General features: G+C 63.3%; 98 protein-coding genes and 2 pseudogenes (1 of these 100 running past the window's edge). 40 read left to right on the forward strand and 60 right to left on the reverse strand.

What is annotated here, in order from left to right; all coding sequences use genetic code 11:
* The 5 genes from DM872_RS06035 to DM872_RS06055 form a co-directional block, all read right to left on the reverse strand.
* Positions 1-1367: aldehyde dehydrogenase family protein (locus DM872_RS06035; protein WP_179058603.1), on the reverse strand; the 1367-nt coding region annotated here is incomplete at its 3' end.
* Between the two features lie 93 nt (positions 1368-1460).
* Positions 1461-2330, reverse strand: a complete 870-nt coding sequence (locus DM872_RS06040) for a transporter (protein ID WP_373273684.1) — start codon at positions 2328-2330, stop codon at positions 1461-1463.
* A 109-nt stretch (positions 2331-2439) separates the two neighbouring features.
* On the reverse strand, positions 2440-3690 hold the full coding sequence (locus DM872_RS06045; protein WP_179058605.1) for an acyl-CoA dehydrogenase family protein: 1251 nt from the start codon (positions 3688-3690) through the stop codon (positions 2440-2442).
* 126 nt (positions 3691-3816) lie between these two features.
* Entirely contained in the window at positions 3817-4818 is a 1002-nt protein-coding gene (locus tag DM872_RS06050; protein ID WP_179058606.1) for a helix-turn-helix domain-containing protein, read from the reverse strand.
* A 184-nt stretch (positions 4819-5002) separates the two neighbouring features.
* Positions 5003-5395 (reverse strand): winged helix-turn-helix transcriptional regulator, encoded by a 393-nt coding sequence (locus DM872_RS06055; protein WP_179058607.1) that lies wholly within the window; start codon positions 5393-5395, stop codon positions 5003-5005.
* 199 nt (positions 5396-5594) lie between these two features.
* Between DM872_RS06055 and DM872_RS06060 the strand changes: the two genes are divergently transcribed.
* The 3 genes from DM872_RS06060 to DM872_RS06070 all read left to right on the forward strand — a co-directional run bounded on the left by DM872_RS06060 (position 5595) and on the right by DM872_RS06070 (position 12927).
* Complete coding sequence (locus DM872_RS06060; protein ID WP_179058608.1) at positions 5595-6629, forward strand: quinone oxidoreductase family protein; 1035 nt, start codon at positions 5595-5597, stop codon at positions 6627-6629.
* Positions 6626-7129: a RidA family protein gene (locus DM872_RS06065; RefSeq protein WP_218649098.1), complete on the forward strand. Its 504-nt coding sequence runs from the start codon at positions 6626-6628 to the stop codon at positions 7127-7129. The genes DM872_RS06060 and DM872_RS06065 overlap by 4 nt, the downstream gene beginning before the upstream one ends.
* Before the next feature lie 302 nt (positions 7130-7431).
* Positions 7432-12927 (forward strand): trifunctional serine/threonine-protein kinase/ATP-binding protein/sensor histidine kinase, encoded by a 5496-nt coding sequence (locus tag DM872_RS06070; protein ID WP_179058901.1) that lies wholly within the window; start codon positions 7432-7434, stop codon positions 12925-12927.
* Positions 12928-12948: 21 nt separating this feature from the next.
* Here DM872_RS06070 and dapF read toward each other — a convergent pair whose 3' ends face one another.
* Positions 12949-13746, reverse strand: a complete 798-nt coding sequence (dapF, locus tag DM872_RS06075) for a diaminopimelate epimerase (RefSeq protein WP_179058609.1) — start codon at positions 13744-13746, stop codon at positions 12949-12951.
* A gap of 182 nt (positions 13747-13928) precedes the next feature.
* Between dapF and DM872_RS06080 the strand changes: the two genes are divergently transcribed.
* Entirely contained in the window at positions 13929-14936 is a 1008-nt protein-coding gene (locus DM872_RS06080) for an acetoacetate decarboxylase (ADC) (protein WP_179058610.1), read from the forward strand.
* Positions 14937-15009: 73 nt separating this feature from the next.
* On the opposite strand, the gene DM872_RS06085 is transcribed toward DM872_RS06080, so the two are convergent.
* A complete protein-coding gene (locus DM872_RS06085) occupies positions 15010-15456 on the reverse strand; it encodes a MerR family transcriptional regulator (RefSeq protein ID WP_179058611.1) in 447 nt (148 codons plus the stop codon).
* A 178-nt stretch (positions 15457-15634) separates the two neighbouring features.
* On the opposite strand from DM872_RS06085, the gene DM872_RS06090 reads away from it, so the two are divergent.
* The 3 genes from DM872_RS06090 to DM872_RS06100 all read left to right on the forward strand — a co-directional run bounded on the left by DM872_RS06090 (position 15635) and on the right by DM872_RS06100 (position 18880).
* Positions 15635-16465, forward strand: a complete 831-nt coding sequence (locus tag DM872_RS06090; protein ID WP_179058612.1) for an alpha/beta fold hydrolase — start codon at positions 15635-15637, stop codon at positions 16463-16465.
* A gap of 264 nt (positions 16466-16729) precedes the next feature.
* Positions 16730-17152 carry a glycine zipper domain-containing protein gene (locus DM872_RS06095; RefSeq protein ID WP_077527285.1) on the forward strand — a complete coding sequence of 141 codons (423 nt, stop codon included), beginning with the start codon at positions 16730-16732 and terminating at the stop codon, positions 17150-17152.
* 504 nt (positions 17153-17656) lie between these two features.
* The gene (locus DM872_RS06100) at positions 17657-18880 is read left to right on the forward strand and encodes an OmpP1/FadL family transporter (protein WP_179058613.1); all 1224 of its coding nucleotides are present in this window, start codon (positions 17657-17659) and stop codon (positions 18878-18880) included.
* Between the two features lie 233 nt (positions 18881-19113).
* Here DM872_RS06100 and DM872_RS06105 read toward each other — a convergent pair whose 3' ends face one another.
* Complete coding sequence (locus tag DM872_RS06105; RefSeq protein ID WP_179058614.1) at positions 19114-20169, reverse strand: 3-keto-5-aminohexanoate cleavage protein; 1056 nt, start codon at positions 20167-20169, stop codon at positions 19114-19116.
* A gap of 49 nt (positions 20170-20218) precedes the next feature.
* On the reverse strand, positions 20219-21067 hold the full coding sequence (locus tag DM872_RS06110) for a TauD/TfdA dioxygenase family protein (RefSeq protein ID WP_179058615.1): 849 nt from the start codon (positions 21065-21067) through the stop codon (positions 20219-20221).
* Between the two features lie 439 nt (positions 21068-21506).
* Between DM872_RS06110 and DM872_RS06115 the strand changes: the two genes are divergently transcribed.
* Positions 21507-22388: a helix-turn-helix domain-containing protein gene (locus DM872_RS06115; protein ID WP_179058616.1), complete on the forward strand. Its 882-nt coding sequence runs from the start codon at positions 21507-21509 to the stop codon at positions 22386-22388.
* A 140-nt stretch (positions 22389-22528) separates the two neighbouring features.
* On the opposite strand, the gene DM872_RS06120 is transcribed toward DM872_RS06115, so the two are convergent.
* The 9 genes from DM872_RS06120 to DM872_RS06160 form a co-directional block, all read right to left on the reverse strand.
* Complete coding sequence (locus tag DM872_RS06120; RefSeq protein WP_179058617.1) at positions 22529-23824, reverse strand: NAD(P)/FAD-dependent oxidoreductase; 1296 nt, start codon at positions 23822-23824, stop codon at positions 22529-22531.
* A 14-nt stretch (positions 23825-23838) separates the two neighbouring features.
* Positions 23839-24924, reverse strand: coding sequence for a polyamine ABC transporter substrate-binding protein (locus tag DM872_RS06125; protein WP_179058618.1), 1086 nt, complete (start codon positions 24922-24924; stop codon positions 23839-23841).
* A gap of 43 nt (positions 24925-24967) precedes the next feature.
* Entirely contained in the window at positions 24968-26326 is a 1359-nt protein-coding gene (locus tag DM872_RS06130; RefSeq protein ID WP_179058619.1) for a glutamine synthetase family protein, read from the reverse strand.
* Positions 26327-26630: 304 nt separating this feature from the next.
* Positions 26631-27356 carry an SOS response-associated peptidase gene (locus DM872_RS06135; protein WP_179058620.1) on the reverse strand — a complete coding sequence of 242 codons (726 nt, stop codon included), beginning with the start codon at positions 27354-27356 and terminating at the stop codon, positions 26631-26633.
* Positions 27357-27783: 427 nt separating this feature from the next.
* Positions 27784-28431 (reverse strand): amino acid ABC transporter permease, encoded by a 648-nt coding sequence (locus tag DM872_RS06140; protein WP_179058621.1) that lies wholly within the window; start codon positions 28429-28431, stop codon positions 27784-27786.
* Between the two features lies 1 nt (position 28432).
* Entirely contained in the window at positions 28433-29113 is a 681-nt protein-coding gene (locus DM872_RS06145; protein ID WP_179058622.1) for an amino acid ABC transporter permease, read from the reverse strand.
* Positions 29114-29116: 3 nt separating this feature from the next.
* Positions 29117-29893, reverse strand: a complete 777-nt coding sequence (locus DM872_RS06150) for an amino acid ABC transporter ATP-binding protein (RefSeq protein WP_151133890.1) — start codon at positions 29891-29893, stop codon at positions 29117-29119.
* Positions 29894-29940: 47 nt separating this feature from the next.
* Positions 29941-30906 (reverse strand): ABC transporter substrate-binding protein, encoded by a 966-nt coding sequence (locus DM872_RS06155; RefSeq protein WP_179058623.1) that lies wholly within the window; start codon positions 30904-30906, stop codon positions 29941-29943.
* An 82-nt stretch (positions 30907-30988) separates the two neighbouring features.
* Complete coding sequence (locus DM872_RS06160) at positions 30989-32422, reverse strand: amino acid permease (protein WP_179058624.1); 1434 nt, start codon at positions 32420-32422, stop codon at positions 30989-30991.
* 336 nt (positions 32423-32758) lie between these two features.
* Between DM872_RS06160 and DM872_RS06165 the strand changes: the two genes are divergently transcribed.
* The 4 genes from DM872_RS06165 to DM872_RS06180 all read left to right on the forward strand — a co-directional run bounded on the left by DM872_RS06165 (position 32759) and on the right by DM872_RS06180 (position 36225).
* A complete protein-coding gene (locus tag DM872_RS06165) occupies positions 32759-34177 on the forward strand; it encodes an aminotransferase-like domain-containing protein (RefSeq protein ID WP_179058625.1) in 1419 nt (472 codons plus the stop codon).
* Between the two features lie 4 nt (positions 34178-34181).
* The gene (locus DM872_RS06170; protein WP_179058626.1) at positions 34182-35426 is read left to right on the forward strand and encodes an NAD(P)/FAD-dependent oxidoreductase; all 1245 of its coding nucleotides are present in this window, start codon (positions 34182-34184) and stop codon (positions 35424-35426) included.
* Between the two features lie 28 nt (positions 35427-35454).
* Entirely contained in the window at positions 35455-35802 is a 348-nt protein-coding gene (locus DM872_RS06175; protein ID WP_179058627.1) for a RidA family protein, read from the forward strand.
* A 114-nt stretch (positions 35803-35916) separates the two neighbouring features.
* Positions 35917-36225, forward strand: coding sequence for a hypothetical protein (locus tag DM872_RS06180; protein ID WP_179058628.1), 309 nt, complete (start codon positions 35917-35919; stop codon positions 36223-36225).
* A 131-nt stretch (positions 36226-36356) separates the two neighbouring features.
* Here DM872_RS06180 and DM872_RS06185 read toward each other — a convergent pair whose 3' ends face one another.
* The 13 genes from DM872_RS06185 to DM872_RS06245 form a co-directional block, all read right to left on the reverse strand.
* Complete coding sequence (locus DM872_RS06185) at positions 36357-37799, reverse strand: mannose-1-phosphate guanylyltransferase/mannose-6-phosphate isomerase (RefSeq protein ID WP_179058629.1); 1443 nt, start codon at positions 37797-37799, stop codon at positions 36357-36359.
* Between the two features lie 50 nt (positions 37800-37849).
* Positions 37850-38497: an alginate O-acetyltransferase AlgF gene (locus DM872_RS06190; protein ID WP_179058630.1), complete on the reverse strand. Its 648-nt coding sequence runs from the start codon at positions 38495-38497 to the stop codon at positions 37850-37852.
* Positions 38494-39666 (reverse strand): alginate O-acetyltransferase, encoded by a 1173-nt coding sequence (locus tag DM872_RS06195; protein ID WP_179058631.1) that lies wholly within the window; start codon positions 39664-39666, stop codon positions 38494-38496. Before DM872_RS06195 ends, DM872_RS06190 begins: the two co-directional genes overlap by 4 nt.
* Before the next feature lie 9 nt (positions 39667-39675).
* Entirely contained in the window at positions 39676-41175 is a 1500-nt protein-coding gene (locus DM872_RS06200) for an MBOAT family O-acyltransferase (RefSeq protein WP_179058632.1), read from the reverse strand.
* Positions 41176-41333: 158 nt separating this feature from the next.
* A complete protein-coding gene (locus DM872_RS06205; protein ID WP_179058633.1) occupies positions 41334-42440 on the reverse strand; it encodes a mannuronate-specific alginate lyase in 1107 nt (368 codons plus the stop codon).
* Between the two features lie 10 nt (positions 42441-42450).
* Positions 42451-43872: an alginate O-acetyltransferase gene (locus DM872_RS06210; RefSeq protein ID WP_179058634.1), complete on the reverse strand. Its 1422-nt coding sequence runs from the start codon at positions 43870-43872 to the stop codon at positions 42451-42453.
* Positions 43873-43883: 11 nt separating this feature from the next.
* Positions 43884-45458, reverse strand: a complete 1575-nt coding sequence (algG, locus tag DM872_RS06215; RefSeq protein WP_179058635.1) for a mannuronan 5-epimerase AlgG — start codon at positions 45456-45458, stop codon at positions 43884-43886.
* A gap of 14 nt (positions 45459-45472) precedes the next feature.
* Positions 45473-46921: an alginate export family protein gene (locus DM872_RS06220; protein WP_179058636.1), complete on the reverse strand. Its 1449-nt coding sequence runs from the start codon at positions 46919-46921 to the stop codon at positions 45473-45475.
* Between the two features lie 54 nt (positions 46922-46975).
* The gene (algK, locus tag DM872_RS06225; RefSeq protein WP_373273685.1) at positions 46976-48343 is read right to left on the reverse strand and encodes an alginate biosynthesis TPR repeat lipoprotein AlgK; all 1368 of its coding nucleotides are present in this window, start codon (positions 48341-48343) and stop codon (positions 46976-46978) included.
* Positions 48336-49520, reverse strand: a complete 1185-nt coding sequence (locus tag DM872_RS06230) for a PilZ domain-containing protein (RefSeq protein ID WP_179058637.1) — start codon at positions 49518-49520, stop codon at positions 48336-48338. Before DM872_RS06230 ends, algK begins: the two co-directional genes overlap by 8 nt.
* Positions 49521-49547: 27 nt before the next feature.
* On the reverse strand, positions 49548-51029 hold the full coding sequence (locus DM872_RS06235; protein WP_179058638.1) for a glycosyltransferase family 2 protein: 1482 nt from the start codon (positions 51027-51029) through the stop codon (positions 49548-49550).
* A 206-nt stretch (positions 51030-51235) separates the two neighbouring features.
* The gene (locus DM872_RS06240; RefSeq protein ID WP_179058639.1) at positions 51236-52546 is read right to left on the reverse strand and encodes a nucleotide sugar dehydrogenase; all 1311 of its coding nucleotides are present in this window, start codon (positions 52544-52546) and stop codon (positions 51236-51238) included.
* 586 nt (positions 52547-53132) lie between these two features.
* On the reverse strand, positions 53133-54149 hold the full coding sequence (locus DM872_RS06245; RefSeq protein WP_179058640.1) for an AraC family transcriptional regulator: 1017 nt from the start codon (positions 54147-54149) through the stop codon (positions 53133-53135).
* 95 nt (positions 54150-54244) lie between these two features.
* Between DM872_RS06245 and DM872_RS06250 the strand changes: the two genes are divergently transcribed.
* The 5 genes from DM872_RS06250 (at position 54245) to DM872_RS06270 (ending at position 59478) form a co-directional block, all read left to right on the forward strand.
* Positions 54245-55831, forward strand: coding sequence for a GMC family oxidoreductase (locus DM872_RS06250; RefSeq protein WP_179058641.1), 1587 nt, complete (start codon positions 54245-54247; stop codon positions 55829-55831).
* Positions 55832-55851: 20 nt separating this feature from the next.
* Entirely contained in the window at positions 55852-57831 is a 1980-nt protein-coding gene (locus DM872_RS06255; protein ID WP_179058642.1) for an alkyl/aryl-sulfatase, read from the forward strand.
* Positions 57828-58328 carry a hypothetical protein gene (locus DM872_RS06260; RefSeq protein WP_179058643.1) on the forward strand — a complete coding sequence of 167 codons (501 nt, stop codon included), beginning with the start codon at positions 57828-57830 and terminating at the stop codon, positions 58326-58328. Before DM872_RS06255 ends, DM872_RS06260 begins: the two co-directional genes overlap by 4 nt.
* A gap of 337 nt (positions 58329-58665) precedes the next feature.
* A complete protein-coding gene (locus DM872_RS06265; RefSeq protein WP_179058644.1) occupies positions 58666-58860 on the forward strand; it encodes a DUF2795 domain-containing protein in 195 nt (64 codons plus the stop codon).
* 66 nt (positions 58861-58926) lie between these two features.
* Entirely contained in the window at positions 58927-59478 is a 552-nt protein-coding gene (locus DM872_RS06270) for an ATP-dependent Clp protease proteolytic subunit (protein WP_179058645.1), read from the forward strand.
* Between the two features lie 96 nt (positions 59479-59574).
* Here the strand turns inward: DM872_RS06270 and ligD are convergent, their stop codons facing one another.
* The 4 genes from ligD to DM872_RS06290 form a co-directional block, all read right to left on the reverse strand.
* On the reverse strand, positions 59575-62124 hold the full coding sequence (ligD, locus tag DM872_RS06275) for a DNA ligase D (protein ID WP_179058646.1): 2550 nt from the start codon (positions 62122-62124) through the stop codon (positions 59575-59577).
* Between the two features lie 73 nt (positions 62125-62197).
* Positions 62198-63529: a cation:proton antiporter gene (locus DM872_RS06280; protein ID WP_179058647.1), complete on the reverse strand. Its 1332-nt coding sequence runs from the start codon at positions 63527-63529 to the stop codon at positions 62198-62200.
* A gap of 30 nt (positions 63530-63559) precedes the next feature.
* Complete coding sequence (locus DM872_RS06285) at positions 63560-64048, reverse strand: DUF4142 domain-containing protein (RefSeq protein WP_179058648.1); 489 nt, start codon at positions 64046-64048, stop codon at positions 63560-63562.
* Positions 64049-64112: 64 nt separating this feature from the next.
* Positions 64113-65267 carry a carboxylate-amine ligase gene (locus DM872_RS06290; protein ID WP_179058649.1) on the reverse strand — a complete coding sequence of 385 codons (1155 nt, stop codon included), beginning with the start codon at positions 65265-65267 and terminating at the stop codon, positions 64113-64115.
* Between the two features lie 137 nt (positions 65268-65404).
* On the opposite strand from DM872_RS06290, the gene DM872_RS06295 reads away from it, so the two are divergent.
* Both DM872_RS06295 and DM872_RS06300 read left to right on the forward strand, forming a co-directional pair.
* The gene (locus DM872_RS06295) at positions 65405-66793 is read left to right on the forward strand and encodes an iron-containing redox enzyme family protein (protein ID WP_179058650.1); all 1389 of its coding nucleotides are present in this window, start codon (positions 65405-65407) and stop codon (positions 66791-66793) included.
* Positions 66794-66809: 16 nt separating this feature from the next.
* Entirely contained in the window at positions 66810-67778 is a 969-nt protein-coding gene (locus DM872_RS06300; RefSeq protein WP_179058651.1) for a methyltransferase, read from the forward strand.
* On the opposite strand, the gene DM872_RS06305 is transcribed toward DM872_RS06300, so the two are convergent.
* On the reverse strand, positions 67775-68656 hold the full coding sequence (locus tag DM872_RS06305) for a formate/nitrite transporter family protein (protein WP_179058903.1): 882 nt from the start codon (positions 68654-68656) through the stop codon (positions 67775-67777). The two genes, DM872_RS06300 and DM872_RS06305, sit on opposite strands and share 4 nt — an antisense overlap.
* Positions 68657-68858: 202 nt before the next feature.
* On the opposite strand from DM872_RS06305, the gene DM872_RS06310 reads away from it, so the two are divergent.
* The 4 genes from DM872_RS06310 to DM872_RS06320 all read left to right on the forward strand — a co-directional run bounded on the left by DM872_RS06310 (position 68859) and on the right by DM872_RS06320 (position 70458).
* Complete coding sequence (locus tag DM872_RS06310) at positions 68859-69323, forward strand: PA2169 family four-helix-bundle protein (RefSeq protein WP_179058652.1); 465 nt, start codon at positions 68859-68861, stop codon at positions 69321-69323.
* Positions 69324-69493: 170 nt separating this feature from the next.
* Complete coding sequence (locus tag DM872_RS06315; RefSeq protein ID WP_179058653.1) at positions 69494-69937, forward strand: phosphotransferase system, HPr-related protein; 444 nt, start codon at positions 69494-69496, stop codon at positions 69935-69937.
* Between the two features lie 27 nt (positions 69938-69964).
* Positions 69965-70093 carry a hypothetical protein gene (locus DM872_RS30430; RefSeq protein ID WP_256873301.1) on the forward strand — a complete coding sequence of 43 codons (129 nt, stop codon included), beginning with the start codon at positions 69965-69967 and terminating at the stop codon, positions 70091-70093.
* A gap of 122 nt (positions 70094-70215) precedes the next feature.
* Complete coding sequence (locus tag DM872_RS06320; protein ID WP_179058654.1) at positions 70216-70458, forward strand: metallothionein; 243 nt, start codon at positions 70216-70218, stop codon at positions 70456-70458.
* Between the two features lie 726 nt (positions 70459-71184).
* On the opposite strand, the gene DM872_RS06325 is transcribed toward DM872_RS06320, so the two are convergent.
* Positions 71185-71562, reverse strand: coding sequence for a Rho termination factor N-terminal domain-containing protein (locus DM872_RS06325; protein WP_179058655.1), 378 nt, complete (start codon positions 71560-71562; stop codon positions 71185-71187).
* A gap of 170 nt (positions 71563-71732) precedes the next feature.
* Here DM872_RS06325 and DM872_RS06330 point away from each other — a divergent pair, with 170 nt between their 5' ends.
* The 4 genes from DM872_RS06330 (at position 71733) to glgB (ending at position 79878) form a co-directional block, all read left to right on the forward strand.
* Positions 71733-72278, forward strand: coding sequence for an MgtC/SapB family protein (locus tag DM872_RS06330; RefSeq protein ID WP_179058656.1), 546 nt, complete (start codon positions 71733-71735; stop codon positions 72276-72278).
* Positions 72279-72408: 130 nt separating this feature from the next.
* The gene (locus DM872_RS06335; RefSeq protein ID WP_179058657.1) at positions 72409-74394 is read left to right on the forward strand and encodes an alpha-1,4-glucan--maltose-1-phosphate maltosyltransferase; all 1986 of its coding nucleotides are present in this window, start codon (positions 72409-72411) and stop codon (positions 74392-74394) included.
* A gap of 16 nt (positions 74395-74410) precedes the next feature.
* Positions 74411-77719: a maltose alpha-D-glucosyltransferase gene (gene treS / locus DM872_RS06340; protein WP_179058658.1), complete on the forward strand. Its 3309-nt coding sequence runs from the start codon at positions 74411-74413 to the stop codon at positions 77717-77719.
* Positions 77716-79878 (forward strand): 1,4-alpha-glucan branching protein GlgB, encoded by a 2163-nt coding sequence (glgB, locus tag DM872_RS06345; protein WP_179058659.1) that lies wholly within the window; start codon positions 77716-77718, stop codon positions 79876-79878. Before treS ends, glgB begins: the two co-directional genes overlap by 4 nt.
* Before the next feature lie 31 nt (positions 79879-79909).
* Here glgB and DM872_RS06350 read toward each other — a convergent pair whose 3' ends face one another.
* Positions 79910-80323 (reverse strand): CBS domain-containing protein, encoded by a 414-nt coding sequence (locus tag DM872_RS06350; protein WP_179058660.1) that lies wholly within the window; start codon positions 80321-80323, stop codon positions 79910-79912.
* Positions 80324-80533: 210 nt separating this feature from the next.
* Between DM872_RS06350 and DM872_RS06355 the strand changes: the two genes are divergently transcribed.
* Positions 80534-80983 (forward strand): PA2169 family four-helix-bundle protein, encoded by a 450-nt coding sequence (locus DM872_RS06355; RefSeq protein ID WP_179058661.1) that lies wholly within the window; start codon positions 80534-80536, stop codon positions 80981-80983.
* Positions 80984-81236: 253 nt separating this feature from the next.
* On the opposite strand, the gene DM872_RS06360 is transcribed toward DM872_RS06355, so the two are convergent.
* Genes DM872_RS06360 through DM872_RS06370 form a run of 3 tightly spaced genes read right to left on the reverse strand, consistent with a single transcriptional unit; the run spans position 81237 to position 83519 of the window.
* On the reverse strand, positions 81237-82007 hold the full coding sequence (locus tag DM872_RS06360; RefSeq protein WP_179058662.1) for an alpha/beta hydrolase family protein: 771 nt from the start codon (positions 82005-82007) through the stop codon (positions 81237-81239).
* The gene (locus DM872_RS06365) at positions 81994-83091 is read right to left on the reverse strand and encodes a DUF3182 family protein (protein ID WP_179058663.1); all 1098 of its coding nucleotides are present in this window, start codon (positions 83089-83091) and stop codon (positions 81994-81996) included. Before DM872_RS06365 ends, DM872_RS06360 begins: the two co-directional genes overlap by 14 nt.
* Positions 83091-83519, reverse strand: coding sequence for a hypothetical protein (locus tag DM872_RS06370; RefSeq protein WP_179058664.1), 429 nt, complete (start codon positions 83517-83519; stop codon positions 83091-83093). The genes DM872_RS06365 and DM872_RS06370 overlap by 1 nt, the downstream gene beginning before the upstream one ends.
* A 165-nt stretch (positions 83520-83684) precedes the next feature.
* Between DM872_RS06370 and DM872_RS06375 the strand changes: the two genes are divergently transcribed.
* Positions 83685-84014 carry a DUF2513 domain-containing protein gene (locus DM872_RS06375; protein ID WP_179058665.1) on the forward strand — a complete coding sequence of 110 codons (330 nt, stop codon included), beginning with the start codon at positions 83685-83687 and terminating at the stop codon, positions 84012-84014.
* A 28-nt stretch (positions 84015-84042) separates the two neighbouring features.
* The gene (locus DM872_RS06380) at positions 84043-86505 is read left to right on the forward strand and encodes a glycogen/starch/alpha-glucan phosphorylase (protein ID WP_179058666.1); all 2463 of its coding nucleotides are present in this window, start codon (positions 84043-84045) and stop codon (positions 86503-86505) included.
* A gap of 4 nt (positions 86506-86509) precedes the next feature.
* Here DM872_RS06380 and DM872_RS06385 read toward each other — a convergent pair whose 3' ends face one another.
* Complete coding sequence (locus DM872_RS06385; RefSeq protein WP_179058667.1) at positions 86510-87148, reverse strand: NAD(P)H-binding protein; 639 nt, start codon at positions 87146-87148, stop codon at positions 86510-86512.
* The gene (locus DM872_RS06390) at positions 87145-87369 is read right to left on the reverse strand and encodes a hypothetical protein (protein ID WP_179058668.1); all 225 of its coding nucleotides are present in this window, start codon (positions 87367-87369) and stop codon (positions 87145-87147) included. The genes DM872_RS06385 and DM872_RS06390 overlap by 4 nt, the downstream gene beginning before the upstream one ends.
* A gap of 173 nt (positions 87370-87542) precedes the next feature.
* On the opposite strand from DM872_RS06390, the gene DM872_RS06395 reads away from it, so the two are divergent.
* The gene (locus tag DM872_RS06395) at positions 87543-87695 is read left to right on the forward strand and encodes a PSPA7_2676 family Cys-rich small protein (RefSeq protein WP_179058669.1); all 153 of its coding nucleotides are present in this window, start codon (positions 87543-87545) and stop codon (positions 87693-87695) included.
* Between the two features lie 74 nt (positions 87696-87769).
* On the forward strand, positions 87770-88663 hold the full coding sequence (gene ku, locus DM872_RS06400; RefSeq protein WP_179058670.1) for a non-homologous end joining protein Ku: 894 nt from the start codon (positions 87770-87772) through the stop codon (positions 88661-88663).
* A gap of 107 nt (positions 88664-88770) precedes the next feature.
* On the opposite strand, the gene DM872_RS06405 is transcribed toward ku, so the two are convergent.
* The 11 genes and pseudogenes from DM872_RS06405 to glgA all read right to left on the reverse strand — a co-directional run bounded on the left by DM872_RS06405 (position 88771) and on the right by glgA (position 104793).
* On the reverse strand, positions 88771-89760 hold the full coding sequence (locus DM872_RS06405; protein WP_179058671.1) for a lysylphosphatidylglycerol synthase domain-containing protein: 990 nt from the start codon (positions 89758-89760) through the stop codon (positions 88771-88773).
* On the reverse strand, positions 89757-90962 hold the full coding sequence (gene clsB, locus DM872_RS06410; RefSeq protein WP_179058672.1) for a cardiolipin synthase ClsB: 1206 nt from the start codon (positions 90960-90962) through the stop codon (positions 89757-89759). Before clsB ends, DM872_RS06405 begins: the two co-directional genes overlap by 4 nt.
* On the reverse strand, positions 90959-91747 hold the full coding sequence (locus DM872_RS06415; RefSeq protein WP_179058673.1) for an endonuclease/exonuclease/phosphatase family protein: 789 nt from the start codon (positions 91745-91747) through the stop codon (positions 90959-90961). Before DM872_RS06415 ends, clsB begins: the two co-directional genes overlap by 4 nt.
* Positions 91744-92661: a DUF72 domain-containing protein gene (locus DM872_RS06420; RefSeq protein ID WP_373273686.1), complete on the reverse strand. Its 918-nt coding sequence runs from the start codon at positions 92659-92661 to the stop codon at positions 91744-91746. The genes DM872_RS06415 and DM872_RS06420 overlap by 4 nt, the downstream gene beginning before the upstream one ends.
* Before the next feature lie 222 nt (positions 92662-92883).
* Positions 92884-94075 (reverse strand): annotated as a pseudogene (locus DM872_RS06425) (zinc-dependent alcohol dehydrogenase); the annotation flags it as partial.
* A 120-nt stretch (positions 94076-94195) separates the two neighbouring features.
* Positions 94196-96355, reverse strand: coding sequence for a glycogen debranching protein GlgX (gene glgX / locus DM872_RS06430; protein ID WP_179058676.1), 2160 nt, complete (start codon positions 96353-96355; stop codon positions 94196-94198).
* 19 nt (positions 96356-96374) lie between these two features.
* Positions 96375-96638: a DUF2934 domain-containing protein gene (locus tag DM872_RS06435; RefSeq protein ID WP_179058677.1), complete on the reverse strand. Its 264-nt coding sequence runs from the start codon at positions 96636-96638 to the stop codon at positions 96375-96377.
* Complete coding sequence (locus DM872_RS06440; RefSeq protein WP_179058678.1) at positions 96635-99433, reverse strand: malto-oligosyltrehalose synthase; 2799 nt, start codon at positions 99431-99433, stop codon at positions 96635-96637. The genes DM872_RS06435 and DM872_RS06440 overlap by 4 nt, the downstream gene beginning before the upstream one ends.
* On the reverse strand, positions 99426-101498 hold the full coding sequence (malQ, locus tag DM872_RS06445) for a 4-alpha-glucanotransferase (RefSeq protein ID WP_179058679.1): 2073 nt from the start codon (positions 101496-101498) through the stop codon (positions 99426-99428). Before malQ ends, DM872_RS06440 begins: the two co-directional genes overlap by 8 nt.
* The gene (gene treZ / locus DM872_RS06450) at positions 101495-103258 is read right to left on the reverse strand and encodes a malto-oligosyltrehalose trehalohydrolase (protein WP_179058680.1); all 1764 of its coding nucleotides are present in this window, start codon (positions 103256-103258) and stop codon (positions 101495-101497) included. Before treZ ends, malQ begins: the two co-directional genes overlap by 4 nt.
* A complete protein-coding gene (gene glgA, locus DM872_RS06455; RefSeq protein ID WP_179058681.1) occupies positions 103255-104793 on the reverse strand; it encodes a glycogen synthase GlgA in 1539 nt (512 codons plus the stop codon). Before glgA ends, treZ begins: the two co-directional genes overlap by 4 nt.
* A 291-nt stretch (positions 104794-105084) precedes the next feature.
* Here glgA and DM872_RS06460 point away from each other — a divergent pair, with 291 nt between their 5' ends.
* The 4 genes from DM872_RS06460 to galU all read left to right on the forward strand — a co-directional run bounded on the left by DM872_RS06460 (position 105085) and on the right by galU (position 107106).
* Complete coding sequence (locus DM872_RS06460; RefSeq protein ID WP_179058682.1) at positions 105085-105567, forward strand: CinA family protein; 483 nt, start codon at positions 105085-105087, stop codon at positions 105565-105567.
* Positions 105568-105571: 4 nt separating this feature from the next.
* Positions 105572-105913 carry a hypothetical protein gene (locus DM872_RS06465; protein ID WP_179058683.1) on the forward strand — a complete coding sequence of 114 codons (342 nt, stop codon included), beginning with the start codon at positions 105572-105574 and terminating at the stop codon, positions 105911-105913.
* Positions 105914-105929: 16 nt separating this feature from the next.
* Positions 105930-106100, forward strand: a complete 171-nt coding sequence (locus DM872_RS06470; protein WP_179058684.1) for a general stress protein — start codon at positions 105930-105932, stop codon at positions 106098-106100.
* A 124-nt stretch (positions 106101-106224) separates the two neighbouring features.
* Positions 106225-107106, forward strand: a complete 882-nt coding sequence (gene galU / locus DM872_RS06475; protein ID WP_179058685.1) for a UTP--glucose-1-phosphate uridylyltransferase GalU — start codon at positions 106225-106227, stop codon at positions 107104-107106.
* A gap of 38 nt (positions 107107-107144) precedes the next feature.
* On the opposite strand, the pseudogene DM872_RS06480 reads toward galU, so the two are convergent.
* Positions 107145-107237 (reverse strand): annotated as a pseudogene (locus DM872_RS06480) (CBS domain-containing protein); the annotation flags it as partial.
* A 566-nt stretch (positions 107238-107803) separates the two neighbouring features.
* Between DM872_RS06480 and DM872_RS06485 the strand changes: the two are divergent.
* Positions 107804-108265, forward strand: a complete 462-nt coding sequence (locus DM872_RS06485; RefSeq protein WP_179058686.1) for a PA2169 family four-helix-bundle protein — start codon at positions 107804-107806, stop codon at positions 108263-108265.
* 102 nt (positions 108266-108367) lie between these two features.
* Positions 108368-110518 (forward strand): catalase HPII, encoded by a 2151-nt coding sequence (katE, locus tag DM872_RS06490; RefSeq protein WP_179058687.1) that lies wholly within the window; start codon positions 108368-108370, stop codon positions 110516-110518.
* Between the two features lie 132 nt (positions 110519-110650).
* On the opposite strand, the gene DM872_RS06495 is transcribed toward katE, so the two are convergent.
* On the reverse strand, positions 110651-111724 hold the full coding sequence (locus DM872_RS06495; RefSeq protein ID WP_179058688.1) for a flavodoxin family protein: 1074 nt from the start codon (positions 111722-111724) through the stop codon (positions 110651-110653).
* A 250-nt stretch (positions 111725-111974) separates the two neighbouring features.
* On the opposite strand from DM872_RS06495, the gene DM872_RS06500 reads away from it, so the two are divergent.
* Positions 111975-112325, forward strand: a complete 351-nt coding sequence (locus tag DM872_RS06500; protein ID WP_179058689.1) for a DUF3509 domain-containing protein — start codon at positions 111975-111977, stop codon at positions 112323-112325.
* A 24-nt stretch (positions 112326-112349) separates the two neighbouring features.
* Here the strand turns inward: DM872_RS06500 and DM872_RS06505 are convergent, their stop codons facing one another.
* The 4 genes from DM872_RS06505 to DM872_RS06520 form a co-directional block, all read right to left on the reverse strand.
* Positions 112350-112529: a hypothetical protein gene (locus DM872_RS06505; protein ID WP_179058690.1), complete on the reverse strand. Its 180-nt coding sequence runs from the start codon at positions 112527-112529 to the stop codon at positions 112350-112352.
* A gap of 39 nt (positions 112530-112568) precedes the next feature.
* Positions 112569-112901: a four-helix bundle copper-binding protein gene (locus tag DM872_RS06510; protein ID WP_179058691.1), complete on the reverse strand. Its 333-nt coding sequence runs from the start codon at positions 112899-112901 to the stop codon at positions 112569-112571.
* Positions 112898-113620 (reverse strand): DUF2238 domain-containing protein, encoded by a 723-nt coding sequence (locus DM872_RS06515; RefSeq protein WP_256873303.1) that lies wholly within the window; start codon positions 113618-113620, stop codon positions 112898-112900. The genes DM872_RS06510 and DM872_RS06515 overlap by 4 nt, the downstream gene beginning before the upstream one ends.
* A gap of 155 nt (positions 113621-113775) precedes the next feature.
* Positions 113776-114291 carry a DUF4142 domain-containing protein gene (locus DM872_RS06520; RefSeq protein WP_179058692.1) on the reverse strand — a complete coding sequence of 172 codons (516 nt, stop codon included), beginning with the start codon at positions 114289-114291 and terminating at the stop codon, positions 113776-113778.
* Positions 114292-114508: 217 nt separating this feature from the next.
* Between DM872_RS06520 and DM872_RS06525 the strand changes: the two genes are divergently transcribed.
* On the forward strand, positions 114509-114950 hold the 5' portion of the coding sequence (locus DM872_RS06525) for an SDR family oxidoreductase (RefSeq protein WP_179058693.1). It continues 416 nt past the right edge of the window; 442 of the gene's 858 nt are visible here — the first part of the coding sequence; its start codon is at positions 114509-114511; the stop codon falls past the right edge of the window.

Genomic DNA, 114950 nt, shown 5'->3' on the forward strand with positions numbered 1-114950 from the left:
GCGTTGACCCACACGGTGCCGGCCTCGATGCGCGGAACCAGGTTCATCGCCTTGGACAGGTCGTTGGTCCACAGGCTGGCGGCCAGGCCGTACACGCTGTCGTTGGCCAGTTCGATCATGGCGTCCTCATCGGTGAAGGGGATCACCGACAGCACCGGGCCGAAGACTTCCTCGCGCGACACGGTCATCTCGTGGTTCACGTCGGCCAGCACAGTGGGCTGGACGAAGAAGCCGTCGCCTTCCAGACGCTCGCCACCGGCGACCACGCGGGCGCCTTCCTGGCGGGCCAGGTCGATGTGCTTGAGCACGTTCTGCTGCTGCTTGAATGACACCAGCGGGTTGATCGCCGCGTCCTGGTCCATGCCCGGACCGATGGACAGGCCCTTCACCGCAGCGGCCAGACCCTGAACGAAAGGCTCGTAGATGGACTGGTGCACGTAGAAGCGCGAGGCCGCGGCGCAGACCTGGCCGTTGTTCAGCAGGCCGCCGAGCAGCGCGCCCTGCACGGCCTTCTCCACATCGGCATCGGCCAGCAGGATCATCGGGTTCTTGCCACCCAGCTCCAGGGCGAAGCGGGTCATGTTCTCCATGCAGGCCACGCCGACGCTCTTGCCCACGGCGGTGGAACCGGTGAAGGACACCTTGCTGATCAGCGGGTGCGACGCCAGGGCGTTGCCCACGGTGCTGCCGCCGCCGGTGACGACGTTGAACACGCCGGCCGGGATGCCCGCTTCGAAGGCCAGTTCGGCCAGGCGCAGGGCGGTCAGCGGGGTTTCGCTGGCGGGCTTGATGACCACGGTGCAGCCGGTAGCCAGCGCCGGCATGGCCTTCCAGGTGGTGATCATCAGCGGGAAGTTCCACGGCACGATGCCGGCAACCACGCCCACCGGCTCACGACGAGCGAAGGCGGTGAAGCGCGAGCCCGGCGGGATCGGGATGGACACGTCCATGGTCTGACCTTCGATCTTGGTCGCCCAGCCGGCCATGTAGCGCATGAACTCGACGGTGGCGCCGACGTCCAGCATGCGCGACATGTTGATCGACTTGCCCTGGCTCAGGGTTTCCAGCTGGGCCAGTTCCTCGGCGTTCTCCTCCACCAGGGCGGCGAAACGCAGCAGGATGCGCTCGCGGTCAGCCGGACGCAGGCCGGACCAAGCGCCTGATTCAAAGGCGTGGAAGGCGGACTGCACGGCCTGGTCGACATAGTCGAGCGATACATCCGGCACGGTGGCGATGGGCTCGCCCGTGGCCGGATTCACGACCTTCGTGGTCGGGCCTTCCGGCAGCACCCACTGGCCATCGATGAAGCAACCGTGGCGGCGCTCCAGGAATGCCGCCACCTGCGGCAGGATCTCAACCTTGCTCATGTTCGGTCCTCTTGATGTTGAAGGGACGTTGCCTCGTTTTCCGGGCAAGGCAACGCCATCGGCAGAAGTGCCGGGTGTCTGGAAAGTGGGGAATCAGAAAATCTTGACCAGGCGCAAGTTGACGCGAAAGTCTTCCTTCGGGCCGTTGCGAACCTCCAGGTCCTGGCCCACCTGGCCCATGAGCTGCACAGTTGGAGCGACCATACGGGCAACCGACAGCAGATAGCGTTTGGTGTTGAGCGAGTCGTCGAGGTCGACGCCGTTCAAGCGATTCTCGCCGCCTGTCGTGTGGAAGTAGCTCGCACCGACGAAGCTGCCTGGCGAGAAGTCGTAGCGAAGGTGGGTTTGCAGCTCGAAGATGTGGGACTGCTTGCGGGTCATCCCGGCGAAGTCGTCGTTCTCGCCGAAGAAATCCCACTCTGCGGTGACCTCGCCTGAGAGGCTCCCGAACAGCGACTGGGTGTAAGACGTGTGGAGCACGCCTTTCCAGCGGTTCTCACCGATGTTGACCGGACCATCGTCAGCGTCGTAGTTGCCGAGGGGAGGGGCGATCCAGGCGCCGAACGACAGGTAGCGTCTGCGCGCAGGATCATTGACGAGCCAGAACGCGCTACCGATGAGGGGATCGCCCACGCCGCTGGCGCTTGTGTCCGCAGCACCTTTCATTCGCAGGCTGCCGAACGGGACTATGACCTGCGGTGCGGCCAGCAGCGGTCCGAGTTCGACGTAATGCACGGCGCGAAAGGCCGCGATGTCGTTGTCCAGCCCGAACCCCGGCGTGTCTTGCTTGTGGTCGTTCAGATAAACGTCGTTGCGTTCGGCATGGTTGTAGTAGAGGACGGCCAGGTTGGTGCCGGCGGGAAATGCGACGTAATCGCCGGGATCGGTGGCGATGACACCTGCGCTGGCACTGGCACCGTACAGGGCACTCAGCAGCAGGAGGGTGCGAATCAGGCGTTTCACCCGTTTTGCAGGCGGAGTTGGAGCGGGGGCGTTGCTGGATTTCATTGTTGCGACTCACTTTCTTGGATTTGTTTTGAGTGGCGACGTCAATGACTGCTGGTGGCGCGTGCTACGGGTGGAACACCGTGGAAAGGGAGTCGTAGTCGTCCTGCTTCATCAGTTCGTGAAGCTGGCGACGACGCACGCCCATGTTCCCGCCGTCGAACAGGGGAAAGGCGAGGGCATCCTGGAGTAGCGAGGCGAGGGGCGACGTGGCATGGTCATAGCTGTCGATGCCGACGACGCGCATCAGCTCGGTGATGACCCGCACGGCGGTTTCCGAGCCGAACACCTTGGCGTGCAGGGCGAGTTCCAGGGCTTCGGGGGCTTGTCGGTCGAGTGCGAAGCAGGCCCGGTAGCTGAGGCTGCGCACGGCCTCAATGGCTGCCTTGGCATCTGCCAATGCATAGCCCACGGCCTGATGTTCGATGACGGGAACAGGGCCACCCCGTCGTTGGGTCCTGGCGAAGTGCAAGGTGAAGTCGAACGCCGCGCGCAGGACACCAAGCGACATGACGCCGACCAGGGCTGCGGTCGCCGAGAAGCTGGCGTCCACCACCTGTAGCCCCTGACCGACTCCGCCGACGACGTTGCCTTCGGGAACCCGCACCTGATCCAGGGTGAAGTTGGATGTCAGGTGGCCTCGGTGCCCTGGGGATTCGTGATAGCGATTGACCCGGAAACCTGCGGCCGGTCCCGGTACGAGGAGAACGGAAACGCCGTTCTGCGGCGCTACACCGGCATCAGTGCGGCACACGACGCAAAGCAGGTCAGCCCCCTTGCCGTCCCACCCCGAAGCGCCAGAGATCCATTGCTTGGCTCCGTCGATAACCCACTGCTGGCCGTCCAGACGAGCACGGGTGCGAACACCGCCGCCCACTGCATCGGAGTGGTAGTTCGCGCTGCCGCCCGGCTCACTGGATGCAAGCGCCGCCAGCGGTGCACCACGGCATTCGAGGAAGGGCGCGACGAAGGTCTTTTGCTGCTCCGGGGTGCCGGCCAGGAAGATCGGCATCAGGCCCAGTAGGTTGGCAAACGCCGTCAGCGGGACATTGGCGTCTTCGGCGTAGAACTCTTCAGCGACTATGGCCATGTCGACCATGCCGCCACCTTCTCCGCCGAAGGGTTGCGGGATCAACCGGCGCAAGAATCCTTCGCGAACCAATTCCTCATAGAACGGGCGGGTCGCCAGGAAGCGGCTTTCCGGGGTGGGCAAGTAGTGGATGGCTTCCCTGACCTGGCTCAGGGTTTCCCGGGCGAACCGGCGCGCGGCGGCTTTCAGCTCCGCCTGAGCATCTGTCAGGGTGAAATCGATCGACATGAGACGACTCTCCGAAAGGGCACTGGAACCGGGGAAAGCCGCTGGATATGCGGCTTCCCCTCAAACCGGATGCTACGGAAGGTCGGGAGTGGGCTCTTCGCCGTGGAGGAACGGCTTTATTGACTGTCAGCGCAGTGCGAGAGCGGGCTGCTTTGCGTGCAGGGCTCGATAGTCCCGTGCAGTCAATTGGAAGCGATTGCGGAAGGTGCGGCTGAAGTGGGCGGCGTTTTCGAAGCCCCAGGAATAGGCCAGGTAACTGATGGAGTAGGTGTCGGCGGGCAGGTTTGCGAGGTCGCGCGCACAGCCGTCCAGGCGCATTTCCTGGATATGCCGGGCAACGGTTGTGCGGGTTCCCTGGAACAGTTGGTGGAGGTAACGCACCGAGATGCCCAGCGCCCTGGCAATGGCCTCGGGACAGAGCTCGGGCTGGCGGATATGTTCGGCGATGTACGCATAGGCCCGGTTGAGGTGGTAGGTCTGCAGATTGCTCGCGGCGATGGGAGCTCGGTCGCTCAGCTCGCTCAGGGCACCGCCCAGCAGGTCGAGGGTGCTGCCGGCCATGTAGCGGAAGGTCGAGGGCTGGATTGCATGGCGCTCATCGAGCAGTGATCGCAAGTGCCCCGTCAGCAGGCGACCTACCCCACGGCCACCGTCCACGCGCAGGGCCGTGATTCTTTCGGCGCCTTTCACATAGCGCTGGAACAGGTCCCGGGGCAAGCGCACGACCAGCTGTTGCAGGTCGCCACTGAACTCCCAGCGAAACGGCTGGGTGCAATCGTAAAGCGCGCCGTCTCCGGGTTTGAGTACTACGCTGCGGTCGCTCTGGGTCAGACGCCCTTCGCCCTGCAGTTGCAGGCTGTAGAGAAAGGCATCGTCCGTGCCCTGGCGGATGTGCGCGCGGTCGTGTGCGCAGTGACAGCTGACCGATGTCACGCGACTGAGATACAGCTCACCGAACATCTGCTCGATCAGCGTGGCCTTAAGCCTGTGCTCGGGCTGCAAGGTGATGCGCAACGGCGCACAACTGCGCTCGACGGCCGCCTCCCAGGCATCCACCTCGTCGAAGAAGAACTCGTCGAGGGTGGAGGAGGGCCGCTGGCTTGAACTGGCCGGGAGTACTTCGCTCATCTGCGTATTTCCTCACACCGTATCTCGACTAGGGGGCATTGCCGTTGCTCTGCGTTCGGTCGCACTCCGCGAGTTTCCACTCGGGCGAGAGGCGCTTGTCAATGCTGTGCATTGAGAGTCAAGCAAGTCGTTCACCGTCAGCAAAGTGAGCTTTCCGCCAGCGCATAAGATTGCCGTGCCGGCGCTATGAAACTGACGATTCCGCTTTCTGCAGATTCCGCTCGAGTTCATCCAGTGCGGCGGAATTTCGCGCTGCCCAGTCATAGAGCTCGCGCAGTGGCTCGACGAAGGTTTCCCCCAGCGGGGTCAGCGAATACTCGACCCGGGGAGGAACGACGTTGAACACTTCGCGATGCACCAGACCGCTGTTTTCCACGTCCCGCAAGGTCTGCGTGAGCATCTTCTTGGAAATGCCAGGGAGGGTTCGCTCCAGTTGTCCGGTCCGCAGCGCGCCGTGGCTCAACGCGTAGATGACCATGGAGGTCCACTTGCCATTGAGGATGTAGTGGATGCGTCGCTGCGGGCAGTTTTCCCTGAGTACGAATGCCGATTCGGCGTGTTCAGTGGTTGCGTTCATTGTGGTTACCAAAAGGTGCCTATAGAACTAGTTGGTATCTACGGCACAAAAAAGTGCCTACTTACTTAAATGACCATACGGTGATTAGGATGGTACCACTTGATTGGTGACCTCAACTGAAAGTCGCCAAACGGTCAGCGCAAGACCTCCAACAGGAGCTGGCTTGCGAACACATTCAACCTGATTGCGAGATACCACCATGAAAGCAGCTGTCATCCACGCCTTTGGCGGCCCCGAACAAATCCGACTCGAAGACGTCCCCACGCCGGTTCCCGGTCCGGGTGAAGTCCTGGTGAAGGTGCTGGCTGCCGGCATCAACCGCCTGGATCACTACGTGCGTCTTGGCCAGATTGCGCCCCAGTTGGCTTTCCCGCACATCCTCGGCTCCGACGCGGTGGGCGAAGTGGCTGAATTGGGCGCTGGTGTGACCGGCTTCAGCGTTGGCGAGCGGGTAATCTCGATGCCGGGGTATCCGCTGGATGCGGCGGAAGCGCAGGTTCGCCCCGTCACCAACGCGGCCAGCTATGCCATTCCCGGTATCCACGTGCCAGGGACCTATGCGCAGTACATCGTCGTGAATGAGCGCTGGCTGCTTCGGGATACAACGGGGCTCCCGGTCGAGCAGATTGCGGCGCTGCCCGTTGCCCTGCTCATCGCGATCCGCTCCGTACAGATCGTCGGCGAAGTGAAGGCGGGTGATCGGGTGCTCATCCATGCGGGGGCGTCCAGCACCGGCATCATGAGTATCCAGGTAGCCCGTGCGCTGGGAGCGCGCGTGGCGGTCACCGTTCAGAGCGAGTCCTCGGCAGCGCTTGCGGCCAGCCTGGGCGCCGAACTGGTCATCAACAGCAACGAAGAAGATTTCGTCGAAGCACTCGGCAAGTGGACGGAGGGGAAGGGTGTCGACGTTGCGATCGACAATCTGGGTGGCGATGTACTGGCCCGGACTATCGAGGCGGTCCGGCCGATGGGCATCATCGTGGCCATGGGGTTCATGGCGGGCAGCGAAGTCACCTTCGACATCAGGAGCTTTTTCTTCACCCAGAAGCAGCTGCGCGGAACACTGGTAGGCGATATCGAAGACTTCGCCGCCTGGCTCGACCCGATCAGGGAAGGCAAGGTCAAGCCGGTGATCGACAGCGTCCTGCCCCTGTCCCGCGCGGCGGAAGCTCACGAACGCATCGCCAGCAACCAGGCGCGCGGGAGCATCATCCTCCTGCCCTGGGCGGAATGATGATCCTGCCTGGGGAAGGGCGCATCGCTGATCCGGCGATGCAGCGCCTAATCGCGCTCGGCATCGGCCTGCCCAAACCACCACAACCGCTAGGTGCCTACCTGGCGGTTGTCGAGGCTGGAACGACACTGCACGTTTCGATGCAAGGGCCGGTGATTGATGGACGACCGATGCTGACCGGATTGCTCGGGCGAGAACTTTCGATTGAAGAGGGCCGCATCGCGGCCCGGCTTTCCGTGCTCAATTCGCTCGCCCAGTTGCACCAGCACCTGGGCGGCTTCGAACGCATTCGACAGGTAATTCGCCTGGAGGCATACGTGGCCTGCGACGAAGGTTTCGTGGCACACCCGCAGGTGGTGGACGGCGCGTCCGAACTCCTGGCCAGCATCTTTGAGCAGCGGGCCGGCCATGTGCGCTCGGTATGCGGGGTTCGCAACCTGCCAGCTAACCTGCCCGTGGCCATTGCCCTTAGCTTCGAACTGGCAGGTGCGGAGCACTAGCAGCGGTAAAGTGTTGCACTGAAATTTCCAGAAGCATTTCTCCGCTCGCTCAGCCGGGCCTGTTCATCAGATTTCATCTTGGATGGTTAATTTCTGACCTAGCCTTTTTGCAGCACAGAATAAGCAGCCGGCCCGCCAATCAGGGCACCCGGGGCAGTAAATCCCGCACCGGGTTGCACCGCACGCCCCGCAGTCAATCGAGCCTCCCCTCGAACCATATGGACATGAGTGACCGGCTCATGAAAGGGCGGTTGGCCCTTGCGCCGGCGGCAGACAAACAACCTCCAGGCGATGGCATTGGCATGGGCAAGAGTTCGTCGATCTTGTGGGACGATGGTGAACGCACCTACTGCCGTGAGCTTCGCGCGGGCGAGGAGGGTGGACAGAGCGTTCTGATAGCACGCCTGGTCACCGAACACCCTTCGCCTGCCGCCCTTGATCGGCTCACCCATGAATTCAGTCTGAAGGACGATCTGGACGGCGCCTGGGCGGTGCGCCCACTGGAATTGGTGCGCGAGGCGGGTCGGCCCTGCCTGGTGTACGAGGACCCGGGTGGCGAGTTGCTGTCCGAACTGCTCGCCGCGCCCATGGAGACCGGGGATTTCCTGCATCTTGCCGTGGGCATCGCCGGGGCATTGTCCAGATTCCACCAGCGCGGCCTGATCCATAAGGACCTCAAACCCGCGCATATCCTGGTGAACTGCAGCGACGGCCAGGCCCGGCTCAGCGGATTCGGCCTGGCCTCGCGGCTGCCTCGGGAGCGGCAGGCGCCTGAAGCGCCGGAAACCATCGCCGGCACACTGGCCTACATGGCGCCGGAGCAGACCGGCCGGATGAACCGCTCGATCGATTCACGCAGTGACCTGTATGCGCTTGGCGTCACGCTTTACCAGATGCTGACTGGAACCTTGCCGTTCCAGGCCGGCGATGCCATGGAATGGGTGCATTGCCACATTGCTCGCAAGGCTATTCCGCCCCACGAGCGGGTGGCAACCGTTCCGGCCATGGTTTCCCGCATCGTGATGAAGCTGCTCGCGAAGACGGCCGAAGACCGTTACCAGACTGCCGCCAGCCTGGAGCATGACTTGCACCAATGCCTGGCCGACTGGCAGCGCCAGCGTCGCATCGATGAGTTTCCCCTGGATGAACGTGGCACGCCTGACCAGTTGCTGATCCCCGAGAAGTTGTACGGGCGGGAGCACGAAGTGGACGCCCTGGTTGCGGCCTTCCATCGCATCGTCAACAGCAGCTCGCCGGAACTGGTGCTGGTCTCCGGCTATTCCGGCATCGGTAAGTCCTCGGTCGTCAACGAACTGCACAAGGTGCTGGTGGCGCAGCACGGGCTCTTCGCGTCGGGCAAGTTCGACCAGTACCAACGCGACATCCCTTATTCGACGCTGGTTCAGGCGTTCCAGAGCCTGCTGCGTCCGCTCCTGGGCAAGCGCGACAGCGAGCTGGCCCGCTGGCGCACGGCCTTGTCTGACGCGCTGGAACCCAATGCGCGGCTGATGACCGATCTGCTCCCCGAACTGAAGCTGATCATTGGCGAGCCACCACCCGTGCCGGAGCTGGACGCGCCCCAGGCAAAACGCCGGTTCCTGCTGGTATTTCAACGTTTCATCGGTGTATTTGCCCAGGCCGAGCATCCCCTGGCGCTGTTTCTCGATGACTTGCAATGGCTCGATACGGCGACGCTCGATCTGCTGGAAGAACTGCTGACGAGTTCGGACCTCCGCCATCTGATGCTCATTGGCGCCTATCGCGATAACGAAGTGGATGCGCTCCACCCCCTGACGGGCAAGCTCCAGGCCATAAGGAATGCTGGCGGCCGGATCGAGCAAATCAGCCTGTCCCCCCTGTCAGCCGAGCACATCACCCAGCTGCTCGCCGAATCGCTCCATTGCGGCCAGGAGCGCATCGAACCGCTGGCCCGGCTGATGCACGACAAGACCGCCGGCAATCCCTTCTTCGTCATCCAGTTCCTCCACGCCCTGGTCGACGGAGGACTGCTGGCCTTCGATCACGAGGTGGAGCAGTGGGTCTGGGACGCCCGGCGAATCCACGCCAAGGGGTACACGGAAAACGTCGTTGACCTGATGGTGGAAAAGCTGAGCCGCTTGCCGGCCGAGACTCAGCAGGCTTTGCAGCAGCTGGCCTGCCTGGGCAATGTCGCGAAGACCCGCACGCTGGCTTCCGTGCTCGGCATCAAGCGCTCCCAGGTACAGGCCTTACTTTGGGAGGCGATTCGCCAGGAAGTGGTCGAGAGGGTGGAGGGTGCCTATGCCTTCGTACACGACCGCATCCACGAGGCCGCGTATTCGCTGATCGCCGAAACTTCCCGTGCCGAAGCGCATTTGCGCATCGGCCGGATGCTTGTCAAACAGACGCCGAAGGAAAGCTGGGAGGAGGCGATTTTCGAGATCGCCGGCCAACTCAATCGCGGCGCTGGGCTGATCACCGACCGCGAAGAGCGGGAGCAGTTGGCAGAGATCAACCTTCTGGCTGGGCGGCGCGCCAAGGCCGCGACGACATTCGCTTCGGCGCTCACCTATCTCGCGGCGGGTGCCAATCTGCTGGATGAAGCGTCCTGGGAGCGCCGACATGAGTTGGCGTTCGCACTGGAGCTGAATCGCGCCGAATGCGAGTTCCTCACCGGCCAACTGATGATTGCCGACGAACGACTGGCGGCCCTGACCAACCGTGTCGCCGGTCCGGTCGAATGGGCCAGGGTGGCGTGTGTGCGGATGGATGTGTGCCTGCTGCTCAACCAGAGCGATCGTGCGGTCTCGGTGTGCCTCGATTTCCTGCGGCATGTGGGCATCGAATGGTCACCTACGCCTGCGGACGAGGTGGTGCGCGGCGAGTATGAGCGCATCTGGACCGGGCTCGCCGGAAGGCCGATCGAAGGCCTCATCGACCTGCCATTGATGGAGGATCCCATTGCCCTTGCGACCGTCGAGGCGCTGGTCAAGCTGACGTCACCCGCCTTGCATGCGAATTCGAACCTGGCTTCCCTGACGATCTGCAAGGCGATCACGCTCAGCATCGAGCATGGCAACTGCGATGCCTCGTGCGTGGCCTACGCCACTGTGCCCCGGATTACCGGCCGGCGCTTCGGCGACTATGAGGCCGGGTATCGATTTGGCGAGCTCGCCTGCAAACTCGTCGAGCGCCTGGGGCTCCAGCGCTACGAGGCGCGCACCTACTTCTGCTTCTCGGTCTTCGTGGCGCGCTGGGCGCAGCCCATCCGGAGCTGTTCGGACCAGTTACAGCGTGTCTTTGCCACGGCTAACCGGATCGGCGACCTGCCGTTTGGCGCCTTTTCGCGCAACTGCCTCGTCTCGAACCTGCTGTTCGCCGGTGAGCGATTGCCCGAGCTGCAAGTGGAGGCTGAGCGGGGCCTGGCCTATGCCCGCAAGATTCGTTTCGGACTCGTCATCGGCTTTATTGAAAACCAGCTTGCGCTGATCCGGACACTGAGGGGCCTCACGCCCACCTTCGGCTGCCTGGACGATGAGCATTTCAATGAGGCCCAGGCTGAGGAGCGCATAGCGAACGTCTCGCGGCTGCTCGCGTGCTGGCATTGGGTGCGGAAACTCCAGGCCCGCTACCTGGCGGGAGATATCGAGGCCGCGATGGAAGCAGCGTCGCAGGCGGAAGAGGTGCTCTGGGCGTCCCATTCCTTCATCGAGGAGGCCGAGTATTTCTTCTACGCCGCCCTGGCCAGGGCGGCGCTGTGCGACAGCATCCCGGCCGGTGATCGCGAACAGCACCTGGATGCCCTGGTCGCACACCAGCAACAGCTGCAAAGCTGGGTAGCGCTCTGTGCCGAGAATTTCGCCAGCCGCGCCCTGCTGGTAAGCGCTGAAATAGCCCGCATAGAAGGCCGCCGCGTGGATGCCGAACTGCTCTATGAACAGGCCATCCAGTCGGCGCAGGAAAGCGGTTTCGACCAGATCGAAGCGCTGGCCAATGAGCTCGCGTCGCGGTTCTACGCATCGGCTGGGTTCCACAAGATCGCCCGCCTGTACCTGCAGGATGCCCGCTACGCCTACGTGCGCTGGGGGGCGACGGGCAAGGTGCGGCAGCTCGAGCAAGCGCATCCGTTCCTGAAGGCGGACGACCCAGCCCCTGGCCCGACGAGCACCATTGCCACGCCGGTGGAGCACCTGGACCTCGCGACCGTGATCAAGGTGTCACAGGCGGCTTCCAGTGAAATCGTTCTGGAAAGATTGATCGACATGGTCATGCGCACGGCCATTGAACAGGCCGGCGCGGAACGTGGGTTACTGGTGCTGTCGGACGCCGGCGAGGCACGCATAGCGGCAGAAGCGACCATGGGAGGCGAGGCCGCCGAGCTGCAACTTCGCGATAGTCCGGTGAGTGCGGACATGCTGCCGGAGTCGATCCTTTTCCATGTCCTGCGCGCCCACGAGAGCATCGTGCTGGATGATGCCTCGGCCGAACCCGGCTTTGCTGCGGACACCTACATCCGCACGCGTCACTGCCGCTCGATTCTCTGCCTGCCGCTGATGAACCAGGCGAAACTCATCGGTGCCCTTTACCTGGAAAACAACCTCACGGCCCGCGTATTCAGCCCGACGCGCATCGCCGTGCTGAAGCTGGTTGCCTCGCAAGCCGCGATTTCCCTGGAGAACGCTCGCCTGTACCGCGAAGTGGCGGAGCGCGAAGCGAAGATCCGGCGTCTGGTGGATGCCAACATCATCGGCATCGTGGTCTGGAATGCCAGTGGCGGCCTGATCGATGCCAACGATGCCTTTCTCCGCATCATCGGCTATGCGCGCGAGGACCTGTCGGCGGGCCGCCTGCGCTGGCGGGACCTGACGCCGCCGGAGTTCATGGCGATCAGTGAACGCTCCCTGGCGAGTGCGTTGCAAACAGGGCGGGCGCAGCCCTATGAGAAGGAATACATCAGGAAAGATGGCAGCCGCGTGCCAGTGGTCGTCGGCCTGGCTTCCTTCGAAGGGAGCCGGAAGGAAGGTGTCGCCTTCGTTTTGGACCTGACCGAACGCAAGCAGGCCGAAGAAAAGGTCCGTGGGAGCGAGCGGCGCTACCGCGAAGTGCAGACGGAACTGGCACACGCCAACCGCGTCGCCACCATGGGCCAGCTGACGGCCACCATCGCCCACGAAGTCAATCAACCCATCGCAGCGACCATCCTCAACGCCCAGGTCGCCCAGCGGCTACTCGGTGCCTCATCACCCGACCTCGGCGAAGTCGGAAACACGATTGGGCGAATCATCAGGGATGGCAACCGGGCGGCAGATGTCATCGGGCGCATCCGCGAGTTGCTGCGCAAGGCACCCTCCCAGAAGCTGCCAATGGACATCAACGAGGCGATTCTAGAAATGGTGGAGTTCACCCGCGGCCAGGCCTCCAAGGGCAAGGCCCTGGTGAAGCTGCAACTGGCAGAGGGCCTGCCGCGCATCGAGGGCGACCGTGTCGAACTGCAACAGGTACTCCTCAATCTGATCATCAATGCACTGGAAGCGATGAGCGACATCGGGGATGGCGGGCGGCAGCTCGTCATCAGCACGGTCGAGGACGGTGGCGGTTACGTGCGGGTGGCGGTGAGCGATTCAGGTCCGGGTTTCGCCTCGGAGCCGGAGCAGATCTTCGCACCGTTCTACACCACGAAATCCGCTGGCCTGGGCATGGGCTTGTCGATCTGCCGCTCGATCATCGACGCCCATGGTGGCCAATTGTGGGCGAGCGGAAACGACCCCCGCGGCGCGACGGTCCAGTTCACGGTTCCCGTTCATAACGCGGCTTCCTGACGACCACGGGAAGGGCAAGGCTCAGCTGAAACACTCTTCGTCCAGGCTGTAGCGGCCCACGCGGCGCACCGGCCCTCGCATCAGGACCTCAAAGTTGTCATCCAGCACGATCTGGATCAGTCCGCCGGGCATATGGACATTAACCTGCGGCTCCACAAGTCCCAGTCGCCGGCTGACCGCTGCTGCCGCACAGCTGCTGGTACCCGAGGACAACGTATAGCCAACGCCTCGCTCCCAGATGCGGACTTCCAGGTTGTGGCGGTCGATCACTTTCACGAACTGCACATTGGTGCGGTTGGGGAAGGGTTCGAGATGCTCGATGACCGGCCCGAGGGCGCGCGCGGTTGGTTCATCGGGTTGATCCATGAAAATCACACAGTGCGGATTACCCATGGAGACCGGATACAGCCGCAGCTCGCATCCCTGCACATTCACTTCCAGGACGTTCCTGTCCGGGAGCTGCGCACGCCCCATGCGAATGGCAACGTTCCGGCCCTCATCAAGGACCTGGCACGACACCACGCCACCGGCCGTATGAACCTGGAATTCGCCTGCGGCAACTTGGCCGCGATCCCAGAGGTAGCGGCAGAAAATCCGCAGTCCATTGCCACTTTTCTCCGCTTGGGAACCGTCGGTGTTGTAGATGATCACGCTGGGCATTTCGCCCTGCGTGAGCACCGGGACAAGGATGCCGTCCGCCCCGAGTCCCCTATGTCGATCACAGGTCCGCGAGATTTCCGCCGGCGAAAGAGCGAAAGGGAGCTCGCCTGCATAAACCAGGTAATCGTTACTGGCAGCGTGGTACTTGAAGAAATCCATGGTGATCTTCTGTTCGCAAGGTGCAGCGAGAGTAGGCAAGGCCGCAGGTGCGAACAAGCTATGCACGGGAATTCGATGCCCTCAGAGAAGTGCTTGACCTTAAAGTTAAGTTAAACGTTAGCGTTCTCTTCGCGCGTTCCACAGGGAACAACGGCATAACGTACTTAGCGGAGAGTCAGCAGATGAAACGAGGCAGTTTTGCGGCAGTGGTGGGGATATTCATGAGTGCCGTTTCAGCTTTCGCATTGGCGGGAAGTTCGCCCGACGCCAAGGAATCGGGAAACGTGATGATCAACGTCGGGGGCCATGAAGTTCCTGTCGTTGCCGGTGGTCTGTATGACCGCTTCCGCTCCAATCCTCCGCTTGCCACCATCGAATCCGAAGCCCCCGGCGTCGACCTGAGCTGGTTCAGGGGGCTCAAGAAAACCAAGGTCGACATTGGGTTCGAATCCTACTCACCCAATTTCTACTACAAGAACAATCGGATCACCGCGGTCTACACGGCGGACATAAGCAAGCTGAGAGCCCTGATACCTGCTGAAGTCCTGGAGAAGGTCCAGCCGCTGCAGGTCTGGCCGGGCAGGGGGCTGGTCGCGCTTACCGCCTACGCCTATGAGTACTGCGATAACGACAGCTACAACGAAATCGCCCTGTCCATCGTCACCAACAAACCGGGATCATCGAACCTCGGCCCAGTCTCGCTGGTCGGTCAGTCGCGGTCCGGGGATTTCTGGGGGTACGTGCTGAAACTCCCGGTGAATACCGAGCTTGCCCGGGTACGGGGCGTGGTCGGCTACAACTTGCCGAAGTGGCTGACGGGTATCAACCGCCGGGAGAGTGACAAGTCCGTGACCTTCGAGATCGTCGATAACGAAACAGGCAAGGTTGATGTTGTCTTCGAGGGAGAGAAGTTGAGTGCGCCTTCAGCTGAAGTGGAACTGGTGACCAACAGCTTCACGAACATCGATAAGAAAGGTGGGTTGACCTACGGCTATGCGGTATCCCGGCAATTGAGCCACGCATCCAGCACGCGTGCAGAGTCGGTCAATCTCACGCTGAATGGTGGCAGCCTTTCCACCTTCATGAAGTCCCTGGATCTGGGAAAAATGATGAAGTACGAGTACGTGCCGCAGTTCCAAAGCGCGCTCTATGCACCCGAATCCCTGCAATCGATGCTGGACAGTGAGTAGTCGCTACGGCCTTGCGTCAATGGGTTCAAGTCAGGCCATCGCGGCCTGACTTGGCTTGTTCGGAAACACTGCCTCAGTCTTCTCGAACCGGCTGACGAGAACCCGCTGCCCCATTCGCTTCCTTACGGAGGCGATTCAGTACCCGCTGCGTATTCTCCCCGCACTGCATGCCTTCCGGCTTGCTCTCGATGACTTCGATGGTGACCAGCAACTGCGCCTTGTTCTGCTCCAGACGCGCTTGCATGGCCTCGATCTCGGCCACCTTGCGCTTGAGACTGTCCAGCAGTTCCCCGTGCTGCCAGTTGTTCTGTCCGATCGGCAGGAGATTGCGGATTTCCTCCAGCGAAAAGCCTGCGGCCTGGGCCCCGGTAATGATCTCCAGGATCAGTACCGCGTCCTGCCCATAATCGCGATAGCCGTTGGCCTTGCGATCAACCGAAGTGATCAGGCCACTGGACTCGTAGAAGCGGATGCGAGAGGCCGCCAGGCCGCTCAGTTTTGCCAGTTCACCAATTCTCACGCTGCACCTCGGCAGAATCATTGACCTTAAAGCTTACTTTAATCCTAGAGTCCAATAGCGGCCAAGCGACTCAACGGCAACGCCAGCCGCGTTTTCCAGGCATCGCCCGCCATGCGCGGTATCGATTGGCGAGCGCATCTCCAATTGCAGACCTCCACATCAGACAGGAGAAGCGAACATGGGATACGTCACAACGAAGGATGGAGTCGAGATCTTCTACAAGGACTGGGGACCGCGCGATGCGCAGGTGATCTACTTCCATCACGGCTGGCCGCTCAGCTCGGACGACTGGGATGCGCAGATGCTGTTCTTCCTGGCCCAGGGCTTTCGCGTAGTGGCCCACGATCGACGCGGCCATGGCCGCTCCAGCCAGGTCTGGGATGGCCACGACATGGATCATTACGCCGATGACACGGCAGCGGTCGTGAACCACCTCGGCGTGCAGGGAGCCGTCCATGCCGGCCACTCCACAGGCGGTGGCGAGGTCGTTCGCTACATCGCACGGCATCGTGAAGATCCCGTTGCGAAAGCCGCCCTCATCAGTGCGGTGCCGCCGCTGATGGTGAAGAGCGCGAGCAATCCCGAGGGGCTTCCCAAGGATGTCTTCGACGGCCTGCAGGCCCAGTTGGCCGCCAACCGCGCGCAGTTCTTTCGGGATGTCCCGGCCGGTCCCTTCTATGGCTACAACCGACCAGGTGCCACGCCGTCGGAGGGCATCATCCAGAACTGGTGGCGGCAGGGCATGATGGGCAGCGCCAAGGCGCATTACGATGGCATCGTCGCCTTCTCCCAGACCGACTTCACCGAAGACCTCAAGAGCATCACCATCCCCGTCCTGGTGCTGCATGGCGACGACGACCAGATCGTGCCTTATGAGAACACCGGCGTGTTGTCGGCGAAGCTGCTCAAGAACAGCACCCTGAAGATCTATCCGGGGTTCTCACACGGCATGCCCACCATCAACGCCGACACCATCAACGCCGATCTGCTCGCCTTCATCCGAAGCTGAGTTTCATGGGAGCCAGGGAGTTCACTTCCTGGCTCCCGACGGGTTCCACAGGTTGTTGTCGCGGGGAGCCACTTTCGCTTTGGGTATGAACGCCCGAGCGAAACCTTTTTTCTACCGTTCGATGTGGCCCGACTTTGCTCGATAGCCGGTAGCGTTAGTAAATGGATTTTTGACTCAGGTCCATGAAGGGCCGAACTTGCATTGTCTGCCTGTTTCCCTTCCGACAGAATTGTCTGATCCCGTTTCCAACTCGAGGTTCGAAAGATGCGTAAATCACTCTCGGCACTTGCACTCAGTATTCTGGCTTCGCAGTACGTAGCCGCCGATGAAACGACCAACACCGCGGTGGGCGGCGGCATCGGCGGGGCCGTGGGGAGTGTCGTTGGCCAGGCCGTCGGCGGAAGCACTGGCGCTGCGATCGGTGCCGGTCTGGGCGGCGCAGCAGGCGGGGCGGTGAGTGCGAAGGATGGCAAGAAGACCGAAGCAGCGATCGGCGGTGGTCTCGGTGCGGCCGGCGGCCAGGTGATCGGCAATAAGGTAGGGGGCTCCACCGGTGGCGCAATCGGCGCCGGTCTGGGCGGGGCTGCTGGCAGTGCTATCGGCAACAACCTGGCCGATGACGATGATCACCACGACAATCACAAAGCCAGCCACAAACATAAACACAAGCACAAACACAACGACTGATCCCTGGCGTCGTTGCACAAAAGCCCGCCTCTTTGGCGTAATGCTGTTCAGTTAGCCCCGCCAACGAGGTGTCGCTGTTGTTGTAGGAGCGAGCTTGCTCGCGAAGCTTTCCGGGATATCGCCCATTCGCCAGCAAGCTGGCTCCTACAGCGTTTCCCCGCTGCAGAAACCAAGAACGCCGCTCACCCGGTGAGGGATTAGCGGCGTTCTTATGTGAACTGCATTACGCCTCTTTGGCGGGCTTTTGCATTTCACGGGATTGCCTTGCCAGAAGCGGAAAACGCCCCTGATCCGCAGATTTTCCTCCCTTCAAGTTGCGCCTCCAACGCCTCTGACTAGGCTTCGGCATGAAACTCCGAACTGGCAAAGGCCATCTGCAGACGGCAGGAGAATCAACTATCGCACTGCGTCCGATTTATCGCTGTCACGAGATGTACTTACAAACATCGGCAGTGAGGCAGACGCAGCTTTGCGTACCCACTTCACACTGACCAAGGGGGCTCCATGGAAAGTGCATCGTTCCGGGTGTTGGCCGGCGTACTGGTTTCCCTGTGCACGTCGTCCGCGTTTGCCGGCTCGGCGGGATTTGCGGGCATCGCTGCCAGTGCCGACAGCGCTGAAACCGCCAGCGACAACCCGGCCGGCATGTCCAGGCTGGACAAACCCGCTGCGACGATCAGCCTGATGCAGGCCACCGGGTTTGGAACGTTCGAAGTGGACGAGGGGCAGACCACTACCAGCGGGGGAGATCCCGATAACGACCTCAACCCGGTGATGATTCCGCAGGCCTATTACGTTCGGCCATTCACAGAGTCCCTCCATGGAGGCATCTCGCTGACCATTCCGTCCGGATTTGGCTCCGAATACGGCTCCGATTGGGCTGGCCGCTACTACACCGACAGTTACTCGCTGGTCTATGTCGCCGTGACTCCGGCGTTGTCCTGGCGAATCAACGAGCAATGGTCGATCGGTGCTTCCGTGGGTATCAACTACATCTCGTCCCAGTCTGAAGTTGCCATCAACACGCTCGTACCCGGCGCTGCCGATGGAAAGCTCGAGGCCGACCTCGATGGCGTCGGGACCAACTTCAGCCTCTCGCTGTTGTGGGAAATGACCGCGAAAACCCGATTCGGCCTGGTGTACACAAGCGAATCCAAGACGGATATCGATGGCGACCTCAAGTTCCGCAACACGGGCCCGGTAATTGGCGGATTACTCGAACGGGGCATCCTGGGCGACAAGATCGAGGTGGAGCAGGTCATGCCTCAGCGCATCATCGGCGGCATCTATCACGAACTGGATTCCGGGGCGTTCATCGTTGCGGACCTCGCCTGGGTGGAATTCTCCCGGTTCGGCACCAACTCGGTTTCTCTGGATGGCGAAACGATCGACGTGGAAGACAGCGGCTTCAACAACTTCTGGGCCGGTACCCTGGGCTACGGTTTTCCCGCCAACGGCGGCCTGCGTTACACCCTCGACACCTTCTACGTGCAGGCGCCAGTCGATGACAGCAAACGAACGCTGGCCATGCCGCTGGACCGTATGTGGGGAATAGGCGCTGGGGTCCAGGTCGATCATGGCAATGGCAAGGCGGTGGAGTTCAACCTGCATCTGGTGGACTTTGGCGAGTCGCCTGTGGATACCGGGCCGTCTGCCGTGCGTGGGCGTGTCGCGGGGGAGACCGAGCATCCATACGCCGTCATCATTTCCGGGGCGTACCACTTCTAAGGGATGGCCCCGGGCCTTACAGACAGCAATCTGAAGAACGATTCGTTGGCTTCGCTTGGCTCAGTGCCAATCCGGGTGAACAGCAAGGGTTTCGCAGGCTCAACCCATCCTACGTTGCGGAGATAGGTGGGACGCGGAGCAGCGACCGAGGCATCGCATCCAGCGCGCGCTGCCATTCATGGCAGCGCGCAGCGGGAAATGGTCGACCATTCCATGGCTGACCAACCCGAGCATCAGGTGTGCTGCGTGAAGCCGACCTGACCCGGTTTGCGGTTGGGCGCGAAGCCGTTCCTCGCCAGGGTCTCGTCGGCGTCCTTGTAGAAGGTGCCGATCTTGTAGATCTTGCGAGCTTCCTCGCCATTGGCCACTTCACGACCGAACTCGCGGGAAATTCGCACCAGCTGTTCGATCTGCTCCACGGTCGTCATCTTGGCGGTCTGGCGCTGGTTCCAGATGTTGTCCTCGATGCCGCAGCGCACGTGGAGGCCGAGGGCGATGGCCATCATGTTCAGCGGCAGCACATTGCGCATGCTGGTCTCCAGCGTCAGCACCGAACCATCCGGGCAGGCGCGCACGAAGTTGGCCAGGTCGTACGGATTCGGCGAGTCGAAGCCGCCGCCGATGGCCACCCAGGTGAGGATCAGCGGCACGTTGCACGCGCCACGGCGCATCATGCGCTCGACGGTATTGAGTTGGGTGATGTTGGCCAACTGGAAGTGAGTCTGGATGCCGTTGGCCGAAAGGCGGCGAATGTGCTCCTCGACCCAGGCAGGACCGGCGGGAATGGTCATTTCCTGGTAGGCCTTGAGCATCACCGGGTCTTCCAGCGAAGTGCCGCGAATGTCGGCGGCGGTCATCTGCTCGCAGACGTTCATCTGGTTGGTGTTGATCGCGATGGTCACCTGATCCGGGGTCGGGGTCAGCTCGGCCAGCATGTGGCGGGTGTCGTCGGACAGCCACTTGGCAACGTCGCCGTCGTTCTCGGGGGCAAAGGAGATCGAGCCGCCGACCTGGAGGATGATCCCCGGGCAGGCTTCGCGGATGCCCGCCAGCAGCTCGTTGAACTTGGACAGGCGCTTGGAGCCCTTGCCGTCTTCTTCTCGCACGTGGACGTGCAGCACGGTGGCGCCGGCGTTGTAGCAGTCCACGGCTTTCTGGATCTGCGCCTCCATGCTCACCGGGATGTCTTCCGGGAAGTCGGACGGCATCCACTCGGGGCCATAGGGGGCGGCGGTGATTACCAGCTTTTCCATGTTTTCGACAAACAGGGAACCATCGATAAAGTTCATGACTTACTCCTGGGATCGGCGATCTAGTGGTTGTTGTGCGGTTCGATGATCAGAAGGGCTTGTCGCCGATGATTCCGGCGCGTTCCATCTTGCGGACACAGGGCGGGTAATCCATCGCGGCGTAGTGCTGGGTAGAGCGGTTGTCCCAGATGGCCATGCTGTTCTTCTTCCAGCGCCAGCGGACCTGGTATTCCGGGATGTAGGCCTGGCTGACGAGGTAACGCATCAGGTCGCTGCCGCCCATGCTGTAGTCCTGGCCGTAGCGCACGCGCTCGGGCGTGTGGAAGTTGGTGAAGTGGGTAGTGAACGCATTGACGAAGAGGATATTTTCGCCGGTTTCCGGGTGGGTGCGCACCACGGGGTGCTCCGGGTCCGGATACATGGCCTTGAGCGCCAGGCGCTTCTCGATAGGCATGGCCGCGCCGAAGCTCGCCTCGATGCTGTGGCGGGCGCGCAGGCCCTCGATGCGTTGCTTCACGTCTTCCGGCAGCTTCTTGTAGGCCAACGCCATGTTTGCCCACAGGGTGTCACCGCCTACCGACGGCCCTTCCACGCAGCGCAGCACGCAACCCATGGGCGGCGCGTCGCGCCAGGTGGCGTCGGTGTGCCAGGCGTTCTCGTAGCGGTCGTTGGGTTGGCCCGGTTCCTTGTAGATGCGCACCAGGCCCGGATGCTCCGGGTCGCTGCCGGCCACCGGGTGGTCTTCCAACTCGCCGAAGCGGCGGGCAAAAGCCACATGCTCGGCACGGCTGATGTCCTGGTCCCGCAGGAACAGCACTTTGTGCTTGAGCAGGAGCTGGCGGATTTCGGCGAAGAGACCGTCGTCGTATGCCGCATCCGCGAGATTCACGCCGATAAGCTCGGCCCCGATACTGCAAGTCAGTTGTTCTACGCGCATCTTGTTGTTCTCCTCTGGCGAAGTTATTTCGGCCGGGCGAGCTGCTGGGGAGCGGGGCCCTCAGCTCAGGCCGTGAGGAGGAATCTAGGGATGGAGAGGGGGGCGGCGACCATTCATTTGGCGACAGGTTCTTCGCAGTTCATGTCATGTCCCCAGCCGCCGATGCAGGATCTTGAGTGCCATTGATCTGGGTCAGTTTTTGCGGGGGGAGGCAACTGGCTGCCGTTAGTCGATACGCCGAAAACAAGCCTGCGGGGGAGGGGAACCAGTGAGCGTGCGTTGTGCTCCCTGCCTGTGCCGATTACGGTCGTTGGCGAACTGCTCCACCCCGCCGATTGCGAGCGCTCGTAGGGGACAGCAGCGGCCACGCGTTTCTCGGCTTGCACGGGGCTCATGACGATTGATAGCCTTCCGGACCTAAAAACCAGCAGGCCTGGGTATGGTAATCAGGGTTGTCGAAGCACAAGAAGTAGATCAGCAGCGGATAGCCATTCCTGGTTGGGAGCAGCAGTACACACAGATGTCTGCCGGGCGATTCTCGGGCCGAATCCTGCATGCCGAAGTCGAGGGGATCGAGCTTTATGAGGAGCAAATGAACCTTCGTGTGGAGCAGGAGTTCCACGCTCCGCCCGACGCCCTGGTCTTCAGCTTCGACATGTCGGAGAACACGCTCTACCTGCTCGATGGCGAGACTCGCAACGCCTGGGTCACGCCGGAGAACTATCGCGAGGTGGCGGTGGTGATCAAGCAGGCGGCGCAATGGGGGCAGCCGCTTGATGCGTTCGCCGACCTGGTGCTCACGCCTCTTCGATCCAATAACTGCAGGTCAGTCGCAGCATCGCTCAGCGATATGCTCACTGGCGCATTCGACGGCCAACGCCATATGGATGCCCCAGGTGTTGCGCAGACCATCGTCTCCGACTGTTTCTACTTGCTCTGCGAAGCGCCAATCGGTGACGGGCGCCGGTCGCGCTCTACCGTCCAGGCCAAGCGAGTTGTTCAACGGGTCAAGGAAGTGGTCGACGACTGTCCAGAAGAGAGCTTCGGGATGGCCGAGTTGGCCGCGAAAGCCGGTGTATCGCCACGCAGCCTTCAGCAATCCTTCCTGCGTTATGCCGGCATCCCACCTATTGTGTGGCTTAGAAATCGACGACTGAACGCTGCTCGCCGCGATTTGCTAGGGGCCGCCGAATCGGGCGTCACCGTGGCCGAGGTGGCCATGAAATGGTCATTCTGGCACCTGGGCCGCTTCTCCCAGTCCTACCACGCCCTCTTCGGCGAGTACCCCAAGACCACCGTCAAGCAGGGCGGCCGGGCCTGATCTCGGACGCAGTCCGCTGCTGCAGAGGCAGCCTTGGCGTAGAACCGTAGGATGGCGTGAAGCGAAGCGATACCCATCAATCGCGATCGCCGCAGCATGGGTATCGTGCAGGCTCCACCCATCCTACAAGGGCCGATCTATCAGCCCAGTAACTCCCGCACCCGATACCACGCCATGCCCAGCGCCAACAACGGGGAGCGCAGCAGCTTGCCTCCGGGGAATGTCAGATGCGGCACCGCACTGAACAGGTCCAGGCCCTGGCTTTGACCGGCATGGATGGCCTCTGCCAGGAGCTTGGCTGACCAATGCGTGACGTTCAGGCCGTGACCGGAATACCCCTGGGCAAAGAACACATTAGGATGCGCCTTGAGCCGCCCCACCTGCGGGAAGCGATTGGCGGTGATCCCGATCATGCCGCCCCACTGGTAGTCGATCCTGACCTGCTCGAGCTGGGGAAACACCTTGAGCACCTTCGGCCGCATGTAGGCGCCGATGTCCTTCGGGTCACGCCCCGAGTAGTGGCAGGCCCCTCCAAAGAGCAGGCGCCGATCAGCCGTCAGGCGGTAGTAGTCCAGCCCCACCTTCTGGTCGCACAGCGCCATGTTCTGCGGGATCAGCTGTGCCGCCAGTTCCTCGGACAACGGCTCGGTGGCGACCACGTAGCTGCCGGCGGGCAGCACCTTGCCGGTCAGCCTGGGTTCCAGCTCGTCCAGGTGCGCATTGCAGCCGAGCACCAGGTTGTCCGCCAGCACGCGTCCCTGCGCGCAGTGGACGATCGCGGTCTTGCCGTGCTCGATGCGCAGCACCGGGCTCTGCTCGAAGATCTGTGCGCCAAAGGCCTTGGCCGCACGGGCTTCGCCCTTTACCAGGTCCAGCGGATGCAGGTGACCTGAGCCCATGTCGACCAGGCCGCCGGCGTAGCAATCGCTTGCCACCACCTCCCGCATCTGGCCTGGGCTCACAAGCCGGGTCCGATGCGGATAGCCCAGCGCACTCAATTCCTCTTGCTCCTCGGCCATGGCGGCGAACTGGGCGGGGGTGTTGGCCAGTTCGCAGAAGCCCCAGCGCAGGTCGCAGTCGATGTTCAGGTCGCGGATGCGCTCCGCGACCAGGGTCACCGAGTCGAGGCCCGAGCGCTCCAGGTAGCGGACCCCTTCCTCGCCCACGTACTTGGCGAAGCCACTGACGTCGTGGCCGATGCCGCGTATCAGTTGGCCGCCGTTGCGTCCGCTTGCGCCCCAGCCGATGCGTCGGGCTTCCAGCAGCACGACGGAGTGGCCACGCTGGGCCAGCTCCAGTGCAGTGTTGACGCCTGTGAGCCCACCGCCGACGACGCAAACGTCTGCGCGAACGTCCCCCGCGAGCGAGGGATACAGCTGTTTGTCTCGGGCGGTTGCGGCGTAATAGGACGCAGCATGCTCCGCGATGTGAGTCATGGGTCGTTCTCGATTCATTGGTTGAACTTGATCTTGCTCCAGCTGCGGGTCATCAGGCGCATGATCCTGGGCGGCGGCGCCTTGGCGATGTACAGCTTGTCGAGCACGGCCTGGCTCGGATAGACCTCGGGGTTATTCTGCATCTCCGGGTCGAGCAGCGCCTTGGCGTCAGCGTTGGCGCTGGGGTAGCCGACGTACTCGCTGATGCCGGCGATCACCTTGGGCTCCAGGATGTAGTTGATGAACGCCAGTGCCTGATCCGGGTTCTTCGCGTCCGACGGAATGGCCATCAGGTCGAACCAGAGGTTCGCGCCTTCCTTGGGAATGCTGTAGGCGATCTCGATGCCGTTCTTGGCTTCCTTCGCCCGCGCCGCCGCCTGGAACACGTCGCCGGAATAGCCGAAGGCCACGCAGATGTCGCCGTTGGCCAGGTCCGAGATGTACTTGGACGAGTGGAAGTAGGTGACGTAGGGGCGGACCGCCGCGAGCTTGGCCTCGGCTTTCGGGTAATCGGCCGGGTTCGTGCTGTTGGGGTCCAGGCCCAGGTAGTTGAGCACCGAGGGGATCATCTCATCGGGGGAGTCCATGAAGGCGACGCCGCACGCATGCAGCTTCTTCAGGTTCTCCGGCTCGAACATCACCGACCAGGAGTCGATGTGGTCGACGCCCAGCACCTGCTTGACCTTCTCGACGTTGTAGCCGATGCCGTTGGTGCCCCAGAGGTACGGCACCGAATGACGGTTACCCGGATCGTTCTGTTCCAGCAGCTTGAGCAACTTCGGGTCCAGGTGCTTCCAGTTCGGCAACTTGCTGCGGTCGAGTTCGAGGAAAACCCCGGCCTGCACCTGGCGGGTGAGGAAGTGGTTGGACGGTACCACCACGTCGTAACCCGAACGGCCCGCGAGCAGCTTGCCCTCCAGAGTTTCGTTGGAATCGAAGACGTCGTAGATCGGCTTGATGCCGGTGGTCTTCTGGAATTCGCCCAGGGTGTCGGGGGCTATGTAGTCAGTCCAGTTGTAGACGCTGATCGTCGGCTCAGCGTGGGCGACCTGGGCCATCGTGGCCAGGGCGAAGGGCGCAAGGTAGCGCAGCAGTCTCATATCGACTCCCGTATTTTTGTTGTGATGACGGAATGGGGGCGAGCTAGACGCTCAGCAGCAGGAACTCGCGCTCCCAGGAGCTGATCACCCGTTTGTAGTTCTCGTGTTCGGTGCGCTTCACGGCAACGTAGCCCTGCACGAACTTGCGGCCCAGGTATTCCACTAGCACATCGCAGTCTTCCATCTGGGCCAACGCGTCCTCGATGGTAATCGGCAGGCGCAGGTTGCGGCGCTCGTAGCCACGTCCTTGCACCGGCGTGCTGGGGGCACTCTTCTCGACCATGCCCAGGTACCCGCAGAGCAGGCTGGCAGCCAGCGCGAGGTAGGGGTTGGCATCTGCGCCGGGCAAGCGGTTCTCGACCCGCGTCGCCTCAGGCGAGGCGGGCGGAACACGCAGCCCGACGGTACGGTTTTCTTCGCCCCACTCGACATTCACCGGAGCCGAGGTGTCCGGCAGGAAGCGGCGAAAGGAGTTCACGTTCGGCGCGAACATGGGCAGCACCTTCGGAATGTACTTCTGCAGGCCGCCGATGAAGTGGAGGAACAGCTCGCTCTTGGAACCATCCGCGTTGACGAAGATGTTCTTGCCGGTGGCGACATCCAGCACGCTCTGGTGAATGTGCATCGCGCTGCCCGGTTCATCGGTGATTGGCTTCGCCATGAAGGTTGCGCTCACATCATGCTTGAGCGCGGCTTCGCGCATGGTGCGCTTGAACACGGTGATCTGGTCGGCCAGGCTCAGCGCGTTGCCGTGACGGAAATTGATCTCCATCTGCGCCGGGCCGTCTTCATGGATCAGCGTATCCAGATCCAGGCCCTGTGCTTCGCACCAGTCGTACACGTCCTCGAAGAGCGGGTCGAACTCGTTGGTGGCATCGATGGAGAAGCTCTGGCGGCCGCTCTCCGGGCGCCCCGATCGGCCCACGGGAGCCTCGAGGGGGAAGTCCGGGTCGCTGCTGCGCTTGGTCAGATAGAACTCCATCTCCGGCGCTACGACCGGGCTCCACCCCTTATCCGCATAAAGCTTCAGAACGCGCTTGAGCACGTTGCGCGGCGACAACTCGATCGGGTTGCCGTACTTGTCGACGGTGTCGTGGATGACCATCGCGGTCGGTTCGAGCGCCCAGGGCACGAGGAAGACGGCGTCGGGATCGGGGCGGCAGACCATGTCGATGTCGGCTTCGTCCAGTAGGTCGTAATAGACGTCGTCATCAACGAAATCACCGGTGACCGTCTGCAGCAGGACGCTTTCCGGGAGTCGCATGCCTCCTTCGCCGAGGAACTTGTTGGTCGGGGAAATCTTGCCGCGAGCGATGCCGGTCAGGTCGCTGACCACGCATTCGACTTCGGTGATTTTCTGTTGTTTCAGCCGTTGCTCCAGTTGCTCGGCAGGGGTGGTCATACAAGCCTCGGAAAATTCATGGTTTCGGATTGAGGACGCGACTGCAGCATGCTGCTGCAAGACCGCGGCGCCAGTTTCGATCGCACAGGCGCCCCCGTTCTATCCACTTTCCGCATACATGACCGAGCGTGTGGCGCTCCCTTGCTGCCACGGGAAAAAGGGCAGATTCATTTTCCCGCTCTGATGTCCTGCTTCCTGTGGGGCGTCGCTGCGCTCAGCACCAACCTACGAAGACGGAGGCCACGGGATTGACCGTGACCGCCGGATTAGAAGCAGGGAGCGCAGGGCAAGGGGAGGGTGGCACTCACGACTGACTGATGGGTGATTCCAGAACCTCTGATCGCCTGAGCGGAACGATAAGCTCCGGGCAGTCATTGTTGGTGTTGTCCACCGCCGTCGACACGGGATATGAGTCAAAGACCTCGCGACTGTGTGCCATTGCACAGTTCACTTGCTCGAAGGTGGCCGTGGACGATAACCAGAGCTGCCATTGCTCAGGTTCGAGGATGACCGGCATCCGGGGATGGATATGGGAGATCGGTGCCGACGACTCCTTGGTCAGCACTGCGCATGACAGTACCGCGTAACCGCGTGGTCCGATCCAACTTGCCCAGAGTCCAGCCATGGCCAACAGTTTGCGTTCCGCGGCGTGCAGATAGTACGGCTGCTTGACCCATTGGCAGGCCCGGTAACGCGTCTGTTCGTGCTCACTCCAGGCGAACCAGCCTGTCGCCGGCATCAAGCAGCGGTAGCTACGTATGCTGTCGTGCCAAAAGGGTTTGATCCAGGCATCTTCGCTGCGCGCGCTGAAGGTCATCAGCGGAGGATTCTCCTGGCTCCACCATTCAGGCACCAGGCCCCAGCGGGCAGCGACCACTTCCAAACCGGCCTGATCATCCAGACGGAGCATGGGAACCTGGGTGGTCGGGGTTGCGTTGAAGCTGGGCATCCAGATGCCGGCATTGAGGGGGCTGACGTGCCAGAAGTCTTCGATGGCGCGTTGCGTCGGGGTGACATAGCGTTCGCACATGGCAATCCCTCCGAAAACAACCTCCTGGGTACTGCGCAGGGCCACAAAAAAACCGCGGTTGCGAGCAGCACCGCGGCAAAGTAATCAGCAAGGTGATCCATCCAGCCTTGGCGGGGCCGACGCCCAGGCTGTTGGCAATGCCCGGTGTGCAAGGGCATAAGCGCAAGCTTAGGTCCGTATGTATACCTGCATGTTTGTAGGTGACCGACGGCAGAAGGGCTGAAATGCGCGCGCTCTGAAGGTCTCGATTCGGAAGGAATGGCCGCCTCACCGCTGCGAGTCGGTGAGGCGGCCGAAGGAGCCGCAGACTGAGGCTCAGCCACAGTCCGCCTGCCCTGGCGGAGCGGGCCAGGGGCTCCGATGGAATAGAGAGCGGCAGGGCGAAAGCGTTCAGGGAATATTTCGTGAGCTTCCGGCGGATCGGGGCTCAATGCCTCGTCTTGCGCTCAAGCAGGCGCACGCCGAGCGAAAGCGGGTAACAGAGCACGAAGTACATCGCCCCCACCAGGACATAGATCTCCAGCGGCATGAAATACACCGAGCTCAGATCCTGTGCCCGGAGCATCAGGTCCGGCGCGGCGATCAACGAGGCCACCGAGGTGTCCTTGAGTAGCGAGATCGCCACGTTGCCAATAGGCGCCAGTACGATGCGAATCGCTTGCGGTAGCACTACCCAGCGCAGGATTTTCATGCGGGTCATGCCGATAGCCTTTGCCGCTTCCACTTGCCCTTTGGGAACGGCCTGCAGGCCCGCTCGGTAGATCTCCGAGAGGTAGGCCGCGGCGTTCAGACCCAGCCCGATCATGGCTGCCTGGAACGAGCTGAAGTGAATGCCCACTTCGGTCAGGGTGAAGTAGACGATGAACAGCTGCACCAGGGCAGGGGTGCCACGGAATACTTCGATGTAGATCAGCGCGGCGCGGCGCAACACGGCGCTGCCCGAGAGCCGTGCCAGTGCCACCAGCAGACCGACCAGCAGGCCGATCACCAGCGCACCGAACGCCAGTTGCAACGTGGCCCAGGCCGCCACCAGCAGTTCCGCCTGCGCCGCGCTCCAGAGTTCTGCGTAGCCCATGTCAGTTCTCCTTGGCGATGCTGAGGCGTCGTTCGGTGCGAGCCGCCCAGTGGGAGAGCGCCAGGCTCAGCACCAGATAGATGATGGCCAGCAGGAAGTAAATAGTGTTGGTCTGGTAGGTCTCGCTGACCAGCATCCGCGCCTTGAAGGTGAGCTCCGGGACGGCCGCAGCCGATGCCAGCGACGTGTCCTTGAGCAAGCCGATGGCGAAGTTGGCCATTCCCGGAATCGCCACCTTGAATGCCTGGGGCAGCACGATGATGCGCAGCGCCATACGGCGCGTCATGCCGATGGAGAAGGCGGCTTCGCTCTGGCCACGGTCGATGGTGAGAATGCTGGAGCGAAACACCTCCGAGAGGATCGCCGCACCGTTCAGGCCGAAGCCGATGATTGCGGCACCGATGGCGGGCAGCGTGATACCGATGTAGGTCAGGCCAAAGTAGAGGATGAACAGCTGCGTCAGGATGGGGATGTTGCGGAATACCTCCAGGTACAGGCTGGCAATCAGGCCGAGGGCAGGATTGCGGGACAGTCGCATCAGGGCCAGGCAGAAACCCAGGACCGCGGCGACCACGAATGCGGCCCCCGTCAGACCTATGGTCGTCAGGGCGCCGATGCCAAGTACCTTGAGGAAGTAGGGCAACAGTTCGAGCGTTCTTTCGAGACCACTGACTTCCAGCATCGATCAGTGCTCCTTCACGGCGCAGATGAACGCGCGAGTGCGCTCGACCTGGCTGTCGCGGAATATCTGCTGGGGTGGTCCCTGTTCGACGATGTTGCCGTCGGCCATGAAAATCACCTGGTCGGAGACGCTTTCGGCGAAGCGCATTTCGTGGGTCACGATGATCATGGTCATGCCTTCTTCGGCGAGCTTGCGCATCACCGCGAGCACTTCGCCCACCAGCTCCGGATCGAGCGCCGAGGTGGCCTCGTCGAAGAGCATCAGCTTGGGCCGCATCGCCAGCGCGCGGGCGATGGCGATGCGTTGCTGCTGCCCACCGGAGAGCTGGTCCGGATAGGCGTCTCGCTTGGCCAGCATGCCCACCTTCTTCAGCAGGTCCTCGGCCTGTTCGATGGCCTCGGCGCGATCCCGTTGCTGGACCTTGAGCGGACCCAGGATGATGTTTTCCAGCACGCTGAGGTGGGGGAACAGGTTGAAGCGCTGGAACACCATGCCGATCTCGGCACGCATCCGTGCCAGGTCCTTGTCACCCATGGGCACCTTGCGGGTGCCCACCTGGCGCTGGCCGATCAGTTCATTGTCGATGTAGATGCTGCCTCGGGTTGGCTCCTCCAGGTAGTTGATGCAGCGGAGCAGGGTGGTCTTACCGGACCCGCTGGGCCCGATAAGGGAGATTTTCTGGCCCTGTTGCACATTGAGGTCGATGCCTTTGAGGACGTCCAGGTGGCCATAGGACTTGTGCAGCCCTTCGATTCGTACCAGCGGAGTGGATTCAGCCATGAGCATTTCCCGTGGTTGAGGTGACGAGTGCGGTCAGCAACCGGATCTCAAGAGAAGGCCTGGCTGAAATCGCGCAAGGGGTGCTCGAAGGGCCCGATCAGATTGCCTTTCTCGTCCCGGTCCACGCCGATGCGCTGGTCCTTGGGCAGGGGCACGAGGTAATCGGGGTTCTTGATGCCGTACTTGGCGAGGACCGGGCGGACCTGGTCGGTGCTCTTCAGCCAGCGCAGCCCCTGGTTCACGGCATCGAACAAGTCCTGGTTTTCTGGATGGATGCCCCATATCGCCTCGAACTTGGCGGTCAGGCTGGGGAACTTCTCGTCGAACTGGATGGGCACCTGCTTCAGCTTGAGGCTGGGGTCCTGGAGGATCATGTAGTCGATGGTCGGCGCATCCAGGACGGCGAAGTCCAGGCGCCCGGCGCGTACGTCGCGCAGGCAGGCGTCGGTGCTGTCGTAGAGCTTCACCTCCTTCACGCCTTCCACCCTTTTCATGTCCGGAATGATGAAGTAGCCGGTGTTACTACCCAGGGTCCGGCCCTTCAGGTCGGAGATGGTGAGGGTGTCCTTGAACGGCTCGTCCTCGCGCATGATCACGTAGGCGCCGGTGTAGAACACGGCATCGGTCAGCAGCAGGATTTTCGAGCGCATGGGATTCCATGCGAAGTTGCCGCCGAACCAGTCGGCACGCCCGGACCGGACGGCTTCGATCACGGCGGGGAAGCCCATGGTCAGGACGTCGAGCTTGAGTTCGAGACGGTCGGCGATGAGTTTCAGGAGTTCGAGGTCGGTGCCGATCGGCTGCCCGTCGCGCACGGCGCCAAGGGGCATGTCACCCAGGCAGGCCGCCGTCAGGTAGCCGGGGCGAATGGTCTTGATCGGTTTGTCGGCCGCCTGGACGGCGGGAAGGCGTCCCATGGCGCTGCCGAGCAGGACAGCCATTGAGCCGTAACCCGTGACTTTCAGCAGGTTGCGCCGCGAAATACCCCGTGCGTCGAATTTGAAGTCGGACATAGATCACCTGTGTGCGAATGGTTGTGGAGACTGATACAGCCGTACAACACGAGGCCATCCCTGGCCCAACCTTCCCGGGGCGTCAGGATCGTGGGGTTACGCCAGCCAGGTTGGCGTTGGCACGGGCGAGAGGCTTGTCGCCCTCCGCGCGCCGACGTTTGAGCAACAGATAGCAGCCAGACACCACGGCAAGACTCACCAGGCTGGCCAGGAATTGCGTCCGCAGGGATTCCTGGAAGGCCATGGCGGCAAGGACACCGGCAATCACCGCTACCACAGCATAGGAAAGCCAGGGGAACAGCCACATGCGGAGGGTCAGCCGCGCTGGCTCCGTGGCCTCGATGCGGCGGCGCACGCGGATTTGCGCCAGGGCGACCGCCAGGTACACGAAGAGCATCACCGCGCCGGACGCATTCACCAGGAAGAGGAACACGCCCTGGGGCGAAATGATCGCCGCCATGATCGCGATGTAGCCGATCACGCTGCTCAGCAGCACGGCCGCCCGCGGCACTTTGCGCCCGGTCAGGGTGGACAGTCTGGCCGGAGCGTCACCGCGCTGGCTGAGGCCGAAGAGAATCCGCGATGACACATACAGCCCGGAGTTCAGTGCCGAGAGCACGGCCACCAGGACCACGGCTTCCATGATCATCGACGCGCCGGGGATGCGCATGACATCCAGCGCCGACACGAATGGCGAATGCCCGGCCACGATCTGGCCCCAGGGCACCACGCAGACGATCAGGAAGATCGAGCCGACATAGAAGGTGATCACGCGGAAGATCACCGAGCGGGTCATGTTCGCGACGTTCTTGGAGGGATCGTCCGACTCGGCAGCAGCGATGGTGGCGATCTCCGCGCCACCCACGGCGAAGATCACCGTCGGTACCCCTGCCAGGATCGCGCTCACGCCAAAGGGCATGAAACCGCGGTCGTTCACCAGGTTGTCGAGCAGCGCGCCGGTGCTGGGCGCAAATCCGAAGAGGTAGGCTGCCGTCACACCGATGAAGACGATGATCGCGAAGACCTTCAGCGACGCGAACCAGTATTCGAACTCACCGTAGGATTTCACGGACAAGCAGTTGATGGCGGTCATGATCGCCAGCAGAGCCAAGCCGATCGTCCACGCCGGCAGCGGAATCCACTGCTCGAGGATGTTGGCGCCGACCACGGCCTCCACCGCGACGACGATTACCCAGAAGTACCAGTACAACCATCCGCTGGTGAATCCGACCCAGTTGCCCAGGCCGATGCGGGCGTACTCGGTGAACGAGCCGACGCCGGGCAGGGCCACTGCCATCTCGCCGAGCATGCGCATCACCAGCATCACGACGATGCCAGCGGCGAGATAACTGAGGAACGCCGCCGGGCCGATGGCCTGGATGGTGGCGCTGCTGCCGACGAAAAGACCCGCGCCGATAATGCCGCCGAGGGAGATCATCGTGATGTGACGCTGACGCAGGGCACCGCTGAGACGTTGCTCGCCAGCCTTGCCAGGGGTTTGTCCGGTGTCGTTCATTGGATGGCCTCCGCCATGACATTCAGTAGGGAAGGGCAGGGTGAAGCCGAGAAGGATTTAACGCGGGGGAAGCTGCACACCGGGTATCCTGTTGCGCCCGCCAAGGCGCTGGGGCTGCGGTGCGACGGGGTTGCCGAGGGCATGCCTGGCTTTAGGTATACGAGAGTCATGTGCGTGTCCGTTGAGGCTGAAGCTATTTTTATTGTGATGCATGACAAGCATTACAACTCCACACTAACTACCACATTTTAGCTTGTCAATCGCCTTTGTATCGGATAAAAAGCAATACAAGTTTGCTATTTGTCTCGCTGATGGCATGACAAACAAGGAAGCACCATGAGCCAATTCGAACAATTGCTGGGCGAGCTGAAGGCCAATGCGGGATTGCACCGGGACTCGGCGGAAACCCTTTACGCCCAACTGGCAGACGCGCTGTCTGAAGCGATTCGTAGCGGAAAGCTCAAGCCGGGCGACCGACTGCCACCGCACCGTGAGTTCGCCAGCGCGCTGGAGCTCAACATCACCACCATTACCAAGGCGATGGCTGTGCTGCAGCAGAAAGGCCTGGTGGAAAGCCGGCCCGGGCGGGGTACGCAGGTCGCCCAACCGCGTCACCCAGCGGCGCAGTTCCAGTCGGCACCCAGCAATGACCCGGGAACGGTCGACCTGAGTGTCAACCGACCCGCCACCGATGGCTTCAACCGGGTGCTCGCGCAATTGCTGCCGCGTCTGTCCAGCGATTCGCGCTTCGTCGACATGAAGGACTACCACCCTTCTGAAGGCCCGCTCTGGGCGCGGGAAGCCGCGGCGCAATGGCTGCGCCACACCGGCGTGCAGGCCGAAGCAGGCCAGGTACTGATTGTCGAAGGGGCGCAGCACGGCATTGCCAGCACGTTGCGGAGCCTGACCAACAGCGGCGACGTCATCCTGGCCGACAGTGTTACCTACCAGGGCATCAATGCGCTCTGCCGTTCCTTGGGGCTGATCCTGGTCGGGGTCGACTCCGATGCGCGGGGTATGTGTCCGGATGCATTGCGCGAGGCCTGTACCGAACATCAGCCGCGACTGCTGTTCCTGGTGCCGTCGATCCACAACCCGACCGCCATCACCCTGGACACCGAGCGCCGCGAGGAGCTGGCAGCGGTGATCCGCGAGACCAACCTGCTGGTCATAGAGGATGACGTCTACCGGCCCTTGCTGGACCAGTCGCCGCCACCCATTGCTTCAATGCTGCCGGAACGGACTATCTACGTGTCCGCCCTGTCGAAATGCATTGCGCCAGGCTTGCGCATGGGCTTCCTCATGGCGCCGCAGGGGTTGGTGCAGGACATCGCCGCCATGCAGCGCATCGATTGCTGGAGCACGTCACCCTTCACCGCGCTCATTGCTACTCGCCTGATCGAAGACGGTCACGCCGAGGAGTTGGTTGCGGAACAGCGCGAAGAGCTGCGCAGCAGGCAAGCACTATTGGCCGCTCACCTCGACGGGCTGGAGTTCCAACACAGCGCCACCGGTACCCATGCCTGGCTGATCCTGCCTGAGCCCTGGACCGGGTCGCGCTTCGCACGTCTTTGCCAGGACCGCGGCGTGGTCCTGCTCGCAGGCGGCGCCTTCACCCTTCGCCCTGAACTCTCCCCGCAGGCGGTGCGCATCAATATCTCGGCTGCGCTGTCGCGGGAGCAATTGGTCAAGGCCCTCAAGGAAATCAGCCAGCTGGCGCGCCAGGGGCATCTCTACATGCACAACCGGATCTGAGGACATGACACAACCGATTCATTGTGAAATCGCAGTTATCGGCGCAGGCGTTGTCGGCGTTGCCACCGCGCTGTGGTTGCGCCGCCAGGGCTATGAGGTGCTGTTGCTCGAGCGTGAGGGCGTGGCATCCGGGGCCTCCTACGGTAATGCCGGCACCCTGGCGCCCTATGGTGTGATGCCGATCGCCCAGCCTTCATTGCTGAAGGCCATCCCGTCGCTGTTGTTTTCGCCAGGCTCTCCCTTTGTCATCAACTGGAAGCGACTGCCCCAGTTGATGCCCTGGCTGCTGCGATTTCTCAATGAATGCCGTGCGTCGCGCTGTGAGTCCAACACTCAGGCGTTGGCCCGGATTCTCCAGCGAACTTACAGCGGTTACGCGCCGCTGCTGGAGGACAGTCCCCAAGCGAACCAGCACCTGCGTCACAACGGCTGCCTCTACCTCTATGGCTCCGAGGCAAGCTTCGCCGGTGCCCAAGCGGCTATCGAGCTGCGGCGTTCCTTGGGCATCGCCCAGCAAGAGCTGAGTGCCGCCGAGGTGGACCAACTGGAGCCGCATCTCGCCGGCAGTGCAGTGGCTGGTCTCCTGTTCCCAGACTCCTCGCACATGGATGACCCGCGAGCCTTCATCGAAGCATTGGCGGCGCCCCTGGTTGCCGAGGGTGTGCTGCAGGCGGCGACCGTCATTGACATCCAACGCCAGGCAGCCGGGCTTTACCTGACCTGTGCCGAAGGCGCGGCCTATCGTGCTGACCGTGTCGTGGTCTGTGGCGGTGCCTGGTCCGCCGCGCTGGCGCAACAGGTCGGCGACCGCATCCCGCTGGATACGGAGCGCGGTTACCACATCGAGTTCGACCTGCCGGAAGCCTTGCTGAATCGCCCCTGCTGCCCGGTGGAAAGCGCGTTCTACATGACCCCTATGGCAGGTCGTCTGCGGGTAGCGGGAACGGTGGAGCTAGGTTCGATCAAGGACCCGGCCAACCCCGCACGCTTCGACTACCTGGAACACCATGTACGGCGAGTACTGGGGCTGACGGTGCCGGTCGCGCGCAGATGGCTGGGCTTTCGTCCGTCCCTTCCGGACTCCTTGCCCGTCATCGGCCCTTCGCCCAATGAGCCTCGACTGATCTACGCCTTCGGTCATCAGCACCTGGGCCTCACGCTGGCAGGGGCGACCGGCCAGTTGGTGGCGGATTGCATCGCAGGCAAGCCCCCGCGCTGGCTGGACAGTTTTTCAGTGCAACGTTTCTGAACCGCACCCTTTCACGGGAGAACCCGCTATGGAAAGAATCGAACGCGCCCGCACCAATTCGCGCATGAGCCAGATCGTCATTCACGGCAACACCGTGTACCTGGCCGGGCAGGTCGGTGAACCGCACCACGAAGTCGCCGAACAGACCCGCGATGCCCTGGCACGGCTCGACACGTTGCTTGAGGAAGCCGGCTCATCACGGGAAAAACTGCTTCAAGTCACCATCTGGCTTGCCGATATGAGCGACTTCACGGCGATGAATGCCGTCTGGGATGCGTGGGTGCCAGCCGGCCATGCTCCCGCCAGGGCATGCGGGGAGGCCAAGTTGGCCGATCCCGCGTTGCGGGTGGAGGTGATCGCCTGCGCGTCGCGTTGACGGCTACACCCGCAATTGGTCCGTCTTGTCGCGCCAGGCGATGAGGGTGGCAGTGCTGGACTACCATCACCTTTCCAGCACCCATTCTCACCGCCACCCTTGGAGGCCTCGCGCATGACTGATCGTTACTCCGGGACCCGTGAGATTGCAGAAGACCGGGCTGTTGCCGGGGCCGCATTGATTCCGGTTCCTCTGCGGGAAATGATCGATGGCCTGGATTCGGGCGCGATCAAGCCTTTTTATGCGGCCGTGGCCAACCTTGCCTTCTCGGCGGCCGACCAGTGCGAAGAGTACGACGGCTATTGCATTGGCCTGATCGACGCTGCCTACCAGCGAGGCGAACTCGGCATCGTGGAGCGCGACGAGTTGCGAAATTTCGTCATTGCCCTGTGCGCGGATCGCAAGGGCAAGCCATCGGCGTAAGCGGTGACTGGTCCCCGCGATGCTCCGGGGCGATTCTTGTGTAGGAGCGAGCTTGCTCGCGAAAGATCGCGCTCGGACTTTTCGCGAGCAAGCTCGCTCCTACAGGTTCGGCCCCGCCCCGACAGGTTTCGTCAACGGTGGGGCGTGATCCCGACCGTCTCGTGCTCTTCGCGGCCGTAGACGTCGTCCAGGCGCGTGATGTCGTCCTCGCCGAGGTAGCTGCCGGTCTGCACCTCGATCAGCACCAGGGGAATCTTGCCGGGGTTGGAGAGGCGGTGGACCGACGTGATGGGAATGTCGGTGGACTGGTTCTCGGTGAGCAGGAAGACCTTGTCGTCACAGGTCACCTCGGCAGTGCCGGAAACCACTATCCAGTGCTCGGCGCGGTGGTGGTGCATCTGCAGCGATAGCCGGCCGCCGGGTTTCACGGTGATGTGCTTCACCTGGAAGCGTCCGCCGGTGTCCACGGAGTCGTAGTAGCCCCACGGCCGATAGACCTGGCAGTGGTTTTCGACTTCGCTGCGGCCTTCGGCCTTGAGCTTCTCGACCAGTTGCTTGACCTTCTGCACGTGATTCTTGTTGGCGACCATGATGGCGTCCTTGGTTTCCACCACCACCACGTCCTCCATGCCGATGATCGAGACCAGCTTGCCGTTGCCGTGCACCAGGCAGTTGTGGCTGTCCTGCACCACCACGTCGCCCTTGATGACATTGCCGTCGGCGTCCTTGTCGTGGACGTCCCAGATGGATGCCCAGCAGCCCACATCGCTCCAGCCGGCATCCAGGGGCACCACGCAGGCGCGCGCGGTCTTTTCCATCACCGCGTAGTCGATGGAGTTGTCAGGGCAGCAGGCAAAGGTGGCTTCGTCGATGTCGATATGGTCCTCATGGCATTTGCTGCGTTCCAGGGCCAACCGGCAGGTGTCGTGGATGTCGGATTCGTGGCGCTTCAGCTCTTCCAGGTAGCGACTGGCGCGGAACAGGAACATGCCGCTGTTCCAGAAGTAGTCGCCGGATTCGACGAATTCCCGGGCGCGCTCGGCGTTGGGTTTTTCCACGAACTGGGCGACCCGGCAGATTCCTTCAGGCAGTGCCGGATCCTGTTCGGAGCGAATGTAGCCGTAGCCGGTTTCCGGCCGGGTTGCCGGTACGCCGAACAGCACCAGCTCGCCTTGCTCGGCGGCACTGGTGGCAAGCTCCAACGCCTCGCGGAAGGCTTCCAGGTCCTCCAGGACATGGTCCGAAGGCAGGACCAGCAGCAGATCGTCGCGCCCTTCGCTGATCAGTTGCATGGCGGCCATGGCCACGGCCGGCGCGGTATTGCGGCCGAAAGGTTCGAGCACGACCGCATGGGGCGTGATCGCTATCTCGTCGAGCTGTTCCTGGACAATGAAGCGGTGGTCCTTGTTGCACACCAGGATAGGCGCTTGCATGCCATCGAATGTCAGGCGCTGGAGGGTCTGCTGGAACAGCGTGTGCTCGCCGGTGAGGGCGAGAAACTGCTTGGGAAACTGTCGGCGGGACAGCGGCCAGAGCCTTGAGCCGCTACCACCGGAAAGCACAATGGGAATCATGGTTCATCTCCTGCTGGTGAGTTCAAAATGCCGCGCTGGGCTATGAATTTTCAGTTGTTGGAGAGCGGTCGCTTGACCCACACGGGAGCGAGCTTTCCGGAGCTGCCGGTGACGTACAGGCACACCACTTCACCGCGCGTGAGCGCGACCGGTTTCAGGTCGCTGACCTTCTGATTCCCGGCGAACAGCGCGAGGTTGACCTTGACCGGGTTGATTTCGCGGTCGCCGGCGCTTTGCGGCGCCACGTTCTCGACCACCGCAGTCTTGCCGTCGGCGGTTTTCACGCTGAGTGGCGTATCGGTGAGGTTCTGCACCCTGAGCAGGGCCTTCTGCTTGTTGCGGAACGGTTTTTCCTCCACCAGGCGGGGCTGGCCGCTGGGCAGGTTGACCAGGGTGTAGTAGCGATCCGCGCCGAGCTGGAGCGACATGTTCTGGCTGCCGACCTTGGCGCTGTAGTTGCCGCCCGGCATGAAGCTGAAGTCCGTGCTGGCCAGGGGGCCGACGTCTTCAAGGCTGGCCGTGCCCACCTGGGCACTGACTTCCTGGTTGCTGGCGTTGTACAGCCGCACGAAGGTCGATCCCTTGGGTGCGGCGGGACCATAGAGGGCGGCGTCGTCAGCCTGTACCTGCCAGCAGCAGAGGCTGGCGAACAACAGGGCACTGGAGGCGATAAGTCGAGGATGGTTGTGCGGCTTCATGGTTGGCTTCTCCCGGGGGATATGGAGTCGGCGGTAACGGTCTGGTGGGGGCCGGTCGAACCGGCGGAGACCAGCTGGGCGATCCATTCCCTTTCGAACTGGCTCAGGTCGGGGGACATCGGCAGGTAGCGCTCCGGGAACTCCCAGATCACCCACTGCGGTGGGGCGTCCTTGAATGCGTCGGTTTGCAGGTACTCGAGCATCGGCGGCAGCGGCCCTTGTCCGCTTTCCGCGAAATCGAGGATGTCGCTGCCCAGGGCCTGGCGCAGGGCACCGGGGAAGTTCCATTCGGGGTTGGCGCTGTAGCTGGTGCCGACCAGGGCCACCGGCACCTGGACATCGGCGAACAGCGCCGCTGATGCATCTGGATTCGCATCAAGCGCGTGGGTGGTGCGCGGCTTGAACTGGTCGGGTGCTGGCAACAGGGCAGTGAACAGCGGATCGAGCGGCAGGAACCGCGCCAGATCGCCCAGGTAGGACTTGTTCGCGGCCTGTACGGTGGTGAACCGCTGGCGATCACCCGTCAGCGGTGCCTTGCGTTGCACGGCCCGCGCCACCTCCCGGGCGACCAGATCGGCACCCTGGGGTGTCCAGTGGGTGTCGGTACGCAGGAACAGCAGCCCTTTGTCCTTTTCGCGCAGCAGGCTGGCCAGCAGGTCGGGCGCGAGGATATCGGCGTGTTGCGCGGCCGCGTGCAGCCGGCGGTACAACCCGAGCTGCTGCTGGGCCGGCTGTTCTTCGTCGAGGTATTCCGGATACAGGCGTGCTTTCGCCGGCACTATCACCAGCAGCAGCTTCACACCGCGTTCTTCGAGTCGCCGGTCGATGCCCCGGATCAGGCCCAGATTGGCCTCGATCTGCTGTTCGCCACGGGGCAGGGGGTTGAACTCTTCATCGCTGAACAGCCAGTCCTGCCGGCCCAGCACCACGCCGGGGCGGCCTTCGCCGAACAGGCTGTAGTCCAGCGCCGCCCATAGATTCGTGCCCAGGCGCTTCAGTGGGAATTCGGCTTCGTAGTGGTCCTCTACCGCTTTGGCCATCTTGCCGTCGTGCAGGGAGGCGTTGGCCGGCAGTCGCAGGTCCAGCAGCCCGCGCACCGACCAGGCGCCCAGGACCAGCAGGACGGCGAGGAACAGGGCGATGTAGGCATTGCGGGACAAACGGATCATGGCTCTGCCTCAGAACTGGAAGTAAAGGAAGGGTGAGTAGCTCTGCGCCGAGAGCTTGAGTACCGAGGCGCAGAACAGCAGGAGCAGGAGCGGGCGCTGCACCGCGCCGACCCAGGCCAGCGCCCGTTCACCCAGGGCGCGTCGTGGCACGGGAGGCATGGGCGGCGCTTCGTCCGCGGCGGTCTCAGCGGCGACCTTCGGCGCGCCGTGGGCCAGCGGCCGTGTATAGAAATCGTGCAGCCCGAACAGCGCCAGGCTGGCGTAGGCGATCAGCAGGGTGACCAGTTGCAGGTCGGTGAAGCCGACCCGGCCGAGCTCCGACAACTGCCAGCCACTGAAACCGAACATCGCCTGGTACATGCGTCCGGCGACGTGGAGATTCTCGGCGCGGAACAGGACCCAGCCGAGTATCACCAGCAGGAAGGTGAAAACCCATTTCAGCGGGTTGAAACGCCGGGGCGCGGCGTCGACGCCCAGCGCGCGCTCGATGGCCAGCCAGGTGCCATGCCAGGCGCCCCAGATCACGAAGGTGAAGTTCGCGCCGTGCCAGAGGCCGCCCAGCAGCATGGTCAGGACCAGGTTGCGGTAGGTCTGGAAGGTGGTGCCGCGATTGCCGCCCAGGCTGACGTACAGGTAATCACGTAGCCAGGTCGACAGGCTGATGTGCCAGCGCCGCCAGAATTCGGTGATCGACTGGCTGATATAGGGCTGCTTGAAGTTTTCCAGGAAGCGGAAGCCCATCATCAGGCCCAGCCCGATGGCCATGTCGCTGTAGCCGGAGAAGTCGAAGTACAGCTGCGCGGTGTAGGCCAGGGCGCCGAGCCAGGCATCCGCCGCACTGGGGTTTTCCAGGGCGAAGCAGTGGCTGACCAGCGGCGCCAGCGTGTCGGCGATGAAAACCTTCTTGATGAAACCCTGCATGAAGCGCGTACAGCCCTCGGCGAATTTGTCGAGGCTGTGGGTGCGATGGTGGAACTGGCCGGCAAGGTCGCGGAAGCGCAGCACCGGGCCGGCGATGAGGTGCGGGAAGATCGCCACGAAGGCTGCGAAGTCGATGAGCCGGTGGGTTGCCGGCGTGTCGCCACGGTACACGTCGATGATGTAGCTGATGGATTCGAAGATGTAGAACGAAATACCGATGGGCAGGAGGATGTGGGTGAGCACGAAGGGCGCCATCCCCAGGGAGGTGATGATGGCGTTGAGGCTGTCGACGCCGAAGTTGGCGTACTTGAAGTAGCCGAGGACGCAGAGGTCGACCACTACGCCGAGCGTCAGCCAGTGTCGCGCGGGTTTCGTGCGTACGCCGGCCGCGCCGATGCGCAGACCGATCCAGTAGTTGAAGATCGTGACCGCCGCGAACAGCGCCAGGAAGTCGACTCGCCACCAGGCGTAGAAGAGATAGCTGGCGATCAGCAGCAGCAGGTTGTGAAAACGCGGCCCGCTCAGGTAGTACAAGCCGAGGAAGGTCGGCAGGAACAGGAACAGGAATACGTTGGATGAAAACACCATCCGCGTTTCCTCCATTGAAGAACTGTCAGGGCCAAGCGGCCCACCCGTTTCTCCCCTGGTTCAAGGTGTTGCGCCCGTCGCTTCTTGGGTTGCGATCGGGTTACCGCCTGTCTCTGTCACGTCCTTCACCGCGCCCGCCGTGCGCAGCCCCGTGACGGTCAACCGTTGTTCGATTTCTCCGCCGCTTTCGGGTCGAACAGCCGCGTCAGGTCACCGCCGAGGCGGAAATTCATGAGCGGCTGCATGGAGTGTTTCCACTTGAGGGTTTCATCGCTGCAGCGATAGAGCGTGCAGTAGGGCTCCAGCCAGGTGAACTTGCCGTTCTCCTTGAGCTCGCCAACGGACTGGCCTGTACCGGTCTTGTCCGCAAACACATCAGGGTCTTCGACGCCCTGCATCACCCGCTCGGCAAGCCGGCGCAGCGCGGCATTGTGGTCATCGCGCAAATCGACGCCATTGGCCTGGGCGAACGCCGCGACCATCGCCAAGGGCGGCAGGCTGTAGTTGTGGTAGGCGAGGGCGCGTTTTTGCCGCCGGAGTTCGTTGGGCAGGAAACCATCGGCGTCGACCTGGCCGGCGGCAACCTGGAACTGTTTCACCGACCAGTCGAACAGGTCGCGGCGGTCGGTCGCCACGGCGCTGGCCATGACCGACCAGGCGGCCCAGTAGGAGTGATTGTTGATCTCCTTGAGCGGCAGGTTGCTCCAGTCCTTGACCGTCTGCTCGGCCAGTCGGGCGAACCAGGCCTCGATCTCCTGGCTCTGCCGGGCGTAAGGCGCCAGTGGACGTGAGCGGGAGAATTTCAGCCGCAACCAGGCCGAGGACATGCTGCCCAGCGCCCATTTGCGCATGGACTTGCCGGTGTGATTGAAGTCGGTGGAGAGCAGGGCGCCGGCGCGGGACCAGTCACCGAGCCACTGCAGGGTGCATTGCAGGCTCTCCGGCTTGGCGTCGCGCATGTAGCGCATCACCTGCTTGTTGACTCCGCGTTCGAGGTCGTTGATGGCCTTGGTCTTCTCGCGGAAGTCCTTCTCGGCGTCGCGGTTCAGCGTTGCACGGGCCTTGTTCGAGCCTTCGTACTTGCTGCGGAACACCAGGGCGCTGGTGTAGGGCGGCGGCGTGGGCTGGTCGCACTTGCGCGGCTCGACTTTCCTGTCCTTCTCGATGGCCGCGTAGTAACCGGGCGGCGGCACCAGGCCGGCGCCCAGCGTCGCTGCCGGTACCAGCAGGAGCGGAAGGAGAAGAAACAGGCCGGCTGAGCGCATCATCGGGTCCTCACGGCTCGGTCTGGGCGGTGTGTTGGGCCGGACCGGCATTGCGATTGCGCTGGCAGACCTTCACTTCGACTTCCTGCGGCGGGCTGCCTGCAGGCGGGCCCTGCAGCTCCAGGGACAGCAGGACCATGTCGGCCCAGTCCGAATCGGTGCGCAGCTCGAAGGCGAAGCGGCCATCGGTGTCGACAGTCTTCGGCTTGTCGAGCTTGAGGGTTTCGCGCCGGCCGTTGAGGTGCCAGAGGGTCGCTTGCATGGTTTTCACCGTGGGATCGGCGTAGCGCACATCCACCTGATACTGCGCGTTGCGCACGTTCTTCAGGCCACCGCCGCCATTGACCAGGACCTCGTTGGTGCCCGGCCGCAGCTTGGTCTTCGCCGAGAGCACCGCCGGCTTGCCGACGCAGCCGTTGTCGAGCATGGCGAACAGCTGCCGGTAGGTACTTTCCTGGTCGAGACGGTAGAGCGGGGAGAACTCCCAGATGATGATCTTCGGCGGGTTTTCGCGGAACTCCTTGCTACCCAGCAATTGCAGCAGGGCGCCTTCGAAGCCGCCGCCCGGTACGGCGGCGTTGTAGATGTCGGCGCTCAGGTATTCGGAGAGGAAGCCGTCGAAGTTGTAGTTCTGCGCGCTCTGGCTGGTACCAATCAGGTAGATCTGCGGATCGCCGGCCTCGCTGAACAGCGCTTCACCGTCGCTTGCGTCCTTGGGTTCGGTGGCGAACTGGTCCATGTACTCGATGGCATAACTGCCCCCGCAGAGCTGGGAGGCGACGTTGTGCAGCGTGCCTTTCTTGCCCATGCGCCCGACCACCTTGCTGGCGAATTCCCGCTTGGGAATGCCCTTGTAGGCGGGCATCTGCTTGACCGTCTCGGCCACCAGCTTGGCGGTGCGCTGTGCGCCATAGGGCGTCCAGTGCTGGTCGCCGCGGAAGAAGAAGGCGTGGTCTTCCTGCTCATTGGCCAGCACCGAAAGATCGGGAACGGTGTAACCCATGTCGCGGAAGCGACCGAGCATGGCGCGGTAGTTGGTCAGAGCGCGCTGGTAGTTGAAGCTGGCCATTTCCGCCGGGTCGAGCTTGTTGCGATTGATCAGGCCACGGGTCGGTTGATAGACCATCACCAGTTCGATGCCCTTGCGCTGGAAGGCGTCGTGCAGCTGTTGCAGGCGTCGATAGCCGGCGGAGGTGGTCTGGAACTCGGTGCGCAGGTCTTCGCGGGTGCGGAACAGCCAGTCGCCCTGGGCTTCCACCAGGGTGACGAAGTTCTGCTGGTAGCTGGTGGTGTAGCGGCTGGCGTCGTGCGCCGCCGGGCAGAGACTGCAGCAGGGTGCCGCGTGGTAGACCGGGCCCTCGGCCTGTACCGTGCCGGCTGTGGCGAGCAGCAGGAGCGCCAGTGGCAGGTGCATCGATTGGCTTGCGTTCATGGTGCTCAACCTCAGGGTTGAAGTTTGGTCCCACTGTCTACCAGGTCGATCCGGACGGCTTTCTGCTGGCGTACCAGCAGGTCGAGGATTTCTTCCTGGCGTTCGCCGAGAATGCCGCTGAAGGTGATGCCCGACGTCTTGCCCGGGATCGACATGTCCACCCGGTACAGCTCGAGGGACAGCGGCGTGTCCACCGCCAGCGGGCCGCTGCCGTTACCGGCAAGCTGGCCGCCGACCACGACCATCGACACCTTGGTTTCGTAAGGGTCGAGCTTGAGGTCGCGGTGCTGGTCGGTGAGGTCCTTGATATGCCCGTACACGCCGCTCAGGCCGTTGCCGAGGACGAGGTTCTCGTACAGGCGGATGTTCACGCTGTTGCGCAGGCGGATGCCGTGGCGCGTATTGCCGACGACCTTGTTGCCCCACAGGAGGTTGTTCGAACTCTCGTAGAGGGTGATGCCGTCGGCCTCGTTCTGGAACACCTCGTTATAGGCCAGCACGTTATTGGTGCTGTCGCGGTCGAGGACGATGCCGGAAATCTTGTTGTCGAAGATCTGGTTGTTGAAGATCCAGCTGTCGTTCACTTCGCGGGAAATGATCAGGCCGTGCTTCTTGTGGGTGCCGGAGATGGTGTTGTGGGCAATGATCAGGCGATGGGAACGGTCGTGGGGGTCGATGCCGTAGACCTGGTTGTCGCGGTAGGTGTTGCCCTTGATCACGACATCGTCGGCCTCGAAGCAATAGAAGCCGAACCACATGTCGCTGAATTCCGAGTCCAGCAACCAGGCGCTCGGCGCGGTGCGGCCCATGCGCTTGCGCATCGAGGGCGTGTACTGGGAAATGCTCAGGCCATAGGACTTGTCGCCGTTGTAGCCCAGGTTGCTGAAGCGGCTCTTGACGATATAGGTCTCGGTGCCACCCCAGGACAGCACGAACGGGCGGAACTCCTTGTCCTTGCGGAACACCGAAGCGGCGTTGGCCTTTTCATTCCAGCCGATGAGGGTGCTGTCGGTCACGAACAGCTTGCCGTCGTTGACCAGGAACGCGCCGCGGTCCTGGGACAGGCGCAGGGTCGTCTTGTCGATGTGCAGGGTGGCGCCGCGCGCAACGACTATGGGCAGGCGAGCCAGGTAGGTGTCGTCTCCGGTGGCGCGAAAATACTGTTTGGGCAGTTTCTTGGCCAGGGTCGCCAGGTCGACGTAACCGCCTTCGATGAAGATCGCCTGGGGCATGCCGCCCTGACGCCGAACCCATTCGGCGAGGCGGTTGTTGCCACCGACGAACTGCTTGAGGACAGGCTGCTGGAGCATCCGGCGGGTGCTGACGCGGCCAGGCTTGCTGCGCTTGATCTTGTCCTGGACAGCGTTGGCGGTGTAACCGGAAAGGTCAGGAAGCTTGGGCGCGCTGAGGGTCAGCTTTTCTGTGGGTGAACTGGTAACGGTGTAAGTCGGGGCCGGCGGGGCGGCCGCGGTGGTTTTCTTCGCGGAGGAAGAGCTCGGTGACGCGGCCAACACGATACTGGTCAGCAGTGAGCCGACCAGCAGGGGTAAGGCCAGGGAGCAGATATTGCGCCACCGGCTGTTCATTCATCACCCTCCCATCAGAAGCGCCAGATCACATCCACGAAGGCCCTGTGCATGCTGGAGTCGACGTTGCTGCCATCGTAGGCATCGCCCGCGAAGAACAGACCGCCACGGAAACGCACCAGCGCCGAGGGTTCGTCGATGGCCTGGCTCATGGATTCCGGCAACAGGCCTTCCTTGAAGTACTTGGTCAGCACCAGGTCGACCTCCTGGCCGATGTCCTTGTCGTCCGAGGTCAGCGCCGCGTTGATGCCGCTGTCACCCACCGGCTGGTCGCCATCGTCGCGCCAGAAGCGGTGGTAGACCAGGCTCGCGTCGTACTCATCGCGCAGCTGCCAGGAACCGAACAGGGTTGCGACCTGCAGGTTGCTCAGCTCGCCACGGAACGCCTCGCCGAAACGGTGCACCCGCGAACGCGTGCCGGTGAAGCTGTTGCGGTTGCTTTCCAGACCGGTCTGCTGGAAGTTCTCGTCGCCGTCATCACCGCCGCCACTGCCTTGTGCATAGGCAATGCCGGCCTGCCAGTTCGGATCGAGGCGGAAGCGCACGCCGAGGTCGGTACCCCAGGCACTGACATCGGCGCTCTGCTTGCCGCTGGCGATGGGTTGACCGCCGGGACCTGCGGCGGTCAGCAACTGGTCGCGGTCGCCATCCAGCCAGATCAGGCTGGCCCAGTAGTTGATCGCATTCTCGTTGCGCCAGTTGAAGGCATCGCTATTGGCTTGCAGGCCGACCCAGGTCAGGTCACCGGTGGTGTCCTTGTCCAGATCGTCGACGACTTCGCCGGGGCTCGGCAGGTCGCCGTCGTCACGGCTGTGGTGGACGTTGAGACCCACCCAGTGGCCCGGCGTCCATTGCGTGGCGATATCGCCGTAGATGTGCAGACGGTCTTCGTCTTCCGGCGCCAGCTCGTCGATATCAGTGCGGTACTCGGAGAAGCGCTCAGCCAGGCCCAGGTGCGCGCGGAGCAGGGTGGTATCGAAGGTCCAGTTCAGGGCTTCGATATTGGTGTCGCGCCAGAGGCTGTCGTCATTGCGCAGGCGCTGGCGGCCGAAGCGCATTTCCTCGCCGGGGTAGGCCGTAAGGCCGCCATAGCCGATCCAGAACTCGCGCATGGCCAGGTAGCTGTCGTCGGCCTGGCGATCGTTGTTACCGCCGCCACCGGTGTCTTCCTCGAGATCGGTGCTCTGCAGGGTGTCCGTTTCGATGGTGTCGGTAGCCGCCACCGCTTGCGCCATGGCGTAGGCGCTCCAGTCTCCCCGCTGGAAGAACAGCCACGGCCGCACATCGATACCTATACCACTGACATCCCCGCCGTTGCGGGTACCCAGGTCCCGGTCGTCTTCCGACTGGGCGGTGACCTTAATATCGACTCCAAATGGTTTTTCGGGTGCTTCCGCCCACGCTGAAGCGCCGTGAATCAGCGGAAGTGCCAGGCCAACGCGAATCCATTTTTCTAGTTTCATGGTCTTATCCAGTAGGGACGAAGGTCGGAGAAACTCCCGACGGCCGCCTGGCTGTCAGTACATCTCCCCATCTGCAGCAGCTCGTAGCATAGTGCCAGCGCCCCGAAACTGCTGTTCTTCTTGCAGTTTCTTCTGTGCGTCAGTTCTCTGGATCGGTGAAAGCTGCTGCCCCACCTGGGCGGCCAGCGCCGGCGCCTCGGCCCTGCCGGCCTGCACCGCGAGCTGGCTGAAGACATAGGCGTTGACCAGGTCGGCTTGCACGCCACGGCCCTGGCTGAACATCTGCGCCAGTGCGTAATCGGCGTTGGCATGCCCGCTACGGGCGGCGCGAAGCAGGTGATCCAGCGCCTTGTCCGGTTCGACCTCGCCGAGGAAGCCGCGCCGGTAGATCTGGCCAAGGTAATAGTCGGCGCTGGGCTCGGTGGGGGCGGCCTTGAGCAGGTGCTGCTCGGCCTTGGCCGGGTCCTGCGGCACCAGTTTGCCTTCGTAATAGAGCTTTCCGAGCAACAGTTCCGCGCGCGGCGAACCCGCTGCGCGACCGCGCTCGAGGTAATCCAGCATCTGGTCGACGTCGGCGGCTTCAGGGGCCTCGTACATTAGCCGGGCCAGGCTCACCCAGGCTTCGGGATAGGTCGGCGCGATGGGTTCCAGCAAGGCCTTGGCCGATTCCATGTCCGGCGGGCCGAGCGTTGGGTCGGTCATCACCCGCGCGACCGCGTCGAGCCGTTGGGGCGGGACCTGGCCGCTGCGGTATGCCGCTTGCAGCTTGGCGATCAGTGCCTTCTGTTTCTCCGGCTGCCCGCGCTTCTGGTAAACCGTTGCCAGTTCCACATAGCAGGCATCCTCTACCGCCAAGCGGGCCTCGCAGATACGTTCGATATCGTCCAGGTGCTGGTCGTAGGTCCCCTGTGCCCGGTAGAGCAGGATCTGTGCCATTTCCGCCTGTGGCTGGCCGTCGGCGCGCCACTGGCTGATCTGCTGCTGCATGTTGACCTCGGGGAAGGTCTGCGGATGCTGGACGTAGAGCACGGTCAGCGGCAGCACGGTATTGCGCTCGCCCGCGGCCATGGCGTCCTTCAGCAGGGTTTCGGCTTCGCGCTGTTCGGCTTCGGTAGAACCCGGTTTGCTGGCCAGCAGGCGCCCCAGTCGCGCGGCGGCACGGGGCGAATTGGCGGCGGCCTGGCGATAGGTGGCCTCGGCGGCACGCAGTTGCGCCGGGTCGCCGGATTGCAGCTGGATGTCGGCAAGCCCGACCTGGGCATCGACATAGCCGAGATCAGCGAGCTGCTGATAGTTCTGCAGGGCAGTGCCGGTATCGCCCCGGGCCATCGCCTCCTGGGCCAGGCGTTGGTCGGGAAGCCCGCTGCAGCCTGCCAGCCCCAGCGTGCCGAGTAGCAGCCAGATTGCGTGTGAACTAGTCACGGCTCAGTTCTCCAACGAGCCTGGAGGAGCGGACTTCGTCCATCAACCAGGCGAATGAGGGACCACGGCTGGCACTCACTTCCACCGGCCTGCCGACCAGGTCGTTATCCAGCGGCTCGTCAGGCTCGATGCGTACGCGGATGTCGGCGGTGAGGTCATTGCTGCGGGTAGGGTTCAGGTTGCTGCTGGTCACCCTGCCGGTGCGTGCCTGCGTTTCCCCGGCCACCGTGAAACTGATGCGGCTGCCGGGTGCAACCGAGTTCAGCTTGGAGTAGGGGAACAGCGCCTCGACGCTGGCGACGCTGCCGCGCGGTGCGAGTTCGAAGACCACATCCCCCTTGCTGGCGTACTGCCCGTCCGCCACCAGTTGGCGTACGAGTGTGCAGTTGCAGGGGCTGGTCAGTGTTCCCTTCATCTGCTGGCGCAACAGCTCTTCGATACGCGCCGGCTGGACATTGTTGTTCAGCTGGCCCTTGAGCAATTCCAGCATCGAGGTATTGAAGGTGGCGATGGGCGCACCTTTGCTCACCATCTGGTTCTCGCCGATCAGGCTCTGCACCACACCTTCGCGCGGCATGGTCACCTGGACGCTGGGCACGCTGACCTTGGCTGAGAGGGCGTGGGTGATGAAGTACAGCTCGTACAGGGACTTGCCGATGAAGCCGAAGGCCGCCAAGCCGATGGCCAGCACGGCCAGGCTGAGGATCAGGGCCTTCATCCGGCCGAGCATGCCCAGGCTCTTGCGGCCCTTGTCTCCACGGGCCGGGCTGAAATTGTTGCGCTGCAGGGTGGTCAACAACTCGCCGACGCTCACCAGCTCCCCGGAGAGGTGGGCGGTGATCAGGTGGCGCAGGGTAGTGATGTCCCGTGGATCGAGGTTGTGGAACTGGCACCCGACCCGGCCGCTGTCCGCGGCAATGGAGCGCACCTGGAACTCCACCGGCATGGTCAGGCCCAGGTTGTCGATGCTGAACACCAGCATTCCGTGCTGGTGATCACCGACCTTCAGCGTCGGTTTCACCGGCACGAAGCTGAACCCGCCGGCGGAAAGCTCCAGCAGGGGATGCTCTTCCTTCGGGCGATTCCTGAATGCGAAGCGAATCCTCGCGGGTATGCGAACCCGGGCATGCTGTCGCTGGATTTCCGATTCGTGTACGACGTTGAGGGCTGTGTTCATTAAGGTCTTCCTATCCCATGGGATGGTTCAAACCACCAGCAGCAGGGTGGCGACGAACAGACTGGCGGCCGAAAAGGTCATGGAGCGTGATGACCAGGTGTTGAACCAGTTCTGGAAACGGCCCAGGTCGCGGTTCAGCGTGGTTTGCTGGCGCGTCCAGGACTGACGGTCGAGGTGGAAGAACACGTAGATCTTCACGACCGCGCCGACCACCTGGTTGTAATAAAGGAGCAGGGGGTAGGCAGGGCCGATGTGATGGCCGGTGACGGACAGCAGCAGGGTCAGGATGAGTCGCGTCATGCCGATCCACAGCAGGTAGATCAGCAGGTAAACGATGCTGTACTTGAGGCTGGCGATGATCGCCACCGTCAGGCCGAGCAGGCAGGTCCACATCGATATGCGCTGGTCGAGCAGCACGACACTGGCGAACCAGCCGAGTTTCCGCGGGCCGAGCGCCATCGCCCGCGAGTTCTGTCGCAGGTTGTTGCCGTACCAGCGGAACATCAGTTTGCGGGTGGACTTGAAGAAGCTTTTTTCCGGCGGGTGCTCGACCGTGTTGATGGCGGCATCTGGCACATAGAAGGTCTCGTAGCCCAGCCGCATCAGACTGAACCAGCTGGACTTGTCGTCGCCGGTGAGGAAGCGGAAGCGTCCCAGGCGCCAGTGTTCGAGGTGATCATTCTCGACATCGGCAATGAACTCGGGATTGGTCACCACGGAGGCGCGGAACGCCGACATCCGCCCGGTCATGGTCAACACGCGCCGGGACAGGGCCATCGAGCACATATTGAGATGGCGCTGGGCGAAGCGCAGCTTGTGCCACTGGCTCATGAAGTAGCCGCCGCGGACCTCGCAGAATTCGTTGGTGGTGAGCCCGCCGACCTTGGGGAACAGGCGGAAGTACGGCACGGTCTTGGCGAATACGCCGGGTTCGAGGACGCTGTCACCGTCCACCACCATCACCACCGCCTCATCGTCCGGCAGGTGCCGGGAAATGGCGCGGAAGCCATTGGCGAGGCCATCACGCTTGCCGGTGCCGGCGATGCGTACGAAGTGCAGATTGACGGTGCTTGGCGGCGCGTAGTGGGTCCAGAGGCTGCGAATCAGCATCTCGTCCGACAGTTCGACGATGGAACAGATCAGGGTCGTCGGATGGCCATAGGCGATGGCTTCCTCGATGACGGAGCGGTAGACCTGGGCGGTGGTGAGGGCATCGATGCGGAAACTGGTGACCAGCACGCACACGTGTGGCGGGCTGTCGTTGGCCATGAGCCGTTTCGCCTGGTGCCGGTAGCGCGGAAAGAAAACGTAGAGGAACAAGGTTCCGCGCACGAAATGCACGAACCCCATGGAGTAACGCCAGATGCCGACAGCCCCGAGCAGCAGGACGAAGTCCCGGGAAAGGGGGTCGAACAGGGTTTGCGGAACGGCCAGGGCAAGACCCATTAGAAGGCTGAGGTAAAACAGCCAGCCTGCGGTATTGATGAAACCCTGTGTAAGCCTCTCCATTTGTCCGTGTCCATGAGCGGGTTCAGACAAGGCGAACGATCGCGTCGCCTACGGGTTCTGGCCTCCGCACTGTTCAACCGGTCGACTGCGATCTGCAGGCGCGGCACCGGGTGTTGCGGTCCACCTCGGCGCTGCCAGCAGATCCGAATACGTCGACGGGGCGGTGCACAGGCATGGCCAGCTGCGTGCACCGCCGCGTCATGTCATCACCAACAGATGCCTTCGCTGCTTTCGTTGCTGGTGTGCTCCATGAAGCCCACCAGATCGACGATGTTCTTGCCCTCGGGAACGTTCTGGGCAAGGGTGCGGAAGCGTTCATCGCCATTGCCGAGCACGATGATCTGCGCGTGCTCGATGACCCGGTCCAGGTCGCTGTCGAGCAACGAGGACACGTGCGGGATTTTCGACTCGATGTAGTCCTTGTTCGCCCCGTGGACCCGTGCGTACTCGACATTGGAGTCATAGATGCGCAAGTCGAAGCCCTTGCCGATCAACATTTCGGCGAGCTCCACCAACGGGCTTTCGCGCAGGTCATCGGTGCCCGCCTTGAAACTCAGGCCGAGCAGGGCGACCTTGCGCTTGTCGTGGGCGGCGATCAGGTCGAAGGCATGCCGCACCTGCACGCCATTGCTGTGCATCAGTGCGCCAATGAGTGGCGACTCGAGGTCCAGTTGCCCTGCGCGGTAGGAGAGGGCGCGCACGTCCTTGGGCAGGCAGGAGCCGCCGAAGGCGAAGCCCGGACGCATGTAGTACCTGGAAAGGTTGAGTCGCTGGTCCCGGCAGACCACGTCCATCACTTCACGGCCGTCGACCCCCACCGCCTTGGCGATGTTGCCGATCTCATTGGCGAAGGTGACCTTGGTCGCATGCCAGACATTGCAGGTGTACTTGATCAGTTCCGCGACATCGATGCTCTTGCGCACGATGGGGGCGTCGAGCTCTTTGTAGAGGGACTCCAGCACGTCGCCGGAATGGCGGTCCAGCTCACCGATCACCGTCATTGGCGGGAAGTTGTAATCCTGGATCGCAGTGCTTTCCCGGAGGAACTCGGGGTTGACCGCAATACCGAAATCAACCCCGGCCTGCTTGCCCGAGCAGTCTTCGATGATCGGGATGACCACATTCCTGACCGTTCCGGGCAACACGGTGCTGCGCACCACTATCGTGTGGAACTCGGCCTTGTCGCGGATGGCGAAACCGATTTCGCGGCAGACGCCTTCGATGTAATTGAGCGACAGATCGCCATTCTTCTTGCTGGGCGTGCCAACGCAGATGAGGGAGACGTCACTGGAGGAAACTGCTTCGAATACGTCGACGGTGCCGCGCAAATTACCGTTCTGGGTGCCCTGTTGCAGAAGTTCTTGCAGCCCCGGCTCGACGATGGGTGACTTTCCCTGGTTGATCAACTCCACTTTTGCGGAAGAAACATCTACACCTATTACTTGATGGCCCCGTGATGCCAAACAGCCGGCACAAACCGCCCCTACATACCCGAGTCCAAAAATGCTCAGTCGCATTTCCTCTTCTCCTTGTTCTACTTGTCATTGAAATCAAGCATCTGGCGCCGAACAAAGTTCAAATAAAAGTCTACCCGGCGCACGTATCTGTCAGTTCATGCGCGCAATATTTTCAAACTGATCAGCAAGGTAAGTAACAGGGTCGCGAAGTGAGCTTCCGCCATATTACTTATTGCTCTTGTTGTCGCTCTTTTGGTGAACGCGTAAGGCATTTTCTCCTTAGGGTGAGGGCGGGTCGAATTATAGATGTGTGAGTGACGCCAGAGCGGCAAAGTTCAGGCCGCGTGTCGTCGTTCTTAAAACAAATCGCTATCGTCTCTAGTGCCGCAAGAAAGGAACGGCAGCGCCCCAAAAACCGAAGGATTCCAGGGTTTTAGTGGGTGATTACTGGGGCGGCGGCGCCATGGAAATATTATTGGCAGCAAGTGCGATAAATTCTTTTGGCGCCATTATTCAAGCGACTTCCCGGTCGCTTCGGTATCAAGCTGCGTTTTATATGTTGGCTGCGGGTGAATAGGAGCCTTTTTTGCAAGTTGTATCTTTTTCGATACAACTTGAAGTACTCCGAAATAGTTCCAGAAATCTTTTAAACGGTTGTGCGCCGTTGGACTAGAAGCTCGCGTCGACGAGCGCTGGGTGTCACGTCGAACCAGCGGCGGCAGGCACGGTTGAACACGCTCTGTTCGCTGTAACCGAGCATGCCGGCGATCTGTGACAGGGGAATATCGCGCTCCGTCAGGTAGAAGTCGGCGCGTTCTCGACGGATTTCCTCCACCAGGTCCTCGAATCGGTGACCCAGTTCGGCCAGTTGCCGCTGCAGCGTGCGCTCATGCAGGCCGAGTTGCTCGGCCACCAGGGGAAGGCGGCACTGCTGGGTTGGCAGCAAGCGAAGCACCAGTCGGCGGACATGTTCCAGCAGATCCGATGAACCCAGCAGATGCACCTGGCTGAGGTACTGCACAAGGGCGCGGTGCAGCGCCGGATCATGCTTCTCGATGCGCTGGGCCAGCTGACGCTCGGTCACCACCAGTGCATTGCAGGGTTGGCCGAGATAGGCCTCGCAACCGAAGTAACGCCGGTAGCGTGCCAGCGGCAGTGAACTGCTGCCGGAGAGCTGCACCGCCCGGGCGCTGAAGCTCGGTCCGCAGAGCAGCTTCATGGTGCTGTGCGCAACGCCCATGGCCAGTTCCACCATTTGCCGCTGCGGGCCGCGCATGCGCAGCTCGATGACCAGGCGCGGCGCATCCGGCTCGCTGCGGTCCAGGTCGAGGTGGATGCCGGAGCTGTGGTAGCCGATGAAACGAATGATCTCCCCCAGGGCATGGCCAACCGTCACGGCGTTGCGGGCAATCAGCGCAATCGGACCGAGCACGACGAGGCTCTGGTATTCGGCCATGCGCAGGCCGAAGTCAGGGCAGTCCAGCGTCTCGGCCGAGTACTCCAGCAGATCGATGAGGGATCGGAAGGGCACCCGGGCATCCTCGTCGTCGAGCAGTTCCGGACGGATGCGGAAACGCGAGAGGAGGAGGGCAGGGTCATGTCCGAGCTGGCTGACGAGTTCACGAAAGCCGCCGAACGAGGTGGTTCTAATGAAGGGTTCCATGTCGCCCAAGATCAATTAAGTGTCATGAAAGATCAATCCTTATCTGGCCGAAGCGTCGAAAAATCCAATGGCTACTCCCCACTTCGGAGCAAACCATGGAGTTCGACTACATCATCGTCGGTGCCGGCTCGGCCGGCTGCGTGCTGGCCAATCGTCTGAGTGCCGACCCCAGCGTTTCCGTGTGCTTGCTCGAAGCCGGCCCACGTGACTGGTCGCCGCTGATCCATGCGCCGGCCGGCGTCGCCGCCATCCTGCCCACCCGCCACGTCAACTGGGCATTCGATACCGTGCCGCAACCGGGCCTGGGCAATCGCCGTGGCTACCAGCCACGGGGCAAGGTGCTCGGCGGCAGCAGTTCGATCAACGGCATGATCTACATCCGTGGCCATCACAGCGACTACGACGAATGGGCCGCCCTCGGCAATGACGGCTGGTCCTTTGCCGAGGTGCTCCCGTACTTCCGCAAGAGCCAACTGCACCACCGCGGCGCAAGCGATTTCCATGGCGGGGAGGGTGAGCTCTACGTCGGCCAGGTCGAGGCCCATGCCGCCACCCAGGCCTTCATCGAAGCCGGGCAGAAAGCCGGGCATCGCTACAACGCTGACTTCAATGGCGCCGAGCAGGAAGGCATCGGCCAGTACGACGTGACCATCCGCGATGGCCGCCGCTGGAGCACCGCTACGGCCTTCCTCAAACCCATCCGCGACCAGCGCAGCAATCTCACCGTACTGACCGGCGCCCATGCCGAGCGCATCCTGCTGAAGGGCAAGCAGGCAACTGGCGTGCAGGTCCGCGTCAAAGGCAGCTCACTGTCGCTGAAGGCCCGCCGGGAGGTGCTGCTCAGCACCGGCGCGTTCGGCAGTCCACAACTGCTGATGCTCTCGGGTATCGGCCCGGAATCCGAACTCAAGCCCCTGGGCATTGCCGTACAACACGAAATGCCCGGCGTGGGGCAGAACCTGCAGGATCACCCCGACGTGGTCCTCGGCTACCAGAGCACCGACAACTCCCTGATGGGCTATTCCCTGGGCGGCAGCCTGAAGATGGGTTCGGCCCTGGCCCAGTACCTCGCGCGCAGGCGCGGTCCGCTGGCCAGCAACTTCGCCGAAGGCGGTGGCTTCCTCAAGACGCGCGAGGACCTGATCCGGCCGGACATCCAGTTGCACTCGGTGGTGAGCCTGCTGGACGACCACAACCGCAAGATGCACTGGGGCCACGGCTTCAGCTGCCACGTCTGTGTGCTGCGGCCCAAGAGCATCGGCAGCGTCGGCCTGCAATCGGCCGACCCGGCAGCCCCGCCGCGCATCGATCCGAATTTCCTCGGCGACGACGATGACGTGCAGACCCTGCTCAAGGGCTATCGCATGGCCCGCGAGATCGTTGCCCAGGCGCCCATGGCGCGTTTCGGCCTCAGGGACAAGTTCAGCGACGGCCTGCACAGCGACGAGCAACTGATCGACCTGCTGCGCCGCCGCACCGACTCCATCTATCACCCCGTGGGCACCTGCCGCATGGGTAATGACGAGCATGCGGTGGTGGATAGCCAGTTGCGTGTGCGGGGCATCCAGGGCCTGCGGGTCGTGGACGCTTCGATCATGCCGACCCTGGTCGGCGGCAACACCAATGCACCCACCATCATGATCGCCGAGCGCGCGGCGGAATGGATCGCGCGTCCCCAATAACAACAACGAGGAAGCATTTCATGCACCGACCCCTACGACGTCTCGCGGCCGCTGGCCTCTGCTTCACACTGCTGGCCAGCGCTATCGCCCAGGCTGCACCAGTACCTGCCAAACCGGCCACCGAAACGACGCGTGCCGTCAACCAGGCTGTGCTGGACAAGTTGCCCTTCGCCGACCGCGAGGACTTTGCCAATGCCGAGCGCGGGTTCATCGCCAAGCCCGAGACGCTGACCATCAAGGACGCCAGCGGCAAGGTGGTCTGGGACCTGGAGAGTTACAAGAAATTCATCGCGCTGGACACCCCGGCACCTGACACCGTCAACCCCAGCCTCTGGCGCAATGCCCAGTTGAACGTGCAGTACGGCCTGTTCAAGGTGACCGACCGCATCTACCAGGTGCGTGGCTATGACGTCTCCAACATCACCTTCATCCAGGGTGACACCGGCTGGATCGTGTTCGACCCGCTGCTGAGCAAGGAAACTGCGAAAGCCGCCTTCGACCTGGTCACCGAGCATCTGGGCAAGAAGCCCGTGGTCGGGGTGGTCTACAGCCATTCCCACATCGACCACTTCGGCGGCGTCCGCGGGATAGTCGACGAGGCCGACGTCAAGGCCGGCAAGGTGCGGATCGTCGCCCCCGAAGAGTTCTCCGAGCACGCCGTCAGCGAAAACGTCATCGCTGGCAACGCCATGGCCCGCCGTGCGGTGTACATGTTCGGCGCGCTGCTGCCGCGCAATGCCCAGGGCGGTGTGAATGCCGGGCTCGGCCAGACCGTTTCGACCGGGACCACGTCGCTGATCCAGCCCACCGAATTCGTCTCGAAAACCGGCCAGGAAGTGACCATCGATGGCGTCCGGATGGTGTTCCAGATGACCCCGGGTACCGAAGCGCCGGTGGAAATGCACACCTGGTTCCCGCAGTTCAAGGCGCTGTGGATGGCGGAGAACACGACCAACACCATGCACAACATTGTGACCCTGCGCGGCGCGCAGGTGCGCGATGCCCTGCAATGGTCCAAATACATCGGCGAAGCCATCGATCTCTACGGCGACCAGGCCGAAGTGAAGTTCCAGAGCCACCACTGGCCGGTCTGGGGCAACGCGCAGATCGACGATTACCTGAAGAAGCAGCGGGCCATCTACAAGTACATCCACGACCAGACCGTGCGCATGATGAACGAGGGCCTGACCAGCGAAGAAATCGCCGAGGCGATCAAGCTGCCGCCGGAGCTGGAGTCCTTCTGGCCGGGGCGTGGCTACTACGGCACCCTCAAGCACAATTCCAAGGCGGTCTATCAGCGCTACATGGGCTGGTACGACGGCAACCCGGTGAACCTCGACAAGCTGCCGCCGCAGCCGGCGGCGAAGAAGTACGTCGAATACATGGGCGGCTCGGCCGAGGTGCTGAAGAAGGCCAGGGCTGACTTCGCCAAGGGCGAGTACCGCTGGGTGGCCGAAGCGGCGAAGCAGGTGGTGTTCGCCGAACCGGACAACACCGAGGCCAAGAACCTGATGGCTGATGCTTTCGAGCAGATGGGCTACCAGGCCGAGTCCGGTCCCTGGCGTTCGGTTTACTTGCAGGGCGCCTATGAGCTGCGTAACGGCGTGCCGACCCTGGGCAACACGGTCACCGCCAGCCCGGACGTGATCCAGGCCATGACTCCGGAAATGCTCTTCGACTACCTGGCCGTGCGCCTGAATGGCGAGCGCGCGGCGGGCAAGAAGCTGGTGCTCAACTTTAACTTCACCGACCTCGGCAAGCACTACGCCCTGACCGTGGAGAATGGCGTACTCACGTACGAGCCCACGGCCAGCGACAAGGCTGATGTGGGCCTGACCATGCGCAAGGGCACTCTGGAAGACATCCAGCTGGGCAAGGCGACCCTGGAGCAGAAAGTGGCCTCTGGTGAGCTGAAATTCGACGGTCGCCAGCAGGCCTTTGGTGAGTTCATGGGGTTGCTCGACACGTTCAACTTCTGGTTCAACATCGTCACGCCATGAGGCTCGCGACAGTCGGTCTGGCGGCGCTGCTATGCAGCGTCGCCCCGGCCAGCCTGGCCTGCGGCTACGACGGCATGGCAATGGACCTGAGCCTGGCGCACCCGGCGTCGCTGGGGGTGGCGCTTGCCGTCAACCAGGCCTATCAGGACAAGCTGATCGCCAAGCCCTTGCCGCTGCCCGGCGGCTTCGGCATGCGCCGCGCCCTCAAGGCCCTGGATCGTGTTGCCAACCTGCTGCCGCCGAGCGGGGAAGACTTCAGCCTGCTGTTGGTGGAGCCAGGGCTGTGGACGCGCTTCGAGCTACGCGATGGCCATTGGCGGTTTACCCCGCACACCGTCGCTCCGGCCGCAGGCGAGAACGCGGTAATAGTCGGGGAGGGGATTCTGCTGGCGTTGCTGGATGGCAAGCTGAACGGGCCGCAGGCCCTGGAGCGTGGGTTGGTGCATATGGAAGGCAACCTTCAGGCTTGGCCGTCGGGCTCAACGTCGAACATGTAGGAGCGAGGGGGGCGCCGAGTTCTTGCTCGCGAACAGCCCGGGCGCGATCTTTTTCGCGAGCAAGCTCGCTCCTACAAACAGCATGGGTTTCGCAAGCTCAACCCATCCTACGTTGCTGCGAATTGAGGGTGTTATCAGGCCCGTGCGGAACTTGAATAACACGGCCGTTCGTCCATTACTGGGAAAAACATGAAACCACCGGCTGTGCTTGTTACTCAGTGAGAGTGTCAGCCACATGGTCATCTTTCCCGCTTTGCCAGGATCGGTAGCCGCTACGGCCGGGGAGTCATATGCCAACGAGCGCGCTTTCGCTTGCTCGCCAACTGAGGAGGTGCATATGCCCAGGAAGCCCCCGACCAACTTGGCGTCCTTTCTCAAGGGCATGCACTTTCCCGCTGGCCGGGCCCAGATGATCGAGTGCGCTCGGCAACAGGGGGTTCCCCCGAAGGTGATGGAGGCATTGGAAAGCCTGCCGGACCAGGAGTACCAGAGCATGGCGGACGTGATGCAAGGATACTGCGCCGCCGAATGACCGGCGTTGCGCCATCCCCGCGGTGGCGGTGGGAAGTCGCGGGAGGCGGTCCGCCAGGAGAGCGACGTGAAAACTCATATCGTGCATTTCACGGCCCCGATCAACTCGTACACCTGTGGCCAGTTGATCGACAAATGTACCCAGGCGATCCAGCAAGGCGCTGACGAACTGGTCATCAAGATCGCGACCATGGGGGGGGAGTGCAGCTATGGCTTCTCCCTGTACAACTTCCTCATTGGGCTGCCAGTGCCGGTCAAGACGCACAACCTCGGCACGGTCGAATCCATGGGAAACATCATCTTCCTCGCCGGCGAGTACCGGACGGCCTGCCATTACAGCAAGTTTCTCCTGCACCCCTTCCACTGGACCTTGAATGGCGCGGTCGACCACGCGCGCATCTCCGAATATGCGATGAGCCTCGACTACGACCTGCTGCTGTACTCCAGCATTGTCGACGAGCGCACCCGAGGAGCCGCTACGCCGATCAATGTCCTGGAATGCCTGACGGCGTCCCCGAAGATTCTCAATGCGGAGGACGCGCTCGAAGCCGGGCTGATCCACGCGGTCGACTGCATCGGCATGCCGCCCGAGTCGGTGAGCTGGTGCGTGCATTCCTGATGGCTCTGCACGCTCGTGAAGCCGAACATGTAGGAGCGAGCTTGCTCGCGAACAGCCGAAGGCTGACCCGAAGGGCGCTCGGCCAGCCTGACCCGCTCAGACCATCCCCAGCCGCTTGCGCATGGCCTTGGTAATGGTCTGACGGTTCGCCTCGAAGTCCGCCCAGGGCGATTCGCCGGCTTCGTCCAGACGTTTGCGCAGGTTTCGGATGGTCCAGTCATGGGCGCCCTTGAGTCCACCGAGCTCTTCGAAGAACACCGGCACGGAAACCGGTAACCCTTCGCGCGCCCGCGCCGAATAGGCGGCGACAGTCGTCGCGCCCAGGCCGTTGCGCAGATAGTCGATGAAGATCTTGCCCACGCGGTTCTTCGGGCCGGACTTGGCCGAGAACCGTTGCGGCAGGTGTCGGGCCATGTGGGTGGCAATGGCGTGGCTGAAAGCCTTCACCTGGTCCCAGTCCTCCTTGGGCTTCAGCGGGACCACCAGGTGCATGCCCTTGCCGCCGCTGGTCTTGAGGAATGCCCGGAGTCCCAGTTCATCCAGCACGGTCAGCACCAGTTGGGTCGCCTCGACCATGGCTTTCCACGGCAACGCCGGGTCCGGGTCGAGATCGAGGATGAAGCGGTCGGGATGGGCGAGATCGGTACTGGTGGCGTTCCAGGTATGCAGCTCGACCGTGCCCATCTGCACTGCGCCGACCAGCGCCTCGACACTGTTGATCACCATGGCGGGCTGGCCTGCACGGGATTTCTCCAGCACCTCCAGGGCGTCTATGCCAAGGTTTTCGCCGCTCTTCTGGAAGAAGTGCTCGCCAGCGATGCCATCGGGCGCCCGTACCAGTGCGACGGGCCGGTCCCGCAGTTCGGGCAGCAACCAGTCGGCGATCTCCGCGTAATACTCGACCAGCTCCAGTTTGCTGGCGCCAATGCTGGCGTCGATGATCCGCTCGGGATGGGTGATGCGGAATTTCCCCGCCGTCTTTCGGGCGGGTTCCTTCGCTGGGCTCGCTTTGCCGCCGGGTTTCGTGGGCACTACATGGCTGGCTTTCTCGCGAGTAATGGCGCTGGCCGGTTTATCGCTGCGCAGCCCATGGAACACCGCGTGGCGCACGAGCCCCTCGCGGGTCATCTCGGCAAAGGAGACTTCGGCCAGCAGCTCGGGCTTCAGCCAATGCACGCCCCTCACTTCGCTTCCGGTAGGGGGATGGGCGAGCGGCGATTTCTTCACCTCCAGGGGCTTCATCCGGGCCTGCACCCGCGCGAGGCTCGCCTGATCGAAGCCGGTGCCTACCTTGCCGGCATAGCGCAGCTCGCCGCTGTCCTCGTCGTGAAGCGCCAGGAGAAGCGCACCGAAGTGGCTGCGGCTGCCCTTGGGTTCGGTATGGCCGACGATCACGAATTCCTGGCGCTGCTTGCACTTGAGCTTGATCCAGTCCGGGCTGCGACGGGATTGGTAGAGGCTCCCCGCGCGTTTGCCGATCAGTCCTTCCAGTTTCATCCGGCAGGCGCTTTCCAACAGGGACTCGGGGTCCTCGGAGAGATCGGCCGAGTAGCGCAAAGGCGAGTCCTCGTTGTGCTCCAGCAACTTTTCCAGGGCAGCGCGCCGTTGTTCCAGGGGCACGCCCCGCAGGTCCTTGCCATCGAGGTAGAGCAAGTCGAAGACGTAGTAGAGGATGGCCTCGCTGCGTGCCGTCTCGAAGGCGTTCTGCAAGGCCTGGAAGTCCGGTGTGCCGTCCTCGTCTGTGACAATCGCCTCGCCATCCAGCCACGCGCTGTCCAGCGCCAATCCCGCCAGGGCCTTGGCCTGGCGAGGCAGCTTGGCGGTCCAGTCCTTGCCATTGCGGGTGAGCAACTGCACCTCGCCATCCTCGATGCGGGCGAGCAGTCGGTAACCGTCGAACTTGACTTCATAGCGCCAGTCCCCGGTCGGCGGCCCGTCTACGAGGGTGGCCAGCTGGGGCTTGATGGTCTCGGGTAGTGCCGCTGCAACGCTTCCTGCCAGGGCTTTCTCCCGGGGCTGTTTGTTTGCCGCCTTGCGCGGCTGCTTGGGTGCCTTCTTTCCTTTCGCCTTGGGCAGTAGGGTACGTTCGCTGAGGACGCTCTCCGGACGCGCTTCGGTAATGTCCAGTTCACTCTCGGGTTGGGCGGCATCGTCGCGGTGCTTGATGAGGAACCATTGCTCCTGCTTGCCCGGCATGTGCGTCCGCACCAGGTTCCAGATACCGCTGAGTTTTTCGCCACGCAGTTCGAACTTCAGCTTGCCCTTGGCATAACCGGCGATGGGATCGTCCTGGGGAATCCAGATGCCCCGGTCCCAGACGATGACGTCGCCGGCACCATAATGGCCCTCCGGGATGTGTCCTTCGAAGTCGGCGTAATCCAGCGGGTGGTCTTCGACATGGATCGCAAGGCGCTTCGCCTGCGGGTCCAGGCTGGGGCCCTTGGGCACTGCCCAGCTCTTGAGCGTGCCGTCCAGTTCCAGGCGGAAGTCGTAGTGCAGGCGCGTGGCGGCGTGCTTCTGGATGCAGTACTGCAATGCCCCGGCGGGTTCTTTGCGTTTCCCCCGCGCACGGCGTGGCTGGCCGGCCGGTTCCGGGGTGGCATCGAAGTCGCGCTTGCGCTTGTAGTCGTCGAGAGCATCAGTCACGGCGGGCCTCCTGATTGAGGAGAGGCAAGGCGCTCGATAAGGTTCAGGCTGATTCGCGAATGGCGAGGCGCATCTATTCCTTGTGATAACGGAGCAGGGGCTGCACGGTGACCCCGTGAATCAGGATGCTCATGGCCACCACGCTGAGCACCATGTCGCTGAGCAGGCGCCGTTCCAGCCCGGCGGGGCCTTCATTGAGGACGAAGCAGAGGTAGAAGAGACTGCCGATGCCGCGTATGCCGAACCAGCCGATGAGCAGGCGGTGCGGCGGCGGAATCCGTGGCGCATGGATAAACAGCATGACGGCGGCGGGGCGTACCAGCAGGAACAGGCCGATGGCGACGATCACCGCCTCCCAGCGCCAATGGGCGTAGAGGAGGGCGCCGAGCAGGGTGACCAGCAGCACTTCCAGGGCGCGTTCCAGCAGATTGCCGAAGGCGAGGATATCCACCATCAGCGCGCTGGCTGCAATCTGCGGATGGCGTTCCTTGTCATCGCCGAACTCGATGATCGCCTGGCCATGGCTCGGCTCGCGATTCTCCGCGCCGAGGGTACATTCTTCCGCCGGAACCGCGCCGCTGGTCCCGACTTCGGCCTGCCGCATCCCCAGCCCCGCCGCGAAGGTGCCGAGGAATCCCCAGGCACCGATGCTTTCGGTCGCGACGTAGGAAAGGGCGATGACCGCCAGGGCAAGGAAGGTGTTGGGCGAAACCGCCATGTCCGTATGCCGCGCGCGCAGGTGGATGCCCAGTTGCCCAACCAGACGCCCGAACCAGAAACCGAGCAGAAGACCCGCCGGAATCGCCCAGAGCACGTAGCGCAGCAGCCAGATCAGCGCCTCCTCGGTCGGCACGTTGGCGGGTGTTTCAAAGGCGAGGAGCATCAACCCGGCCATCACGAAAGGGAAGGCGATGCCGTCGTTCAGGCCTGCTTCGCCGGTGAGGGCGAAGCGCATCGGATCGGTATCGCCCGCGTCGTTCACCTGGATCAGGTTGGCCAGCACCGGGTCAGTGGGCGAGAGAATGGCGGCCAGCAGCAGGGAGAGTCCGGGACTAAGATCCAGCGCGAAGTGCAGGAACACGGCAAGGCCGAGGATTGTTGCGACCAGTACTGGCCCGGCCAGCAACCCAGCCGGCCGCCATTCGGGTGCGCGAAAGGGCAGGCGTAGCCTCAGACCGGAAAGAAACAGCGAGATCAGCACCGTCGCTTCCACCAGATGTTCCAGCCAGGGGCCGACGGTAAGCACATCTTCCCCCCACAGCCCGAGGCCAGCCGGTCCTATGAACAGGCCGAACAGCAGGTAGAGGGCGGAGGTGGAGATCGGCAGGAGCCGGACATAGGCGGAAGCGAGACCCACGATGAGCAGAATGCTGCCCAGTACCAGCATCCACAGGAAGAACGTCATGGTGAATGGGCTACGCCTGGCGCGAAGCGGTCAGCTCAGCGGGTGGGCAGCTGCCAGCGCCTGGGCTTGTTGCAGGCGGTGCACGAAAACCGGTAGCGCGGTGCGGGCGAAATCCTGCAGTTCCAGGTCATCGATATCCTCGGCCGAATCCAGCAAGGCCACTACGGCCTCGTTGGCGGCGACCTGGCTGGTAGCAAAAGCGGCATCGAAGCGTTCGGGTTCGATACTTTGCAACTCGGTCAGCTCCGTGCCAGCGCCCGACTCGCAGAGGAATTGCGGGCATTTGCGCCCGGCCAGGGACTGCAGGGCGCCGCTGACGCGGCACTGCTCCACCATGGCGACCATGGCGAAGGCGCGAACATCGGCGGAGGGGCTTTTCTGCAGGGCGATCTCGGCGGCTTGCATACCGACTTCGCCAGCAGCGAGCGCCTGGGCACAGAAGGCTCCGGATTCGGGGTCGATTTCAGTAACGATTCGGGGGGACGGGTCGCCAATGTCCAGGTCAGGTAGGGAAATCATGGTGCTTCACCCTTGAAAATGTAGGTCATCCGTATAATTGGGATGCTCCTGCGAGCGCTCGGGTTCAGGTAATTTTTCGTTCTGTCGGCAAGCCCTCGACGAACTCGGCCAGCAAACCCTCGACCACGGCGAGCAATGCACGAGGCTTCGATGAGTTTTGCTCCAGGGTGGCTTGGTACTGCTCCAACTGGCGATCGGCGCTGCTTCCTGCTTGCAGGATGCGACGTGCCTGGACGAACGCTCCATCGTCACCGAGGCACCGTGCCGCCTCGCCAAAGCGTGCCTCCGCGTCGGCCAGCCAGGCTGCGCAATCCAGGGTTTCGCGACCGGTTTCGTCGAGAAAACGGCCATGGATGCCGTGCATGCGAGCCCGCCAGTAATTCTCCATGACCACCTGCCGTTGCAAGGCGCTCGGTGCCGGAGGAGGGGGGCTTTCCCGAACGTGGGTGACCATGCTGCGGAACAGCCCGGCAATGCACAGCGAATCCTCCAGCCGTGGGCAGGCGTCGGCGATACGCAGTTCCAGGGTGGGGAAGCGGGCGGAAGGGCGGATGAACCACCAGACGTCGCTGTCGGTGCGAATGGCGCCGATGCCGTGCAGCCAGCTGATATGCGCCCGGTACTCGGCTTCATCGGCGAAATCATCAGGCAGGTCCATTCGCGGCCACTGCCCGCAGATCACCCGGCGATAGCTCATGCTGCCGGTGGGTTGGCCCAGCCAGAAAGGCGAAGACGCACTGAGGGCGAGCAGCAGCGGGAGCCAATGCAGCAGATTCCGTAGCAGAAGGATGCGGTCATGTCCGTCAGGTACGCCCACGTGCACATGGAGACCGCAGAGCAGGCTGCTGCGAGCGATCATCCGGTAATCGTCGAACAGGCACTGGTAGCGTGGCGACGGATTGCGGCGGGTGGCCAGGCCATCGGCGAAAGGGTGGCTGCCGGCTGAAAGCAGCCCCATGCCAAATCCTGCGACCACCTCCGCCAGCCGCGCACGCTGGTCCGCCAGGCAGGCGCGTGCTTCGGCGAGGTCGTGGAGGATGGGGGTGACCAGTTCCAGCTGGCACTCGAACATCTCATCTGCCAGGCAGGTGCCGAGCGCATTGCGGCACGCCGCAACCAGACCGGGAGGCGCTTGTGCGGGCACGTTGCGCGTACGCAGGTCTACCAGCAGGTACTCTTCTTCGATACCGAAGCCAGGAAGCGCTTCTGCATTCAACATTGCCGTGAATCCATGGGCCGACACTCAAACTGACCCGGCCGTCCTGCGCCGGTTCAGGTCGCCTTCGCCGCCTGTCAATCACGCTGAATCTTTCCGCTGCCCACGGTTCGGAAGGTGAGGACACCCAGGAGCCGGCAATGGACAAATCCCTTCTCCGCGACGACGGCGCTGCCGTCGCTTCCCGGCCCCAGGTGGTCGACCCGGCGAAAAACCTTTACTGGAAGTTACTGGCCGAGCCAGAGTCGGCTGCGGTGATCCAGCGTGCGCGGCGCTTCCTGGAAGCCCAACTGGCCGAGGCCACCAGTCTCCCTTGCGACATGCCGAACGACCCCGCGCAGCTCCTCGGCTGGATGGAAGACCGCGTGCGCCAGACGGCAGTTGCCTACGCCGACTACCAGGCACAACGCGCCCAAGGGCAATCGCGACGCTACTTCAGTAGTCGCGCCCATGCCCTGTACTTCCTGCGCGGTGTGGCGCCGACCAAGCTGGTGGACGGGGCCTGGCTTTATGGCCTGCTCGCCCACTGGCGGGAGCACCGCTTCCAGGGACTGGTGCGCACCTACCTGGAAGAGCTGGGCGAGGGCGTGCCGGAACAGAACCACGTGCTGATCTACCGAAACCTGCTGGCTCGCCACGGCTGCGACGACATCGAAGCCCTGGATGACGAGTGCTACATCCAGGGCGCCACGCAGCTGGCCCTCGGGTACCTGGCGCGGGAACGGTTGCCGGAAGTCATCGGCTACAACCTGGGCTACGAACAATTGCCACTGCACCTGTTGATCTGCACGCGCGAACTGGCGGAGCTGGGCATCGATCCTCACTACTTCCGTCTGCACGTCACCATCGACAACGTCAGTTGCGGCCATGCCATGCAGGCCGTGAAGGCCCTGCACGAAAACCTGCCCCTGGCCGCCCGGCGTGACGAGTTCATGGCACGCGTGGCCCGGGGATATCGGCTGAGTGACCTGGGCCTGGGCACCCTCGACGTGATCGCGCGCTTTGACCTGGAGCACGAACTGCTCGGCATGCTCGAGCGCAAGCGGCACAAGGCGCAGAACATGCACTCGGACGCCTCCGTGTTGCAGGGCTGTCCGCTCAACCGCTGGCTGAGCCAGCCGGGGCAGATGCAGCGGCTACTCATGGCACTCGAGCAGCGCGGCTGGATTCGCCGTCACGAAGCACCCGCCGCCAGCCGCTTCTGGCAGGTGGTGGAGGGGCAGTCGGCCGCCATGTTCGGCGTGTTCAGCCCTTATGAGAAACAGCTGATCCATGACTGGATTGCCGGGCGCTGGCTGCAGACGCCGCAGGCAGCTTGCCGGCCCTGGCGGCGCGCACGTCATCGCAAGTTGCCGCCGCTCGGCGCGGGCGACGAGTTCGACCTCGACGAGCGAGCCCTGCAAGGCCAGCTGGACGCGATAGATCCTGACGGTGGAATGCAGCGGCTCATCAGCCTGATGTCGCCAGCCTTCCACTACCGGCCGGCGGGGCTGCTCGCGACCCGTCTGTTCACGGCACAGTCGAGATGAACGAAGGGGCAGGACCATGCAAGGCGACGAAAGCTGTTCCGAACTGTCCAGGCGCAACCAGGCACTCCTGCATCTGGGCGAAGCGCTGAAGCAACGGGGTTACCGTTTCACCACGGTCACACCCGCCACCCATGTGCGCATCAACCAGCGGCCGGAAAATGCCATGGCCATGGACCTGGACGGGGTCTTCGGCTGGAGCCGGCCCTTCACCCGGGAAGTGATCGGCGAGGACCTTTTCCAACTGATGGAAGCCGCCGACGTACTGATCGCCGGGGTCGACGGGTTTCGCTCCACGGTCCGCTGGTCCAGCCTGGGCGGGGAGCTCTACGTGCACTCCAGCTTCCCCACCGAGGCCGCCGATGCCGTGTTCTTCGGCCCGGACACTTACAGGTTCGTGCAAGCCATCGACTGTTTCCTCGACCAATCCGCGCGGGAGGTGGTCAAGGCCGTGGATGTGGGTTGCGGTACAGGCGCAGCGGCGATCCGCATCGCCGGGCGCTTCCCGCACGCGGATGTGCAGGTGCTGGATATCAACCTGCGGGCGCTGGAGTTCACCCGGATCAACGCCCGTCTGGCTGAAACCCCCGGCGTACGCGCCATCGCCAGCGATCTGTTGCGAGAGGCCGAGGGTCACTTCGACCTGATCGTGGCCAATCCGCCCTACATGCTGGACCCGGCACAACGCACTTACCGGCACGGAGGAGGGGAAATGGGCAGCGGCCTGTCCCTGGCCATCCTCGACGGGGGCGTTGCGCGCCTGGCGCCCGGCGGTGCGTTGCTGCTCTATACCGGGGTGGCGATCGCGAACGGACGGGACAGCTTCTTCGAGCGCGTGGCCGAATGCCTGGGTGCCACGGACCTGCAATGGCACTACCGGGAGCTGGACCCCGATGTATTCGGCGAGGAACTGGACGAATACGCCTACCTCAATACCGACCGCATCGCGGCGGTGTTGCTGACGGTGGTGCGCGGCCCGGGGAACTAGCTTTCCTGGGCCTCCCGTTCGCGGCGGCGATCCCGTTCTTCCTGCTGGAGTTCGACATCGCTGCGGATCTGCGCGTGGCTGATCAGGGCGAATATGAAACTACCACCGACAATATTGCCAAGCAGGGTAGGGCCGGCGAAGACGAGCCAGAATTCCATCCAGGCCAGTTCGCCCGCAAAGACGAGGTAGGCGGCCTCTACCGAACCCACCACGATGTGGGTGAAATCACCGAGTCCCATCAGTGTCGTCACCAGCACGATGATCCAGAACTTGGCGCTCTCCTGGGCCGGGATCATCCACACCATGGTGGCGATCATCCAGCCGGAAATGACCCCACGGGCAAACATCTGGGTGCTGTCGTTCTGCATCAGCTTGCGGCCGATTTCCAGGAAGGCCGCGTCGGTCTGCGCGTCGAAGATCGGCAACTGCAGCAGCAGATAGGCCACCAGCAGGGTTCCGGCGAGGTTGCCGGTCAGCACCACGCTCCAGAGCTTGCCCAGACGTGCGAAATTGCCGGGCGTGGGTTTGTTCATGACGGGCAGGACCGCCGTCAGTGTGTTCTCGGTGAAGAGTTGCTGGCGTGCCAGGATCACCGCGAGGAAACCTGCCGAGTAACCAATGCTGGAGAGGGCCGTGGCGGCTTCGACACCTTCCAGGCGCGCCCGCAGCAGGCCCATGCCCATCATCGACAGTCCCATGGACAGGCCGGCCGCTAGCGCCGACCACCAGAGCGCGGCGACCGTACGCTGCAACTCCTGGTCGCCCTGCAGACGGATGATCTCGTGAACCACCGCGGCGCGGGGCGGTTTGCTCTTGTGGGCTTCCCGCTCTTCGCTGGGGGTGAGGGACGGGGTCTTGTCACTGTTGCTCTTGTCCATGGCGAGGATGACCTGCGCAGCTTGGCTATCCATTTGTGACCCTGTGTTGGCTCATTGGACTCCGTGCCATCCATCGCGGGCCCGATGACCGCCGGGGAAAATTACCTGAACGATCGTCACGCCGGTTACGTCGGAAGACTGCGTAGGCCCGGCACGGGTCATCCATTCATGCACAGGCCGTAGCCGGCCAGGAGCGGACACCATGGAACTCACTGAAGATCGCAAAGACACGGTACGCACCCTCAACAACCTCATCGAAACCAGCAAGGACGGCGAAGCGGGCTTCAAGGTCTGCGCCGACGACGTAAAGCGCCCGGACCTCAAGCAACTGTTCATGGAGCGCTCACGGCAGTGTGGTGCGGCCGCCGCCGAACTGCAGAGGGCCGTGGTTGAACTTGGCGGCGAACCAGAAGACAGCACCAGCGTCAGCGCAGACCTGCATCGTCGCTGGGTAGACCTGAAATCCCTGGTCACCGGCAAGGACGAGAAAGCCATCCTCAACGAATGCGAGCGCGGCGAAGACGTGGCCAAGAAGCAGTATGCCGAAGCGCTGCAGACGAACCTGCCGACCGACATTCGTGCCACCGTCCAGCGGCAGTACGAAGGGGTGTTGCGCAACCACGATCAGATCAAGGCACTGCGCGACGTCGAGCACGCCAGGAGCTGATCGGCCGCGAAAAAGGCCCGGATATGTTCCGGGCCTTTCACGTCCTATGTGCCGACTTTTTTCGCGTGCAAGCTCGCTCCTACAAGTGGAACTCCGCTCGGCAAAAAACCTGAATCATTCCCCCGCGCTGCCAGTCGACTGAAGCAGGTAACCCCAGTTGGAGAGCCACCATGATTCGCGACAAACCCGCCTCCAGAGAAAGCGACGTGACCGAACGCAGCATGGGCTCGACGCGCGAGCTGGACTTCAGCGAAGAGCGCGACACCCGTGAAGGCAGCATCGAAGACCTGCGCCCCACTGGCGAGATCGAACGGGAAGTTCCGGCCGAATCCGTGGTGGAACGTGGTGGCGAGAGCCCGGACGACAACCCGCGCGAAGACAATGTGACTCCCGACGATCTCAGCCCCGACACGCTGTATGACCAGACCGGCGCCCGCTCCCCGGAAGAGCGGGAAGGTGACAGCCCGGCGGATCAGGAGTTGCGCACGGTGCCCGAGTCGGAGATCGGCGGCGGCATCGGTCTCGATGAAGCGGAACTGGGCCGCTCGGCCCCCCTCGACGGCAAACCCTGGACCGACCGGGTTTCGCCGGTGGACGGCTCTGAAGACGAGTGACGCGCCCGAGCGCGTGGAGGTTCAACCATGAAAAATCCCAAGATCAATTGGGTTCCAGCCAATCGGTTTGGCGTGAAAGTCGTGGTTTCCCTGAGCAGAAAACGCCGCTCGCGCAAGCCACGCAAAGTAGTTACTCAGGCGGCGGGGCGGGTCTGAGCCATGCAGATACCGCACACTTCCGATAAGCACCGCTACCCGGAGAACCGGCAGCGGCCATTGATCAGCCATATTCCCCTGCCCAACACGGCGCTGGGCTTCTTCCTCTGGAGGGTACGACCATGAACGGAGCGCGCTGCGCCTGTCCCGAGTGCACCTGCATCGTGGACGCCGACGCCGTGGTAGTTGATGGAAAAGCCTTCTGCTGCCCGGCGTGCGCCGAGGGCCATCCTTCCGACAACGCACAATGCCGGGACCCGAACTGCCAATGCGGCGAGGCCAATGCGCAAGACCAGCCGCGTGAAACCCAGGTCGACCACGCCCTGGAGGAAACCTTCCCGGCGAGTGATCCGATTTCGCCGTGATTGGGGGCGGAGTCGCCGCCCCATCTCATCTGCCTCGCTTCAGGATGACTTGTGCCTCGCCGGCGCGAGTCACCCCTCGCCCGCTTGCGGGAGAGGGGCCGGGGGTGAGGGTAGCGTCAGGCCGGCTCGGAGTTCGTGGGCAGAACTGCGTCCTGCTTGGCGAATGAATTCGCCCCCACAGTAGAGTGCCCCCGGATGTACGGAGTCGCCGGCGCGAGTCACCCCTCGCCCTTTGGGAGAGGGGCCGGGGGTGAGGGTAGCGTCAGGCTAGCTGGGAGTTCGTGGGCAGAACTGCGTCCTGCTTGGCGAATGAATTCGCCCCCACAGTAGAGTGCCCCCGGATGTACGGAGTCGCCGGCGCGAGTCACCCCTGGCCCTCCGGGAGAGGGGCCGGGGGTGAGGGTAGCGCCAGGCTAGCTGGGAGTTCGTGGGCAGAACTGTGTCCTGCTTGGCGAATGAATTCGCCCCCACAGTAGAGTGCCCCCGGATGTACGGAGTCGCCGGCGCGAGTCACCCCTCGCCCGCTTGCGGGAGAGGGGCCGGGGGAGAGGGTGGCGCCAGGCTAGCTGGGAGTTCGTGGGCAGAACTGCGTGCTGCTTGGCGAATGAATTCGCCCCTACAGGAATTGTTAAGCCCGAGCACGATCCTTCGCGAGCAAGCTCGCTCCTACAAAAACTCCAAAAAAAACCGTCGCCATACTGCTGCGACGGTCAGGGGAAGTCAGTGTCAAGCGCCCTTGCGCAGCGCCTCTATCAATTCGCCCTTGCGCATCTTCGAGCGCCCTGGAATGTTGCGCTTACGGGCCCGTTCCATCAGTTCGGTCTTGGTCATGCCATCGACCTTCTGGCCAGGACGGGGCACACCCTTGCGGGTGGCCGCTGCACGGCGTGCGGAGGATTTGCGTGCGGCTTTCTTTTCCCCTGCGCTGGTTTTCTGTCCTGAACCGCCGGTGCGTTCGCCGCCGCCAGATTGCTTGTTGACCGTGGCCCATGCGCGGGACTCGGCTTCGTCCTTGGAAACGCCCTTGGCCTCGTAACTCTCCTCGATGTGCTCGGCCTTGCGCTTCTGTTTGTCGGTGTATTTGTCTTTGCTTCCGCGCGGCATGGCGTGCTCCTCCTAAAGGTCGCCTGCGGCTTGAACGCCGCATGGCCTTATTTTGGAAGAGGCGCTCGGGGCCCCGTGGTTCGCTTCAGCGGATGAACGGTGCTCCGATAGCTCGAACCGCTTCGCCTCCGCTGGTTTCAGAATTTCATGGGGTCCGTCTGGAGAGCACCATGGAATTGGGCGAGCGCATCCTCAACACCCTGCTGGCGGAGTTCGCCGACCTTGGCCACGTGGAAGGACTGGTTCGGGCGCTGCTGCGCTTTCTGCTGGCGATCTTCCTTGGCGGTCTGCTCGGCTACGAACGGGAGGTCAAGGGCAAGTCGGCCGGCATGCGCACCCATATGCTGGTCTGCCTCGGTGCGGCGCTCTTCATCATGGCACTGGAGCAGGACGGCGCAGGCCACGACGCCATCAGCCGGGTCATCCAGGGCATCGCCGCCGGTATCGGTTTCCTTTGCGCCGGTACCATCCTCAAAGGACGCAGCCCGGCCGATGTCCAGGGCCTGACCACTGCCGCCGGCCTCTGGGCGGCAACCGCAATCGGGGTCGCCGTCGGGATGGGACGAGAGGCAACCGCTGTGCTTGGCACCCTGCTGGCGCTGATGGTCCTGCACGTAGTGCCGTTCCTGGTCGATCCGGCAGGGAATGGTAAGGATGACGTGGAGGACGCGCCGGCGCACAACGACGAGAGGGACGAGAAAGACGAGAAGCCGTAGGAAATCCACCTGAACTTTCCTGCCGTCGTGCCCTCGGAATCCCAGTAGCCCACCCCATCGAATGCAGGTCCTCCGGGTCGGGCCGACTCAACCGATTGCATCGTCTGAACGGCGTTCAAGGAGCCAGAGCATGCTTCCGGCGCAAGAAGGCGAATCCACGGCGATTCGCGCAGCACGAGAACCCCGGTTGTGCATCGAGGGCGTGGAGCCAGTGGTCGAAGGCGGCCGCTTTCCGGTCAAGTGCATCAGCGGGCAGGCCCTGGAAGTCCGGGCGGTCATCTTCGCCGACGGCCATGACCAACTGGCGGCGGATCTGCTGTGGAGGATGACGGGGCAGGCGGACTGGCGGCGCACGCCCATGGAGCTGCTCGGCAACGACCATTGGACCGCATGGTTGAGGCCCGAGGGAGAAGGGCACCTGGAGTTCGTCATCGAGGCTTGGCAGGACGTCTTCGCGAGCTTTCGCTATGAGCTGACCAAGAAATACGGTGCTGGCGTGCCGGTCCCCCTCGAACTGGCCGAAGGTGCGTCGCTGGTCCGGCAAATCGCGGGCGAGGCGCCGTCGCACATGAGCGGCGAACTGGAGCAGTTCCTCGCGCGGCTGGATGGCTGCCAGGGTATCCAGGACCAGGTAGCGCTGTTCATCGAGCCCGAGGTCGGCAACCTGATGCGCCGCGCCGAGCACCGCCCGCACCTGCTGCGCAGCCCTGCATACCCGGTGGAGGTGGAAAGACACCTCGCGCTGTTTGGCAGCTGGTACGAGCTGTTCCCCCGTTCCGAAAGCCCTGACCCGACTCGCCACGGCACCTTCGCCGATGTCCGTCGGCGCCTGCCGGACATCGCCAGGATGGGCTTCGACGTGCTCTATTTCCCGCCCATCCATCCCATCGGCCGCACTCACCGCAAGGGTCCCAACAACAGCTTGCGCGCCGGCCCTGATGATCCCGGCAGTCCCTATGCGATCGGCAGCGAGGAGGGCGGCCACGAGGCCGTGCATCCTGAACTGGGCAGCCTGGAAGACTTCCGCATGCTGGTGGATTCGGCCCATGCCCATGGCCTGGAAGTGGCGCTGGACTTCGCCATCCAGTGTTCCCCCGACCACCCGTGGCTGAAGCAGCATCCCGGCTGGTTCAGCTGGCGACCGGACGGCACCATCCGCCACGCGGAAAATCCGCCGAAGAAGTACGAAGACATCGTCAACGTCGATTTCTATGCCGAACAGGCCATCCCCGGTCTCTGGCTGGGCCTGCGCGACGTGGTGCTCGGCTGGGTGGACCAGGGCGTCAGCCTGTTTCGCGTCGACAACCCGCACACCAAGCCGCTGCCGTTCTGGGAATGGCTGATCGCCGAAGTACGGCAGCGTCACCCGCAAGTGATCTTCCTCTCCGAGGCCTTCACCCGGCCGGCGATGATGGCGCGGCTGGGCAAGATCGGCTTCAGCCAGAGCTACACCTACTTCACCTGGCGCAATACCAAGGCCGAGCTGCAGAAGTACCTGACCGAGCTCAACCAGCCGCCGTGGCGGGACTGCTACCGGCCCAACTTCTTCGTCAATACGCCGGACATCAATCCCTTCTTCCTGCACCACAGCGGGCGCCCCGGTTTTCTCATCCGCGCGGCGCTGGCCACCATGGGCTCCGGACTCTGGGGCATGTACGCAGGTTTCGAGCTGTGCGAATCGGCGCCTGTGCCCGGCAAGGAGGAATACCTGGACTCGGAGAAATACCAGCTGCGTGCGCGGAACTACGACTCGCCGGGCAACATCCGCGCCGAGATCACCCAGCTGAACATGATCCGTCGCGACAACCCCGCCCTGCAGACCCACCTCGGCTACAAGGCCTACAACGCCTGGAACGACCAGATCCTCTACTTCGGCAAGCGCACCGAAGACTTGTCGAACTTCATCCTCATCGCCATCAGCCTCGATCCGCAGCAGCCCCAGGAAGCGCATTTCGAACTGCCCCTGTGGGAGTTCGGTCTGGCTGACGACGCCGACCTGGAAGGCGAAGACCTCATGAGCGGCCACCGCTGGACCTGGCACGGCAAGGAGCAATGGATGCGCATCGACCCCGCGCACCTGCCGTTCGGTATCTGGCGCGTCCGCCCGGTCCGTTGAGAACAGGAGTATCCCCATGGCCAAGCGCAGCGGAAGGGCAGCCTTCCTGAACGACCCGCACTGGTACAAGGACGCGATCATCTACCAGGTCCATGTGAAGTCCTTCTACGACGCCAACAACGATGGCATCGGTGATTTCGCCGGGCTGATCGAAAAGCTGGACTACATCGCCGAACTCGGCGTGAACACCATCTGGCTGCTGCCGTTCTACCCATCGCCGAGGCGTGACGACGGTTACGACATCGCCATGTACCGCGGCGTGCATCCCGACTACGGCACCCTTGCCGATGCACGGCGCTTTATCGACGAAGCCCATCGGCGGGGCCTGCGGGTGATCACCGAGCTGGTCATCAACCACACCTCGGACCAGCACCCCTGGTTCCAGCGGGCCCGCCATGCGAAGAAGGGCTCCAGGACGCGGGAGTATTACGTCTGGTCGGATACGGACGACAAATACACCGGCACCCGGATCATCTTCACCGACACCGAGAAATCCAACTGGAGTTGGGACCCGGTGGCCGGGCAGTACTACTGGCACCGCTTCTATTCCCACCAGCCGGACCTGAATTTCGACAATCCTCGGGTGCTGAGCGCGGTGCTGAAGGTCATGCGCTACTGGCTGGACATGGGCGTGGATGGGCTGCGTCTGGACGCCATTCCGTACCTGATCGAGCGCGACGGCACCAACAACGAGAACCTGCCGGAAACCCACACGGTGCTCAAACGCATCCGCGCCGAGCTGGATGCCCGCTACCAGGACCGGATGCTGCTGGCCGAAGCCAACCAGTGGCCAGAGGACACGCGCCCGTACTTCGGCGATGACGACGAATGCCACATGGCCTTCCACTTCCCGCTGATGCCGCGCATGTACATGGCCATCGCCCAGGAAGATCGCTTCCCGATCACCGACATCCTCCGCCAGACGCCGGAGATCCCGCCGAACTGCCAATGGGCGATCTTCCTGCGCAACCACGATGAACTGACCCTGGAGATGGTCACCGATGATGAGCGTGACTACCTCTGGGACTATTACGCCGGAGACAAACGGGCGCGCCTGAACCTGGGCATCCGTCGGCGCCTGGCACCACTGGTGGCGCGCGACCGGCGCCGGGTGGAGCTGTTGAACAGCCTGCTGCTGTCCATGCCCGGGACGCCGACGCTGTATTACGGCGACGAGATCGGCATGGGCGACAACATCTACCTCGGCGATCGCGATGGCGTGCGCACCCCGATGCAGTGGTCGATCGACCGCAATGGCGGATTCTCCCGCGCTGACCCGGCCCGGCTGGTCCTGCCGCCGATCATGGACCCGCTGTATGGCTACCAGACCATCAATGTCGAGGCTCAGGCACACGATTCCCACTCGCTGCTCAACTGGATGCGCCGCATGCTCAGCGTACGCAAGCAACAGAAGGCTTTCGGCCGGGGCAGTGTGAAGATGCTTTCGCCTAGCAACCGACGCATCCTCGCCTACCTGCGCGAATACCGTGACGCGGATGAAGACCGTGAGGAGAGCATCCTGTGCGTCGCCAACCTCTCCAGCGCAGCCCAGGCGGTCGAGCTGGAACTGGCCGACTTCGACGGTCGCGTGCCGGTGGAGATGGTGGGCGGTTCGTCCTTCCCGCCCATCGGCCAGCTCACCTACCTGCTGACGCTGCCGCCCTACGGTTTCTACTGGTTCTACCTCGCCGATGCCTCGCAGATGCCCAGCTGGCACAAGAAGCCTGTCGAGCGCATGCCCGAGCTGCAAACCCTGGTCCTGCTGCGGCAGATCGACGAGATCATCCAGATCAAGGCGCGCCAGACGCTGGAATACGAGGCCCTCCCGTTGTACCTGCCGAAGCGCCGCTGGTTCGGCGGCGGGAACGTCACAGCGGGCAGTGTCCATCTGCTCTATGCCATGCCACTGGACGAAGGGCCGGACGCTCCGGTCCTGACCGAGATCGAGGTCCACGGCGCCCACGGCCCCGAGTTCTACCAGTTGCCGCTCGCCGTCGTGCCCGAACGCCCCAGTGGCAGCGACCTGCCGCAACAACTGGCCCTGGCGCGGCTGCGGCGCGGGCGCAAGGTCGAACTCTTGACCGATGCCTTCTCCCTGCCAGGCTTCAGCCTCGACATCCTCCGGCACCTGCGCGCCGGATCGGTGTTGCGCAATACGGACGGCGAACTGCAGTTCCTCCCGGAAGACACCCTGGCGGATATCGACACGGGCCCGGAACCCGAGGTGAAGCTGTTGACGGCGGAGCAATCCAACAGTTCGGCGCTGATCGGTGGCCGGTTGTTGCTCAAACTGCTGCGTCGCGGCTTCCCCGGTGTTCACCCGGAGGTCGAGATGGGCCGGTTCCTCACCCATCACGGCTACGCCCACGTGGCGCCGTTCCTCGGTGAAGTCCTGCGGGTGGACGAAGAAGGCCAGCCGCACACGCTGATGGTGCTGCAGCGGTACCTGGACAACCAGGGCGACGCCTGGACCTGGACCTTGAACAACCTTGACCGGGCCATTCGCGATTGCATGGGCGGGGCCGAGGTGGTCAGCGACGAAGGCGCCCTGGCGGAGCTGAAGGTATTCGCCGGAACCCTGGGCAAGCGGGTCGGGGAAATGCACGCGGTACTGGCGCGACCGACCGAAAACCCCGATTTCGGCTATCGACTGAGCGATGACAGCGACAGCGCGGAATGGGCGACCCGCATCAGTGCGCAGCTGCGCGAGGCCCTTGCTGCCCTGGTCCATGCCCAGGAGCGGCTGGGTTCGGACGATCTGGCCTCGGTGCGGTGGCTGCGTGCCGAAGAGGAGCATTTACTGATGGTCATCGGCCGGCTGGCAAGCCTGGCGGCGGGCGGCATCCTCATTCGGGTCCACGGCGATCTACATTTGGGACAGGTGCTGGTGGTGCAGGGTGACGCCTACGTCATCGATTTCGAGGGCGAGCCCAGCCGGCCATTGTCGGAGCGACGGCAACGCCACAGTCCCATGAAGGATGTCGCCGGCATGCTCCGCTCATTCGATTACGCAGCGGCGGTGGCGAGCCGCAAGGCCTGTGGCGCCGACAACTCCGCCGAGGCCCGGCACGCATGCTCCGCGGTCGTCGCCCGTTACCGCGCCAATGCGCGCACCGCCTTCCTCGATGCCTATCGTCTGGCGGCCAACGGTCTGCCTCACGAGTGGCATGGCCGGGAAGGCGAGGGCGCTGCACTGGCGTTGTTCAGCCTGGAAAAGGCCGCCTATGAAATTCTGTACGAAAGCGGACATCGCCCGGACTGGCTCGACGTGCCGCTGCACGGACTCCTGGAATTGTCACGACACCTGGTGGGACACCGCACATGATCGATGAACGACTGGAACGCCTGCGACGGGCGGAAGAAGCGGACCCCTTCAGTTTTCTCGGCCCCCATGCCGAGACGGACGGAATACGGGTGCGGACATGGCTGCCGGGCGCCGAGGCGGTGGAGTTGCTGGACGCCACCGACCAGAGCTCGCTTGGCGCGATGCACAGGACCGACCCTGAGGGACTCTTCGAGGGGTTGATGGCAGAACCGCGCCCCTACCTGTTACGAATCCAATGGCCCGGCGGGCAGCAATTGACGGAAGACCCCTATGCGTTCGGCGCACTGCTCGGCGATGTCGATCTCTATCTGTTCGCCGAGGGCAATCACCGGGAATTGGGCAACTGCCTGGGGGCGCAGCTTATCGATCAGGGCGGCATACCCGGTGTGCGCTTCGCCGTCTGGGCGCCTAATGCGCGGCGGGTGTCCGTGGTCGGCGATTTCAACGCCTGGGATGGACGTCGGCACCCCATGCGCAAGCGTTACCCGGCCGGTATCTGGGAACTCTTCATCCCGCGCCTGCAGGCTGGCGAACGTTACAAGTATGAAATTCTCGGTGCCGAAGGGCTGCTGCCCTTGAAGGCCGACCCGGTGGGGCTGGCCAGCGAGCTGCCGCCCGAGACCAGTTCCCGGGTGGCCGGGCCGCTGGAGTTCGACTGGAAGGACCAGGAGTGGATGGCGCGCCGCAAGGTCGGCCAGCAACATGACCAGCCGCTAACCATCTACGAGCTTCACGCCGGTTCCTGGCAATGGTTCGAAGATCGGCCACCGAACTGGGCGGAACTGGCCGAATCCCTGATCCCCTACATCCTGGAAATGGGGTTCACCCATATCGAACTGATGCCGATCATGGAGCACCCCTTCGGCGGCTCCTGGGGCTATCAACCGCTTTCGATGTTCGCGCCCACAGCACGCCTGGGCAGCCCGCAGGACTTCGCCGCTTTCGTCGATGCCTGCCATGGTTCGGGAATCGGCGTGATCCTGGACTGGGTGCCGGCGCACTTTCCCACCGACGAGCACGGGCTGGCCCGCTTCGACGGCACGGCGTTGTACGAATACGAGCACCCCTTCGAAGGTTTCCACCAGGACTGGGACACGCTGATCTACAACCTGGGCCGCACGGAAGTCCACGGCTTCATGTTGGCCTCGGCGCTGCACTGGCTGCGGGTCTATCACGTCGACGGCCTGCGGGTGGACGCGGTGGCCTCGATGCTTTACCGGGACTATTCACGCAAGGAAGGCGAATGGATTCCCAACCGTCACGGCGGACGCGAAAACCTGGAGGCCATCGAGTTTCTTCGCCATCTCAACGAGGTGGTGCGCAGCGAGGTACCGGGAGCGATGGTCATCGCCGAAGAGTCCACCGCCTGGCCGGGCGTCAGCCACCCCGCAGCGGAAGGCGGCCTGGGCTTCGCCTACAAATGGAACATGGGCTGGATGCATGACAGCCTCGCCTACATTCAGAAAGAACCGATCCACCGCAAGCACCATCACCACCAGGTGACCTTCGGTCTGCTCTATGCCTTTTCCGAACACTTCATCCTGCCGATCTCCCACGACGAGGTGGTGCATGGCAAAGGCTCGCTGCTGGGACGGATGCCGGGTGACCGCTGGCAACAGTTCGCCAACCTGCGCCTGTACCTCAGCTTCATGTGGACCCATCCGGGCAAGAAGCTGCTGTTCATGGGCTGCGAGTACGGCCAATGGCGCGAATGGGACCACGACCAGCAACTGGACTGGTACCTGCTGCGCTATCCAGAGCACGCGGCGATTCGGGAGCTGGTGAAGGAACTCAACGCCCATTACCGACGGGAGCCGGCGCTCTATCAGCGCGACGGGCGCGCCGAGGGTTTCCAGTGGCTGATAGGCGACGACTTCCACAACAGTGTCTTCGCCTGGTTACGCCATGGCGACGACGGCAAGCCGTTGCTGGTGGTGCACAACTTCACGCCCGAACCGCGCCGCGACTACCGAATCGGCGTTCCCCGGGCGGGACTCTGGCAATTGCTGCTGAATACGGATGACGCGCGCTTCAGCGGCTCCGGCGCCGGTACCCAGGGGGCACTCGACAGTGAGCTGGTGATCTCCCATGGCGAGGCCCAGTCGCTGCTGTTGGACCTTCCACCCCTGGGCACGCTGATATTCCGACCGGAGCGCTGACGCAGGGCTGCCGGCCGGAACGGCTGATGCATCAGTGAGCGCGGGCAACGCCCTGCAGCACCGTGGCACTGGCGTGTTCACTGCGGCAGGCGGCGATATTGCCCAGCGATACCACGCCCACGAGCCTCTTTTCGCGATTGAGCACCGGCAGGCGACGCAACTGGATCTGCGCCATGTTCTCGGCGACGTGCTGGACGTCCTCGTCCTCGAAGCAGTAACGGATGTCGCCGCTCATCACCTGGCGCACCGGCGTATCCGCGCCAAGGCCGGCTGCGACGCCACGGAGGGCGATATCCCGGTCGGTCACCATGCCCACCAGCCGATCACCTTCGTGTACCAGGATCGCGCCGCTGTCGATGCTTTCCATGAGCGAGGCGACTTCGCGCAGGCTCCGATCAGGGGTAGTGGTCTGGACGTTTCGCGTCATGATTTCGCTGATTCTCATCTTGGGTACTCCCTATCAATGCAAAGGCCCCGGTTGGGGCGCCTGAAAGAGTCGACTGACCTGCTCCCCGGTCGTTCAGGTTGTTTCGTCAGTACCGGCCATCCGCGGGGCCGAACACCACGCGGAAAAAGTCAGTCACCTGTTAGGAACCGACCTGGTCGTCCAGGCGAAGCCACGAACGAGCCGGAGTGCCCGGCATGGGAGGCGGTCATGACTGATCCACACGAAACGGCAAGGGTGCTCAATGGCCTGGTGCAGACCTGCAAGGATGGCGAAGAAGGGTTTCGCACCTGCGCCAAGGCGGTGCTGAGCCCGCCGCTGCAGCAGATGCTCGAAGCCCGCGCCGAGGAATGCGCGGCAGCGGCGGAGAAACTGCAGGGGATGGTGATGGAACTGGGCGACGTCCCTGAAGAGCACACCAGCGCCGGCGGCGACATGCACCGCCGCTGGATCAATTTCAAGGCGCTGATCACCGGGCAGAACGAGAAAGCCATCCTCGATGAGTGCGAGCGGGGCGAAGACGCGGCGATGCACAACTACGAGAAGGCCCTCGATGAGGCCTTGCCACCGGCAGTCCGCGAGGTCGTGCAGATGCAGTACGCCGGGGTGATCCGCAATCACGGGCAAATGCGCGCGCTAAGGGATAGTGGGCGGATTTGAGTGCTGGGCTTCCGAGTCAGCCTGACCCAGCCCTCACCCCCGGCCCCTCTCCCGGTGGTAGAGGGGTGACTCGCGCCTGTACGGGACAGACAATCCTGAAACTCCCGCGGATCGTGATCCCCCGCGGTTGCCAAATTTCAGGCTGCTGGCTGCTTCAGGACTGATAGTGCGTCACCGACGCGAGTCACCCCTCGCCCTCTGGGAGAGGGGCCGGGGGTGAGGGGGGTGTCAGGCGTGCGCGGAGCCCATGCCATCACGAATACCGCGCCGAATGATGCGGATAATCCCCCACCCGCGCCCCGATCACCATTTCGCTGAACCAGTTGGTGAGAATCTTCGTGTAGGCCTGCTGGTCGCAGTCCTGGCTCATGGCGTGGTCGGCGCCGTCAAGTATCCGGTGGGTCAGCGAATGGGCCTTCTCGAACGCCGCGCGGTAGCTCATCAGGGTGGTATGGGGCACGAAGGTGTCGTGCTCGGACTCCACCAGCAGCACATCACCGGCAAAAGCAGAGCAAGCCTTCAGGGCCAGATTGTCGATGGGATTCCACGGAATGTTCCGGTATCGCGCCAGCCGCGCCACGTCCAGCAGATGCTTGGGCGAGTCCCATTCGTCGTCCCAGTACAGCGCCGGCACTCTTAGCGCCAGCCATTTCACCGGCCGCATCGTGGTGAGGAAGGTCGCCAGGTAGCCGCCGTAGCTGCTGCCGATCACTGCGATGCATTCCGAATCGATCGCCGGATGGGTGGCCAGCCGGTCGTAGGCCGCGACTATGTCGTCGAGGTTGTGCCGGCGGGTGACGCTTTCCTTGGAGGCGATGGTCTTCTCGTGGCCGCGCAAGTCGAAGGTCAGGCACACGCAACCGAGGCCGGCGATACCGCGGGCGCGAGCCAGGTCGCGCTGCTGGCTGCCGCCCCAGCCATGCACGAAGAGAACGCCCGGGACTCGGGTCTCGGGCGCGAGGAGCGTTCCGGCAATTGCTTCATTATCCACCACGATCTCCACTTGTTCGCTATGTGCTGTCATGAGGTTCCACCTTGACGTACTTGGAAAGTTTGCCGAGTTCGGGCTCCTCTCCCTGATAGAGCTGGATCGAATCGGCAGGGGGCGGTGCGTCGCCATAGATTTCCTGGGTCGAGGCACACACGCTCTTCAGCGAGGAATCGGCGGCGAAGGCCTCGAGGGCGAAGACTTCCGCCGCGCTCGCGCCACCAATCCGCCAGGATTGCTCCAGGACTCCGGACCGCTGCCGCCCGCGAGCGTCCAGCCCCCTTGCGATGTCGTAGTTGCGACGCGAGGCGAACATTTCCGGATAGCTGTCGAAGGCGGCCTTCTCATAAATGCGCGCCTGCTCGATAGCCAGGCGGGTTGCTGGCGGCAGGTCGAGCTTCATCAGGTCCGCGTAATCGCCGTTCACCAGGGTCAGCTGCGAGCCGCCGTAGACACTTTCGCCGTCGTTATCCTGGGTCAGCTGCTGGGTGCCGAAGTAGCTGACCACCAGGCCGGCGGCGCGTATCTGGCCAACGCTGAAGGTTTCGGGCTGTTCCAGGTCCTCTTCCAGCACCAGGCCCCAGGTTCCGAGTTCTTCCGCATCCTGTTCGTCCAGGGCTTCGCCCAGGTCGTGCAGGTTCCAGATCACCTGTTGGCCGCGCCCGGCCTTGCCGCGTACTGGTTTCAGGCGCAGCGGGCCATGTTCCAGCATCGCTTCACCGGCGCGGTGGGCGTCGGTCAGGTCGAATACCGTATAGCCATGGAGGATGGCCTTGGCAGCCTGCTCGGCAAAGCGCTCGGACCAGCCCGGCGGAACGCGGTTAGGCAGTTTGAACAACGGATGAGTGATCGCCTTGGTGGCCGTGAAGGGCTGCGGGACCAGGCCGCCGAAGAAATCATCCGGTCCATGTATGCCCAGACCGTTGCCATTGCCGATCAGCGTTTCATCGGGAATCAGGTAGTACTGTCCCTGTTCGTGCTGCAGCGGGTCGTAACGGCCTAGAAATGGGCATCCCAGCAGTTCGCCGAGCTTTTCTCCCAGTATCCGGTGCACAGCCAGTTCGTGCTCCAGGAAGCGTTCGCCGACCTGCAGCAGCAGTACTCCATCGCGGCGCTTCATCACTGTTCCCGCCAGGTACCGCCGCTGTTTTCACAGTCGGTGCGGGCCTGTCCCAGGTTGGCGACGCTGTAGTAGTAAGTGATGACCTTGGCGTCATTGGGGATTGCCGGGCGCGCCTGGCTTTCGTTCTCCGCGCCGGATCGGGGATTGGCCAGGGATTCCTGGGTCAGGGCAGCAATGCACTGACCATCGCTGCCGTCGGCGCAACGTTCGACCGGGTGCTTCTGGCTGCTGAGCATCTCTTTGCTCTCGTTGCTGCAGGACCAGTCGATGGTCGACTCGGGCACGCCGGTGAACTCATAGCAGCTCTCCATCTCGACTGCCGGTACTGCAGAACTCGATGAACGGGTCATGACATGGCATGCCTCGGCCAGGGCCGAACCTGTGCCTAGCAGAAAGAGCAGCGGGATCAGGGGGGCAAGGCGCATGGTCAATCTCCAGTCAGCTGTTCACAGCTTCTGAACGGGGAGGTTCGCGGAGAGTTCAGGGTGATTGATCAACGGAAGCGCGCCGGAGGCGAGAAAGTCTGAACTCGCGGCCGTTGCTGTGGACTCAAATTGAAGGCGTTGTCGCCGTACGAGGAGCAATCACTCATGAAGCGGAACTGGGATCTGATCAGGGATCTACTGCTGGAAATCGAGGCCCTGGAACCAGGCCATCTCGTGACCCTGCATTGCACCGATGAACACAGTCTGGGGGAGGTGGACTATCACCTTCACCTGATGGAACAGGCCGGCCTGGTGGAATGCCGGGAGCAGCGCCAGTGGAATGGCGAGTCCGGCCGCGTCGCCAGTGCATTGACCCTGGACGGCCACGACCTGCTCGACAGTATCCGCGACCAGGAGAACTGGGATGCCAAAAAGGCCATGCTGCTACAGCGCCTGGGCGTCATCTCCTACGATTCGTTAAGGAAGATCTGCTAATCCCCTGTGCAGCTGACGAGAGGTGGTGATGGCCGAGCAGCCAACTTCCGCCGATGCCGTCCAGACGTTCAAGGACAGCATCCTGGCGAAACTCAAGTACGCCGTTGGCAAATCCCCGGTAACCGCCTTTGATCATGACTGGTTCGAGGCGCTGGCCCTGGCGACGCGCGACTACCTGGTTGACCAATGGGAGGAAGCTTCCAGCCATGTCGACCGGCAGGACCAGAAGCGCATCTATTACCTCTCGCTGGAATTCCTCATCGGCCGCCTGCTGATGGATAACCTGAGCAATCTCGGCCTGCTGGACGTGGCCCGCCAGGCCATGGCCGACTTGAACGTCGATCTCGACCGCATCCGTGAAGTGGAACCCGACGCAGCCCTCGGCAATGGTGGCCTCGGGCGATTGGCCGCGTGCTTCATGGAAAGCATGGCAACCCTGCGCCTGGCCGCGCATGGCTACGGCATTCGATACGAACACGGTCTTTTCCGTCAGGCGATCATCGACGGCTGGCAGGCGGAACAGACGGAAACCTGGCTGGATTTCGGCAATCCCTGGGAATTCGAGCGACCCGAAGTGGCGTATACCGTTGGCTTCGGCGGCAGCGTCTTCAGCCACCAGGAGGACGACGGCAGCGTCCGGCAGATCTGGCAACCCCACGAGACCATCCGCGCCATCGCATATGACACGCCCGTGGTCGGCTGGCGACGCTCGGCAGTCAATACCCTGCGGCTGTGGCGGGCGCGCGCCGAGGAAGACCTGCAACTGGACCGTTTCAATGCCGGCGACCACATCGGCGCAGTGGCGGACGTGGTCCGTGCCGAATCCATCTCCCTCGTGCTCTATCCCGCCGATATCACCGAAGCCGGACAGGAGCTGCGCCTGCGCCAGGAGTTCTTCTTCGTTTCGGCCTCGCTCCAGGACCTGCTGCAGCGCCATATGGACCAGTACGGCGACGTGAACAACCTGCCCGAGAAGGTCGCCATCCAGCTCAACGACACGCACCCGGCCATTGCCGTTGTCGAACTGATGCGCCAGTTGGTGGACGTGCACAGGATGGAGTGGGGCAAGGCGTGGGAGCTGACGGTGGCGACGCTGGCCTACACCAATCACACGCTGTTGCCGGAAGCGCTGGAGTCCTGGCCGGTGGCGTTGATGGAACGCCTGTTGCCCCGTCACCTGCAGATCATCTACCTGATCAACGCTCTGCACATCGATGCCCTGCGCGCCAAGGACATCCACGACTTTGCGCTGCTGCGCTCGGTGTCGCTGATCGAGGAAGAACAGGGGCGGCGCGTGCGCATGGGCAACCTGGCGTTTCTCGGTGCCCACAGCGTCAACGGCGTGTCGGCGTTGCATACCCGGCTGATGCAGAAAACGGTATTCCGTGACCTGCACCAGCTGTACCCCAACCGGGTGAACAACAAGACCAACGGCGTGACCTTCCGCCGCTGGCTGTTCCAGGTCAATCCACAGCTCACCCGCCTGCTGGTGGAAACCCTGGGGGAGGGCGTTCTGGATTCGCCGGAAACCGTATTGCAGGAGCTGGAGCCCTGTGCCGAAAAGCAGACCTTCCGCAAGCAGTTCAGCCTCAGCCGCCAGCACAACAAGGATGCCCTGGCCCAACTGATCCGCCAGCGGCTGGGCATCGCCGTGGATTCCCACGCCATCTTCGACGTGCAGGTCAAACGCATCCACGAATACAAACGCCAGCTGCTCAACCTGCTGCACACCGTCGCCCTCTACCAGGCGATCCGCAACGACCCGGCCACCGACTGGGTGCCCAGGGTGAAGATCTTCGCCGGCAAGGCCGCCGCCAGTTACCAGCAGGCGAAGATGATCATCAAGCTGGCCAACGATATCAGCCGCACCATCAATGACGACCCCACAGTGCGCGGGCTGCTGAAGGTGGTGTTCATTCCCAACTACAACGTCAGCCTGGCCGAGGCGATCATTCCGGCGGCCGATCTCTCCGAACAGATTTCCACCGCCGGCCTTGAGGCCTCCGGGACCAGCAACATGAAGTTTGCTCTCAACGGCGCGTTGACCATTGGCACCCTGGATGGCGCCAATGTCGAGATGTGCGAACGGATCGGCCGGGACAACATGTTCATCTTCGGCATGACAGCGCAACAGGTGGAACAGCGACGCCTGGCCGAACTGGCCGGCGAACCGGCGGCCCGGTGCTCCGAGCGTCTCCACGCCGCACTGGATGCTGTTCGCTCAGGCGTGTTTTCGCCCGAAGACCGGGGGCGTTACCAGGGGATGGTGGATGCGTTGACCCGCGAGGACCGCTATCGAGTCCGCGATGACTTCGACGCCTATTGGAATGCCCAGCGGCAGGTGGACAAGTGTTGGCAGAACAGTTCCCGCTGGTGGCGTTCCGCAGTCCTCAACACCGCGCGCATGGGCTGGTTTTCCTCCGACCGCAGCATTCGCGAATACGCCACCGATATCTGGAACGTTCCCGTCCCCCCGCCGGAACAGCACTGACGGCTCAGGCATCCTCGTCGCAGAGCAGCAGGCACTGGTGCAGGTGATTTCGCAGCATCAGTTCGTCCAGCACGGCCGAGGCGAAACTCTGCAGAAGTTCGACCGAATGTGCCTTCTCGGCCGAGGGCGCGTGCACGAAGTCATCGAAGTCCAGGTCCGGATCGTAGCCTTGCGGCGCTTCCACCAAGGTCCACTCCAAACCACTGTCCAGCAGGCGGCGCTGTAGGTATTCCGCCGCAGGTGCCGGGCTGGAGGGCGACTGCTCCAGCCATTGCAACGGGTCGATGATCACCAGCCGGCGTACCCCCGCAATGCACAGGCCATCGATCAGGGCGCTGATCCCGGTATAGACCTGCGCAAAGGCCTCGCCGCTGCCGTCATGGGCTGCGGCGGGCACACCGGACGCGCAAGGCATGCCGATCACGGCAGTCTTGCCCACCACTGCGTGACTCACGCTGAGAGCGTCGTAGGGGTTGCTGCTCATCGCGCGAATGCCGGGCCGTGCGGTGATCGCGTTGAGGTCACTGAGCACGGCGCCGACCTCGTACTGGCGATGCAGGGCCTCCACCATCAGCGCATAGCCGAGTGCGCTCTGTGCACCGTAGAGGGCGAGCTTCACCGCCGGGGTTTCGAGGTTTTTCATGGCTGCAGGTTATGGGCCGGGGTGGGCCCATCCTTCTTCGGGTGGCTGATGCGGGTCACCTGGACATCGGTGAAAGATTCGGGGGAGGCGGAGGTGTGCAGGGAGCCCAGGTAGAAGCGCGCCTGGTCCGGCGTCATGGCTTCGCTATCCGCTTCCACCTCGACGCTGCAGGGCTGGTTGTCGAGGATGTAGCTGATCAGGAATAGCGTCTTCTTGGACATGAGCGGGCACTCCCTTTGGCTTGATGTATTAGAGATAGGAGTCGCGGCCTGCCAGTAGGGGTTCCGCCAATCCGTCGGACGGCGCCGCGCCGGTCGATTGGGTGAGTCGCCGAGGAACCCCGGCTGTCGAACGGTCATGCACGACACTCCCGCGCCACGCGGGGGAGGTTGCGATGAGCTTCATCTGTTTCTTCTGCGGCTGTGCCTGGATGCTGGAAATGCCGGTACGAATCGGCAATGAGAACCTCATGCAGCAGCGCTGCAGCCGTTGCGGCAGCAACCGCTATATCAGGCCTGTCGAAGAAACCCGCCAGCCAGGGAGGTAGCCCGGCGGATTCCTGCAACTTTGCGGAGGACGGCCTGTCGGTCGAATGTAGGCCACCGCGAAGGGGAAATTTCCATGGCACGCGCAATCTGGAAAGGCGCCATCAGCTTCGGACTCGTGCACATTCCGGTCGCCCTGGTTTCCGCCAGCGAATCCAGCGGCATCGATTTCGACTGGCTGGACAAGCGCAGCATGGAGCCGGTCGGCTACAAGCGCGTGAACAAGATCACCGGCAAGGAAATCCAGCGCGAGGACATCGTCAAGGGCGTGGAATACGGTGATGGGCACTATGTGGTCCTCAGCGATGACGAAATCCGCCAGGCGCACCCGGAGTCGACGCAGACCATCGATATCATCGCCTTCGTTGAAGCCACGCAGATTCCCCTGCAGAACATCGAAGCGCCGTATTACCTCAGCCCCGACAAGCGTGGTGGCAAGGTCTATGCCTTGCTGCGCGAAGCCCTCGAAGCGTCGGGCAAGGTCGCCCTCGCCGAGGTAGTGCTGCGCACCCGCCAGCACCTCGCTGCGCTGATGCCGATGGAGAATGCGCTGGTCCTGGTGATGCTGCGCTGGCCCTCTGAAGTGCGAAAACTCGATGTGCTTGACCTGGGCTCAGACGTGACCAACGCGAAACTGAGCAAGGGCGAGATGCAGATGGCCAGCCGTCTCATCGAGGACATGACCACCGACTGGGAGCCGGAATCCTATGTCGACACCTTCAGCGAGAAGGTGATGGAACTGGCGGAGCAGAAGGCCAAGGCGGGCAAGATCGAACGCGTGGAACAACCGGGCGAGGAAACCACTGGCCGGGGCGCCGAGATCATCGACCTTACCGAATTGCTGCGTCGCAGCCTGGGTGGGAAAGGCAAAGGCGGCAAGGCCACTGAAGAAACAGAGGAAGCTGAAGCAGCGCCCCGCCGGCGCGCGGGTGGCACCGCGCGCAAACCCGCCAAGGCGTCGCGCAAATGATCGCCGATACCCACCGCGAACCTCGGCCGAGGTCGCTGGCATCAGCAGTCCGTGCCGGGAAGTGGACCCTGCTCGGTAGGACGCCGCCCTGAAGCGCCTGAGTGGCCTCAGCCCGTCTCCGATTTTTCCGGCCGGACCTTGTGCTTGTGGTGCTTGCGAATGGTCTTGGCGCGTTTTTCCAGAATCAGATAGGTCACTACGGCGATCAGCAACGGCACCAGGAAATACAACGTGCGGTAGCCCAGCAGGGCCGCCACCAGTCCGCCCTGACTGACCTGATCGTGCAGCAGGGCGAGGAACACCGTTTCCAGCACGCCGAGCCCGGCCGGGATGTGCGTGATCACCCCCGCCACGCAGCTGATCAGCAGGATGCCGAGAATCGACGGGTAGTAGGTGCCGTGTCCGTGGGGCAGCAGCCAGAAGATCAATGAGGCCATCAGGGCCCAGTTGGTCGCGCCGAGCCAGATCTGGATCACCGCCAGGCGCAGCGAGGGCAGGGTGATCTCATGGTCCCGCCACGACCAGGTCCGCTTTTCAGCCCAGCCGCAGGCGTACAGGTAGATGCCGACCAGCACCAGGAGCAGCAGGCCGATCATTTGCAGGCCGGTCACACCCAGGCTCCAGCTGGCCGGGAGTTTCACCAGCCGTAGCGAAAACACCACGCCCGCCAACGCCATGTAACCAATCCAGTTGGTGAGGATGCCGAGGCTGATGATGCGCGTGACCGTGGCGGTATCCAGCCCGAGCCGCTTGTACAGTCGATAACGCAGCGCCACACCGCCGACCCAGGTGGTGAAGTTGAGGTTGAAGGCGTAGCAGACGAAGGCCACCGGCAGGACCTGGCGCGCGGGCAAGTGGTGCCCGGTGTAGGCGCGGCCAATGAGGTCGAAGATGCTGAAGACCATGTAACTGCAGAAGGCGAGGATGCCGCCCACCAGCAAGGTGGTGAAGCTGAAGGCCTGCAGCGACTTCTTCACCTCGTTCCAGTCGAGGTTGCGTGCCACCAGGTAAAGCAGGACGGGCATCAACAGGATGAAAAACAGGGTCAGCAGCCGAGAACCCCACTTCATCCACGGTTTCTTGGCGGACTCGCTCATCGCGGCTTGCCCTCATCCAGGTGGGGTTCTTCGTCCTCGGCCGGGTGCTGCGACTCGAGGTTGGGCCGGTGAGCGGGGAACCAACCGGCAATGGCGGGAAAGCGCCGGATGAAGTGGAAACAGAGGAAGATCAGCGGCGCCCGCCACCAATAGCCCCGGATCATTCGCTCCAGGCTGATGCTCTTGCAGTGGGCGGTCGCCAGCTGCTCCAGATGGCGGTGCAGGTGATGGTTGAAGTCCCGGTCCCGCACGAACAGATTGGCTTCCAGGTTAAGGGCCAGGCTCAGGGGGTCGAGGTTGCTGGAACCCACGGTCGACCATTCTTCGTCCACCAGTGCGACCTTGCCGTGCAGCGGCCGTTGGCAGTACTCGTAGATGGTCACGCCTTCGCGCAACAGGTAGTTGTAGAGCAGGCGGGAGAAACTCTGGGCCCAGAGCATGTCCGGCTGCCCCTGCAGGATCAGCACCACCTTCACGCCTCGGCGGGCCGCGTTGCGCAGCTCGCGCAGCAGGCGGTAGCCGGGGAAGAAGTAGGCGTTGGCCACCACCAGGTGCGAGCGAGCGCTGCGGAAGGCGGCCAGGTACTGCTGTTCGATATCGGTGGTATGGCGATTGTTGTCGCGCTCCACCAGCAGGATGTGCGCCTGTCCGGTGCTTTGCAGCGGAGGCCGGACCTCGCTGGGGCCTTCCAGCACGGGCCTGAGCAGGCGAAGGCTGGAGCGGTGCAGGTCGGCCACTATCGGACCGCTCACTTCCACGGCGTAGTCCTGCTTGGCCATGGGGCCGAAGTCCGCCAGGTGGTCGGCGGAGTAGTTGATGCCGCCGACGAAGGCCAGCTCACCGTCGATCACGACGATCTTGCGATGCAGCCGACGGAACAGGTTGGTGCGCATGCCCAGCAGGCGCGGGCTGGGGTCGAAGACGTGCACCCGCACGCCCGCCGAGGTCATGCTGGCAATGAACGCCTCGCCCAGGTCCGCGGTGCCGTAGCCGTCGAAGGCCAGTTCCACCCTGACACCGCGCTGGGCCACTTCGATCAGCACTTCCTTGAGTTCATAGCCGACCTTGTCCTCGAAAATGATGAAGGTCTCCACCAGCACTTCGCGCTTCGCCGCGCGGATGCACTCGAACACCCGCGGGTAATACTCCTCGCCGTTGACCAGCAGTTCGATGTGGTTGCCGTCGCGCCATTGCCCGTTCACAGATGTACCTCCGCGGCCAGCGGCGCATGGTCGGAGAGGTGCGACCAGGGGCGGGTCGACAGCACTTCGGCGTCATGGCAGCTGGCGTTACGCACGTAGATGCGGTCGAGGCAGAGCAGCGGAAGGCGTGCCGGGAAGGTCTTGGCCGGCGCGCCATAGGCCCAGCCGAAGGCTTCCACCAGGCCGTGTTCCGCCAGCATGCCGTCGGCGCGCAGGCGCCAGTCATTGAAGTCGCCCGCCACTATGGTCGGGGCCTGTGGGTTCAGCGTGGAGAGCAGCTCCGAGAGCAGCCCGATCTGCAACTTGCGGTGTCCCTCGCGCAGGCCCAGATGGACGCAGATGGCGTGCACTTCCCGATGCCCCGGGACGTCCAGGATGCAATGCAGCACGCCGCGCTGCTCATTGCCATGGACGGTCACGTCGAGGTTTTCGTGGTGGATGATGGGGAATTTCGACAGCAGTGCATTGCCGTGGTGGCCATCCGGATAGACCGCGTTACGCCCATAGGCGAACTGCGGCCAGATGCTGTCGGCCAGGAACTCGTACTGCGGCGTCGCCGGCCAGTCCTGATAACGCCGGGCATGACGATCATGGCTGCCAAGGACTTCCTGCAGGAACACGATGTCCGCGTTGGTGGTGCGCACGGCATCGCGCAGCTCGGGCAGGATGAAGCGCCGGTTGAACGCGGTGAAGCCCTTGTGCGTGTTGATGGTGATCACCTTCAGGCGATGCACGGCGGTGATCCGGTCGATGACGATCTCAGGCATGGGAATGGTCGTGGTCACGGTGGTGTTCCTTGCAAGACACCAGGTTCGGTTTCCAGGTCCCTGGTGAGGTCCAGGCGCTCGAGCAGTCGTCGTGCATCGAAAGGCGCGCGCACTTTCAGGTCGTTATCGAAGTAGCAATAGATGTCCCGCGACTTGCGCTGCTTGGGCTGGTGCTCATCCACCACATGGGCGTCGCCGGGCTGACGGCCGGCGCTCCAGGTGCGGATGCGCGTCTCCCAGCGCTCCAGCGCCTGTTCGGAATAGCCGCTGGCGTAGAGCGCCTTGTCGCCATGCAGGCGCAGGTAGACGAAGTCGCTGGTGAGGTCTTCCAGGTAGGGCCACTTGCCGGCGGTGTCCGCGATCACCAGGGCGACCTTGTGCTTGCGCAGCAGTTGCACGAACTCGTCACAGACGAAACTCTCGTTACGGATTTCCACGGCATGGCGCAGCGTTGCCCGCGCGGGCGCATCCCGATAGCCGGACTTCTTCAGGCGTTCGCTGCAATGACTGGCGCAGTTCCGGGCAGCAAGGGACGTGCGCGGCAGCAGGTCGAAGAAGTGCGCGAAGAGTTCGGCGTCGAACTTCATGCTGGGCGGGAACTGCCAGAGGATCGGCCCCAGCTTCTCCCCCAGTTGCAACAGGCCCGAGGCGAAGAAGTTGGCCAGCGGTTGCTCGACCTCCCTCAACCTGCGGGTGTGGGTGATGTAGCGCGGCGCCTTGACGGCGAAGATGAAATCCTCCGGTGCGTCATCACGCCAGTGGGCGTAGCGCACCGGATTCTGCAAGGCGTAGAAGGAGCCATTGATCTCTATGCTGTTGACCGCGCGCGAGGCGAAGGCCAGTTCGCGATCCTGGGGCAGTCCATCGGGGTAGAAGATTCCCCGCCAGGGCGCATAGCGCCATCCGGAAATGCCCACGCGTATTTCACCCACAGCGGTGTCCTCAACTATCGGTTTTCTTCGGCTTGGGGCCAGCGGGCAGGGTGGCGGACTCGGTTCGTTCCTGACGACTGGCCGAGTCTTCGGCATCGCTGCGTTGGCCGGGCGGCGGTTTGGGACCGGCCGGAAGCGTTGCCGTCTTGTCGGACTTGTCGGCGGCGGTCCAGTCGTAAACGACTTCCTCGCCTACACCCTCCTTGCTACCCGTGGGCTTCTGGGGCTGTAGTTCCACCTTGATCCAGCCGCTTTCGCGGCGATCGAACGCCTTGAAGGCCTCGATGGCATCGCCCATCGGCTTGATCTGGGTGAGGATCTTGGCCGGGTCGATGCGGCCCGCCTGGATCATCTCGATCAGGATCGGGATGTAGCGCCGGTGGTGGCAGTTGCCCATGTTGATGGTCAGGTTCTTGTTCATGGCTCCTCCGATGGGAAAGCGGCATGCCTGCTGCGGATACACACCGATGATGCCGAGGGTTCCAGCCTTGGCCAGGGCCTCGACCGCCCAGCGCAGGGCCTGGCTCGGCGCAGTGCCGGGGTGCCAGTTGTCGCCATCGGGGTGCGAGTGGGGGGTGACCTCGGCCATCTCCTGATGAAACTCGGAACCGACGTTCGAATCGCAATGGACGGGGCATTCGGCGTCCACGCCAACGGCATCGATCGCGCGGTCCACGCCGATCCCGCTGGTCAGGCGGCGCAGGGTTTCGACCGGGTCTTCCTGGTCGAAGTTGATGATCTCCGCACCCTGTTGCCGGGCCATCCGCAGGCGGTCATCGAGCTTGTCGATGGCGAAAACGCGGGACGCACCCAGCAGCTTCGCGCTGGCGATGGCGAACTGGCCGACCGGCCCACAACCGAACACGGCCACGGTGTCGCCTGGCGTGACCTCTGCCAGCTCGGCGCCGAAGTACCCGGTCGGAAAGATGTCAGAAAGCAGGATCGCCTGGTCATCGCTGATGCTGGTGGGCAGTTTGACCAGGCCGATATTGGCGTGGGGAATGCGCGCCATCTCGGCTTGCAGGCCGTGGAAGGGCCCGGTAATGGCGGGGCCGCCGTAAAAGGCGGTGCCGGCCTCCTTGCCGTTGGGGTTGGCCTCATCGCACTGGGCGTAGTAGCCGGCGCGGCAATAGGAGCAGTTACCGCAGGCAATGGTGGACGGCACCACCACGCGGTCGCCGATTTCCAGGTTGCGGACGTCCTTGCCCAGTGCCTCGATGATGCCGACGCCTTCATGCCCGAGGATGGTGCCCTTGACCATGCCGCTCACGGTTCCCCGGACGAAATGCAGATCGGTCCCGCAGATCGCCGATGCCGTCAGGCGGATGATCGCGTCGGTCGGTTCCTGCAGCACCGGTTCCGCTACGTCATCGAGACGGATATCGCCAACGTCGTGAAAAACCACGGCTTTCATAGGTCGGCTCCTCTGGCGTTCGGGGGTTGCTGCGACTAACCGGGCCGTCCGAACCAGCCCTTTATGTTCCGACTTGGGGCCCTCACGGAGGGTTCAGCCTTTTTGACGGAGCGGCTCCGGTCAGACAGCCCGGGCCAGCGGGACCAGTTCGAACAGTGCGAGCGAGCGACCGGTGACCTCATAGGGTTCATCAAAAGGCAACTCGCCCTGGCTGCGCAGGGCCGGGGTGTCGGTATCCAGGAGGCAGTGCCAACCAGAGCCGCCGGTCACCTGGGGAAGCTGGAAGTTCACCGCTTCATGATGGGCGTTGACCACCAGCAATACCGTGGCATCGGCCCCGCTGCGACGGATGCCCGTGGGCTGTGCACGACCGTCCATGAGCATGCCCATGCAACGGGTGTTCTCGTCGAGCCAGTTCTCTTCGGTCATTTCCTCGCCGTCGGGCGCGAGCCAGGTGACGTCCTTGACCCCCAGTTCCTCGTTGTAATGACCGACCAGGAAGCGCCCGCGACGCATGATCGGATAGGCCCGCCGCAGGCTCGCCAGGCGACGGGTGAACTCCAGCAGGTCGCGGCCTTCCTCATCCAGCCTCCAGTCGACCCAGCCGATTTCATTGTCCTGGCAGTAGGCATTGTTGTTGCCGTGCTGGGTGCGGCTGAACTCGTCGCCGGCCAACAGCATGGGCGTGCCCTGGGAGAACATCAGGGTGGCGAGCAGGTTGCGCATCTGCCGCATGCGCAGCTCGCGGATCTGCGGGTCATCGGTCGGGCCTTCGCAACCGTGGTTCCAGGACAGGTTGTGGTCGCTGCCGTCCTGGTTGTCCTCGCCGTTGTCCTCGTTGTGCTTGTGGTCGTAGGACACCAGGTCACGCAGGGTGAAGCCATCGTGTGCGGTGATGAAGTTCACCGAGGCGAAAGGCCGCCGGCCGCGCTGATTGAACAGGTCGCCGGAGGCCGTGAGACGCTTGGCCAGGGTCCGTGCCTTGCCGTTGTCGCCGCGCCAGAAGGCCCGCACCGTATCGCGGAAGCGGTCGTTCCATTCCGCCCAGCCGGGCGGGAAGCCGCCGACCTGGTAGCCGCCGGGGCCGCAGTCCCAGGGCTCGGCGATGAGCTTCAGGCGGCTGAGTACCGGGTCCTGGCGGCAGGCCACGAGAAACCCGTGGCGCTCCTCATAGCCCTGGGTGCGCCGGGCGAGGATGGTGGCGAGGTCGAAGCGGAAACCGTCGACGTGCATCTCGGTCGCCCAGTAGCGCAGCGAGTCGGTGACCATCTGCAGGACGCAGGGGTGGCTGAGGTCGAGGGTATTGCCGGTACCGGAATCGTTGATGTAGTGACGGCGCGAGTCGGGCACCAGCCGGTAGTAGGTGGCGTTGTCGATGCCGCGCATGGACAGGGTGGGACCCAGTTCGTTGCCTTCGGCGGTGTGGTTGTAGACCACGTCGAGGATCAGCTCCAGGCCGGCGTCGTGGAGGTGCGCGACCATCTCCTTGAATTCGCTCACCTGGCCGCTGGCGAGGTAGGCGGGGTGGGGCGCGAAGAAGCCGATGCTGTTGTATCCCCAGTAGTTGCTCATGCCCTTTTCCAGCAGGTGCTTGTCGTCGAGGAAGGCATGCACCGGCAGCAACTCGATGGCGGAAACACCCAGGGAACGCAGGTGCTGGATCAGCTCGCGGCTCGCCAGCCCGGCGAATGTACCGCGCAGATTTTCCTCCACCGCCGGATGCCGCATGCTGATGCCGCGCAGGTGCGCCTCGTAGATCAGCGTGCTGTCCCAGGGGATGCGTCGGTGTTGCTGGTCGCCCCAGGTGAACGCGCGGTCGATGACCTTGCATTTGGGCACGAAGGCAGCGCTGTCGCGGGTATCGAAGCTGAGGTCGGCGTCCGGCGAGCCGATCTCGTAGCCGAACAGCGCTTCCGACCAGCGCAGCCGCCCGACCAGCTGCTTGGCATAGGGATCGATGAGCAGTTTGTTCGGGTTGAAACGGTGACCGGCCTCGGGCTCGTACGGGCCATGCACCCGAAAGCCGTAGACCTGGCCGGGATGGGCGTCGGGCAGGTAGCCGTGCCAGATCTCGTCGGTGTACTCGGGAAGTTCGATGCGCTCCAGCTCGGTCTCGCCCGTGGCATCGAACAGGCACAGCTCGACCCGTGTGGCGTGGGCCGAGAAGATCGAGAAGTTGACCCCCAGTCCATCCCAGCTCGCGCCCAGCGGAAAGGGGTGCCCTTCGCTGATGCGCGAACGCCGCAGGACTTCAGGGGCACGTGCGCGCTGCCTGCTCATGCTGCCTCCTTAGCCGGTCTCAGGGTTTCGGTTCGGTGGGGGGGTTGCTGGTGATGGATTTCGGCGCGCTGGGCTTGCTTGGTGCCGGGGCTTTGGCGGGCTCGACCGGCTCGGGCTTGGTGACTCGGCGGGTACGGACGACTTCCGCAGGGGTGGGCGTATGGGCTATTTCGGCGAGGACGCAGGCCAATTGCCAATGCCGCGTCGACTGGCCCTCAGGGCAACCTTCCGACTCCCAGATCTGATAGGCGAGTTCGCGGATTCGTGCTTCTTCGTCGCTCATGGTTGCGGCTCCCGGTTCGAGGGTGTGATCAGTAGAAGATTGACGGGGAAGTCGGCCAGGAGGTCGGCAACCCCCAGGCAATTTTGCCGGGGTACGAGGTCGCGGCTTGAAAATGCGCCACTCAAGCGCCCCTTGCGCAGTGAACGAGGCAGTTTGATGCGGGTATCCGCCCAGTGCTGCGGCGGTACCTGGGGCAGGGGACCGTCGAGGAGTGTCGAAGCCAGGCGCGGTGCCACCACCACCATTCCAAACAGTTCATGGCAACGGGCAAAGGCCAGGACCCGTTCGGCCTGTGGGCCTTCGACCTCAAGTGGCTCATAGCTGCCCTGGCTGAACAACAGCGGCTGCTTCTGGCGCAGGTTGAGCACGGTCGCCACCAATCGCTGCTTGATATGGCCATTTTCCCAGGACCGAAGCAGTTCTTGCGGCGCGCCATGGTCAGCCAGACCGGCGATGCGCGCGGCGAAGTCGACTTCCTGGCGATTGTCCGGGTCCACCAGGCTGAAGTCCCAGAATTCAGTGCCCTGATAGAGGTCCGGGACGCCGGGAGTGGTCATCCGCAACAGGCACTGGACCAGGCCGTTGAGCGCGCCGGCTGGAGCAAGCTCGGTAACGGCAGCGAGCAGGTCCTTGCGCAGTGGACGCCCTTCGGGGCTCTCCAGCAGGCGCGCAAGAAAGACGCGGCAGGCCGCTTCGTAGGGCTGGTTCGGCGCGCTCCAACTGCTGCGCAACCGCGCTTCGCGAAGGAATTTTTCCTGCCAGCGCTGCAACCGTTCGAGATAGCCCTGCATGCCGTCGGCATCCGTCAGGGAAAGCCCGGGTGGCCAACTGCCCAGCACGGTCTGGTACAGCGCGAGTTCGTCGGCCGGTGCGATGGTCTCTTCGTCATCGGCGACAGCGCGCAGCGGATCGGCCAGCCGCCGCCAGCGCTGAACCGCCTTGAAAAACCAGTCCGAGCGCTCGCTGAGTACCGCAAGCCGGGCGCGCGCATCCTCGCCGCGCTTGTGGTCATGGGTGGCGGTGGCCAGCAGGTTATTGGGGAAGCGGGCGGCGCGCTCCAGGCAAGCGCAATGGAACTCCGTCAGGGGGGCGCTGAAATGCTCCGGGCCGAAGCCGACGTCGTTGCGCGAAAGCAACACAATCGAGCGGTAGCAGGCGGTGTCTTCCACGGCCTTGGCCGCAGCCGGCGATGTCAGCTGCTGGAAGCGCTGCAGGACCTGGCGCCGCAGACGACGCTTGGGACCGGGTGGGATATCGCGCAGCGCCTCAGCACCGAGCCAGCGGTCGAGGTAGTCGAGCAACGGCCAGTCAGCCGGTGACAGGCTGGTACGGGCACCGTTGAGGGCGCGCTGGAACACACCCTCGTCCTCGTAGGAACGCCCGCAGGCACCGGCGTAGGTCCGATAGACGGGGAAGTGCGCCACCAGCTCCACCAGAGCCCGGCGGATGGCGCCGAGGGTGAGGTCGCGGCTCGCCAGTTCGCCTCGGGCAATCTGCAGCAGGCCCTGGGCTACCGTTTCCACATCGCCGGCCAGGGAACTGGTCAGCAGCAGTCGGCGTGCCTCCTGGGATTCTTCGGGGAAGTTCCCGCTGCGGCCGCTGATGGCGGTCCAGAGCGCACACAGGCGCAGTTCTCCCATCGGGTCGTGCTGCAGCAGGGACACTTCATTCATGAAGTCGTAGCCCGTGGTCCCATCGACGCCCCAGATCAGCGGGAGGTGCTCGCCATGACCTAGGATCTTTTCCACGTAGATGGGGAAAGGCGGGCGCCGGGGCAGGGCATCCAGCAGGTGCTCGACGCGACGGCGCAAGCGGCGGCAGTAACCACGCGGGTCGGCCAGGCCATCCACGTGGTCGATGCGCAGACCGTCCACCAGCCCGCGTGCGACCAGCTCGAAGAGTTTGGCGTGGGTCGCCTCGAACACCTCGGCGCGCTCCACCCGCAAGCCGCCCAGTTCATTGATGTCGAAGAAGCGCCGCCAGTTGATGTCATCCGCCGCGGTTCGCCAGCTGGCGACGCGATAGGTCTGGCGTTCCAGCAGTTCGTGCAAACGCTGCATGCCGGCCTCGTTGTCGCCCCGATACTGATCCATGCCCAGGTCCAGCGCTGCTGCTTTGCCAGGCTCGGCGACCAGGCGCGCAAGCTCTTCTTTCAAGGCCTGCGCCCGGTCGCGAGGGGAGGGCGCGTCCTTCAGCCGGTCGAAGTCCTGCGCCAGGGCGGAGAGGTCGGGGTCGCCAGTGCTGCGCAGGATTTCGCCCCAGGTGGGGGGCGAGAGCGGGAAGAGGTGATCGAAATGGCGAACGGCGAAGCCGCCACGCTCGCTGTAATACCCCAGCTGCAATCCGCCTGCGGACAGCACCTCGGCATAGTCGTTGGCGAGAAAAGGCGCCAGTAGCTGACCATCCAGCAGCGGGTCGGAGGATTGCCACTGGATATCGAAGAAGTTCGCATAGGGGCTCGCCTGGCCCCATTCCAGGACATCCAGCCACCAGGGATTTCGGTCGCCGCCCACGGCCATGTGGTTCGGTACGAGATCGAGGATCAGGCCCATGCGTTGGCGACGCAGCGCTTCCACCAGCCGTTCCAGGGCGGACTCGCCACCCAGTTCGGGATTGATCGTCGTCGGGTCGACCACGTCGTAGCCGTGACTGGAACCGGGGCGGGCGGTGAACAGCGGCGAACAATAAAGATGACTGATGCCCAGTTCGGCGAAGTAGGGCACCAGGGGTATCGCGTCGTCGAGGGTGAAGCCGCGATGGAACTGCAAGCGCAAGGTGGCACGTACTTCATCCATCCGGCACCCCCAGTCGCTGTTCGCGACCTTCCACCAGGCAGCCGAGGTGCTGGCGCGCTACCGGCAGTTCGAGCAATTCGGCGGCCGCCACCGGCAAGCGGCGCCGCCAGTTGGGATGCAGATCACCGGGGCCCGGCAGGTTGGGCTGCTCGGACTCTCCCAGCAGGTCCTCCAGCGGCACGAGCACCAGCGGCGCGGGTGTCTCCGCGACATAGCCGATGCAGGCCTGCACGCAATGCTCGATGTCGTGCTCATGGGGCGAAAGATGGCCCTCCACCCGCAATGCGGCCGTCAGGGCCTTGCATTCTTGCTGGCGAAGCTCGAAGTCGTTGCGGGTGGTCTCGAGGTCGCTGTGGCCGGCTTTCAGACGCCAGTTGATGTCCTGGCCCTGGAACCAGCCCTGCAGGGTCGGCAGGTCATGGGTCGTGGTCGTCGCCAGGGCGTCATGGGGCCAGTCGCAGGGCGGGGCGAAGGCACCGTCGGCATGCTCGAACAACAGCACGCGCATGCCCAGGACATTACGCCGTGCGAGCTCTTGCCGTAGGCCATCGGGAACCGTGCCGAGGTCTTCGCCGATCACCAGGCCCTGGCTGCGCCAGGCCTCCAGGCTGATCAGGCGCAACAGGTCCTGGAGCGGGAAGCTCAAGTAGGCGCCGCTTCCAGGGTCGGCACCTTCGGGGATCACCCAGAGTCGTTGTAGCCCCATGACGTGGTCGATCCGCACCCCGCCGGCGCAGCCGAAGCTGGCCCGCAGCATCTGGATGAATGCCTGGTAGCCGTGCTCTTTCAGGCCCAGGGGTGAGAACGCCCAGACGCCCCAGTTCTGACCGGAGCGGTTGAGGATGTCTGGCGGCGCACCCACGGTGACGCTGGCCAGCAGCTGTTCCTGGCACGCCCAGGCCTGGCTGCCCGCACAGTCCGCGCCCACGGCGAGATCGGCGATCAGCCCGATGCCCATGCCGGCGCCGATGGCGGCGATCTGCGCGCGTTCCAGCCCACGGACCACCAGCCATTGGGCAAAGGCATGGAACTCCACTTCGCGGGCATGCTCGCGGGCGAAACGCTGGACGGCGGAGTGGCTGGGATTGCGCAAATGCTCCGGCCAGCAGCGCCAATCCCCCGAAGCACCGCTGGCCAGCATATGTCCGTGCAAGGCTTCGAAGCGGCAATGCAGGAGCAGGGCGTCACCCGCCTGTTCACGGAAGCGCTCGAAGTCGTGGCGCAACGCACCGTGTTCGTCGTCGAACTGCTGGTAGAGCTGGCGAAGGACCGCCATCCGCGCCCGGGAAAGCGCCGGCCAGTCGAGCAGAGGCAAGGATTCGAGGCGAGCGTACTCGGCACCCAGACCGGTCGCCGCCAAGGCTCGTGCCAGTGCGCCATCGCCGAGCACACTGGCAGGGGCCGCATGCAGCACGTTGAAGTGAAGGCGGCTGGAGGGTGAATAGGGGCCGTACTGTTCACCATTGGCGCTGAACATGGCGTGTACCGGGCTGATGGCCAGCGCGTCGGCGCCATGGTGGCCGGCGCTACAGGCGAGGTTCTCGACAGCGCGGGTGTCGCCGAGGCCGCCGTCTCCAGCCCGGCGCAGGGCGTAGAGCTGGGCGGTCAGGCCCCAGGCGTGCTCATGGCCGACCAGTTCGCGAACACTGGGGCAAGCGGGTGGGGCGACGGCAAGGCAGAGTTCACTGTCGCCGATCAGCAACGGGTGGTAGCCGCAGGCGTCGGGGGCGCTCAGACCGCAGTCCGCATCGAGCCGTCCTTCGCGCAGCCGGCCATCGTCCAGACGCAGCTGGTAGCCCTGACCGGGACGCCCGATTCCGGCCAGGGACAACCGTTCGCCCTGGTCGAGCACGATCAGCGGGCCGAGGCGGGCGGCCTGCTGGCGCTCGCGCACACCGGCCAGGCTGCCGGCTATCTGCTGGGGGGAATGCGCCGCGTAGCCCATGGCTTCCAGGAGGCCACGCTGGACTTCGGAACTGACTCGCTGCGGCTGGCCATTGGCATCCACCCAGTCCAGTTGCAGACCGGCGGCGTTGGCCAGTTCCGCCAGTTGCACGTCGCTCATGGCGCCGGTTCCAGCAGTGCCAGGGCGCTTCGGGGCGGCAAGCGGCCTTCGGCCAGGTCGACACCTTGGACTCGATGGGTGAAAAGAATCTCCGCGTTGTCATTCACGGGTTCCAGGGCGACCGGGGATTCCCCAAGGTTGATCAGGATGTCCAGGCGGCTGCCGTCGCCCATCTGCCATGCAGCGCATACCGCATCGGAACCCAGTACACCGGACTCCAGGGCGCGGGAGCCGTGCAGCCGAGGGATGATGCTGGCGTGGCGCAGGCTGAGCAGGTTTCGATAGAAGGCCAGGTATTCGCGGTGCCGCAGCTGATTGGCCAGGTCGAGATCGGGCAGGCAGCGATTGAAGGTGTGGGCAGCGTTGGGGTCGGGGATGTTCTCGCGCAAGGCGGGGTCGCTAAAGGCTGGAAATGCCGCGAACTCGTTACGCCGGCCTTCACGAACCGCGGCCCCTAACGCTTCAGGGTGATCGGTGAAGTAGAGAAAGGGTTGCGTCGAGCCCCATTCCTCGCCCATGAACAGCAGCGGAATCATCGGCGAGAGCAGCAACAGCACGGCAGCGGCCTTCAGCGCATCCAGGTCGGCGAGTGCCGGCAGCCGTTCACCGTAGGCGCGATTACCGACCTGATCGTGGTTCTGCAGGAAGAAAACGAAGGCGCTGGGCGGCAGGTGGGCGCTGGGCTCGCCACGGGCGAAACCATTGCGGTCGGATTGGCCCTGGAAGGCGAAGCCTTCCCCCAGGCAGGTGGCCAGCTTGAGGGCCGGCGCCTCGGCGAAATCCGCGTAGTAGCCGTGCCGTTCGCCGGTGAGCAGGACGTGCAGGGCATTGTGCGCGTCATCGTTCCACTGGGCATCGAAGCCGTGCTCCAGCAGGCTGGACTGGTTGAACTCGTTTTCCAGCACGAGATGCACATGACGGTTGCGCGGGAGGGTCGTTCGCACACGGTTGGCAAGTTCCAGCATGAACGCCGTGTCACGAATGGCATGCACCGCGTCAATGCGCAGGCCATCCACGCGATAGTCCTGGAGCCACATCAAGGCGTTCTCGATGAAATACTCGCTGACCTCGGGCCGGCGGAAATCGATGGCATCGCCCCAGGGAGTCTGGCGGTCGGCGCGGAAGAAGTCCGACGCGTAATGGCCGAGGTAATTCCCTTCAGGCCCGAAGTGGTTGTAGACCACATCCACCAGCACCATCAGCCCCAGTTCATGGGCACGGTCGATCAGGCTGCGCAACTCATCCGGCGTCCCGTAGGAGGAATCCGGAGCGAAGGGCAGGACGCCGTCGTAGCCCCAATTGCGCTTACCCGGAAATTCACCGAGGGGCATGAGTTCCACTGCCGTGACACCCAGCTCAGCCAGGGTCGGCAGGTAGGCTTCCACTTCCGCGAAGCCTCCCAGCAGCCCGACGTGCAGCTCGTAGATCACCGCCTCGTGCCAGGGACGCCCGCGCCAGTCCGTCATGCGCCAGGAGTAGGCTGCGGGATCGACCACCATGCTGAAGCCGTGGATGTCTCCGGCCTGTTTGCGCGAGGCCGGGTCCGGGACCCGGCGCTCGCCGTCAACGACATAGCGGTATCCGGTATCCGCGCCGCACGCCAGTTCGCCACCAAACCAGCCTCCGGGTTGCTCCGCCAGCGGGTGCAGGGAACCATGCATCAGCTCCACCGCCACGCTGCGGCAATCTGGAGCCCAGAGCGCGAATCGGGTGGTGTGCGGGCCGATCAGACGGGCTCCATGGAGCGGGTCGGTGATCACAGCGCGTCCCCTGCCTCGCACGGGCCGTCCACCAGCCGCTGGTACAGCTCGTCATAGGGCCAGATCGTACGGCCCCAATAGAGGGGCGAATCCATGGCATGGGTGCGCATGGCGTCCAGCAACGCGGGATGCCGGTACACCGCCAGGGCACGATCGATGGCATCCCGGTAGCTGTCCACGGTTTCATCCTCGAAATGGAATCCGGTGACGCCGTCCTCGATGGTGTCCGCCAAACCGCCTGTGCGATGCGCGATGGGCAGCGAGCCGAAGCACTGGGCGTACATCTGGCTGAGGCCACACGGCTCGAAACGCGAGGGCATGAGCAGGAAGTCGCTGCCGGCGAACATACGCCGCGCCACGGTTTCATCGAAGCCGATGCTCACGCCGATACGGCCGGGATAGCTCTCGCCCAGGTCGACCATCGCCTGTTCCAGCTCCGGTTCGCCCTGGCCGATCACAACGATGCTGCCACCGGCTTCGACGATATGCCCGGCCACATCGTGGGTGAGGTCGATGCCTTTCTGCTGCACCAGGCGGGAGATCACGGCAAACAATGGGCCGTCGTGCATTTCCAGGTTGAAGCGCTCTCGTACATGGCGCGCGTTGGCTTCCTTGCCTTGCCAGCGGCCGGCGCTGAAACCCTGCACGAGGTGGGGGTCGCTGCGCGGCTCCCAGCTTTCGTCGATGCCGTTGATGATCCCGCTCAGCTGGCCGTCGTTGACCTTGGCCTGCAACATGCCTTCCAGCCCGCAGCCGAACAGCGGCGTGGTGATTTCCTGGGCATAGGTTTCGCTGACGGTGGTCACATGGTTCGAGTAAGCGATGCCCCCCTTGAGGAAGGACAGCTTGCCGTAGAACTCCAGGGCCTCGGAGGTGAGGGCTTCGGCGGGGATGCCGAGTTCCGCACTGCATTTCATTTCGCACAGGCCCTGATAGGCGAGGTTGTGGATAGTGAATACACGCGGCGTGTCCACGCCGTGCCAAGCCATGTAGGCGGGTGCCAGGGCGGCCGGCCAGTCGTTGGCATGGACCAGTTCCGGGCACCAACTGATGCACGCGGTGCCGTCGGCGATCTGCGCGGCCGCCAGACCGAGGCGGGCAAAGCGGATGTGGTTGTCCGGCCAGTCGTGGCCGTGGCCATCGCCGTAGGGCGTCCCTTCCCGTTCATAGAGTTCAGGGCAGATCAGCAGATAGACGATGAGGCCGTCGGGCAGGTCCATGCGGCCAATGCGGCAAGGGGGCAGGGCGGCCAGGCCGTTCACCTGGCCGATCATGCGAATGGGATAGCCACTTTCCAGTACCTGTCGATAGCCGGGCAGCAGCACGCGCATGTCGTGGTGGGCGGACAATGCCTTCGGCAACGCTGCCGAGACATCGCCCAGCCCGCCGACCTTGACCAGGTCGGCCAGCTCCGATGTGACGAAGAGGATGCGCTTCTTGGTCGCCTGCAAGCTGCCCAGATGCAATTCGGCCCTGGGCCTGGGTTCGATGCAAACAGCTTCGTCGACCTGGGCCGTGGCTACAGCAGTTCCCATAATGTGCTCCGATTCGTCGTGGACCATGTTTTGGCGATGCCCTTGGCTGGCAGGTTTCCCGCCGAGCCCGGACGCGCACGTCTGATTTCCTTTTGTCCGGGCTCTTCGCAAGCCCTGCTGCCATCTGTGAGTGGTTGCCCTGGACTGGGTCCCACACTTTTTGCTGACTGGCTGGATTTGCTTAGGTTCGACTTATTTCTCACCTCGCCGCCGTTTGGAGGGAAACCTGAACTTTGCCTATGGGGGTCATTCCATAAGGGCATGAGCGCCGGGCAAAGAGAGAGCGGAACCATGGTTGAAATAGACGAAGTCGTGAGTTTCCTGGACCGGTACGGGCTGCGCCTGGCAACCGCCGAGTCCTGCACCGCGGGTCTGATGGCTTCCATGCTGGCGGAGGTGTCCGGCAGCGGATCGGTGCTCGTGTGCGGCTTCGTGGTCTACGCGCCCGAGGCCAAGGAGCGTCTTCTGGGGGTGAACCCACGGACCATCGAACAATTCGGCCTCACCAGCGAGGAAGTAACGCGGGAGATGGCCATCGGCGCCCTGCACGCGAGTCGTGCCGATATTGCGCTGGCCAATACCGGCCTGGCGGAGGCCGATGGCGAGATGGATGGCGTGCAGTGCTTCGCCTGCGCCATGCGGCTGGAGGATCACGAAGGGGTGGTGAGTGAAACCGTGCGTTTCGATGGGGAACGCAACGAAGTGCGCGAGGCCGCTGCCCGGCACGCGTTACTGAATATTCCTTATTACTACGAACGCCTGCGCCGGACCTGACGCCATGGAACCTCGCCGCGAAGCCTGCAGCCGCTGCATCGTCACCTGTTCGGTGTGTATCACCCGTTTCCTGCTGGTGGAGAACGAAGCGGAGCGCCGGGCCATCCGTCGCTGCCGCGATCTCTGCGGCGAATGCATGGATACCTGCCGGCAGATGCTCGACCTGATGGAGCATGACAGTCGCTACACCGAGAGCTACGGCCCCTTCTGCGCCGCCATGTGCCGACTCTGCGCGACCGAGTGCGCGCGCCACCCGACGGCCGAGTGCCAGGATTGCCGAAAAACCTGCGAGGAATGCGCGCGGCTGCTCGACCGACGCCCAGCGCCCCTTGCCCCATCACCATAAACGGGAGGAAATCCTCATGAGCAAGCACCACCGAAAGCATCCGTATCCCGACGCACCCCAGACCATCTCCAGCGGCGGAGACCCGCAGACCGGTCGTACGACGGGCGGTAATGTCGGCAGCGACACCAACCGCGCCGAAAAAGCGCGCAAAGAGGGCCAGCATAGCCATGGAGGCAACCGCCCCTGAGCGACTGATTGCGTCCTGCCCCTAGGGCGGGGCGCAGTTGCCTACCATTGAAAATATTCCTTGAACCCCCTCGTGACCGGCTAGTCAGCATTCTGATGCCCACATCAGTAATGGAGCTGACACCATGATCAAGAAGTGCCTCTTCCCTGCCGCTGGCTACGGTACCCGCTTCCTTCCGGCAACCAAGTCCATGCCCAAGGAAATGCTCCCGGTGGTGGACACGCCGCTGATCCAGTACGGCGTACAGGAAGCACTGGACGCTGGCCTGACGCAGATCTCCATGGTCACCGGACGAGGCAAGCGCGCTTTGGAAGACCATTTCGACATCAGCTACGAGCTGGAGAACGAGATCTGCAACACCGACAAGGAAAAAGCCCTGGATGGCATCCGACGCCTGATTGACGAATGTTCGTTCTCCTACACCCGCCAGACCCACATGAAGGGCCTTGGCCATGCCATTCTCAGCGGCCGCCCACTGATCGGCGATGCGCCATTTGCCGTGGTGCTGGCAGACGACCTGTGCCTGAACCCCGGCGGGGACGGCGTGCTGACCCAGATGGTCCAGCTCTACAACCAGTTCCGCTGCTCCATCGTGGCCATCCAGGAAGTGCCGGCGGGGGAAACCGGCAAATACGGCATCGTCGCCGGCGAGTGCATGCGTGAAGGCCTGCTGCGTGTCGACCGGATGGTGGAGAAACCGCGTCCGGAAGATGCGCCTTCCAACCTGGCCATCATCGGCCGCTACATTCTGACGCCGGATATCTTCGACCTGATCGCGGCAACCCCGCCGGGCGCGGGTGGCGAGATCCAGATCACCGATGCCTTGATGAAGCAGGCCAGCCGTGGCTGCGTGCTGGCTTATCGCTTCCAGGGGCAACGCTTCGATTGCGGTTCGGCCCAGGGCTATGTCGAGGCGACGAATTTCTGCTTCGAGCACTTCTACAAGCCCGCCCAGGCGGCGCGGCTTTCGCAAGCGCTGGAGCAACAGCTGAAGGTGGTGGCCTGACATGGAAAGCCAGGACCGAGCGGTCCTGGCTTCTTGCCTCAATGCATGCGCGCAATGCCGCGCAGCAGGTTGGCGCTGACCTTGTCAGCGTTGCAGGTGGCAAAGTTGGCCAGCGAGATAATCCCGACCAGCCATTGGCAACCCTCTCCCCCGGCCCCTCTCCCTGAAGAGGAGAGGGGTGACTCCCAGCCCACCTTCGGCACAGTCCTGTGGGGGCGATTTCAATCGCCAAGCAGGACGCAGTCCTGCCCTGTAGGAGCGAACTCATTCGCGAAATGGCGAGCACGGTGCCAGCCATTGGCAACCCTCTCCCCCGGGCCCCTCTCCCTGAAGAGGAGAGGGGTGACTCCCAGCCCACCTTCGGCACAGTCCTGTGGGGGCGATTTCAATCGCTAAGCAGGACGCAGTCCTGCCCTCTAGGAGCGAATTCATTCGCGAAGTGGCAAAGCATCGTGACAGCCGGCGTCAGCCCTCACCCAACCCTCTCCCAGGGGGCTTTCCGTGCCTGCGTTCAGTCAGCCGCGTGTTTCAGGATGACTTATCCCTCACCAGCGCGAGTCACCCCTCGCCCTTTGGAAGAGGGGCCGGGGGTGAGGGTAGTGTCAGGCCTGCACCAATGACGCAAATGAAAATCAGATTGAATCCCCAGCCTCCACACCAGTCGACAGGAATAGAACCGAGGAAAGGGAGCCATTCCATGCCAACGCTGAACAAGACCATCGACCTGCTGAACCAGCTATTGGTCGCCTGCGAAGGTGGGCGACTGGAGTACGGAGATTTTTCCCGCGAATGCCATAACTCGGACCTCCGCCAACTGTTCGCCAGCCGCGCACTGGAGTGGACGGTCATTCGCGAGAACTTGCGCGACCAGATCAAGGCCCACGGTGGGCGGCCTGCGCTGCATCCCAGCCTCCAGAGTGAGGTCCATCGCCGTTGGGGAGGGTTCAGGACGCTGTTTGGAACTGGCAATGACCAGGCGCTGCTGGATGAGGGCCTGCGAATCGAAGCGTCGGTTCGCCAGCGCTTCGAAACGGTACTGCGGGAACAGCTCGCACCACCCCTGCGGCACGAGCTGACCGACCAGTACCACCGACTGCTCGATCGCCAGGCGCAACTGCGCGTTCTCCTGGCGCAATGGTCGCGAGCGCAGCAGCGCTGATTCGATACGGGAAAAGAGTTCGAACCATGACGGGACTGGCGACCTCACAACACTTGTGCGCCCCTCGGCGTTCCTTCCCCATTCGATCAATGGAGCAGTCCCATGAAAGAGAAACAGAATGGTCCGAAGAAGGGCCGACCCAGTGAACTCGCCGGCACCGACACCCTCGACCGCCGCAACAGCAACGCCAAGCTCGACCGGCTGGAAACCTTCCGCGAAGACGCCACCGACGAGGCACTGACCACCAACACCGGCACCCGCATTGCCGACAACCAGAACAGCCTTAAGGCGGGCGAGCGCGGCCCGACGCTGCTGGAAGACTTCATCATGCGGGAGAAGATCACCCACTTCGATCACGAGCGAATTCCAGAACGGGTGGTGCATGCCAGGGGGGCCGCCGCGCATGGCTACTTCGAAGTGACGGAACAAGTCGATGACCTGACCAAGGCCGATTTTCTCAGTCAGCCGGGCAAGCGCACCCCGGTGTTCGTGCGCTTTTCCACCGTGCAGGGACCGCGCGGCTCCGCTGATACCGTGCGCGATGTACGCGGCTTCGCGGTGAAGTTCTACACCGATGAAGGCAACTTCGACCTGGTGGGCAATAACATGCCGGTATTCTTCATCCAGGACGCCATCAAGTTCCCGGACTTCGTCCATGCGGTGAAGCCCGAGGCGCACAATGAAATCCCCACCGGAGGGTCCGCCCACGACACCTTCTGGGATTTCGTCTCGCTACAGCCCGAGTCGGCGCACATGGTGCTCTGGACCATGTCCGACCGAGCCATCCCCGTAGGTTTTCGCGCCATGCAGGGGTTCGGGGTGCACAGCTTCCGACTGGTCAACGCCAAAGGCGTGACCCGCCTGGTGAAGTTTCACTGGCGACCCAAGGCGGGTGTCTGTTCGCTGGTGTGGGACGAAGCGCAAAAGCTCTCCGGCAAGGACCCGGACTTCCACCGTCGCGGGCTCTGGGATGACATTGAAAACGGCCTCTACCCGGAATGGGAACTGGGGCTGCAGGTCATGGAAGAAGAGGACCAGTTGAAGTACGGCTTCGACCTGCTCGATCCGACCAAGCTGGTGCCCGAGGAACTGGTGCCGGTACGCGTGGTAGGGCGCCTGGTGCTGGACCGCAACCCGGACAATTTCTTCGCTGAAACCGAGCAGGCCGCCTTCCATGTCGGCAACATCGTTCCCGGCATCGATTTCAGCAACGACCCGCTCATGCAAGGCCGCCTGTTCTCCTATACCGACACCCAGCTGTTGCGTCTCGGCGGGCCCAACTTCAATGAAATCCCCATCAACCAGCCGCTGTGTCCTTTCCATAACAACCAGCGCGATGCGCCTCATCGCCAGCAGATCAATCGCGGGCGGGCACCCTACGAACCGAATTCCATCGATAACAACTGGCCGCGTGAAACCGCGCCGGCAGCCCGGCAAGGGGGCTTTTCCTCGTATCACGAGCCCATGACCGGGACCAAGGTTCGCGTGCGTTCCAGCAGCTTCGACGACCATTTCTCCCAGGCTGGCCTGTTCTGGCGGAGCATGAGTGGCCCGGAGCAGGACCACATCGTGGCCGCCTACAGCTTCGAGCTGGCGAAGGTCGAGCGCGTGCATATTCGCGAGCGCCAGGTGAAGGAAATCCTCGTCAACATCGACCCGGCCCTGGCGCAGCGCGTGGCAGAAAACCTCGGGATCGACCTCGCCGGAGTGAAGCCGAGCGCGGCCCAGGCAGATGGCAAGTCAACCTCGCCGGCCCTCAGCCAGGCCAATCTGCTTCCGCTGGATATCAAGGGGCGCCGCGTGGCGATCCTGGTGGCGCCAGGCTGCAAGGAATCGGATGTGACCACGGCCGTCAAAGAGCTGAAGAGCCAGTACGCCATCCCGAAACTGATTGGCCCATCGCTCGCCCGTATCCAGGGCGCAGGTGGGGGTTGGTTGCAACCGGAAGCGACCTTTACGGGATCACCGTCGATCACGGTGGACGCCGTGTTCGTTCCCTGCGGGCCGGATGCCGTGAAGGCACTGGAGAGCAGTGGCGATGCCGTGCATTACCTGCTGGAGGCCTACAAGCACCTCAAGCCCATTGCGTTGAGCGGCGCGGCGACGCGACTGGTGCAAGACCTCGGGCTGAAGGAGGACGACGGCATCAGCGCCGGGGATGACCTCGATCCGCTGATCGCCAGCTTCTTCGTGGCCATGCGTGCGCACCGCAGTTGGGCGAGGGAACCCTGGGCCAGGAAGATACCGGCGTGACATGCACCGATTGGCTTTTGTCCTTGTAGGAGCGAGCTTGCTCGCGAAGGACCGAGCTCGGAACTGTTCGCGAGCAGAGCTCGCTCCTACAGGTTGTGGAGCCCGGGCCAACGTGCGCCGACTGGCCCCCGCTCACTTCGGCCGCGGCGCCTGCAATCCCTGGCGCGGGCTGGCCAGCCGGCCGGCCCTGGCATCCGTCACCGTGCGGCTGACCGCCTGGGCGACGATGCGCACTTCCTGTTGCAGGGCCATGTCGCTGTCCAATTCCTCGTGGCTGGTTGCGTAGGGCTTGTAGTACCCGATGTAGCGTTCGAGCCTGGCGTTGAAGCCCGCATCGTGGAAGCCCATCCAGTCGAGCCAGTCGGAAAGGGCGCGGCGCGACTCTTCGATGCCTGCGACGTCACCATGGACCACCAGGCCATATACGCGGCCCTCAAGGTGTTTGGGATAGTGCCAGCCATCGAGTTCGACCTGCTTGGCCAATGCGGCGTCCTTGCCTCCGGTGGAGGTGGGATCGGGGTTACCACCATCGGCGCAGACCAGGCGGTCGATCATCAGCTTCAACGGGCTGGGTGACTGATACCAGTACACCGGCGTGATGATGATCACCGCGTGGGCCGCCACCCAGCGCTCGTAGATTTCCGCCATCCAGTCATTGGTCTGGCCCAGCGCGGGGTTGGGGTAGCAGCTGCACGGCCAGTGGCAAAGGGGCATGGCCGTGGAGACGCAGCCCTTGCACGGATGAATGTGCAAGCGGTACTCGGAGGTGATCCGGCTGAGATCGAGGAGGTCGGTTTCCACCTTGCCCCTGGCCAGTTCATCGGCGGCGATACGTGCCAGCCGCCAGGACTTGGAAATCTCGCCGGGACAGGTCCCGTCGTTGCGCGAAGAGCCAATTATCACGAGAACCCGCGAGGGCGTGGACGGGTCTTTCTGCCGGTGTTCGGCGCGCTCCAGGGCCTCGCGGGTGGCTCTCCATTCATCCGACAGCAAGTAGTCCGGGTCGGCGTATCCACTGCCGGCTGGGTGCGTCCGGGGCGCCTTGCGGCCGTCCTGATAGGCCTCCCATGCGATGGCTTCGATGCGCTCCAGCGCTTCCCGTTCCACGAAGAAGGCAGGATCGGAAAAGGATTCCCTGAAACGTTGGCGGAAGACTTCCGGGGAGACGCGTCCAGTTGCCTGGCCTTTGCGTGGCTGAATGCCCATGGCGATCACCTCGTGGCGTCCGGTTCTCCTATTCCGAATCGCGCTGCTTGGCCAGGGTTCAACCTTGCGGACGGCGAGTCTTTCCGCTCATGCAGGATGCAAGGCGCTGGGCGACTGATCATGCAATTCGCTGCTGGCTAGGGGCCATTCGCTTCGGCCGAAGGTTGGTTTCGCGGCCTTCGCTGCAGGCGGGGGAGCGGCACGGTTGATGCTGAATAAGGGAACCACCACCCCCTCAGGATTCCCCAAAATGAACTCCCTGGATGTATTCACCGAGGCCTTTCCGCAGTTCCACGTCGACCTCAAGCCCCGTCCAGACGGGACATTGCTGCTCGTACTCGAAGGTGAAACCGGCCAACCGCTGCGCAAGGCGATCAGCGGCCATGCGCTCCACGACGAAGACTGTGCCCGAGCGATCATCCGGGAGCTGCTGCGCGAGATGAAGCTGACCAATGGCGAAGCTATCTGGCATGCGCGCGGCGTCGACTGGGTGTCGCGTGAGCTGCCGACCTACTATGGCGGCGGGCTCCACGTGACCGCCGCCAAGACACTGGTTGCACGCCGCAAGGTGGAGCACGAGCGGCGCCTGGCCGCGAGATAATACCGGCAGACGAGAACGCCACGGTCAGACCCGATCGTGGCGTTCTTTTTCACGGGGCGGGATGCGCGGGTCAGGCTCCTCGCGAGGCGGGCTGTCCGGCGTAATAGCGGGTGGCTCTTCCCGCTCGATCTGGGAGCCGGGGTCTTCGTTGCCCGGGTCGTCGATGACGGGTTGCTCGGGGAGCGGTCGTTCTTCGGTACCCATGATCTTTCTCCTCTCACGTGGAGGAACCGAGGCGGCGATTCATGCCGTCATCAGTTCGCATTCCTCGGCGCAGACCTGGCATGCCCTGGCGCATTCCTGGCAATGGTTGCTGCCATGCACCGCGCATTCCTCGCCGCAATCGATGCACGCCATCAGACACACATGGCCCATGGCCGAGGCGTACTCGCTTTCGCGGATCATCAACGAGGCGCAGGACCGGCAGATGTCGGCGCAGTCGCGGCACAGCTGGATGCAGCGGGTGAGGGTGGTCGCACGGTCTTCGGTGAGGCAGGCCGCCATGCAGCTTTCACAGGCGGTAGCGCAACTGTTGCAGGCCGTGATGCAAGTCTGGAAGCGATGTTCCTCGGTCATGACGATATCTCCTGTGGCTTGAGTTCCCCGGATCGGGTGAAGAGTCGAGACAGACAGGCAATTCCCATCGCCAGCACGGCACCGAGCAAGGCCAGGGCCATGTCCTTTTGTGAATCCCATTTGTCGTTCTGGGCAGCGATGAAGCGGGCGGACTTGTCGCCGCCGACGTATTCGCCGCCGAGCCATTCGATCAGCTCGTAGCCAGCCGAAGTGGACAGCACCAGGTTCATCGCCAGGAAGGTGGCGGAGAAACCCCGCAAAGGCGTCACGCGGACCAGCAGTTCACGCACGGGGTAGACGAGCAATAGCCCATAGGTGAAATGGGCGAAGCGGTCGAATTGGTTGCGCCGCCACCCCAGCAATTCATTGAGGTCATGGCCGATAAGGCTTTTGCTCCACTGCTCGTAGGGCACCAGCGAATAGGTGTAGTGCGCACCCACTTCGTGGATGCAGAGAAAGGCAACAAGCAGCAAGGCCGAGCCATTGGACACGCGCAGTCGTCCCCAGCTGCACACCACGATCGCCATCAGTGCGAATACCAGGCCGTTCTCCATGGCCCAGTCCTGGCGGTCCTTGGGTGCGATGGCCAGAAAGGCGAAGAACACCAGAAGAAGGATCAGCAGCGCCCACTGCAGGCGTTTGTCCGTGGCACCCATGTAGTGCCGGAACTGGATTGGGTCTGCGCCATGGCGGTTCTCGCCAGGTCCCGTTCTACTCATTTCGCCAGGCTCCACCGTTCGGGTATGGCCCCTTGCTACATGGGAGGCGCCCGGGCAGCGAACGTTCGGAGTTTTTTAGGGGAACGTCGACGACGTCTGCCTGTAGGAGCGAGCAAGCTCGCTCCTACAGGCAGTCATCAGCCGCAAGGGCGGGATTATTGTTTGGCGACGAGGTCCTCAGCGAGCTGCTTCGCCATCTTCAGGTGTTCCTCGAGCTTGGGCAGCGTTTTCACGGCGAATGCACGAATGGCTTCGTCTTCGGAGTTGGCGGCGGTCTGGAACAGTTCGACGACTGCCTTGTGGGCTTCGACCTGGTTGTTGGCATAGGCCTTGTCGAAGGAGTCGGAGTCACGCATTTCCAGGATTTTCGCCTTGGCCTGTTCCGTCAGCCCGGGGGCGTCGGCCATTTCGAGGTCGTGTTTGCTGGCAAGGGCCTTGAGCTGCTGGTTAGCAGCTGTGTGCTGATCGACCATCATCCGGGCGAATTCCTTGACCTTGGGACTGGTGCCTTTTTCCAACGCCATCTTCCCGGCTTCCACCTCGGCCATGCCAGCGGCCGACGCCTGATCGACGAAGTCCTGGGCACTGATTTCATCTTTGGCCTGCACGGAAGTGGCGAGCGCCAGCACTGCGAACAACGCGAACAGCGTGTGTTTGAGCGAATGAATCATGGTGAGTCCTCCATATATGGGCGTTACCGTCGGTAGAAGAGGAGGGCGGTGGGGAAGTTCAAGAAAGTTTGCCGGTGCGAGGCCCGAAAGCAGTTCGAACCTAAGCGCGTTTTGCATCCTCACAACCCTAGAGCCCCCGCCGACAGTAGTGCTTCCCGAAGGTCACACGCAGCGAGGGGAGGGCAGGTCAACACGCGCTTTATCGGAGGAAATCACCATGTCCGAGAAACAGACCCTTCCACCACAGCACCAGAATCGCCGGCCGGGCCTGGAGTCCGACATGCAGCCGGCGCCGGAGTACCTTTCCTCGGCCTATTGCGCGGGAGGAAAGCTCGCCGGCAAGGTCGCGATCATCACCGGCGGCGACAGCGGAATCGGCCGCGCCATAGCCGTTCACTACGCCATGGAAGGGGCCGACCTGGCCCTGGTGTATCTGGATGAGAACGAAGATGCGAAGAAGACCCTGGATGAAATCGCCCGACATGGTGGACAAGCCTTTGCCCTCGCCGGCGACGCCGCCGATGGCGCGTTCTGCCGCAGGGTGGTCGCCGATGTCATGGCCAAATGGGGACGCATCGACATCCTGGTGAACAATGCCGGCGAACAACATCCGGAGAAGAATCTTGAAGAGCTGGAGGAGGATGTCTGGGAGAAGACCT

This window comes from Pseudomonas taiwanensis, assembly GCF_013393345.1.
Lineage (GTDB): Bacteria > Pseudomonadota > Gammaproteobacteria > Pseudomonadales > Pseudomonadaceae > Metapseudomonas > Metapseudomonas resinovorans_C.

What these genes read in the sequence shown, in the direction of transcription:
- DM872_RS06045 (WP_179058605.1), bottom strand. Translation starts at nt 3,690, where the DNA reads ATGTCGATCGATTTCACCCTGACAGATGCTCAGGCGGAGCTGAAAGCC.
- DM872_RS06050 (WP_179058606.1), bottom strand. Translation starts at nt 4,818, where the DNA reads ATGAGCGAAGTACTCCCGGCCAGTTCAAGCCAGCGGCCCTCCTCCACC.
- DM872_RS06055 (WP_179058607.1), bottom strand. Translation starts at nt 5,395, where the DNA reads ATGAACGCAACCACTGAACACGCCGAATCGGCATTCGTACTCAGGGAA.
- DM872_RS06060 (WP_179058608.1), top strand. Translation starts at nt 5,595, where the DNA reads ATGAAAGCAGCTGTCATCCACGCCTTTGGCGGCCCCGAACAAATCCGA.
- DM872_RS06065 (WP_218649098.1), top strand. Translation starts at nt 6,626, where the DNA reads ATGATGATCCTGCCTGGGGAAGGGCGCATCGCTGATCCGGCGATGCAG.
- DM872_RS06070 (WP_179058901.1), top strand. Translation starts at nt 7,432, where the DNA reads ATGGGCAAGAGTTCGTCGATCTTGTGGGACGATGGTGAACGCACCTAC.
- dapF (WP_179058609.1), bottom strand. Translation starts at nt 13,746, where the DNA reads ATGGATTTCTTCAAGTACCACGCTGCCAGTAACGATTACCTGGTTTAT.
- DM872_RS06080 (WP_179058610.1), top strand. Translation starts at nt 13,929, where the DNA reads ATGAAACGAGGCAGTTTTGCGGCAGTGGTGGGGATATTCATGAGTGCC.
- DM872_RS06090 (WP_179058612.1), top strand. Translation starts at nt 15,635, where the DNA reads ATGGGATACGTCACAACGAAGGATGGAGTCGAGATCTTCTACAAGGAC.
- DM872_RS06095 (WP_077527285.1), top strand. Translation starts at nt 16,730, where the DNA reads ATGCGTAAATCACTCTCGGCACTTGCACTCAGTATTCTGGCTTCGCAG.
- DM872_RS06100 (WP_179058613.1), top strand. Translation starts at nt 17,657, where the DNA reads ATGGAAAGTGCATCGTTCCGGGTGTTGGCCGGCGTACTGGTTTCCCTG.
- DM872_RS06105 (WP_179058614.1), bottom strand. Translation starts at nt 20,169, where the DNA reads ATGAACTTTATCGATGGTTCCCTGTTTGTCGAAAACATGGAAAAGCTG.
- DM872_RS06110 (WP_179058615.1), bottom strand. Translation starts at nt 21,067, where the DNA reads ATGCGCGTAGAACAACTGACTTGCAGTATCGGGGCCGAGCTTATCGGC.
- DM872_RS06115 (WP_179058616.1), top strand. Translation starts at nt 21,507, where the DNA reads ATGGTAATCAGGGTTGTCGAAGCACAAGAAGTAGATCAGCAGCGGATA.
- DM872_RS06120 (WP_179058617.1), bottom strand. Translation starts at nt 23,824, where the DNA reads ATGACTCACATCGCGGAGCATGCTGCGTCCTATTACGCCGCAACCGCC.
- DM872_RS06125 (WP_179058618.1), bottom strand. Translation starts at nt 24,924, where the DNA reads ATGAGACTGCTGCGCTACCTTGCGCCCTTCGCCCTGGCCACGATGGCC.
- DM872_RS06130 (WP_179058619.1), bottom strand. Translation starts at nt 26,326, where the DNA reads ATGACCACCCCTGCCGAGCAACTGGAGCAACGGCTGAAACAACAGAAA.
- DM872_RS06135 (WP_179058620.1), bottom strand. Translation starts at nt 27,356, where the DNA reads ATGTGCGAACGCTATGTCACCCCGACGCAACGCGCCATCGAAGACTTC.
- DM872_RS06140 (WP_179058621.1), bottom strand. Translation starts at nt 28,431, where the DNA reads ATGGGCTACGCAGAACTCTGGAGCGCGGCGCAGGCGGAACTGCTGGTG.
- DM872_RS06145 (WP_179058622.1), bottom strand. Translation starts at nt 29,113, where the DNA reads ATGCTGGAAGTCAGTGGTCTCGAAAGAACGCTCGAACTGTTGCCCTAC.
- DM872_RS06150 (WP_151133890.1), bottom strand. Translation starts at nt 29,893, where the DNA reads ATGGCTGAATCCACTCCGCTGGTACGAATCGAAGGGCTGCACAAGTCC.
- DM872_RS06155 (WP_179058623.1), bottom strand. Translation starts at nt 30,906, where the DNA reads ATGTCCGACTTCAAATTCGACGCACGGGGTATTTCGCGGCGCAACCTG.
- DM872_RS06160 (WP_179058624.1), bottom strand. Translation starts at nt 32,422, where the DNA reads ATGAACGACACCGGACAAACCCCTGGCAAGGCTGGCGAGCAACGTCTC.
- DM872_RS06165 (WP_179058625.1), top strand. Translation starts at nt 32,759, where the DNA reads ATGAGCCAATTCGAACAATTGCTGGGCGAGCTGAAGGCCAATGCGGGA.
- DM872_RS06170 (WP_179058626.1), top strand. Translation starts at nt 34,182, where the DNA reads ATGACACAACCGATTCATTGTGAAATCGCAGTTATCGGCGCAGGCGTT.
- DM872_RS06175 (WP_179058627.1), top strand. Translation starts at nt 35,455, where the DNA reads ATGGAAAGAATCGAACGCGCCCGCACCAATTCGCGCATGAGCCAGATC.
- DM872_RS06180 (WP_179058628.1), top strand. Translation starts at nt 35,917, where the DNA reads ATGACTGATCGTTACTCCGGGACCCGTGAGATTGCAGAAGACCGGGCT.
- DM872_RS06185 (WP_179058629.1), bottom strand. Translation starts at nt 37,799, where the DNA reads ATGATTCCCATTGTGCTTTCCGGTGGTAGCGGCTCAAGGCTCTGGCCG.
- DM872_RS06190 (WP_179058630.1), bottom strand. Translation starts at nt 38,497, where the DNA reads ATGAAGCCGCACAACCATCCTCGACTTATCGCCTCCAGTGCCCTGTTG.
- DM872_RS06195 (WP_179058631.1), bottom strand. Translation starts at nt 39,666, where the DNA reads ATGATCCGTTTGTCCCGCAATGCCTACATCGCCCTGTTCCTCGCCGTC.
- DM872_RS06200 (WP_179058632.1), bottom strand. Translation starts at nt 41,175, where the DNA reads ATGGTGTTTTCATCCAACGTATTCCTGTTCCTGTTCCTGCCGACCTTC.
- DM872_RS06205 (WP_179058633.1), bottom strand. Translation starts at nt 42,440, where the DNA reads ATGCGCTCAGCCGGCCTGTTTCTTCTCCTTCCGCTCCTGCTGGTACCG.
- DM872_RS06210 (WP_179058634.1), bottom strand. Translation starts at nt 43,872, where the DNA reads ATGAACGCAAGCCAATCGATGCACCTGCCACTGGCGCTCCTGCTGCTC.
- algG (WP_179058635.1), bottom strand. Translation starts at nt 45,458, where the DNA reads ATGAACAGCCGGTGGCGCAATATCTGCTCCCTGGCCTTACCCCTGCTG.
- DM872_RS06220 (WP_179058636.1), bottom strand. Translation starts at nt 46,921, where the DNA reads ATGAAACTAGAAAAATGGATTCGCGTTGGCCTGGCACTTCCGCTGATT.
- DM872_RS06230 (WP_179058637.1), bottom strand. Translation starts at nt 49,520, where the DNA reads ATGAACACAGCCCTCAACGTCGTACACGAATCGGAAATCCAGCGACAG.
- DM872_RS06235 (WP_179058638.1), bottom strand. Translation starts at nt 51,029, where the DNA reads ATGGAGAGGCTTACACAGGGTTTCATCAATACCGCAGGCTGGCTGTTT.
- DM872_RS06240 (WP_179058639.1), bottom strand. Translation starts at nt 52,546, where the DNA reads ATGCGACTGAGCATTTTTGGACTCGGGTATGTAGGGGCGGTTTGTGCC.
- DM872_RS06245 (WP_179058640.1), bottom strand. Translation starts at nt 54,149, where the DNA reads ATGGAACCCTTCATTAGAACCACCTCGTTCGGCGGCTTTCGTGAACTC.
- DM872_RS06250 (WP_179058641.1), top strand. Translation starts at nt 54,245, where the DNA reads ATGGAGTTCGACTACATCATCGTCGGTGCCGGCTCGGCCGGCTGCGTG.
- DM872_RS06255 (WP_179058642.1), top strand. Translation starts at nt 55,852, where the DNA reads ATGCACCGACCCCTACGACGTCTCGCGGCCGCTGGCCTCTGCTTCACA.
- DM872_RS06260 (WP_179058643.1), top strand. Translation starts at nt 57,828, where the DNA reads ATGAGGCTCGCGACAGTCGGTCTGGCGGCGCTGCTATGCAGCGTCGCC.
- DM872_RS06265 (WP_179058644.1), top strand. Translation starts at nt 58,666, where the DNA reads ATGCCCAGGAAGCCCCCGACCAACTTGGCGTCCTTTCTCAAGGGCATG.
- DM872_RS06280 (WP_179058647.1), bottom strand. Translation starts at nt 63,529, where the DNA reads ATGACGTTCTTCCTGTGGATGCTGGTACTGGGCAGCATTCTGCTCATC.
- DM872_RS06285 (WP_179058648.1), bottom strand. Translation starts at nt 64,048, where the DNA reads ATGATTTCCCTACCTGACCTGGACATTGGCGACCCGTCCCCCCGAATC.
- DM872_RS06290 (WP_179058649.1), bottom strand. Translation starts at nt 65,267, where the DNA reads ATGTTGAATGCAGAAGCGCTTCCTGGCTTCGGTATCGAAGAAGAGTAC.
- DM872_RS06295 (WP_179058650.1), top strand. Translation starts at nt 65,405, where the DNA reads ATGGACAAATCCCTTCTCCGCGACGACGGCGCTGCCGTCGCTTCCCGG.
- DM872_RS06300 (WP_179058651.1), top strand. Translation starts at nt 66,810, where the DNA reads ATGCAAGGCGACGAAAGCTGTTCCGAACTGTCCAGGCGCAACCAGGCA.
- DM872_RS06305 (WP_179058903.1), bottom strand. Translation starts at nt 68,656, where the DNA reads ATGGACAAGAGCAACAGTGACAAGACCCCGTCCCTCACCCCCAGCGAA.
- DM872_RS06310 (WP_179058652.1), top strand. Translation starts at nt 68,859, where the DNA reads ATGGAACTCACTGAAGATCGCAAAGACACGGTACGCACCCTCAACAAC.
- DM872_RS06315 (WP_179058653.1), top strand. Translation starts at nt 69,494, where the DNA reads ATGATTCGCGACAAACCCGCCTCCAGAGAAAGCGACGTGACCGAACGC.
- DM872_RS30430 (WP_256873301.1), top strand. Translation starts at nt 69,965, where the DNA reads ATGAAAAATCCCAAGATCAATTGGGTTCCAGCCAATCGGTTTGGCGTG.
- DM872_RS06320 (WP_179058654.1), top strand. Translation starts at nt 70,216, where the DNA reads ATGAACGGAGCGCGCTGCGCCTGTCCCGAGTGCACCTGCATCGTGGAC.
- DM872_RS06325 (WP_179058655.1), bottom strand. Translation starts at nt 71,562, where the DNA reads ATGCCGCGCGGAAGCAAAGACAAATACACCGACAAACAGAAGCGCAAG.
- DM872_RS06330 (WP_179058656.1), top strand. Translation starts at nt 71,733, where the DNA reads ATGGAATTGGGCGAGCGCATCCTCAACACCCTGCTGGCGGAGTTCGCC.
- DM872_RS06335 (WP_179058657.1), top strand. Translation starts at nt 72,409, where the DNA reads ATGCTTCCGGCGCAAGAAGGCGAATCCACGGCGATTCGCGCAGCACGA.
- treS (WP_179058658.1), top strand. Translation starts at nt 74,411, where the DNA reads ATGGCCAAGCGCAGCGGAAGGGCAGCCTTCCTGAACGACCCGCACTGG.
- glgB (WP_179058659.1), top strand. Translation starts at nt 77,716, where the DNA reads ATGATCGATGAACGACTGGAACGCCTGCGACGGGCGGAAGAAGCGGAC.
- DM872_RS06350 (WP_179058660.1), bottom strand. Translation starts at nt 80,323, where the DNA reads ATGAGAATCAGCGAAATCATGACGCGAAACGTCCAGACCACTACCCCT.
- DM872_RS06355 (WP_179058661.1), top strand. Translation starts at nt 80,534, where the DNA reads ATGACTGATCCACACGAAACGGCAAGGGTGCTCAATGGCCTGGTGCAG.
- DM872_RS06360 (WP_179058662.1), bottom strand. Translation starts at nt 82,007, where the DNA reads ATGACAGCACATAGCGAACAAGTGGAGATCGTGGTGGATAATGAAGCA.
- DM872_RS06365 (WP_179058663.1), bottom strand. Translation starts at nt 83,091, where the DNA reads ATGAAGCGCCGCGATGGAGTACTGCTGCTGCAGGTCGGCGAACGCTTC.
- DM872_RS06370 (WP_179058664.1), bottom strand. Translation starts at nt 83,519, where the DNA reads ATGCGCCTTGCCCCCCTGATCCCGCTGCTCTTTCTGCTAGGCACAGGT.
- DM872_RS06375 (WP_179058665.1), top strand. Translation starts at nt 83,685, where the DNA reads ATGAAGCGGAACTGGGATCTGATCAGGGATCTACTGCTGGAAATCGAG.
- DM872_RS06380 (WP_179058666.1), top strand. Translation starts at nt 84,043, where the DNA reads ATGGCCGAGCAGCCAACTTCCGCCGATGCCGTCCAGACGTTCAAGGAC.
- DM872_RS06385 (WP_179058667.1), bottom strand. Translation starts at nt 87,148, where the DNA reads ATGAAAAACCTCGAAACCCCGGCGGTGAAGCTCGCCCTCTACGGTGCA.
- DM872_RS06390 (WP_179058668.1), bottom strand. Translation starts at nt 87,369, where the DNA reads ATGTCCAAGAAGACGCTATTCCTGATCAGCTACATCCTCGACAACCAG.
- DM872_RS06395 (WP_179058669.1), top strand. Translation starts at nt 87,543, where the DNA reads ATGAGCTTCATCTGTTTCTTCTGCGGCTGTGCCTGGATGCTGGAAATG.
- ku (WP_179058670.1), top strand. Translation starts at nt 87,770, where the DNA reads ATGGCACGCGCAATCTGGAAAGGCGCCATCAGCTTCGGACTCGTGCAC.
- DM872_RS06405 (WP_179058671.1), bottom strand. Translation starts at nt 89,760, where the DNA reads ATGAGCGAGTCCGCCAAGAAACCGTGGATGAAGTGGGGTTCTCGGCTG.
- glgX (WP_179058676.1), bottom strand. Translation starts at nt 96,355, where the DNA reads ATGAGCAGGCAGCGCGCACGTGCCCCTGAAGTCCTGCGGCGTTCGCGC.
- DM872_RS06435 (WP_179058677.1), bottom strand. Translation starts at nt 96,638, where the DNA reads ATGAGCGACGAAGAAGCACGAATCCGCGAACTCGCCTATCAGATCTGG.
- DM872_RS06440 (WP_179058678.1), bottom strand. Translation starts at nt 99,433, where the DNA reads ATGGATGAAGTACGTGCCACCTTGCGCTTGCAGTTCCATCGCGGCTTC.
- malQ (WP_179058679.1), bottom strand. Translation starts at nt 101,498, where the DNA reads ATGAGCGACGTGCAACTGGCGGAACTGGCCAACGCCGCCGGTCTGCAA.
- glgA (WP_179058681.1), bottom strand. Translation starts at nt 104,793, where the DNA reads ATGGGAACTGCTGTAGCCACGGCCCAGGTCGACGAAGCTGTTTGCATC.
- DM872_RS06460 (WP_179058682.1), top strand. Translation starts at nt 105,085, where the DNA reads ATGGTTGAAATAGACGAAGTCGTGAGTTTCCTGGACCGGTACGGGCTG.
- DM872_RS06465 (WP_179058683.1), top strand. Translation starts at nt 105,572, where the DNA reads ATGGAACCTCGCCGCGAAGCCTGCAGCCGCTGCATCGTCACCTGTTCG.
- DM872_RS06470 (WP_179058684.1), top strand. Translation starts at nt 105,930, where the DNA reads ATGAGCAAGCACCACCGAAAGCATCCGTATCCCGACGCACCCCAGACC.
- galU (WP_179058685.1), top strand. Translation starts at nt 106,225, where the DNA reads ATGATCAAGAAGTGCCTCTTCCCTGCCGCTGGCTACGGTACCCGCTTC.
- DM872_RS06485 (WP_179058686.1), top strand. Translation starts at nt 107,804, where the DNA reads ATGCCAACGCTGAACAAGACCATCGACCTGCTGAACCAGCTATTGGTC.
- katE (WP_179058687.1), top strand. Translation starts at nt 108,368, where the DNA reads ATGAAAGAGAAACAGAATGGTCCGAAGAAGGGCCGACCCAGTGAACTC.
- DM872_RS06495 (WP_179058688.1), bottom strand. Translation starts at nt 111,724, where the DNA reads ATGGGCATTCAGCCACGCAAAGGCCAGGCAACTGGACGCGTCTCCCCG.
- DM872_RS06500 (WP_179058689.1), top strand. Translation starts at nt 111,975, where the DNA reads ATGAACTCCCTGGATGTATTCACCGAGGCCTTTCCGCAGTTCCACGTC.
- DM872_RS06505 (WP_179058690.1), bottom strand. Translation starts at nt 112,529, where the DNA reads ATGGGTACCGAAGAACGACCGCTCCCCGAGCAACCCGTCATCGACGAC.
- DM872_RS06510 (WP_179058691.1), bottom strand. Translation starts at nt 112,901, where the DNA reads ATGACCGAGGAACATCGCTTCCAGACTTGCATCACGGCCTGCAACAGT.
- DM872_RS06515 (WP_256873303.1), bottom strand. Translation starts at nt 113,620, where the DNA reads ATGAGTAGAACGGGACCTGGCGAGAACCGCCATGGCGCAGACCCAATC.
- DM872_RS06520 (WP_179058692.1), bottom strand. Translation starts at nt 114,291, where the DNA reads ATGATTCATTCGCTCAAACACACGCTGTTCGCGTTGTTCGCAGTGCTG.